General features: G+C 69.8%; 95 protein-coding genes and 1 pseudogene. 36 read left to right on the forward strand and 60 right to left on the reverse strand.

The annotated features are described in order from the left end of the window. On the reverse strand, window positions 1-3,201 hold a 3,201-nt coding region (locus tag K340_RS33285), incomplete at its 3' end, for a glycoside hydrolase family 3 protein (protein WP_051267650.1). A gap of 323 nt (window positions 3,202-3,524) precedes the next feature. On the opposite strand from K340_RS33285, the gene K340_RS0125255 reads away from it, so the two are divergent. Next, window positions 3,525-4,688 carry an ROK family transcriptional regulator gene (locus tag K340_RS0125255; RefSeq protein WP_029138738.1) on the forward strand — a complete coding sequence of 388 codons (1,164 nt, stop codon included), beginning with the start codon at window positions 3,525-3,527 and terminating at the stop codon, window positions 4,686-4,688. Continuing rightward, window positions 4,685-5,200, forward strand: a complete 516-nt coding sequence (locus K340_RS0125260; RefSeq protein ID WP_029138739.1) for a MarR family winged helix-turn-helix transcriptional regulator — start codon at window positions 4,685-4,687, stop codon at window positions 5,198-5,200. Before K340_RS0125255 ends, K340_RS0125260 begins: the two co-directional genes overlap by 4 nt. A gap of 121 nt (window positions 5,201-5,321) precedes the next feature. On the opposite strand, the gene K340_RS33290 is transcribed toward K340_RS0125260, so the two are convergent. Further along, complete coding sequence (locus tag K340_RS33290; RefSeq protein WP_084614988.1) at window positions 5,322-7,058, reverse strand: MDR family MFS transporter; 1,737 nt, start codon at window positions 7,056-7,058, stop codon at window positions 5,322-5,324. 205 nt (window positions 7,059-7,263) lie between these two features. Next, window positions 7,264-7,764 (reverse strand): MarR family winged helix-turn-helix transcriptional regulator, encoded by a 501-nt coding sequence (locus K340_RS0125270; RefSeq protein ID WP_051267651.1) that lies wholly within the window; start codon window positions 7,762-7,764, stop codon window positions 7,264-7,266. Window positions 7,765-7,822: 58 nt separating this feature from the next. Between K340_RS0125270 and K340_RS0125275 the strand changes: the two genes are divergently transcribed. Both K340_RS0125275 and K340_RS0125280 read left to right on the forward strand, forming a co-directional pair. After that, window positions 7,823-8,419 carry a histidine phosphatase family protein gene (locus tag K340_RS0125275; protein ID WP_029138741.1) on the forward strand — a complete coding sequence of 199 codons (597 nt, stop codon included), beginning with the start codon at window positions 7,823-7,825 and terminating at the stop codon, window positions 8,417-8,419. Next, a complete protein-coding gene (locus K340_RS0125280; RefSeq protein ID WP_029138742.1) occupies window positions 8,412-8,927 on the forward strand; it encodes a GNAT family N-acetyltransferase in 516 nt (171 codons plus the stop codon). The genes K340_RS0125275 and K340_RS0125280 overlap by 8 nt, the downstream gene beginning before the upstream one ends. Here the strand turns inward: K340_RS0125280 and K340_RS33295 are convergent. Continuing rightward, entirely contained in the window at window positions 8,884-9,321 is a 438-nt protein-coding gene (locus K340_RS33295; RefSeq protein WP_051267652.1) for a hypothetical protein, read from the reverse strand. The genes K340_RS0125280 and K340_RS33295 overlap by 44 nt on opposite strands. Window positions 9,322-9,365: 44 nt before the next feature. On the opposite strand from K340_RS33295, the gene K340_RS0125290 reads away from it, so the two are divergent. Together K340_RS0125290 and K340_RS0125295 are read left to right on the forward strand one after the other, a co-directional pair. Further along, window positions 9,366-10,298, forward strand: a complete 933-nt coding sequence (locus K340_RS0125290) for a diacylglycerol/lipid kinase family protein (protein ID WP_029138743.1) — start codon at window positions 9,366-9,368, stop codon at window positions 10,296-10,298. Window positions 10,299-10,575: 277 nt separating this feature from the next. Continuing rightward, on the forward strand, window positions 10,576-10,827 hold the full coding sequence (locus K340_RS0125295; RefSeq protein WP_029138744.1) for a WhiB family transcriptional regulator: 252 nt from the start codon (window positions 10,576-10,578) through the stop codon (window positions 10,825-10,827). 84 nt (window positions 10,828-10,911) lie between these two features. Here the strand turns inward: K340_RS0125295 and K340_RS0125300 are convergent, their stop codons facing one another. Together K340_RS0125300 and K340_RS0125305 are read right to left on the reverse strand one after the other, a co-directional pair. After that, window positions 10,912-12,405, reverse strand: a complete 1,494-nt coding sequence (locus K340_RS0125300) for a sensor histidine kinase (RefSeq protein WP_029138745.1) — start codon at window positions 12,403-12,405, stop codon at window positions 10,912-10,914. 95 nt (window positions 12,406-12,500) lie between these two features. Further along, complete coding sequence (locus K340_RS0125305) at window positions 12,501-12,719, reverse strand: biotin/lipoyl-binding carrier protein (protein WP_029138746.1); 219 nt, start codon at window positions 12,717-12,719, stop codon at window positions 12,501-12,503. 252 nt (window positions 12,720-12,971) lie between these two features. Here K340_RS0125305 and K340_RS37670 point away from each other — a divergent pair, with 252 nt between their 5' ends. Next, window positions 12,972-13,046: a 50S ribosomal protein bL37 gene (locus tag K340_RS37670; RefSeq protein WP_407662262.1), complete on the forward strand. Its 75-nt coding sequence runs from the start codon at window positions 12,972-12,974 to the stop codon at window positions 13,044-13,046. Window positions 13,047-13,109: 63 nt separating this feature from the next. On the opposite strand, the gene rsrA is transcribed toward K340_RS37670, so the two are convergent. Further along, window positions 13,110-13,493 (reverse strand): mycothiol system anti-sigma-R factor, encoded by a 384-nt coding sequence (rsrA, locus tag K340_RS34825; protein ID WP_084614990.1) that lies wholly within the window; start codon window positions 13,491-13,493, stop codon window positions 13,110-13,112. Then, window positions 13,490-14,152: a sigma-70 family RNA polymerase sigma factor gene (locus K340_RS0125315; RefSeq protein ID WP_051267653.1), complete on the reverse strand. Its 663-nt coding sequence runs from the start codon at window positions 14,150-14,152 to the stop codon at window positions 13,490-13,492. Before K340_RS0125315 ends, rsrA begins: the two co-directional genes overlap by 4 nt. A gap of 362 nt (window positions 14,153-14,514) precedes the next feature. On the opposite strand from K340_RS0125315, the gene K340_RS33305 reads away from it, so the two are divergent. From K340_RS33305 to K340_RS0125345, 6 genes are read left to right on the forward strand one after another with little or no spacing between them, the layout of a single operon-like run. Further along, entirely contained in the window at window positions 14,515-15,651 is a 1,137-nt protein-coding gene (locus K340_RS33305) for an ABC transporter ATP-binding protein (protein ID WP_051267654.1), read from the forward strand. Then, window positions 15,648-16,364, forward strand: coding sequence for an ABC transporter permease (locus tag K340_RS33310; protein WP_084614992.1), 717 nt, complete (start codon window positions 15,648-15,650; stop codon window positions 16,362-16,364). Before K340_RS33305 ends, K340_RS33310 begins: the two co-directional genes overlap by 4 nt. Further along, window positions 16,361-17,143 carry an ABC transporter permease gene (locus K340_RS0125330; protein WP_029138748.1) on the forward strand — a complete coding sequence of 261 codons (783 nt, stop codon included), beginning with the start codon at window positions 16,361-16,363 and terminating at the stop codon, window positions 17,141-17,143. Before K340_RS33310 ends, K340_RS0125330 begins: the two co-directional genes overlap by 4 nt. A 38-nt stretch (window positions 17,144-17,181) precedes the next feature. Continuing rightward, window positions 17,182-18,225, forward strand: coding sequence for an ABC transporter substrate-binding protein (locus tag K340_RS33315; protein ID WP_051267655.1), 1,044 nt, complete (start codon window positions 17,182-17,184; stop codon window positions 18,223-18,225). Between the two features lie 6 nt (window positions 18,226-18,231). Beyond that, complete coding sequence (ybaK, locus tag K340_RS0125340; RefSeq protein WP_029138749.1) at window positions 18,232-18,711, forward strand: Cys-tRNA(Pro) deacylase; 480 nt, start codon at window positions 18,232-18,234, stop codon at window positions 18,709-18,711. A 30-nt stretch (window positions 18,712-18,741) separates the two neighbouring features. Beyond that, window positions 18,742-19,281: a SixA phosphatase family protein gene (locus tag K340_RS0125345; protein ID WP_029138750.1), complete on the forward strand. Its 540-nt coding sequence runs from the start codon at window positions 18,742-18,744 to the stop codon at window positions 19,279-19,281. A gap of 68 nt (window positions 19,282-19,349) precedes the next feature. Here the strand turns inward: K340_RS0125345 and K340_RS0125350 are convergent, their stop codons facing one another. Further along, the gene (locus K340_RS0125350; RefSeq protein WP_037366919.1) at window positions 19,350-20,309 is read right to left on the reverse strand and encodes a helix-turn-helix domain-containing protein; all 960 of its coding nucleotides are present in this window, start codon (window positions 20,307-20,309) and stop codon (window positions 19,350-19,352) included. Window positions 20,310-20,402: 93 nt separating this feature from the next. Here K340_RS0125350 and K340_RS0125355 point away from each other — a divergent pair, with 93 nt between their 5' ends. Further along, window positions 20,403-20,624 (forward strand): hypothetical protein, encoded by a 222-nt coding sequence (locus K340_RS0125355; protein ID WP_029138752.1) that lies wholly within the window; start codon window positions 20,403-20,405, stop codon window positions 20,622-20,624. Here the strand turns inward: K340_RS0125355 and K340_RS33320 are convergent. Next, complete coding sequence (locus K340_RS33320) at window positions 20,596-21,432, reverse strand: SOS response-associated peptidase (protein ID WP_211229637.1); 837 nt, start codon at window positions 21,430-21,432, stop codon at window positions 20,596-20,598. The genes K340_RS0125355 and K340_RS33320 overlap by 29 nt on opposite strands. A 156-nt stretch (window positions 21,433-21,588) precedes the next feature. Between K340_RS33320 and K340_RS0125365 the strand changes: the two genes are divergently transcribed. The 3 genes from K340_RS0125365 (at window position 21,589) to rsgA (ending at window position 24,937) form a co-directional block, all read left to right on the forward strand. Beyond that, window positions 21,589-22,464, forward strand: a complete 876-nt coding sequence (locus K340_RS0125365) for a septum formation family protein (RefSeq protein WP_029138753.1) — start codon at window positions 21,589-21,591, stop codon at window positions 22,462-22,464. A 66-nt stretch (window positions 22,465-22,530) separates the two neighbouring features. Then, complete coding sequence (gene aroA / locus K340_RS33325) at window positions 22,531-23,856, forward strand: 3-phosphoshikimate 1-carboxyvinyltransferase (protein WP_037366877.1); 1,326 nt, start codon at window positions 22,531-22,533, stop codon at window positions 23,854-23,856. Between the two features lie 55 nt (window positions 23,857-23,911). Beyond that, on the forward strand, window positions 23,912-24,937 hold the full coding sequence (gene rsgA / locus K340_RS0125375; protein ID WP_029138754.1) for a ribosome small subunit-dependent GTPase A: 1,026 nt from the start codon (window positions 23,912-23,914) through the stop codon (window positions 24,935-24,937). Between the two features lie 24 nt (window positions 24,938-24,961). Here the strand turns inward: rsgA and K340_RS0125380 are convergent, their stop codons facing one another. The 5 genes from K340_RS0125380 to K340_RS0125400 form a co-directional block, all read right to left on the reverse strand. Continuing rightward, a complete protein-coding gene (locus tag K340_RS0125380) occupies window positions 24,962-25,915 on the reverse strand; it encodes a carbohydrate ABC transporter permease (protein WP_029138755.1) in 954 nt (317 codons plus the stop codon). Next, window positions 25,912-26,898: a carbohydrate ABC transporter permease gene (locus tag K340_RS0125385; protein ID WP_211229638.1), complete on the reverse strand. Its 987-nt coding sequence runs from the start codon at window positions 26,896-26,898 to the stop codon at window positions 25,912-25,914. The genes K340_RS0125380 and K340_RS0125385 overlap by 4 nt, the downstream gene beginning before the upstream one ends. Before the next feature lie 23 nt (window positions 26,899-26,921). Then, window positions 26,922-28,499, reverse strand: coding sequence for an extracellular solute-binding protein (locus K340_RS33330; protein ID WP_161632190.1), 1,578 nt, complete (start codon window positions 28,497-28,499; stop codon window positions 26,922-26,924). Between the two features lie 78 nt (window positions 28,500-28,577). Further along, window positions 28,578-30,368 carry a glycoside hydrolase family 13 protein gene (locus K340_RS0125395; RefSeq protein ID WP_154674478.1) on the reverse strand — a complete coding sequence of 597 codons (1,791 nt, stop codon included), beginning with the start codon at window positions 30,366-30,368 and terminating at the stop codon, window positions 28,578-28,580. A 146-nt stretch (window positions 30,369-30,514) separates the two neighbouring features. Continuing rightward, window positions 30,515-31,558: a LacI family DNA-binding transcriptional regulator gene (locus K340_RS0125400; RefSeq protein ID WP_029138758.1), complete on the reverse strand. Its 1,044-nt coding sequence runs from the start codon at window positions 31,556-31,558 to the stop codon at window positions 30,515-30,517. Window positions 31,559-31,687: 129 nt separating this feature from the next. Here K340_RS0125400 and K340_RS0125405 point away from each other — a divergent pair, with 129 nt between their 5' ends. Together K340_RS0125405 and K340_RS0125410 are read left to right on the forward strand one after the other, a co-directional pair. Beyond that, window positions 31,688-35,737 (forward strand): FtsK/SpoIIIE domain-containing protein, encoded by a 4,050-nt coding sequence (locus K340_RS0125405; RefSeq protein ID WP_029138759.1) that lies wholly within the window; start codon window positions 31,688-31,690, stop codon window positions 35,735-35,737. Between the two features lie 147 nt (window positions 35,738-35,884). Beyond that, complete coding sequence (locus K340_RS0125410; protein ID WP_029138760.1) at window positions 35,885-36,445, forward strand: YceI family protein; 561 nt, start codon at window positions 35,885-35,887, stop codon at window positions 36,443-36,445. A 96-nt stretch (window positions 36,446-36,541) separates the two neighbouring features. Here K340_RS0125410 and K340_RS0125415 read toward each other — a convergent pair whose 3' ends face one another. Then, window positions 36,542-37,396: a helix-turn-helix transcriptional regulator gene (locus K340_RS0125415; RefSeq protein WP_029138761.1), complete on the reverse strand. Its 855-nt coding sequence runs from the start codon at window positions 37,394-37,396 to the stop codon at window positions 36,542-36,544. Between the two features lie 148 nt (window positions 37,397-37,544). Here K340_RS0125415 and K340_RS0125420 point away from each other — a divergent pair, with 148 nt between their 5' ends. Next, entirely contained in the window at window positions 37,545-37,907 is a 363-nt protein-coding gene (locus tag K340_RS0125420) for a VOC family protein (RefSeq protein WP_029138762.1), read from the forward strand. Between the two features lie 146 nt (window positions 37,908-38,053). Here K340_RS0125420 and K340_RS0125425 read toward each other — a convergent pair whose 3' ends face one another. From K340_RS0125425 to K340_RS33340, 4 genes are all read right to left on the reverse strand, one after another. Continuing rightward, window positions 38,054-38,599 (reverse strand): DUF6912 family protein, encoded by a 546-nt coding sequence (locus tag K340_RS0125425; protein WP_029138763.1) that lies wholly within the window; start codon window positions 38,597-38,599, stop codon window positions 38,054-38,056. After that, a complete protein-coding gene (locus tag K340_RS33335; RefSeq protein WP_037366879.1) occupies window positions 38,596-39,996 on the reverse strand; it encodes a WS/DGAT/MGAT family O-acyltransferase in 1,401 nt (466 codons plus the stop codon). The genes K340_RS0125425 and K340_RS33335 overlap by 4 nt, the downstream gene beginning before the upstream one ends. A 71-nt stretch (window positions 39,997-40,067) precedes the next feature. Next, window positions 40,068-41,378: an AAA family ATPase gene (locus K340_RS0125435; protein WP_029138764.1), complete on the reverse strand. Its 1,311-nt coding sequence runs from the start codon at window positions 41,376-41,378 to the stop codon at window positions 40,068-40,070. A gap of 7 nt (window positions 41,379-41,385) precedes the next feature. Next, complete coding sequence (locus K340_RS33340; RefSeq protein WP_084614996.1) at window positions 41,386-42,078, reverse strand: SAF domain-containing protein; 693 nt, start codon at window positions 42,076-42,078, stop codon at window positions 41,386-41,388. 237 nt (window positions 42,079-42,315) lie between these two features. Here K340_RS33340 and K340_RS0125445 point away from each other — a divergent pair, with 237 nt between their 5' ends. Next, window positions 42,316-42,549 carry a helix-turn-helix domain-containing protein gene (locus K340_RS0125445; protein ID WP_029138765.1) on the forward strand — a complete coding sequence of 78 codons (234 nt, stop codon included), beginning with the start codon at window positions 42,316-42,318 and terminating at the stop codon, window positions 42,547-42,549. Window positions 42,550-42,596: 47 nt separating this feature from the next. Here K340_RS0125445 and K340_RS0125450 read toward each other — a convergent pair whose 3' ends face one another. After that, window positions 42,597-43,172: a DinB family protein gene (locus K340_RS0125450; protein ID WP_029138766.1), complete on the reverse strand. Its 576-nt coding sequence runs from the start codon at window positions 43,170-43,172 to the stop codon at window positions 42,597-42,599. 110 nt (window positions 43,173-43,282) lie between these two features. Beyond that, entirely contained in the window at window positions 43,283-43,867 is a 585-nt protein-coding gene (locus tag K340_RS0125455) for a hypothetical protein (protein ID WP_029138767.1), read from the reverse strand. Between the two features lie 152 nt (window positions 43,868-44,019). On the opposite strand from K340_RS0125455, the gene K340_RS37375 reads away from it, so the two are divergent. Continuing rightward, entirely contained in the window at window positions 44,020-45,045 is a 1,026-nt protein-coding gene (locus K340_RS37375) for a LysM peptidoglycan-binding domain-containing protein (protein ID WP_029138768.1), read from the forward strand. Continuing rightward, entirely contained in the window at window positions 45,042-45,893 is an 852-nt protein-coding gene (locus K340_RS34830) for an Rv3235 family protein (protein ID WP_051267658.1), read from the forward strand. The genes K340_RS37375 and K340_RS34830 overlap by 4 nt, the downstream gene beginning before the upstream one ends. 451 nt (window positions 45,894-46,344) lie before the next feature. Here K340_RS34830 and secA read toward each other — a convergent pair whose 3' ends face one another. The 3 genes from secA to K340_RS0125480 all read right to left on the reverse strand — a co-directional run bounded on the left by secA (window position 46,345) and on the right by K340_RS0125480 (window position 51,083). Further along, window positions 46,345-49,335: a preprotein translocase subunit SecA gene (gene secA / locus K340_RS0125470; RefSeq protein WP_029138769.1), complete on the reverse strand. Its 2,991-nt coding sequence runs from the start codon at window positions 49,333-49,335 to the stop codon at window positions 46,345-46,347. A gap of 199 nt (window positions 49,336-49,534) precedes the next feature. Continuing rightward, a complete protein-coding gene (gene hpf / locus K340_RS33350; RefSeq protein WP_051267659.1) occupies window positions 49,535-50,167 on the reverse strand; it encodes a ribosome hibernation-promoting factor, HPF/YfiA family in 633 nt (210 codons plus the stop codon). Between the two features lie 325 nt (window positions 50,168-50,492). Then, window positions 50,493-51,083 (reverse strand): TetR/AcrR family transcriptional regulator, encoded by a 591-nt coding sequence (locus K340_RS0125480; protein ID WP_029138770.1) that lies wholly within the window; start codon window positions 51,081-51,083, stop codon window positions 50,493-50,495. Between the two features lie 93 nt (window positions 51,084-51,176). Here K340_RS0125480 and K340_RS0125485 point away from each other — a divergent pair, with 93 nt between their 5' ends. Then, window positions 51,177-51,668: an ester cyclase gene (locus K340_RS0125485; RefSeq protein WP_051267660.1), complete on the forward strand. Its 492-nt coding sequence runs from the start codon at window positions 51,177-51,179 to the stop codon at window positions 51,666-51,668. A 134-nt stretch (window positions 51,669-51,802) separates the two neighbouring features. Here the strand turns inward: K340_RS0125485 and K340_RS0125490 are convergent, their stop codons facing one another. The 4 genes from K340_RS0125490 to mtrA all read right to left on the reverse strand — a co-directional run bounded on the left by K340_RS0125490 (window position 51,803) and on the right by mtrA (window position 57,521). Then, window positions 51,803-52,537 carry a ComF family protein gene (locus K340_RS0125490; protein WP_211229639.1) on the reverse strand — a complete coding sequence of 245 codons (735 nt, stop codon included), beginning with the start codon at window positions 52,535-52,537 and terminating at the stop codon, window positions 51,803-51,805. 420 nt (window positions 52,538-52,957) lie between these two features. Beyond that, on the reverse strand, window positions 52,958-54,796 hold the full coding sequence (locus K340_RS0125495) for an LpqB family beta-propeller domain-containing protein (RefSeq protein ID WP_029138773.1): 1,839 nt from the start codon (window positions 54,794-54,796) through the stop codon (window positions 52,958-52,960). Next, window positions 54,793-56,847, reverse strand: a complete 2,055-nt coding sequence (gene mtrB, locus K340_RS33355) for an MtrAB system histidine kinase MtrB (protein ID WP_245599726.1) — start codon at window positions 56,845-56,847, stop codon at window positions 54,793-54,795. The genes K340_RS0125495 and mtrB overlap by 4 nt, the downstream gene beginning before the upstream one ends. Further along, window positions 56,844-57,521 carry an MtrAB system response regulator MtrA gene (gene mtrA / locus K340_RS0125505; RefSeq protein WP_029138774.1) on the reverse strand — a complete coding sequence of 226 codons (678 nt, stop codon included), beginning with the start codon at window positions 57,519-57,521 and terminating at the stop codon, window positions 56,844-56,846. Before mtrA ends, mtrB begins: the two co-directional genes overlap by 4 nt. A gap of 105 nt (window positions 57,522-57,626) precedes the next feature. Here mtrA and K340_RS0125510 point away from each other — a divergent pair, with 105 nt between their 5' ends. After that, the gene (locus K340_RS0125510) at window positions 57,627-58,517 is read left to right on the forward strand and encodes a hypothetical protein (RefSeq protein WP_154674479.1); all 891 of its coding nucleotides are present in this window, start codon (window positions 57,627-57,629) and stop codon (window positions 58,515-58,517) included. 39 nt (window positions 58,518-58,556) lie between these two features. Here K340_RS0125510 and K340_RS0125515 read toward each other — a convergent pair whose 3' ends face one another. After that, complete coding sequence (locus K340_RS0125515) at window positions 58,557-59,198, reverse strand: dTMP kinase (RefSeq protein WP_029138776.1); 642 nt, start codon at window positions 59,196-59,198, stop codon at window positions 58,557-58,559. A gap of 93 nt (window positions 59,199-59,291) precedes the next feature. On the opposite strand from K340_RS0125515, the gene K340_RS0125520 reads away from it, so the two are divergent. Together K340_RS0125520 and K340_RS34835 are read left to right on the forward strand one after the other, a co-directional pair. Beyond that, the gene (locus tag K340_RS0125520) at window positions 59,292-59,666 is read left to right on the forward strand and encodes an FKBP-type peptidyl-prolyl cis-trans isomerase (RefSeq protein ID WP_029138777.1); all 375 of its coding nucleotides are present in this window, start codon (window positions 59,292-59,294) and stop codon (window positions 59,664-59,666) included. 206 nt (window positions 59,667-59,872) lie between these two features. Beyond that, window positions 59,873-62,251 (forward strand): RCC1 domain-containing protein, encoded by a 2,379-nt coding sequence (locus tag K340_RS34835; protein WP_051267662.1) that lies wholly within the window; start codon window positions 59,873-59,875, stop codon window positions 62,249-62,251. Between the two features lie 133 nt (window positions 62,252-62,384). On the opposite strand, the gene ahcY is transcribed toward K340_RS34835, so the two are convergent. Then, window positions 62,385-63,887: an adenosylhomocysteinase gene (gene ahcY / locus K340_RS0125530; RefSeq protein ID WP_029138778.1), complete on the reverse strand. Its 1,503-nt coding sequence runs from the start codon at window positions 63,885-63,887 to the stop codon at window positions 62,385-62,387. A 198-nt stretch (window positions 63,888-64,085) separates the two neighbouring features. Here ahcY and K340_RS0125535 point away from each other — a divergent pair, with 198 nt between their 5' ends. Further along, window positions 64,086-64,697, forward strand: coding sequence for a hypothetical protein (locus K340_RS0125535; protein ID WP_154674480.1), 612 nt, complete (start codon window positions 64,086-64,088; stop codon window positions 64,695-64,697). Here the strand turns inward: K340_RS0125535 and pyrF are convergent. From pyrF to pyrR, 7 genes are all read right to left on the reverse strand, one after another. Continuing rightward, window positions 64,666-65,490, reverse strand: coding sequence for an orotidine-5'-phosphate decarboxylase (gene pyrF / locus K340_RS0125540; protein ID WP_029138780.1), 825 nt, complete (start codon window positions 65,488-65,490; stop codon window positions 64,666-64,668). The two genes, K340_RS0125535 and pyrF, sit on opposite strands and share 32 nt — an antisense overlap. Continuing rightward, on the reverse strand, window positions 65,487-66,584 hold the full coding sequence (locus tag K340_RS0125545; RefSeq protein WP_037366882.1) for a quinone-dependent dihydroorotate dehydrogenase: 1,098 nt from the start codon (window positions 66,582-66,584) through the stop codon (window positions 65,487-65,489). Before K340_RS0125545 ends, pyrF begins: the two co-directional genes overlap by 4 nt. Then, complete coding sequence (carB, locus tag K340_RS33365; RefSeq protein WP_084615064.1) at window positions 66,584-70,072, reverse strand: carbamoyl-phosphate synthase large subunit; 3,489 nt, start codon at window positions 70,070-70,072, stop codon at window positions 66,584-66,586. Before carB ends, K340_RS0125545 begins: the two co-directional genes overlap by 1 nt. Further along, window positions 70,059-71,282: a glutamine-hydrolyzing carbamoyl-phosphate synthase small subunit gene (gene carA, locus K340_RS0125555; protein ID WP_029138782.1), complete on the reverse strand. Its 1,224-nt coding sequence runs from the start codon at window positions 71,280-71,282 to the stop codon at window positions 70,059-70,061. The genes carB and carA overlap by 14 nt, the downstream gene beginning before the upstream one ends. After that, window positions 71,279-72,610 (reverse strand): dihydroorotase, encoded by a 1,332-nt coding sequence (locus tag K340_RS0125560; RefSeq protein WP_029138783.1) that lies wholly within the window; start codon window positions 72,608-72,610, stop codon window positions 71,279-71,281. The genes carA and K340_RS0125560 overlap by 4 nt, the downstream gene beginning before the upstream one ends. Beyond that, a complete protein-coding gene (locus K340_RS0125565) occupies window positions 72,607-73,536 on the reverse strand; it encodes an aspartate carbamoyltransferase catalytic subunit (protein ID WP_029138784.1) in 930 nt (309 codons plus the stop codon). Before K340_RS0125565 ends, K340_RS0125560 begins: the two co-directional genes overlap by 4 nt. An 86-nt stretch (window positions 73,537-73,622) precedes the next feature. Continuing rightward, window positions 73,623-74,210 (reverse strand): bifunctional pyr operon transcriptional regulator/uracil phosphoribosyltransferase PyrR, encoded by a 588-nt coding sequence (gene pyrR / locus K340_RS0125570; RefSeq protein ID WP_084614998.1) that lies wholly within the window; start codon window positions 74,208-74,210, stop codon window positions 73,623-73,625. Window positions 74,211-74,520: 310 nt separating this feature from the next. On the opposite strand from pyrR, the gene bldD reads away from it, so the two are divergent. Continuing rightward, window positions 74,521-75,003, forward strand: coding sequence for a transcriptional regulator BldD (gene bldD / locus K340_RS0125575; RefSeq protein ID WP_029138786.1), 483 nt, complete (start codon window positions 74,521-74,523; stop codon window positions 75,001-75,003). Between the two features lie 75 nt (window positions 75,004-75,078). Here the strand turns inward: bldD and nusB are convergent, their stop codons facing one another. The 4 genes from nusB to K340_RS0125595 all read right to left on the reverse strand — a co-directional run bounded on the left by nusB (window position 75,079) and on the right by K340_RS0125595 (window position 78,980). Next, window positions 75,079-75,492 carry a transcription antitermination factor NusB gene (gene nusB, locus K340_RS0125580; RefSeq protein ID WP_029138787.1) on the reverse strand — a complete coding sequence of 138 codons (414 nt, stop codon included), beginning with the start codon at window positions 75,490-75,492 and terminating at the stop codon, window positions 75,079-75,081. A 27-nt stretch (window positions 75,493-75,519) separates the two neighbouring features. Continuing rightward, window positions 75,520-76,083, reverse strand: coding sequence for an elongation factor P (gene efp / locus K340_RS0125585; protein ID WP_029138788.1), 564 nt, complete (start codon window positions 76,081-76,083; stop codon window positions 75,520-75,522). 69 nt (window positions 76,084-76,152) lie between these two features. Continuing rightward, window positions 76,153-77,271, reverse strand: a complete 1,119-nt coding sequence (locus tag K340_RS0125590) for a M24 family metallopeptidase (protein ID WP_029138789.1) — start codon at window positions 77,269-77,271, stop codon at window positions 76,153-76,155. A 47-nt stretch (window positions 77,272-77,318) separates the two neighbouring features. Next, the gene (locus K340_RS0125595; protein WP_154674481.1) at window positions 77,319-78,980 is read right to left on the reverse strand and encodes a hypothetical protein; all 1,662 of its coding nucleotides are present in this window, start codon (window positions 78,978-78,980) and stop codon (window positions 77,319-77,321) included. Between the two features lie 79 nt (window positions 78,981-79,059). Here K340_RS0125595 and K340_RS34840 point away from each other — a divergent pair, with 79 nt between their 5' ends. Genes K340_RS34840 through K340_RS0125610 form a run of 3 tightly spaced genes read left to right on the forward strand, consistent with a single transcriptional unit; the run spans window position 79,060 to window position 82,161 of the window. After that, complete coding sequence (locus tag K340_RS34840) at window positions 79,060-80,358, forward strand: hypothetical protein (protein ID WP_154674482.1); 1,299 nt, start codon at window positions 79,060-79,062, stop codon at window positions 80,356-80,358. Then, window positions 80,336-81,007, forward strand: a complete 672-nt coding sequence (locus K340_RS33375; RefSeq protein ID WP_051267664.1) for a nitroreductase family protein — start codon at window positions 80,336-80,338, stop codon at window positions 81,005-81,007. Before K340_RS34840 ends, K340_RS33375 begins: the two co-directional genes overlap by 23 nt. Next, on the forward strand, window positions 81,004-82,161 hold the full coding sequence (locus K340_RS0125610; RefSeq protein ID WP_029138791.1) for a DUF3626 domain-containing protein: 1,158 nt from the start codon (window positions 81,004-81,006) through the stop codon (window positions 82,159-82,161). Before K340_RS33375 ends, K340_RS0125610 begins: the two co-directional genes overlap by 4 nt. 52 nt (window positions 82,162-82,213) lie before the next feature. Here the strand turns inward: K340_RS0125610 and K340_RS34845 are convergent, their stop codons facing one another. The 7 genes from K340_RS34845 to dapE form a co-directional block, all read right to left on the reverse strand. After that, entirely contained in the window at window positions 82,214-83,530 is a 1,317-nt protein-coding gene (locus tag K340_RS34845; protein ID WP_051267665.1) for an HNH endonuclease signature motif containing protein, read from the reverse strand. Between the two features lie 601 nt (window positions 83,531-84,131). Further along, window positions 84,132-84,569: a type II 3-dehydroquinate dehydratase gene (aroQ, locus tag K340_RS0125625; protein WP_037366949.1), complete on the reverse strand. Its 438-nt coding sequence runs from the start codon at window positions 84,567-84,569 to the stop codon at window positions 84,132-84,134. Window positions 84,570-84,667: 98 nt separating this feature from the next. Then, window positions 84,668-85,906, reverse strand: a complete 1,239-nt coding sequence (aroB, locus tag K340_RS33385; protein ID WP_084615002.1) for a 3-dehydroquinate synthase — start codon at window positions 85,904-85,906, stop codon at window positions 84,668-84,670. Continuing rightward, window positions 85,903-86,412, reverse strand: coding sequence for a shikimate kinase (locus K340_RS0125635; protein WP_029138794.1), 510 nt, complete (start codon window positions 86,410-86,412; stop codon window positions 85,903-85,905). Before K340_RS0125635 ends, aroB begins: the two co-directional genes overlap by 4 nt. Continuing rightward, window positions 86,412-87,692 (reverse strand): chorismate synthase, encoded by a 1,281-nt coding sequence (gene aroC / locus K340_RS33390; protein WP_051267666.1) that lies wholly within the window; start codon window positions 87,690-87,692, stop codon window positions 86,412-86,414. Before aroC ends, K340_RS0125635 begins: the two co-directional genes overlap by 1 nt. 231 nt (window positions 87,693-87,923) lie before the next feature. Next, complete coding sequence (locus tag K340_RS0125645; protein WP_037366956.1) at window positions 87,924-88,637, reverse strand: LOG family protein; 714 nt, start codon at window positions 88,635-88,637, stop codon at window positions 87,924-87,926. A gap of 155 nt (window positions 88,638-88,792) precedes the next feature. Further along, on the reverse strand, window positions 88,793-89,848 hold the full coding sequence (dapE, locus tag K340_RS0125650) for a succinyl-diaminopimelate desuccinylase (protein WP_029138796.1): 1,056 nt from the start codon (window positions 89,846-89,848) through the stop codon (window positions 88,793-88,795). 90 nt (window positions 89,849-89,938) lie between these two features. Here dapE and K340_RS33395 point away from each other — a divergent pair, with 90 nt between their 5' ends. From K340_RS33395 to K340_RS33400, 3 genes are read left to right on the forward strand one after another with little or no spacing between them, the layout of a single operon-like run. After that, entirely contained in the window at window positions 89,939-90,832 is an 894-nt protein-coding gene (locus K340_RS33395) for a hypothetical protein (protein ID WP_154674484.1), read from the forward strand. A 49-nt stretch (window positions 90,833-90,881) separates the two neighbouring features. Next, complete coding sequence (gene dapD / locus K340_RS0125660; RefSeq protein WP_029138797.1) at window positions 90,882-91,868, forward strand: 2,3,4,5-tetrahydropyridine-2,6-dicarboxylate N-succinyltransferase; 987 nt, start codon at window positions 90,882-90,884, stop codon at window positions 91,866-91,868. Continuing rightward, window positions 91,865-92,800 carry a CHAD domain-containing protein gene (locus K340_RS33400; RefSeq protein ID WP_084615004.1) on the forward strand — a complete coding sequence of 312 codons (936 nt, stop codon included), beginning with the start codon at window positions 91,865-91,867 and terminating at the stop codon, window positions 92,798-92,800. Before dapD ends, K340_RS33400 begins: the two co-directional genes overlap by 4 nt. Window positions 92,801-92,931: 131 nt before the next feature. Here the strand turns inward: K340_RS33400 and dapC are convergent, their stop codons facing one another. The 7 genes from dapC to K340_RS33420 form a co-directional block, all read right to left on the reverse strand. After that, a complete protein-coding gene (gene dapC / locus K340_RS0125670) occupies window positions 92,932-94,047 on the reverse strand; it encodes a succinyldiaminopimelate transaminase (RefSeq protein WP_281170765.1) in 1,116 nt (371 codons plus the stop codon). 80 nt (window positions 94,048-94,127) lie between these two features. Then, on the reverse strand, window positions 94,128-94,460 hold the full coding sequence (gene fdxA / locus K340_RS0125675) for a ferredoxin (RefSeq protein WP_029138799.1): 333 nt from the start codon (window positions 94,458-94,460) through the stop codon (window positions 94,128-94,130). Between the two features lie 227 nt (window positions 94,461-94,687). Then, entirely contained in the window at window positions 94,688-97,600 is a 2,913-nt protein-coding gene (locus K340_RS33405) for a Kelch repeat-containing protein (RefSeq protein WP_154674485.1), read from the reverse strand. After that, window positions 97,597-101,943 carry a Kelch repeat-containing protein gene (locus tag K340_RS34850; RefSeq protein WP_154674486.1) on the reverse strand — a complete coding sequence of 1,449 codons (4,347 nt, stop codon included), beginning with the start codon at window positions 101,941-101,943 and terminating at the stop codon, window positions 97,597-97,599. Before K340_RS34850 ends, K340_RS33405 begins: the two co-directional genes overlap by 4 nt. Window positions 101,944-102,036: 93 nt before the next feature. Continuing rightward, on the reverse strand, window positions 102,037-104,979 hold the full coding sequence (locus tag K340_RS0125695; RefSeq protein WP_029138800.1) for an ATP-binding protein: 2,943 nt from the start codon (window positions 104,977-104,979) through the stop codon (window positions 102,037-102,039). Between the two features lie 9 nt (window positions 104,980-104,988). Next, the gene (locus K340_RS34860; protein ID WP_051267672.1) at window positions 104,989-105,573 is read right to left on the reverse strand and encodes a hypothetical protein; all 585 of its coding nucleotides are present in this window, start codon (window positions 105,571-105,573) and stop codon (window positions 104,989-104,991) included. Between the two features lie 14 nt (window positions 105,574-105,587). Beyond that, window positions 105,588-107,636, reverse strand: a complete 2,049-nt coding sequence (locus K340_RS33420; protein WP_245599730.1) for an ABC transporter ATP-binding protein — start codon at window positions 107,634-107,636, stop codon at window positions 105,588-105,590. Window positions 107,637-107,740: 104 nt separating this feature from the next. On the opposite strand from K340_RS33420, the gene K340_RS0125715 reads away from it, so the two are divergent. Continuing rightward, on the forward strand, window positions 107,741-108,349 hold the full coding sequence (locus K340_RS0125715) for a PH domain-containing protein (protein WP_029138801.1): 609 nt from the start codon (window positions 107,741-107,743) through the stop codon (window positions 108,347-108,349). A 167-nt stretch (window positions 108,350-108,516) separates the two neighbouring features. On the opposite strand, the gene K340_RS33425 is transcribed toward K340_RS0125715, so the two are convergent. The 4 genes and pseudogenes from K340_RS33425 to K340_RS33435 all read right to left on the reverse strand — a co-directional run. Continuing rightward, window positions 108,517-109,569 carry an ABC transporter permease gene (locus K340_RS33425; RefSeq protein ID WP_051267673.1) on the reverse strand — a complete coding sequence of 351 codons (1,053 nt, stop codon included), beginning with the start codon at window positions 109,567-109,569 and terminating at the stop codon, window positions 108,517-108,519. Between the two features lie 19 nt (window positions 109,570-109,588). Continuing rightward, window positions 109,589-111,181, reverse strand: a complete 1,593-nt coding sequence (locus tag K340_RS0125725) for an ABC transporter permease (RefSeq protein WP_211229640.1) — start codon at window positions 111,179-111,181, stop codon at window positions 109,589-109,591. Between the two features lie 176 nt (window positions 111,182-111,357). After that, window positions 111,358-113,424 (reverse strand): ABC transporter family substrate-binding protein, encoded by a 2,067-nt coding sequence (locus tag K340_RS33430; protein ID WP_161632191.1) that lies wholly within the window; start codon window positions 113,422-113,424, stop codon window positions 111,358-111,360. Window positions 113,425-113,757: 333 nt separating this feature from the next. Then, window positions 113,758-114,083: pseudogene (locus tag K340_RS33435) on the reverse strand (ABC transporter family substrate-binding protein); the annotation flags it as partial.

Genomic DNA, 114,083 nt, shown 5'->3' on the forward strand with positions numbered 1-114,083 from the left:
CTTGAACGACACCTTCGAATACAGGCCGCCCGATCCCACCGTGTACTGCGCACCATCCTTAACCGTGACCTCGGGGCCGGTTCCGTCGAGCTTGACGTCGCTCTTGGCGTACGACGCGAAGGAGGCGAGGTCGGTGAACTGGCCCGTGTAGGAGCCGACGGTGATTCCGCTGACGCCCTTGATGGTGGCCAACTGCTGGAACTGCGCACTCTGCTCGACAACGTTCAGGATATTGATCGCCGAACGCTGCAGATCACCAAGACGCATGGTGTAGCCGGCGGCCGGATAGTCGCCCTTGACGGTGACCTTGTAGGAGACAACGGGAGTCGTGCTGTCCCCCGCAGTCTGGTACTCGACGTCGGAGACGGTGATCGCGGCCTTCTGGGTCGCGTTGAGCGCCGTATTCGTCGGCGCCAACAGGGCCTGAACCGCGGCGTAAGCACCGGCGGGAGTGCCGTACACGGGCACCGGGGTGACGATCTGGTTGTTGATCGCATCCGTGGTGGTGACCGTCGACAGCGGTGGCTGCGACAGATCCGTGCTGGTATCCACCGTGGTGCTGAAGGACTGGGAGCCGGTGGCGGCCAGGGTCAGGCCGCCGAGTGCGAAGGTGTTCCGAGTGAAGACGAACGTCCCGAACGTGAGGGTCTGCGTGTTGTAAGCCGGCACGCCGTCGTAGTCGATGGTCGGCGCGACCTGCTTCATGTTGTTGATGATCTCGGCCTGATTACCACCGGGCTCGATCAGATCATTGCCGGCGTACATGGTGGCGACGGCATTGTGGTTGCCGCCCCAGTCGGTCATGACCAGGCCCTTGAAGCCCCACTCACCACGCAGGATGTTGGTGACCAGGTCATAGTTCGCGGCGGAGTAGGTGCCGTTGATCTGGTTGTAGGAGGTCATGATCGCCATCGGCTGGGCAGTCTTGACGGAGATCTCGAAGCCCTTGAGATAGATCTCCCGCAAGGCCCGCTCGGAGATCGTCTCGTTGACCGCGTTGCGGTTGGCTTCCTGGTTGTTCGCGGCGAAGTGCTTGATGGTGACGCCCACGCCCGGGTTGCTCTGCACACCCGCGGTGGTGGCCGCCGAGGTGAGGCCGGTGACCAGCGGGTCTTCGGAGTAGTACTCGAAGTTGCGGCCATTGAGCGGATCGCGGTGGATGTTCATGCCCGGAGCGAGCCAGAGGGTGACCCCGGCTTCAATCATCTCCTTGCCGATGGCATCACCGACCTGCTGGACCAGGTCGCGGTCCCAGGTCTGCGCGAGCAGGGTGCCGATGGGCCAGGCGGTCTCGTACTGATAGGTCTTCGGCGTGGAATTGATCTGCTGGGTCAACCGGAGGCCGGCCGGTCCATCGGAGAGCGTCATCCCGGGGATGCCCAGGTTCTCGTACTTCGCGGTGGTGTAGCCGGCAGCGCCGATGGCCGACAGCGTCGAGCCGGCCGCGCTGGCACCCTCGACGATGTTCGCCAACTGCGTCACCGATAGGCCGGCGACGAACTGCTCGATCGTCTTGCTGCCCTTGGCGACGTCGAACAACGTCGTGGACGGGTCGGTGGTGACCGGGGTGATCGTCTCACCGGTCTTGGCCGTGTACTTCGCGCCGGTGTCCTCCCAGTCGGTCTGGGCCGGATCCACATAAGCCGTGGTCGAGGAGACCTTGGCCCCGTCGATCGGGTAGTACGGGGACGAGCTGTCGACCGTGTTGGTCTGCTGGTACGCCGAGGCATCGTTTTTCGTCACGAACCCGGCGGTGTTCAGCCGGATCGAACGCGCGGCCGCGATCTCGGCGTGCTCGCTCGGGTAGGTGTAGAAGTTCGCCGGGTCACTGGTGAGCTCGGTGGCCGGGGCCTGATCAGTGAGCTCGTTGTGCAACTGCTCGGTGGTCAGCGGTGCCGCGAGGTGGATCTTCGCCGCGACGTGGGTGTTCCGCGAGGAGTCCCCGACCCGGATGACGTAGTCCCCGGAGTCCATCACGTAAGCGGCCGTGGCCGGGTCGTACGAGGACATCTGAGTGGTGTCGTAGGTGATGGTCAGGATCTGCGAGGCACCTGGTGCCAGGTCGTCGGTCTTTGCGTAGCCGGCCAACTCCTGGTACGGCTTGTCGATGCCCGTCTGCGGCGCCGAGAAGTAGGTCTGGATGACCTCCTTGCCGGTGTAGGTCCTGCCGACGTTGGTGACCTTGGCCTTGACCGTGACGGTCTTGCGGTTTGCGGTCACGCTCTGCGCATCGATCTTGAAGTCGGTGTAGGACAGGCCATATCCGAACGGGTACGAAACGGCGCCGGCCGGATCGGTCCCGGCCGGGGTGATCGCCTTGTAGAACGAATCGAAGTACCGGTAGCCGACGTAGAGACCCTCGGTGTAGTTCTCCTGGTCGATGTCTCCGTCGTTGGCTCCGAAGGTCGCCGAGGCCGGGTAGTAGCTGTACTTGGACGCCCAGGTATCGGTCAGCTTGCCGGACGGGTTGACGTCGCCGTCGAGTACCTCGGCCAGCGCGTTGCCGGACTCCTGGCCGGCCTGGCTCATCAGCAGCATCGCGTCCAGCGGTGTGCCGCCGGCCGGATCGTGGGCCGCTGCGTTGACCTGCCCGAAGAAGTTGGTGTCCATGATGCCGCCGACATTGAGGACGACGATGACGTGCTGATAGTTCTGCCCGATCCGTTGTAGATCGTCGGTCTCGGTGGCGGACAGCAGGTAGTCACCGGCGGCGTTCGCGCGATCAGCGCCCTCGCCGGCGTTCCGCGCCACGACGAAGACAGCCGTGTCGGTCGGGGCGGTCGGCTGCACCGTCACCGCGGTGAGCGGCTGCTCCACCGACGAGTAGTCGATGGCCGGCCCGAAGAGCGAGCCGGAGGACGAGCCGTACTTGGTGTCGTACGCGCTGGTCATCGCGTCCCAGTACGCCGCGCTGGTCGTGACGGTGAAACCTGCGTTCTGCAAACCGGTCCGTGCGTTGATGGTGTAGCGGTTATTGACATCGCCGGAGCCGGTTCCGCCCTTCACGGTCTTGTAGGCGCCCACGCCGAAAAGCGCTACGTTCGCCGACGTCGACTTGACGATCGGCAACGCGTTGTCGTGGTTCTCCAGCAGCACCATGCCCTGGGTCGCCGCAGCCTTGGACAGCTGGGCGTCGGCGAGTTCGAGCGAGGTCGGGTCTGGATCGGTCGTCGCGGCCGAGGCCGGAATGGCCCCCGTCATGGCGAGAGCGGCGGCGACCGTGAGCGATAGTGCCGCCCGTGTCGCTCCGCGAGTGCGGTGGGGAAGGTGCATGGAAAGTCGTCCTCTCTGACAACTGCGTACCTAACCAGCGGTCCGGTCCGCGCACCGGCTCGGAGCCCAGCTTCTGTGGGCATTCGTTCCTGCGGGATCCGGCATTAGACCAGGAGGACGCTATGCGAGGCCTTTTATGACTGTCAACGGATCGAATCCAGATCGTTGTGATCCTTTTTTATGCCATTGTAGGCTCTATTAAATGACCAATAAAGGCTCGAAAGGCTGGCCTTTTGCTCTACAGTCACTGCATGTCTTCGACCTACGAGCAGACCCCGCCACGTGACCGCGTCCGGGAGGAGCTCTTCCAACTCATCCGCAGTCGGGGTGACGCGACCCGGACCGACCTGGTTGAAATGACCGGGCTGTCGCGCAGCACCGTGAACCATGCGGTCGTCAGGCTGCTGGCCGAGGGGCGGGTCGCCGAGGCTGAGAACCAGGCCAAGGGGCCCGGCTCTGGCAGCGGCCGGCCTTCGACCCGGCTCAGGGTGGTGGCTTCGGGCGGGTCCGTGGCAGCGATCGATTTCGGGCACAATCACATCCACGTGGCGGTCGGCGACGCCCTCGGCCGGCCGCTGGGCGAGCAGCGGCTGGATATCGACGTCGACCTAAGGGCCGGCGAGGCAATGGATCTCGCCGCCGAGCTGCTTTCCGAGCTGGGTCGCGAACACTGCGTGGACAGGTTGTCGACCCTGGTCGCCGGAATCCCCGGTCCGGTCGATAACAAGACCGGTCTGGTCCGGTCATCGACCATTCTGTCCAGCTGGGTTGGCCTGGCGCCGGTCGAGGAACTCGAACGGCGCATCGGCGCGCCGATTTCGGTCCACGTGGAGAACGACGCCGTACTCGGCGCTTATGGCGAGCTGAAGGTCGGCGCCGGCCGTCATCACCCGAGTTTCCTGTACATCAAGGCCTCGCACGGCATCGGCGCGAGCCTGGTCATCGATGGGGTGCCCTGGAAAGGCAGCACCGGGATCGCCGGCGAGATCGGCCACACCTACCTTGCCGGGCGCACTGAACTGTGCCGGTGCGGCAACCGCGGCTGCCTCGAGGCCGTCGTCTCCGTGCAGGCGCTACTCGCTCAGGTCGCCCACACCCACCCGAACGCAGACGCCGACACCGTCACCTTCGCCGCGCTGGACGACACCACGACCCATCGACTGCTCAACGAGGCCGGCCGCATCCTGGGTGGCGTCCTCGCGGACGTCTGCAACCTGCTCAACCCGGGAGCGCTGATCATCGGCGGCGAACTGGGCGCCGCCGGCAGCCCGCTGCTCGAGGGGGTGGAGTCCTCCGTGGGAAGGTATGCCCAGCCTGCGATCTCGGCCGCCGTCGAGATCCTGCCGGCAAGCCTGGGCATCAGGGCCGAGCTCACCGGTGCGCTGCACCTCGCATCGATGCTGGCCCTGCGATGACGACGAACGACCCGACTGATCTGATTCGCGCGGTCGCCGACCTCGGCCACGCATTCATGTCGTTCAATATCGCGATCCGGAGGGAGGTCGAGCTGCGGGCGGGCCACCAACTGCTCTCCAACGAGGAGGTGCATGTGCTGAACTACCTCTTCAGTCACCCCGACTCGCGCGTCGCCGCCATCGCCGAGGCCACCGGTCTACCGCGCATCGCCGTCCAGCATGGCGCACGCAAGATGCAACGACTCGGTCTACTGATGACGACACCCAACGACCAGCGGGTCGGCGACGCACACCTCCGCGCCACCCGGGCCGGAGTGAGCCTGCGGATCGCCGCGACGGAACGCAGCACCCAGCAGGTCCGATATGCCATCGCGGGCATCTCGGCACAGCACCGAGCGGACCTGGCGCGAGCCACGCCCGCCCTGGCAGCCCTCAGCGTGGCGCTCGGACACCAGGCTCTGCACTCGTCGTACGACGAGCCGGACGATCCCATTCCGCCCGATCAAGGCTGACCAGCACAGCAATGCGTGGGCAGCGACCAATGCCGCCCGACCTTCGCAACGCCATCAGTGGTTCGCAACCGTCACGAACGTTGCGACCCACTGGTGGCGTTGCGAACCTGCGAACCGGCCCTCAGGAAGTGGACTTGGACTCAGCGAGCAGTTCGACGGCGTTGCGGGTGCCGAGCGGCCGCTCGCGCAGCAGCAGCATGGTGATGACGGTGATGATGCTGAGCCCCGCGGTGATCATGAAGACCTCAGCAACCCCACCGGCGAAAGCGTCTTGGAGCACGGAACGGATCGGGTCCGGCAGACCGCGGACCACCGCCGGCTCGGGCAGACCATCGGACAGCACCGACAGCTGCGCGGGCGGAACGTTTTTCGAGGCAATGCCTTCGGCGGTCAGTGAACCGACCCTCGAACCGAGAACCGCGCCGAGCGCCGAAACCCCGATCGCGCCGCCGAGCGTCCGGAAGAACGCCACTGCGGCACTTGCCGCGCCCATCTCGGAGGCGGCGATCTCGTTCTGCACGATCAGTACCAGGTTCTGCATCACCATGCCGGTGCCGGCCCCCAGCACGAACAGGTAGATGCCCATCAGCAGCAGCGGACTGTGCGAGGTCATGGTGGCCAGCAGGGCGAAGCCGACCAACGACAACACGGCGCCGATCACCATCCAGCGCTTGTACCGCCCGGTCGCGGAGATGATCCGACCGATTACCAGTGACGACAGGAACAGGCCGACCACCATCGGGATGGTGAGCAGCCCGGCCTCGGTCGGCGTCTTCCCGCGGGACAGCTGCAGGAACTCGCCGAGGAACACCGTCGAGCCGAACAGCGCGATGCCGACGACGGCCGAGGCGATGATGGACAGCACCGCGGTGCGCATGCCGAACAGGTGCATCGGGATCACCGGGGAGGCGGCCGACCGCTCGACGAACACCGCGGCCACCAAGACAACGATCGACCCGACGACGAAAACGGCGCTCTGCCAAGACATCCAGTCGAACGAGCCACCGGCCAACGTCACCCAGATCAGCAACGCGGAGACGCCGGCGGCGATCAGCCCGGCGCCGAGGTAGTCGATGCGGACCTTGCTGCGCCGCACCGGCAGGTGCAGCGTGCGCTGCAGCACGACAGCAGCGACGACAGCGATCGGCACACCGATGAAGAAGTTCCAGCGCCAGCCGAAGGCATCGGTCACCACCCCGCCGAGCAGCGGCCCCGCCACCATCGCGACACCGGTGACGCCGCCGAGCAGACCCATGTACCGACCGCGTTCCCTCGGCGAGATCAGGTCCGCCATCACGATCACCACCAGCGCCGTCATCCCGCCCGCGCCCAGGCCCTGCATCACCCGGAACGAGATCAGCATGCCCGGGGACGTCGAGAGTCCGGCCAGCGCCGAACCGAGGACGAAAATGCCCAGTGCCAGCTGCACCAGCAGCGTGCGTGAGGTCAGATCGGCGAGCTTTCCCCAGATCGGGGTGGACACCGTGGTGGCCAGCAGGGTGGCGGTCACCACCCAGGTGAACGCGGACTGCCCGCCGCCGAGGTCGGCGACGATCACCGGCAGCGAGGTGGACACCACCGTCGAGGACAGCAGGGTGACGAACATGCCCAGCATCAGGCCGGACATCGCCCGGATGATCTCCCGGTGGGTGCGGCTGACCGGCGCCGCAGTGGCCCCGTCCGCGACGGGTTCGGGGCTGCCGGCCGCCCGGGCGGCGCCCGGTTCGGGTACGACGGGTGCCGGGCTGACGAGTGCCGGGCCGACGGGTGCCGGGCCGACGGGTTTCGGGCTGATGGCGGTGCGGGCCGCGGAGTCGGATTCGTCCGACAAACGGTCTTCGGGGACCACGGAGGTCATGAATCGAATCCTCAGAAAGCGTGCTGGAACGCGGTGAACCACCCGCGCGGGGAAGCTCGAGAACTTCGTCGTTGCCGAGAGCAACCACCGTAGCGAGAGTTGGTTGCTTGGTGCAACTAAATAATGCCGAAGGTGGTCGGCGCCACACCGCCTCGGCGGAGTCGATCACGGGCCGGCACCAACCGGCCCGGTCGAGCCAGTCGCGCTAGTCGCGCGGGTCGCCGGGCCGGCGGCTGACGAAACGGTGCAGCAACTCGGCGAAGACCCGCGCCTCGTCGTCGGCGAAACCGGCCATCAGCCCGTCGATCCACTTGTGTCGCCGCGCCCGGGCCCGGGCGAAGGCGGCCCTGCCCTGCTCGGTGAGCGAGACGAATGCGCCGCGGCCGTCATCCGGGTCCGGCCGGCGGCGGACCAGGCCGAGCTGTTCCAGCGCGGCCACCTGCCGGCTCATGGTCGGCTTGCCCACCTCGAAATGAACGGCCAGATCGGTGATCCTGGCGTCGGTCTCGTCGTTGATCCGCAGCAGGATCCGGTAGGCCCCGACGGTCAGCCGCTCATGGATGTCGTGGGCGGCCAGCGGCGCACCGGCCCGCAGCCGGGTTGCCAGGGCGACGATCTCGTGCTCGACGGCCGTCACCAGCTCGTCCCGCTCGGGCCGGGATCTGCCCGCTTCCGCGTCGCCCGCGAACTGCGCATTCATGGTCATGAGACTCCTGCACCGACGGGTTCGATGACGCCGAGCCTACGGCAGGTACGTTCGTCCGATGGCAGCTCGCATCGCGTTGATCCGGCACGGCGAAACCGAGTGGAGCGCGGCGGGTCGGCACACCTCGATCACCGACATCGACCTGACCGCCCACGGCGAACGGCAGGCGGCGGCATTGCCGGCAACCCTGGAGGCGGTCGGGATCTCCCCCGTCACCGTGTTCTGCAGCCCGCGGCGCCGGTCCCGGCGGACCGCCGAGCTGGCGCAGCTCACGGTCACCGAGACCGTCGACGACCTCGCCGAGTGGAACTACGGGGAGCTGGAGGGCGAGAACTCCGACGCGGTGCGCGAGCGGCTGCCGCACTGGTCGGTCTTCACCGACGGGGCGCCCGGCGGCGAGTCGCCGGAACGGGTGGGGGCCAGAGCCGTCCGGGTGCTCCAGCTGGCCGAGCGCGAGTTGGTCAAGGGTGACGTGGTGCTGGTCGGGCACGGTCACTTTTCCCGGGTGCTCGCCGCCCGCTGGGCCGGACTGCCGGTGTCCGCCGGCTCACTGCTGCTGATCGACCCCGGTTCGGTCTCGGTGCTCGGCTACTACCACCGCGACCGGGCGATCGCCCAGTTGAACGTGCCGTCCGGGTTGCACGGCAATGGCTGATCCACGAGTCCGGCCGATCACCGAGGCCGACCTGCCGGAGGTGGTGGCGATGGTGCATGAGCTGGCCGCCTACGAGCGTCTGCCGCAGGAGTGCCATCTCACCCCGGAACTGTTGCGAGCCGCGCTGTTCGGCGACCCGGCGGGCACCATCCCGGCCCTGTTCGGTCACGTCGCCGTCCCGGACCCGACCGGGGCCGGGCAGACCCCGGTCGGCTACGCCCTGCATTTCCTGAACTACTCGACCTGGGAGGGCGTGCACGGGATCTACCTCGAGGACCTGTACGTCCGGCCCGCCCACCGCGGGTCCGGCCTGGGACGGGCGCTGCTGGTCAACCTGGCCGAGATCGCCGCCGCCCGTGGCTACGCCAGGGTGGAGTGGTCGGTGCTGGACTGGAACACCCCGTCGATCGACTTCTACCGCTCGCTCGGCGCGATCGGCATGGACGGCTGGAGCACGTTCCGGCTCAGCGGTCAGGCTCTGGCCCGAACAGCGCGGGGAACTCGTTGATCCAGGCGGTGCCCGACCGGCCGATCAGCAAACCGCCGGTGACGACGGCCAGCAGGATCAGGCCGATACCCCAGACCGGCCGGCCGCTCGGGAAGGCGAGCCAGATACCGATGGCGCCGGCCAGGATCTGGACCACGATCGCCGGGGTCCGGCCCCAGCGGCGGCCCCGGATCAGCGCGGCGGCGATGGCCGCCAGGAACAGCGCCAGCACCACGAAGTAGGCGCCCTGGGCCAGCAGCTGACCGAGCCCGGAATGGTGGCCGAGACCGGAGATCACGCTGACCACGGCGATGGCGATCAGCCCGCAGGCCTGCAGCCCGACCAGGGCACCGGCGGCCCGTACCGGACCGGGCGGCGGGATGGTGATCGGCGGCGGATCTTGATGCTCACTCACCTGTACAGGTTAAGGTCCCGCAGGCGGATAGGATTTCGGGCGTCATGCACGCGATGCTCATTGTCAATCCCCACGCCACCTCCACCACCGAGCGCAGGCGCGACCTGCTGACCCATGCGCTGGCCGGCGAGGTGAGCCTGCGGGTGGAACACACCCACGGCCGCGGGCACGCGGCGGAGCTGGCGGCCAAGGCCGCCGACGAGGGCTTCGACCTCGTCGTCGTGCACGGCGGTGACGGCACCGTCAACGAGGTGACGAACGGCCTGCTGGCCGGCGGTATCCGGCCGGCCGGCCCGATCCTGGCGATCGTCCCCGGCGGCTCGACCAACGTGTTCGCCAGGGCCGTCGGCATCGACCCGGATCCCACCGCGGCGACCGAGCAGATCCTGGAGGCGCTGACCAGCGGACGCGAGCCGCGGACCGTGTCGGTCGGGCGGGCCGGCCGGCGATACTTCACCTTCAACGCCGGCATCGGGCTGGACGCCGACGTGGTCCGGCGGGTCGAGGAGACCAGGGCTGCGGGCAAAAAGATCTCCAACCTGTTGCATCTTCGGCACGCCCTGGCCGCCTACCGCGATCACGAGAAGTCCACCGGCCCGCTGGTGGTGACGCTGCCGGGCGACGACCCGATCCCTGGCTGCCACCTGGCCTTCGTCTCGAACGTCAATCCGTGGACCTACCTGTCCGGTCGGCCGATCCGGACCAATCCGCAGACCTCCCCCGACGGTGGCCTCGGCGTGTTCGTCGCCCGGTCGTTGGCGCTGCCGACGGTGGCCAGGACGGTCGGTCAGCTCATCCGATCCAAGCCCGGTCACAGCCCGCACGGCCGGCAATTGGTCCGGACCGACGATGTCGCCTGGGTGCGCGTTGCTGCACCGAACGGGCCGACCGGAGTGCAGGCAGACGGCGACTATCTCGGCGAGTTCGACGAGGTGGAGTTCGTCTCGATCCCGCGGGCGCTTCGCGTCCTGGTCTGAGCCCTGACCTCGACCGATGATCTGCTGAATCGATCTGACCAGGCATCCTGGCGGCACTCGGATTCGTCACCGGCGGACGTGAGTTACGTAACCTCCGTGTCATTTGCTCTTGACATCGCCGTGTTGCGTGGAAGCATTTGCTTGCGCGTTCGAACAACATCGATCACGCACCACCAGACTGATGAGAGCGGCCCACCAAGCCGCGGGCCGATCCGGCCCTCACCCTAAGCGTGACCTGGTCATCATCGCCAGGCCCACAGAATGGAGCGCACTACCGATGGACTGGCGTCACCGCGCGATCTGCCGCGATGAGGACCCGGAGCTGTTCTTCCCGATCGGGAACTCCGGCCCTGCTCTGTTGCAGATCGCAGAGGCGAAAGCCGTCTGCGAGCGCTGCCCCGTGATCAGTGAGTGCCTGAGCTGGGCGCTGGAATCCGGACAGGACGCCGGCGTGTGGGGCGGCATGTCCGAGGACGAGCGGCGCGCGCTCAAGCGCCGCCGGGCCAGGGCCCGCGCCCGGAGCCTGTAACCCCGACCTTGCGAGACCGCCCCGGTGCCGATGGCGCCGGGGCGGTCTCGCGTCAGCCCCGCTGTGCTGCCGCCAGGGCGACCGTCACTGCCCGCGGCGCCGCAGCGGAACCGTGATCACCACTTCGGTTCCGGGTCCGTCGGTCCGGCTGCGCATGGCGATCGTGCCGCCGAGCTCGGCGTCAACCAGGGTCCGGACGATCTGCAGACCCAGCCCCGAGCTGCGCTCCGGGGAGAAGCCCGGTGGCAGGCCCTGACCGTCGTCGATCACCCGCACCGTCAGCTCCCGGGCCGAGCGCTCGATGTCCACCAGTACCTTCTTGCCGCTGCCGCCGTCCGGGTAGGCGTGCTGCAGCGCGTTCTGCACCACCTCGGTCAGCACCATCACCAACGGAGTGGCCCGGTCCGCGGTCAGCACGCCGAAGCTGCCGCTGCGCTGGATCCCGGCCGGCGCCTCTACCGCCGCCACGTCGGAGAGCATCGGGACCAGCCGGTCGACAACGGTGTCCAGGTCCACCCGGTCGTCGGGCGCGGTCGACAACGTCTCGTGCACCAGCGCGATCGAGGCGACCCGGCGCACCGACTCGTTGAGGGCGTGCCGCACGGAGTCTTCGGTGGACCGCCTGGCCTGCAGCCGGAGCAGGGCGGCGACCGTCTGCAGGTTGTTCTTCACCCGGTGGTGGATCTCCCGGATCGTCGCGTCCTTGGACAGCAGCGCCCGGTCCCGCCTGCGCACCTCGGTGACGTCCCGCACCAGCACCAGCGCTCCGGACGGCGCACCGCCGATCAGCAACGGCATCGCCCGGAACAGAACGGTGGCGCCGCGCGCCTCGATCTCCATCCGCAGGCTGGGCCTGCCCTCGACCGCCGAGGTGATCCTGGCAGCCAGTTCGGCCGCGTCGAACGGGTCGCCGATCAGGCCCCTGGTCAACCGGGCCAGATGGGCGCCGACCACGTCGCCGGCGAATCCCAGGCGGTGGTACGCGGACAGCGCATTCGGGCTGATGAACTCGACCGTGCCGTCGGGATCCAGCCGCAACAGTCCGTCACCGGCCCGCGGGCCGGTGTGCATCTCGCCCTTCTGCTCCGGTGCCGGGAAGCTGCCCTCGGCCACCATTCCGAGCAGCGACTCGGCCGCATCCAGGTAGGCCGTCTCCAACGCGCTCGGTCCGCGCTGGGAACGGTCGATGGTGTCCCGGGCGAGCACCGCGATCACCGCACCGCGCAGCCGGACCGGAATCAGCGTCCTGGTCACCGCGCTGCCGTTCACGCCGGGCAGATCCTTGCTCTCCCAGCCTCTTTCGCGGCCCAGCGCACTGACCAGCTGGTCGATCGGTGCGCCGGACTCGGTGCGCGACACCTGGTCGTCGGCATGCGCCGTCGGGCCCGTGGTCGGCCTGACCTGGGCCACGCAGACGAAGCTGGTCGGGCTCACGCCCTGGTCCTGCACCCACATGGTCAGGTCGGAGAACGACAGGTCGGACAGCAGCTGCCATTCGGACACCAGCTGCTGCAGGTGCGCCACGGCGTCGCCGGGCAGGGTGGTGTGCTCGGCGAGCAGATCCGACAGGGTCGACATGGGTGGGCTCCGGACCCGGTGGCTGACGGCTGCGGTACGGACCGCGATCGCACGGACCGCCGCGGCGCGGATCGCCGGGGCTGACGGTGGTCGGGTCAGTCGTCGATCTCGGCGATCAGGTCGCCTTCCTGCACGACCTGCCCCTCGGCGACGGCGACCTTCGACACAGTCCCGTCGACCTCGGCGATCACCGGGATCTCCATCTTCATCGACTCGAGGATGACCAGCGTGTCGCCGTCGGCGACGGTGTCCCCGACCGAGACCAGCACCTTCCACACATTGGCCACCATCTCGGCGTGTACCTGCTCGGCCATCTGAGCTCCTCTGTCGTCCTGTGCTGGGTCTGTGTCTGCTCTGCTGGTCTGCGTCCCGGCCGCGCCCACGTCTGCGTGACTGCTTCCCGGCCGCGCCCACGGTGTCGGGCAGGTGTCATCAAACCACGGACGTTCCGACGCCGTCCCGCGTGGCAGGATAGAGCGGTTGTCCCCGCTCCCGGCGGTGGACCGCGACCCGGGCCGACGGCCCGGCGATCAGGACCGACGTGAGACGGAAGTGAGGTCGTAGACATGGGTAAACGGGCACGCAAGAAGAAGGCACGCAAGAATTCCGGCGCCAATCACGGCAAGCGCCCCAACTCCTGAGCCCGATCCGGGCACGAGGGCCGGCCGGCCGTTCTTCGGCGGCCGGCCGACGCCGGCCCGCAGTCACAGCTGTTGCGTCGGATCCCCTGCGTCGCTGACGGTGCGCACCACGCGAACCTGATTCAGCTGAACCTGCTCGCCGGTGTCTGTCACGGCGGTGACGGTGACGGCGCTGATCGCCGTCGTCAGCCGGTTCCGCAGTTGTTCCGGTGCCCGCTCGCCCCCGCAGGTGCGGTGCACCAGGTCCTTGAACTTCTGTTCCAGATCGGTCTCGTCCAGGCAGGGTGAGCAGTCGTCCAGATGCCGCTGGACCGCGGCCCTGGCACCGGCGTCCATCTCGTTGTCCAGGAACAACCAGACGTCGCGCAGCACCTGATCGCACTCGGAGTGCTCGGACTCGTGCGGAAGCTCCGACCCGCCGGTTGCCGCGTTCGTGTCGTCGGTCATGACGGACCGACCTGTCCGGTCTCGGCGGCTACCGCCGCCTTCCGCAGGAAACCACGTTCCCTGGCGTAGTCGGCCAGCAACTCCTTGAGCTGACGCCGGCCACGGTGCAGCCGGGACATCACGGTGCCGATCGGGGTTCCCATGATCTCGGCGATCTCCTTGTACGGGAAGCCCTCGACGTCGGCCAGGTACACGGCCATCCGGAACTCTTCGGGCAGCTCCTGCAAGGCGTTCTTCACGTCCGAGTCCGGCAGCCGGTCAAGAGCTTCCATCTCCGCCGACCGCAGACCCGTCGAGGTGTGCGACTCGGCCTCGGCCAGCTGCCAGTCGGTGATCTCGTCGGTGGTGTTGACCTGCGGCTGCCGCTGCTTCTTGCGGTAGCCGTTGATGTAGGTGTTGGTGAGGATCCGGTACAGCCAGGCCCGCAGGTTGGTGCCCTGGGTGAACCTGGCGAAGGCCGCGAAGGCCTTCAGATACGTCTCCTGGACCAGGTCTTCCGCATCGGCCGGGTTCCTGGTCATCCGCAGGGCCGCGCCGTACAGCTGGTCCAGCAGCGGCATCGCCTCGGCGGTGAACCTCGCCGACAGCTCCGCATCGGTTTCTGCCGGGGCGGCTGCCTGCTCCGCTCCGGTCGATCCCTGGGTCGAGGTTCCGGCCACGCGCCTCACTTTCGCTCGGTTACTGCCGACGGCCGTCGGGGGCCGGACGGGAAATGTCGCTCGCCGGTCCGAGGCTACCCGGCCGGCATGGCGGTCGCCGATGCGATCGAGCACTGCGGTGTTCGTCACCTGTTGTGCATCCTTCCTCGGACGGATCTGCGCGGATCAAACGCCCGCCCGCCGATCAGGGCGGTCGGGGCTGCTGCGGGTGGTCTGTCGGTGTCAACACCCGCCCCTGAGGCCATATTCCGGCGTGCGTTGTCGGCGGGTCCGCGTAGTGTCGGTGCGCCGAAGTAGTTGACCAACCAGCACTCGAAAAACCTGGGTCGCGCGACCCTTGTCCGAACGGAGGCGAGCTGCGAGTGATCACCTTCGACGCGGTTTCCAAGCGCTATCCGGACGGCACCGTCGCCGTGAACGAGCTGACCATGGAGATCCCCAGCGGCAGCACCACCGTCCTGGTCGGGCCGTCCGGCTGCGGTAAGACGACCTCGCTGCGGATGATCAACCGGATGATCGACCCGTCCGCCGGGCGGATCCTGATCGACGGCACCGACGTCACCGCGGTGCCGGCGTCCCGGCTGCGTCGGGGCATCGGCTACGTCATCCAGAACGCCGGACTGTTCCCGCACCGGACGGTGCTGGACAACGTCGCGACGGTGCCGGTGCTCACCGGGACTCCCAGGGCCGCCGCCCGCCGCGAGGCGGCCGCCCTGCTGGAGCGGGTGGGGCTGGACCCCGCGCTGGGGCGGCGCTACCCGGCGCAGCTGTCCGGTGGCCAGCAGCAACGGGTCGGGGTGGCCAGGGCGCTCGCGGCCGACCCGCCGATCCTGCTGATGGACGAGCCGTTCTCGGCCGTCGACCCGGTCGTGCGCACCGAACTGCAGGACGAGTTGCTGCGGCTGCAGGCCGATCTGGGCAAGACCATTGTGTTCGTCACCCACGACATCGACGAGGCGATCAAGCTCGGCGACCGGCTGGCCATCCTGGCCGTCGGCGGCCGGCTGGCCCAGTTCGCCGCCCCGTCGCAGGTGTTGGCGGCACCCGCCGACGACTTCGTCGCCGGCTTCGTCGGCCGCGACCGCGGCTACCGCGCGCTCTCGTTCACGGCTGGTGACGGCATCGCGGTCCGGCCGGAGCCGACGATCCGGATCGGCGACGTGCCGACCGGCGCCGACTGGCTGCTGGTGACCGACGACGACGGCCACCCGCGTGGCTGGGTGGACGCCGCCGCGCATCCGGGCGGCACTCCGGTCGCCGAGGCGGATCTGCGGCTCGGTGGCACGCTGCTCGGCCCCGGCGGTTCGGTGCGCACCGCGTTGGACGCCGCGTTGTCGTCACCGTCGGGCCGCGGGGTCGCGGTCGACGCGGACGGGCGGGTGACCGGTTCGATCAGGGCGGCCGACGTTTTCGCGGTCGCCGAGCGCACCGCCAGGGACGAACCGGGAGAGCCTCCCGTGCCCGCGCCAGCGGTGCTGAGCAAGGACCGTCCGGCGTGAACTGGGCGTGGATCGACAGCCAGTGGCCCACCATCTGGCAGGAGTTCGGTCAGCACGTCTGGCTGTCGGTGCTGCCGGTGCTGATCGGGCTGCTGCTGTCGATCCCGATCGGCGCACTGGCGCACCGCTACGGGTGGCTGCGGCCGCCGCTGGTGACGCTCGCCGGCCTGACCTACACCATCCCCTCGTTGGCGCTGTTCGTGGTGTTGCCAGGTCTGTTGGGCACCAAGATCCTCGACCCGATCAACGTGGTGGTCGCGTTGACCCTGTACACGGTGGCGTTACTGGTGCGTACCGTCGCGGACGCGCTGGATACGGTGCCCGACGACGTCCGGCAGGCGGCCCTGGCGATGGGCTACCGGCCGGTCCGGCAACTGCTCGCCGTCGATCTGCCGGTGGCCGCCCCGGTGATCGGCGCCGGGGTGCGGGTGGCCACCGTGTCGAACGTGTCGCTGGTCGCCATCGCCGCGCTGATCGGGGTGCCCCAGCTCGGATCGTTGTTCACCCAGGGCTTCCAGGAGGACTTCGCGACGCCGATCATCGTCGGCATCGTCGGTTGCCTGGTGCTGGCGCTGGTACTGGACCTGCTGATCGTGCTGGCCATCCGGCTGCTCACCCCGTGGCAGCGGGCCGGCCGGATCGGCCGGCGGGGTCGGTCGGCGGCGGCGGCCGAGCTCGCCGAAGTGGTCGGCCCGGCCGAGGTGATCGGATGAACGGAGTCTGGACGTTCCTGTCGGACGGCGCCAACTGGGTCGGGCCGGACGGAATCTGGACGCGAATCGCCGAACATCTGCAGTACTCGGTGCTCGCGCTGCTGATCGCGGCGGTGATCGCGTTGCCGCTCGGTGCACTGATCGGGCACACCGGCAAGGGCATCACCGCGGCGGTCGGCCTGGCGAACCTGCTGCGCGCGCTGCCCTCGCTCGGGCTGCTCACCCTGCTGGTGCTGTGGGGCCTGACCATCGTCCAGGACAATCCCGACATCCCGGCCCGGTGGGGGTTGTACGTCCCGTCGATCCTGGTGCTGGTGATTCTGGGCATCCCGCCGATCCTGACCAACACCTATGCCGGCATCGGGGCGGTCGACCCCGCCGTTCGGGATGCCGCCAGCGGGCTGGGGATGACCGGCGGGCAGGTACTGCGCAAGGTCGAGCTGCCGGTCGCCGCGCCGCTGATCTTCGCCGGCCTGCGCTCGGCGTTCCTGCAGATCGTTGCCACCGCAACGATTCTGGCACTAGTGGTGACCCTGGGCGGACTCGGCAGATTCATCCTGGACGGCCCGAAATCACCGGTGAACCCCTACGGCATCATGGCCGGCGGCGCGGTACTGGTGGCGGTGCTGGCGATCGTCGGCGACCGGGTGATCGCCGCCATCGGCTACGCCGCCATCTCCCCCGGGCTGCGCAGCAACGGTCGACCGGGGAATCGACGACGCCGCCCGGCGTTGACCACCAGGAACGACCCGGCCGCACTGGCCGAGGTACAGCAGTGACGAACACAGCAGATGCACATCGATTCGAGGAGAGCACAGTGAAGATCGCACTCAAGTACGCACCGTTCGTCGCGGCGGTGACGGCTGCCGCCCTGGCCCTGAGCGCCTGCAGCAGTTCGTCGAACCCGTTGGAAACCACCAGCAATCCGGCCGCCGGGGGCGGCACCTCCGTTGCCGGCAGTGACACAGCGGGCTCGGCTACCGGCGCGGCCTCCTCCGACGCCGATGGCTCCACCGGCGCCGGATCGGCGAGCGGCTCCTCCGGTGCCGGGGCGGCCGGCGGACCGATCATCGTCGGCTCGGCCGACTTCACCGAGAATGTGATCATCGCCGAGATCTACGCCGCCGCGCTGAAGGCCAAGGGCATCGACGCCACCACCAAGCCGCGACTCGGCTCCCGTGAGGTGTACATCCCGGCGCTCAAGGACGGATCCATCAACCTCGTCCCCGAATACACCGGCACGGCTCTGCAGTACTTCGACAAGAAGGCGACCGCGAGCGACCCGGAAACCACCTTCGCCGATCTGAAGAAGGCACTGCCCGCCAACCTGACCATCCTGGACAAGGCACCGGCCGAGGACAAGGACTCGTTGACCGTCACCAAGGCCACCGCCGACAAGGAGGGCCTGAAGACCATCGAGGATCTGAAGGGCAAGTCGCAGAACATGGTGCTCGGCGGGCCCGAGGAATGGAAGACCAGGATGACGGGCGTGCCCGGCTTCCAGAAGTACTACGGGCTGACGTTCAAGAGCTTCGAGGTGACCGACGCCGGCGGGCCGATCACGGTGAAGGCGCTGACCACCGGGATCATCCAGGCCGGCAACATCTTCACCACCGATGCCGCGATTGCCAAGAACAACCTGGTGGCGTTGGAGGACACCAAGGGCATGTTCGGCGCGCAGAACGTGGTGCCGTTGATCGCCAAGTCTGCCGTCACCCCACAGGTCACCGACGCGCTCAACGCGGTCTCGGCCAAGCTGACCACCGAGGACCTGGTGACGCTCAACGACAAGGTGGCCAACCAGCACCTCGACCCGGCAACGGTGGCCCAGGACTGGGTGTCCGAGAAGGGCCTGGGCTGACGGGCGATGGCGGGTGCACCGACGCCGGCCATCGCCGCCCTGCTGAAGGCGAAGGTGCCGTACACGCTGCTGCCCTACGAGCACGACCCGCGGTCCACGGCCTTCGGTGACGAGGCGGTGGCCGCGCTGGGCCGCGATCCGGCGCAGGTGTTCAAGACGCTGGTCGCGCTGGTCGACGGTTCGATGGTGGTCGGCGTGGTGCCGGTGGCCGGCTCGCTCGACCTGAAGGCGCTCGCCACCGCGGTCGGCGGCAAGAAGGCGACGATGGCGCCGGTGGCCGACGCCGAACGCTCCTCCGGCTACGTTGCCGGTGGCATCTCGCCGCTGGGCCAGCGCAAGAGGCTGCCGACCGTGATCGACAGTTCCGCGCAAGAGCTTTCGACCGTCTGCATCAGCGCGGGCAGGCGCGGACTGCAGGTGGAGCTGGCACCGGACGACCTGGTCCGGGTGACCGGCGGTAGGTTCGCAGCCATCGCCGCCGGCTGACGCGCCGGCCGAGCCGCAGAGAGGTGCACCGTGACCGAAGGCCGCAGCCTGGTGCTGTTACGACACGGGAAGTCCGACTATCCCGGGGCGGTTCGCGATCACGACCGGCCGCTGGCCCCGCGCGGCCGACGGGAGGCTGCACTGGCCGGCGCGCTACTGGCCGGGCTGCGGCCGCCGATCGAGGCCGTGCTGTGTTCCACCGCCCTGCGCACCCGACAAACGTTGGCCGCCACCGGCATCGGCGCACCGGTGACGTTCTCCGACGACATCTATGACGCCTCTCCCGGCGAGATCCTGCAGGCGATCGCCGGCACCGACGATCGGATTCGCACGCTGCTGGTGGTGGGGCACGCGCCGGGCATGCCGGGCACCGCATTGGCGCTCGCCGACAGCCGCGGGCACGGCACTGACGGCTTCGGCGGTGATAGCGACAGTGACAGCGAGCATCTCGCCCAGCTTCGGTCCCACTTTCCCACGTCGGCGTTCGCCGTGCTGCGAGTCCCGGCCGGCTGGGCCGAGCTCGGCGACACCGGGGCGACATTGGTAGATTTCGTCATCCCCCGCGGCTGATCCGAGCGGCGTGCGACCGGTCGGTCATCGGTGCCGCACTCGGACCGATCATTCCCCGTCCCTTTGCGTCAGCCGGTCTTCGCGGTGAAGCTGCGGCGGTAGGCGACCGGCGGCACCCCGATCGCCCGGGTGAAGTGGTGGCGCAGCTGCGCCGCGGTGCCGAAGCCGGTCCGGGCAGCGACCTGCTCGACGCCGAGATCTGTTTCCTCCAGCAGGTGCCGGGCGTGGTGAAGTCGTTGCAGCGCCAGCCATTTCGCCGGCGTCGACCCGGTCTCGGCGACGAACCGCCGGGCGAAGGTCCGTTCCGACATGGTGGCCCGCCGGGCCAGTTCCGACACCGTGTGCTCGGCCGCCAGGTTCTGGATCAGGTAGCTGAGCACCGGTTCGAGCGAATCGCCGGTGCACTCCGGGATCGGCAGGTCGATGAACTGCCGCTGCCCGCCGTCCCGCTGCGGCGGCACCACCATCCGCCGGGCGATGGTGGTCGCCACCGCTGAACCGAGCTCACGCCGTACCAGATGCAGGCAGGCGTCGATGCCCGCCGCGGTGCCGGCACTGGTGATCAGGTCGCCGTCGTCGACGAACAGCACGTCGCGGTCGATCCTTGCCCGGGGATAGCGGGCCGCGAGCTCGTCCGCATAACGCCAGTGCGTGGTGCAGGGCCGTTCGTCCAACAGCCCGGCGGCGCCGAGGCCGAACGCGCCGGAGCACACCGAGAGCACCGTGGCGCCGTTGTCGTGCGCCAGTCGCAGCGCCTGCTGCATGTCCGTGGGCAGTTCGGTGTCCATCGGAAAGGCCGGCATCGCCAGCAGATCGACGTCGACCGCGGCATCCAGGCCGAACGGCACTTCCAGCCGCATGCCGGACCCGAAGGTGATCGGCTCTCCCGGTCGCCTGCCGCAGACCCGGAAGTCGAATCGGGGGACGCCCTCGTCCGTCCGGTCGACGCCGAACACCTCGTAGATCAGGCCGAACTCGAACGGCGCAGTGCCCTCGGGGACCAGGACCGCCACGGAGGTGAGTGTCATCGGGTCATCATGCCAGCAGGTTGGCAGAAAATCGACGTAGTCCGGCATTTCTGCCACTGGTGGCAGTTCTTCGATCAGCGCAGACTTTCTGCCATGACGAACCTCATCGCACTCTTCGCCTTCATCGCGCTGGTGCTGGGCGTCGTTGCCGCCCTGCAGCACAACCATCGCCGGATGGCCGGCTACGGCTCGGTCCCTTTCGGCTTCGACCGGGAACGGGTCACCGACCGGGACGACAGCAGGCTCAAACAGGATCTGGCCGCGATCGCAGCGCACCGCGCCGCGGTCAGCCGGCGACCGGCTCCTCGGCGGTGACCTCGACGACCAGGTCCGGTGAATCGTTGCGGACGTTGCCGACGCCCGCGCCCACCGGCCGCAACTCAAGGGCATCGACCAAGTGCAGGTCGGGCGGCGCCAACATCGGCAGCAGGTCGGCGGCGGCCACCGCGGGGTCCAGCCACTGATCCCACTCGGAGGCGGGCAGCACCAACGGCATCCGGTCGTGGATCTGCTGCATTCGCCCGACCGCGTCCGTGGTGATGATCGAGGTGGACACCACCGGCTCCCCCTCCGGCGACCGCCAGAACTCCCAGAGGCCGGCGAACGCCATCACCGAGCCGTCCTGCGGGGTGATGTAGAACGCCTGCTTGCGGGGCTTGCCCTTCGCGTCGGTACCGATCACCCGCCACTCGTAGTAGCCGCTGGCCGGCACCAGCGCCCGCCGACGCTCGAACGCGTTGCGGAACGCCGGCTTGGTCGGCACCGAATCGGCCCGGGCGTTGAACATCCGGCTGCCGACCTTGATGTCCTTGGCCCACGAGGGCACCAGTCCCCAGCGGGCCTCGCCGACGAACCGTCCCGCTGGTGCGTCGTCCCGTTCCGGCCGGACCCGGACGATCGCCACGGTGTCGGTCGGCGCGATGTTGTACCGGGGTCGTGGCACGTCGCCGCCGTACATCCCGCTGCCGGGCGGTGCGATCGGATCGGGCTCGGCCTCGAACACCCCGTAGAGCGTTTCCGGGTCCAGGGTGCTCGCATACCTTCCGCACATACCGACGATGCTGCCACGGCGCGCCGACACCGCGACGGCCCGGCGGCGAAGGGTGCTGACCTTGGTGTGCAACCTCCGACCGGGTGTCCGGCGTCAGCACCCGCCGCCGACCAGCTTCCCGTCACCGTCCGATATCGTCACCATATGGTGACGATGTGGTCCCGGCGGCCGCCGCAGTCTGGTCAATCGATCGGGGATCGAGGACACTGTGATCGTGAGCACACAGCCATGAACACGCCGGTCATCGACGCCGACGAGGTGGTCACCCGCACCTCGGCGGATGACCGACGCGTGTACGGCTACGGACTGCTGGCGGTCGCCCTGATCGCGACCCTGTGCGTGCCCGGCGTGCTCGGCCGCCGGGCGAACGGTCTCGCGGTCGCCGCGCCGCCGGCACCGCCGCCGACCGTCGGACAGTGCCTGGCTCCCATCGATCGACCCGAGAACCTGGTCCGTGTCATCAGCGTCGGGACTGTGCCGTGCAGCACGGCGCATTCGGCCGAGATCGTGGCCGTGCTGACGCTGGACGACGCGACGCCGTACCCGGAGTCGCTCGGTGCGCCGGTGATGCAGCAGGCCGCGGCGGCCTGCACGGCCGCGGCCGAGGAGTACGCCGGGATCGGCAGCGGTGGCTCTGCCGCGGCTGCCGTTGCGCACGTCCGTCCACAGATCGAGGCAGTAGCCACCGCACCGTCGACGAACCAGTGGAACAACGATCAGCGCTGGCTGGCCTGCCAGGTCCGTCCGGCCGGCGACACCCTGCCGGTCAGCTATCTCGGGTCGGTCGCCGACGCGGCTGCCGGCCCGATGCCGGCGGCGTTCTCCCGCTGTGCCCAGGTGATCGGCGGCGAGGCGGTTCCCTGTACCGAGCCGCACTACGCCGAGCAGCTCACCGACTTCGTCGACGTCCGCGACCGGTTGAACTGCCATCGGGAGGGGGCCAGGCTGATCGGCGCCCCCGATCCCACCTTCCACGGCGAGCTGTCGCTGACCGGCTGGCAGGAGTCGGGCGGCCGGACCGCCTGTTGGGCGACCTCCACCACCGGACAGGCCTTCGTCGGCACCCTGTTGGGCTGGGGCGACCGTCCGTTCCCCGGTACCTGAGCGCCCGTCGATGAGCTACGGCACCCGGCACGTCGTCCGACCGCCCCGGTACGGGATCATGGACCGATGACAGTCCCGTCGCCGGCCCGCTGGGTCGCACCCGTCGCGGCCGGCCCGGTGTCCGGGGTGGTGGCCGTGCCGGGTTCGAAGTCGTTGACCAACCGGGCGCTGATCCTGGCCGCCCAGGCCACCGCGCCGTCGACGGTGGTGGCTCCGCTGCGCAGCCGGGACACCGCGCTGATGGTCGCGGGACTGCGGGCGCTCGGCGTGGCGGTCGACGACACCGCGACCGACTGGCTGGTCCGACCGGCGCCGTTGCACGGGCCCGCCGCCATCGACTGCGGGCTGGCCGGCACCGTGATGCGGTTCCTGCCGCCGCTGGCAGCGACCGGACACGGCGAGATCACCGTCGACGGCGACCCGGAGGCCCGGCGCCGGCCGATGGGAACCGTCCTGGCCGCCCTGCGCGCGCTCGGCGCCGACATCGACGGCGATGCCCTGCCGTTCGTGCTGCGCGGCACCGGCTCGCTGGCCGGCGGCACCGTGACCATCGACGCCTCCGCGTCATCCCAGTTCGTCTCCGGACTGCTGCTGGCCGCCCCGTCGTTCGACCGCGGGGTGACCGTGCACCACGACGGCAAGCCGGTGCCGTCGCTGCCCCACATCGAGATGACGGTGCAGAACCTGCGCTCGGTGGGCGTGGTGGTCGACGACAGCGAACCGAACACTTGGCGGGTGGAACCCGGGCCGGTGCAACCGTGGACACTGCCGATCGAACCCGACCTGTCCAACGCCACCCCGTTCCTGGCCGCGGCAGCCGTCACCGGCGGTGCGGTGACCGTTCCGTACTGGCCGGCCGTCACCACCCAACCCGGCGACGCCTTCCGGGAGATCGCCGAGCGTTTCGGCTGCACGGTCCGGCTGGACGCGGCGGGGCTGACGGTGATCGGCCCGGATCGATTGGCGGGCATCGACATCGACCTGCACGACGTAGGCGAGCTGACCCCGACCGTTGCCGCGGTCGCGGTCCTTGCCGACGGCCCCAGCCACCTTCGCGGCATCGGTCATCTGCGCGGCCACGAAACGGATCGGCTGGCGGCACTGGAACACGACATCCGCGCGTTGGGCGGCGCGGTGACCACCGATGCGGACAGCATCCACATCGAGCCGGCCGACCTGCACGGCGGCGACTGGCTGGCCTACGCGGATCACCGGATGGCGACCGCGGGTGCCATCGTCGGCCTGCGGGTGCCCGGGGTAGGAGTGGACGACATCGCCAGCACCTCTAAGACTCTGCCCGGTTTCTCCGCCATGTGGACGGCACTTCTGGCCGGCTCAGCCGTCGACTCCGGCGCTGCCACCGACGGAGTACTGCACCGAGCGAACTTGTGAGCCCGTCATCGGCGCCGAACGAGGTCAACCCGCGAGTGACGAGCGGGGAGACATCGTGAGCCGGCTCGCCGATGGGTGGGACAACGACGACGTCCGGGTGCGGCCGTCGCCGGGGTCGCGGCCACGCACCAAGACCCGGCCCGCCCACTCGGACGCCGTCCGCGGCTTCGTCGTGACCGTCGATCGGGGCCGCTACACGGTGCTGGTCGACGAGCGGACGAAGCGGGAACGCCGGGTGATGGCGATGCGGGCACGGGAACTGGGCCGCCGGGCGATCGCGGTCGGCGACCGGGTCGACCTGGTCGGCGACACCACCGGGCACGACGACACCCTGGCCAGGGTGGTGCGGATCGCGCCGCGCACCTCGGTGCTGCGCCGCTCTGCCGACGACACCGACACCAGCGAGCGGGTGCTGGTGGCCAACGCCGACCAGCTGGTGATCGTGACCGCGGCCGCAGACCCGCTGCCGCGCACCGGATTCGTCGACCGGTGCCTGGTCGCGGCCTTTGCCGGCAGTCTGCAGCCGGTGCTGTTGGTGACCAAGGCCGATCTGGCCGACCCGACCGGGCTGATCGCCGCCTACGACGATCTGGACCTGCCGATCCTGGTGTCGCGCAAGGACTCCGGCCGCGATCTCGACGGCGCCCTGGTGGACAGGGTTCGCGGGATGCTGCACGAGAGACTATCGGTGTTGATCGGCCACTCCGGGGTCGGCAAGTCCACCTTGGTGAACGCCCTGGTCCCGGACGCAGACCGGGCCATCGGTTCGGTGACCGGCGTCGGGAAGGGCCGGCACACGTCGACCTCGGCAGTGGCACTGGAACTCCCGGACGGCGGCTGGGTGATCGACACCCCCGGGGTTCGTTCGTTCGGTCTGGCCCACGTCACCGCCGACGATCTGCTGGTGGCCTTCGACGATCTGGTCGGGGCGACCGCCGACTGCCCGCCGAACTGCGACCACCTGGGCCCGCCGTGCGCGCTGGACGGCTTCGTCGCTGCCGGCGGCGCCACCGCGGGCCGGCTGGCCTCGTTCCGCCGGCTGCTGAACTCCCGGGCCGGCCTGGAAACCGACGCCGGCTGACGAACTCCGTCGGCCCTTGACCGGTCAGCCCTTGACCGCGCCGCCGAGGCCGGCGCCACTGAGGAACAGTCGCTGAAACCCGATGAACAGCAGGACCGGAATCAGCGTCGAGATCGCCAGCGCCGCAAGGAATACGCCGAGATCGGTCTGGGCCGCGATGCTCGGCAGCCGCACCGACAGCGGCTGGATATCCGGGTTCTTCAGCACCAGCATCGGCCAGAGGAAGTCTTTCCAGCTGGCGATGAACGCGAACACCGACACCACCCCGAGGATCGGTTTGGACATCGGCAGCACGATCGAGGCGAACAACCGGAACGGGCCGGCGCCGTCCACTCTGGCCGCCTCGAAGATCTCTCGTGGCAGCGAGTCGAAGAACCGGGCCATCAGCACCACGTTGAACGCGCTGGCCCCGGCCGGCAGCCAGACCGCCCAGTAGGTGTTGATCAGCGAGGTACCGATCACCGGGGGGTGCAGCACCGTCAGGTAGAGCGGCACCAGCAGCACCACCGCCGGCACGAACAGGGTGGCGATCACCAACGCATTGACCAGGGCCGCCCACTTCGGGCGGAGCACCGACAGCACGAAGCCGCCGGTGGTGGCCACCAGCAGTTGCACGAACCACGACCCGAGTGCCACCCAGACCGTGTTCAGGAAGTACCTGCTGATCTGTACGTCGTTCCACGCCTGGGAGATGTTGGACCAGGCGATGCCGTGCGGAAAGATCGCCAGCGGCGTCCGGATGATGTCCTGGGTCGGGGTGATCGCGAACTTCGCCAGCAGCAGCATCGGCCCGACGCCGATCACCACCAATAGCACCAGCAGCACCAGGTGCAGTCCGCCGAGGGTGCGCCGGACGCCGGGCCGGCGCCAGTCCTGGTCGGAGACGAACCCGCGGTCGCCCTCGAGTCCCGAGCCCTTGCGGGTGCCACGGTCCCGACCCGCCGGCGGTCGGATCCGTTGTCGGGTCGGCAGTGTCATGTCTTGCTCCAACTCGCGGTGAGCCGGAAGTACAGGACCGACAGGACGGCCAGCACGGCGGCCAGCATCACCGACAGGGCGGTGGCCGCCCCGTAGTCGCCGCCGAGCGAACGCCCGAAGGCATATTGGTAGATCATCAGCAGGATGGTCTGGGTCGCGTTCGCCGGGCCACCGCCGGTGAACAGGAACGGCTCGATGAAAACCTGTACGGTGCCGATGATCTGCAGAATGAACGTGATGAACAGGACGCCCCGCAGCTGCGGCATGGTGACATGCCAGACCTTGTGCCACAGACCGGCGCCGTCGACCTCGGCGGCGTCGTACACTTCCCCCGGCACGCCGATCAGCGCGGCCAGGTAGATGATCACCGTTCCGCCCGCCGCCGCCCAGGTGGCCTCCAGCACCAGCGACGGCATCGCCAAAGACGGACTCGACAACCAGGCGTAGGGCCCGAGGCCCACCCAACCGAGGATGGTGTTGAAGACGCCGTCGGCCGAGCCGTCATAGAAGAATTTCCACAGCAGCACCGCGACCACCGGAGGCACCACCACCGGCAGATAGGCCAACACCGAGTACAGGCCCTTTGCCCGGCGCACCGAACTCATCAGAACCGCGAGCAGCAACGGGATCGGGAACCCGATGACCAGTGCCAGCAGCGCGAAGTACGCCGTGTTCCGGATCGCGACCGGCAGGTCAGGATCGGTCAGCACGTAGCGGAAGTTGTCCCAACCCACCCAGGTCGCCGGCTTCACCAGGTTCGTCCGCTGGAAGCTCATCACGACCGCCCTGACGATCGGCCACCAGGAGAAGAACCCGAAAACCACCAGCAGCGGCAGGGCGAACACCAGCGTGCTCAACCCGCCCCGCCGTACCCAGGTCAGCGGGCCGGACCGGCGGCCGGCACCGCCGGCGCGCGCCGGCCGGTCAGCGGTGGCGACCGCCTCGAGGTCGGCCGGCGGCGTCAGGGTGCGGGCAGCGCCCACGGCTCATCACTCCTGGGGACCGGTCAGCGGCTCGCCGCGTCGATGGCGCGTTGCGCCTTGGAGTTCGCGTCGTTCAACAGCGCATCGATGTTCGCGTCCTTGTTCGTCAACACCGCCTGCACCACCGGTTCCAGGGCGGCGTAAACGTCCTGCGTCGCGACGGCCGGCTCGTTGACCAGGGTGGCGTCCAGGATCTTGTCGGTGAAGCCCGTCATCTGATCGAGCGGGACGTTGACCAGCGGGGCGATCCAGCTCTTGTAGGTCTCGTACTGCTGCTCACTGAAGATCGGCAGTTCCGGGGTCCCGACGGGTTGCTTGCTGGCCAGCTGGATCTTGGCCAGCGCCACCGCCGCCGTCTGGTCGGTGTACTTGCGCAGGTAGTGGAAGTCGATCCACTTGATCGCCGCCGCCTTCTCGTCGGAGGACGCGGTGGCGGTCACCGCCGCCATGGTGCCACCGCCGAGCACACCGGAGTCCGCACCCTGCAGCGGGATCATCGTCAGCCCATAGCTTTTCGGGTCGATGTTGTTGGTCTGCACCAACGATGTGTAGACATCCTGGCCGGACGTGTACATACCGACCTTGCCGGCCGCGAACGCCTGGTTGATGCTGCCCCAGTCGTAGTTGAAGTTGGCACCCATCGAATTGTCGGTCCAGCGCAGGTCGTGCAGGAACTGCAGCGCAGCCTTGGTCTGGTCGTTGTTCACCGTGGCGGTGGCCTTGTCACCGTCGTTGGTCTCGACCCGACCGCCACGCGCGTAGGTGTCAACAGTCAGCTGCCAACCGCCGGTCCCGTTCTGCGACATCTGGGCGAAGCCGGCCTGCCCGGTCTTGCCGGCGATCGCCTTGGCCGCGGCCCGAACCTCGTCCCAGCTGGTCGGCGGCTTGTCGGGGTCCAGGCCGGCCTGGGTGAACAGCTCGCGGTTGTAGTGCAACCCGACGCCGTAGACGCTCTTGGCCGGGATGGCGTAGACGTCGCCGTTCGGGCCCTGGCCGTACTGCAGCACGTTCTTGTTGAACTCCTTGGCGTACGCCAGCTGATCCAAATACGGCTGCATGTCGGCGATCTGCTCGTTCGCGATCAACGTCTTGCCGTCGGTGAACGGGATCTCGAAGACGGTGGGCAGGGTTCCACCGGCCAGGTCGGCAGCGAATGTCGTTGCCTTCCACTCGTAATCGTGGGTCTTGACGGTGATGTTCGGATTCTCTTTCTGGAACTGGGCGACCTCGTCGGCGAGCGCCTTGATCGCGTCGGGCTTCGATCCGGGTAGCAGTCCGACGACGTTCAGGGTGACCTTGGTGTTCGGGTCCAGGACATTGGGGTTGCTCGCGGCCGGACTACTCGCGGCCGGACTGCTACCGGCGCCGTCGCCCGCGCCCTCGGTGCTGGATTCCGTGCTGGCGTCAGCGCTCGAGTCGGTGCTGGCCGCGTCGGTGGTCGGCGGGGTAGTGCCGGCCGGGCTGCTCGCGTCCTGGCCGGCGGCCGCGTTGGCCGGTGCCGATCCCGCGTCGGTGGCGGCCGAGGAACACGCCGCCAGGGTCGTCCCGAGACCGATCGCGGCTACCAGGGTGCACGCCTTCATGATGCGTGGTGACTTCATTGTCGCTCCTTGTCGGCGCAGGTGATCCGAACCTGCGGTGGGTCGGGCGGGGTCGGCGACCCCGCTGTCGTCGTTCCGTCAGAGCCGGAGCCAGACGGCGTTGTCCGTTGGCAGCTCGCCATCGGGGCGGTCCCCGCTGGCGATCAGCACCTCGGAGTAGTGCGGCAACGGCACCGCAGCGGCGCCGAGGTTGACCAGGCAGGCGATGTCGCCGCGGACGAACGCCAGCACCTCGGAACCGGCACCTGGCAGGTCGAGCCAGTCGAGCGGGGCGTGTTGCAGTGCCGGCTCGGACCGGCGCAGGGCCAGCGCCGACCGATACAGGTTGAGCATCGAGCCGGGGTCGCCGGCCTGGACATCGGCCGCTCGCTCCCCCCACCAGTCGGGCTGGGCGAGCCACGGGGCTGACGGCCGTCCGCCGTCCGCCCCGACGGGATCGGCCGGGCCGATGGGCCCGGAGGGGCCGACCCGACCGACCGATCCGATGGGCCTGACCGGGCCGGAGAAGCCGTGGGAGAACGCGGGATCGGCGGTCCACGGCAGCGGCACCCGGCATCCGTCGCGGCCCGGATCGACCCCGTCGGAGCGGAAGTGCATCGGGTCCTGGATGGCCTCGCGGGGCAGATCCTCGACCTCCGGCAGACCCAACTCGTCGCCCTGGTAGAGATACAGGCTGCCCGGCAACGCCGCGCTGAGCAGCGCCGCCGCCCGAGCCCGCCGGGTGCCGAGCCGCAGATCGCTGTGGGTGCCGAATCGCTTGGCCTCGAAGGCGAACGAGGTGTCCTGCCGGCCATACCGGGTCACCGGCCGGGTCACGTCGTGGTTGGACAACACCCAGGTGGCCGGGGCGCCGACCAATGCGTGCACCTCCAGCGTCGTCTCGATCGACTCCCTGAGCTGCTTGGCGTCCCAGGGGCACGACATGAACTGGAAGTTGAAGGCGGTATGCATCTCGTCGGGGCGTAGATAGTCGGCGAACCGCCGGGCGTCCGGCAGCCAGATCTCGCCGACCAGGATCCTCGGGTCGGGGTAACTGTCGGCGACCGCCCGCCAGCTCCGGTAGACCTCGTGCAACTCATCGCGGTCGGTGAACGGGTGTCGGCCGGCACCGGCGTCGGTCCCGACCTCCGGCAGGCCGGGGTCCTTGATCAACAGTGCGGCCGAATCGATCCGGATGCCGGCAACGCCCCGGTCGAACCAGAACCGCAGGATGTCCTCGTGCTCGCGGCGGACATCCGGGTGATTCCAGTTCACGTCGGGCTGCTGCGGGGTGAACAGGTGCAGGTACCACTCTCCCGGCCGGCCGTCGGCGTCCGCGGTGCGGGTCCAGGTGCTGCCCTGAAAGCTCGATACCCAGTGCGTCGGGATCTCCGAGCCGTCAGCGCCCTTCCCCGGGTGGAACCAGAAGCGTTGCCGCTCGGGCGATCCGGGACCGGCCGCGAGGGCCTCCCTGAACCATGGGTGCTGGTCGGAGACATGATTGGGCACGATGTCGACGATGGTCCGGATGCCCAACTCGGCCGCCTCCGCGATCAGCGACTCGGCCTCCTGCAGGGTGCCGAAGGCCGGGTCGATCGCCCGGTAGTCGGCGACGTCGTAGCCACCGTCGGCCAGCGGCGAGACGTACCACGGGGTGAACCAGACCGCGTCGACACCCAGCGCCCGAAGGTATTCGAGTTTGGACCTGACGCCGGCGAGATCGCCGGTGCCGTCGCCGTTCCCGTCGGCGAAGCTGCGCGGATAGATCTGGTAGATCACCGCACTGCGCCACCATTCGGCACTGCGCCGCTGCTCGGCACTGCGCCGCTGCTCGGCACTGCGCCACCGCTCGGACGGCGCTGCCGGCCGATCGGTCGGGCTGCTGACCACGTCTGGACTCCCTCGTCCCGTCCGCGATCGCCAGTGTGTGCGCCCGCTGGTCGGGCACCGTGGCAGCTGCGGAATGGGCTCGACCGTAACTAGTCGACGGGAATAGCGCAAGAACCTGACAGACGCGTTATCGAAACGCGATCAAATCACGAGTCCGTTCTACCGGACCGCGTCGACAGCCGCCGGTCGCGAGCCATCGAGGTAGACCGCCGGACCACCAGCTCCGGTTCGAACAGCAGCTCTTCGTCGGGCACCTCCTGGCCCGCGATCATCCGGGACAGGATGTCGACCGCGGCGCGGCCCATCGGCTCGATCGGCTGCCGCACCGTGGTCAGCGCCGGATCCGTCGAGCTCATCAGGGCGGAGTCGTCGTAGCCGACGACCGAGACGTCGGCCGGAACCTCCAGGCCGGCCCTGCGCACCGCGCGGATGGCGCCCAACGCCAGCGGATCGCTGGCACACACGATCGCGGTCGCGCCGGCCTCCAACAGCCGGTTGGTGGCGGTCTGGCCGGCCTCAAGGGCGTACTGGCTGTGCACCACCATCGCCGGATCCAGCTCGGCGCCCGCCCGGCCGGCCAGCACCGTTGCGGCGGCCAGCTTGCGCTCCGACGGGATGTGGTCCGGCGCCCCGAGCAGTAGCCCGATCCGTTCGTGTCCCAGGGATCTGACATGTCCGAGGGCCTGTTGCATGGCGATCAACTCGTCGCAGGAGACCCGCGGAAAGCCAAGTCCCTCGACCGCACCGTTGATCAGCACGACCGGCAGCCGGACGGCCGCCAGCCTGGCGTAGTGCCCGTGGTCGGCGGCCCGTTCGGCGAACAGCCCACCGGCGAAGATCACCCCCGAGACGTGCTGCGCCAGCAGCAGGTCGATGTACTCCGACTCGGTCACACCGCCAGCAGTGCGGGTGCACAACACCGGTGTGAATCCCTGCTGCGCCAATGCCCCGCCGATCACCTCGGCCAGCGCCGGGAAGATGGGGTTGCCGAGTTCCGGGAGCACCAGACCGACCAGCCGGCCACGTTCGCCGCGCAGCTTGCTGGGCCGCTCGTAACCCATCACATCCAGCGCGGTGAGGATCGCATCCCGGGTCGCCTGCGACACCCCGGGCTTGTTGTTGAGGACCCGCGAGACCGTCGCCTCGCTGACCCCGACCTTCTTCGCCACGTCCGACAGCCGCTTCGCCATGCTGGTGATATTACGCAAGTTTGCAAGCTCCTTGCGCTCGGTTGCGGTCGTTGTCCACTTACCGCAGGTTGTCCACAGCGGTGACGCCGTGGTCCGTGGCCCGTCGGTCGCCGCGTCGACCATGGCCCGATGACAGATGCCGAGATCCCGATCCTGCTGCGGTCCCCTGGGGCCGCCGTCGATCTGGTGGTGCGGGCGCCGGCGGCCGCCCGCTGGGGCGAGGTCGGGCCGCTGGTCTGCCGGGCCGCCGGGCTGGCGGCCGACAGCCCGCTGTACCTCGGTGCGGCGCCGCTGGATCCGGAGCAGCCGCTGGGCCTGCCCCCACTCCTGGCCGGTGCGGCCCTGCAGACCTGGCCGGTGGCCGGCCCGCCGATCGCCGGCGCCCTGGTGCTGGACTGCATCGCCGGGCCGACGGCCGGCGGCTCCGTCGCGCTCGAGGATGACCCGGTACGGATCGGCCGGGCACCCGATGCCGATCTGGTGCTCGCCGATCCCGAGGTGTCCGCCCGGCATGCGGTCGTCGGCGGCGCCGCGGCGGCCGGATTCCCCGACCGGACCGGGATCGTCATCGCGGACCTGTTGTCCACCAACGGGACCCGGGTCGGCGATCGGGACTGCGGACCCGGCCACCCAGTGCCGCTGGCGGTCGGCGAGATCGCCGCGCTCGGCGCCAGCCGGGTCCGCCTGGACCTGCCAGCGGTGGTCCCGATGTTGCGTCATCCGGACGGTGCCGGGCACTGGGTGCTGACCCTGCCGGCGGCGGCGCCGAGCGGCTTCGCCCGGCAACTGCCGCCGGATCCAGGGCCGCCGCCGGTCCGGCAGCGCCGCCCGCTGCCGGTGATCGCCTCCCTGGCCGGAGCGGTGGCCGGGGTGAGCATCGCGCTGCTCACCGGGATGTGGATGTTCCTGCTGATGGCGGCCCTCGGCCCGATCACCATGCTGGCCACCGGGCTCGGCGACCGGGTGGCCGGCCGGCGCTCGCACCGCAGGATGACGGCCGAGCATGCCGCCACCCTGGCCGCCTACACCGCTGCACTGGCGGACGGACTGGCCGCCGAGCGGGCCGATCGCTGGGAGCGATTCGCCGACCCGGCCCGGCTGCTGCGATGGGCAAGGGACGGCGGGACCAGGCTGTGGGAACGACGGATGCCAACGGCCGTCGCCGAGCCGACCAAGACCGAGCCGACCGCCGGCGCGGCGCCGACCGGGTCGGCAGACGGCGGTCCGGACCCACCGTCGTTCGACGTCGTGCTCGAGATCGGGTCCGGGCCGAGCCGGCTCCCCGGCGCGGGCCCGACGGAGCTGCACGACGTACCGCTCCCCTCCCCACTGCCACGCTCGGGGGTACTCGGCATCTGCGGCGGCCGCCGCGGCGGACTGCGGTGGTTGCTGGCCCAACTCATCGGCCTGTTCCCGCCGTCCGTGCTGGCGCTGCAGGTGTTGTCCGCCGCCGACGATCTTTCGGTGCTGCGCGACGTTCCGCACGCCGGCCGACCCGACGGTCCCGGCCGGGTCCACCGCGACCCGGCCACGCTGCTGGCCGCGCTCGCCCGGTCCGACGACGACAACCGGCTGACGGTCGTGCTGATCGACGGCGTCGAACGACTGCGCCACGACGACTCGGTTGCAGAACTGTTGCGGCGCAATGACGACCGCCTGCTGGTGATCGTCGTCGCCCGGACCCGCACCGGATTGCCCGCGGCCTGCCGACAGGTGCTCGACCTGGACCGGGCGGCAGGCGATCCGGTCGGGGTCGGGCCCGGTTATCTCGCCGAGCTGGCCGGCGCGCTCGCTCCACTCACGGTCTCCGCAAGCGGCGCCGGCCTGCTGCCGCGGCAGGTCTGCGGGCCGGTGCCGAGCCCCGCGACGCTGGCGGCCAACTGGCAGCGGGGATCGCGGCCGCGGTTCGTCCTGGGGGTGGGGCCGGCCGGCGCGCTGGGTCTGGATCTGGCCGCCGACGGCCCACATCTACTGATCGCCGGTACCACCGGCGCGGGCAAGTCGGAGCTGCTGCAGACGCTCATCGCCGGCCTCGCGACCGAGCTGCCGCCGCAGCAGCTGGCGCTGCTGCTGGTCGACTACAAGGGCGGCGCCGCCTTTGCCGAGGCGGCCCGGTTGCCGCACACCAGTGGGCTGGTCACCGACCTCGATCCGCGGTTGGCCGCCCGTGCGCTGTCCAGCCTTCGCGCCGAGATCCGGCGCCGGGAAAGGGTTCTGGCCGATGCCGGAGTGGCCGAACTGACCGGGCTGCCGGCCGCCGACGCCCCGCCGCGACTGGTGATCGTGGTGGACGAGTTCGCCACGCTGGCCGCCGAGCTGCCGGACTTCCTGTCCGGCCTGGTCGACATCGCCCAACGCGGCCGGTCGCTCGGGCTGCACCTGGTGCTCGCCACCCAGCGGCCGACGGGTGTGGTGAGTCCGGCGATCTTGGCCAACACCTCGGCGCGGATCTGCCTGCGGGTGGCCGATCCGGCCGATGCGATGGCCGTGCTGGACAGTCCGGCACCGGCCCGGGTCCCGGCACAGCTGCCGGGCCGCGGGCTGCTGCGCACCGGCGGCGGACGCCCAGTGCCGTTCCAGGCCCTGCAGGTGACGGCGCCCAGCACCGACCGGGTGCAGGTCTGGCGCCGCGACCGACCGCCGCCGCCGGCGGCCGGGCCGGTCCCGCTGACCAGGCTGATCGACCTCGCGACGACCGCCGCCGCCGGCACCCGGCTGCCACCGCCTCCGTGGCTACCGCCGTTGCCGCGGCTGTTGGAGCACCCGGATCCGGCCGTCCTGGGGATGCTCGATCTGCCGGACGAACAGTTGCAACGCCCCTGGCCGCTGCCGACGGGCTCGCTGTTGGTCCACGGTCCCGCGGGTTCCGGTCGCACCGGGGTCGCCCGACGGTGGACTCGGGCCGTGGCGGCAGCAGGCGGCCGGCTGTTGCTGGTCGACCCCGGCCGGGCGTTGACCGACCTGGGCACCCGGACGCCGGGCAACCAGGCACCTGGCACCGGACCAACGCTCGTCGACAGCTACCTGGACGGGACCGAACCCGCGTTGGTCCTGCGGTTGCTCACCGTCCTCACCGACGAGCTGAACGAAAGGGTCGGCGGCACCGGCGGCGGGTGGCCGGTGCTGGGCTTGGCGATCGACGGATTCGAGGCGCTGGCGGCCGCGTTGGACGCGATCGACTACGGCCAGTGGCAGAGCACCCTCGGCGAGCTCGTCGGCCGCGGCCCGTCCGTCGGTATCCGGGTGCTGGTCACCGGTGGCCCGCGGCTGGCTCAGCACCGGCTGGCGGCCTCCTTCACCGAGGTGCTGGCGCTGGCCACCGCGGCTGCCGGAGGTGAGCCGGTCGCCGGCCTACCGCCCGGTAGGGGTCGGCTCGCCGGCGCCGCCGCCGGGGAGCTGCAGGTCGCCGTCGCCCCGGCGGGCGCACCGATCGATCGGCTGACCGTGCCGGCGCCGGCGCCGCTGCCGGCACCAGAACCGATGCAGGAGCCGGCACCGATCCGAGCGCCGGCTCGGTGGGTGATCCGGCCGCTGCCGACGACCGTGCCGATCGACGTGCTGCCGACAGCCCGGCCGGCGGCGGTCCCGATCGGGGTCGGCGGTGACGCGGCCGGTCCGCTGACGGTCGACCTCACCGGCGCCGGCGGCGCCCTACTGTTGGCCGGCCGGCGGCGCAGCGGTGTCAGCAACACCCTGGCGGTGTTGGGTGGCCGGGCGGCGGCGGCCGGGATCCGGGTGGTACGGGCCACGCTGCGACCGGCCGAGCCGGTGCCCGGAGTTGCCGACCTCGACCTGCGCGGCGGTGCCGCGCCGCTGGTGACCCTGCTGGCCGGCCATCAGGGGCGGCTGCTGTTGCTGGCCGACGACGCCGACCGGTTCGCCGACCACCCGGCCGGCGAGGTGCTGGTGCGGTTCCTGACCGTCGCCGGCGCCGGGCAGTACCTGGCGTTGGGCGTCCGGCTCGACCTGGCCGCCCGCAGTCACCGCGGGCTGGTCGCCGAGGCGGCCGCCTTCCGCACCGGCGTCCTGCTCGGCGCCGATGCCGTCGACGGCACAGTGCTCGAGACCGCGCTGCCCCGCCGGCGGGTCCCGGCGGCACCCGGGCGCGGTCACTGGGTGCTCGCCGGTCACCCGACCGAGGTGCAGATCGCCTCACCGGCCGGTCGGCCGGCGGTGTGAAGCCGCCCACTTTCCGACGGTTTCACGCTGCAGCCCCAGGCATCGCGGAATATTCTTGAGCCAACGAAAGTTGAAGCTTCATGTACTTGCCAAGCAGCAGTCCGCAGCCGACCGGCCACGGACAACCGATCGGAAGGACCCGGATCCATGACCACTTCAACCACCGCACTCGCCGCCGGCACCTGGAACGCCGACCCGACCCACACCGACGTGTCGTTCAAGGCCCGTCACATGGGCGTCGGCAAGGTCCGGGGCAACTTCGAGCTGACCTCCGGCACGCTGACCGTCGGCGCGAACGGCATCGAGGACTCGACCGTCACCGCCGTCATCGACGTGGCCTCGGTCGAGACCAAGAGTGAACAGCGCAACGACCACGTCAAGTCGGCCGACTTCCTGGACGCGGAGAAGTTCCCGACCATCGACTTCGTCTCCACCGGGATCCGCGATTTCGACGGCGAGAACTTCACGCTGATCGGCGACCTGACCGTGCACGGCGTCACCAAGTCGGTCGAGCTGGCCGCCGAGTTCAACGGTGCGCTGACCGACGCCTACGGCTTGGAGCGCTCCGGCTTCTCCGCGGAGGTCACCATCAGCCGCAAGGAGTTCGGCGTCGACATCCAGATGGGCTTCGGCGCCGGCAACGCCGTGGTGTCCGACAAGATCGAGATCGCGATCGACATCGAGTTCGTACTCGCCTCCGGCGAGTGACGATCTGCCGGACCCGACCCGGCAGTTGTACCACCAGCAGTGACCAGCAGCGGAAGTGCGAATTCGTCGCACTTCCGCTGCTGGCGTTTCGGTCCGCTAGCGCAGGGATCGTCCCGACCCACCGACCACGGGGTCCGGCGCCAACAATCGGCGGAGCGCCACCGGCGTCTGCCCGAGGTGTTCCCGAACGGTGCGGCTCAGGTGGGCCTGGTCGGCGAAGCCGAGATCGGCGGCCAGCACCCCGAGGCTGCGTTCGCCCTGCGCCAGCCGATCCAGCGCGAGCCCGACCCGGACCCGGTTGCGGTAACGGGTCAGCGACACCCCCATCTCGCGGCTGAACGCGCGGCTCAGCCGGTACGGCGAGACCGCCAGTAGGTCCGCCAGCGTGAACAGCCCGTCGGCCGCCGGGTCGCCGTCGATGACGGCAGCCCGCGCTCGCGCCACCACCACCTGATCGCCGGGCGATACGCGCTGCCCGGCCGCGGCTGCCGTCACCGGCCCGGCCGCCGCCTGCGTCAGCACCCTGCCGACCAGACCGAGAAGTTGTTCGGACAGTACGGGTCCGGTCTCCCCCGTCGTCGCGGCCGCCAGCAACCGACGGTGTGCCAGCGCGAGCGCCGCGTCGACGTACACCGACCGCCGCCGCAATCGCATCTCGTCGCCGGCGAGAACAGCCCAGTGTTCCCGTGTCAGGTTCACCGACGTACAGACGTCGCCGCCGGCCGGGTGACTGAAATGCTCCTCGTCGCCGGGCAACGCCAGGTACCCGACGGTCGCATCGAGCTCTGCGACGCAGCCCGCCGCACGACGGCGGAACCGGCCGCGGCGGATCAGCACCACCCGGTGCCCGCCGGCCATCTCGGCTGACGACCACCCGGTGTGGTCGTCCCGGCAGGTCACACTGCTGACGCTGAAGCCGGGCCGCACGGCCAGATCGGTCATCGAACGCATGGCCGGGACGCTACGGGCAGGGTCCGACACTCGATCCGCAGTCCTCGAAATCGGCGGTCCCGGGGTCGCAAGGATCTTCAAGACCCGGACGTGCTGGGGCGGGCACGCTTCCCAGGACAGCCACCACGTCGAAAGGGAGTCACCAGAAATGTCCGCACCCGCGATCCTCACCACCGTCATCCTCGACTGCGCAGACCCGACCGCACTCGCCGAGTTCTACCGCAAAGCCTTGGGCTGGAACGTCATCCACGCCGACGAGGACGGCGCCCAGCTCGACAACGGCGGCCCGATCAGGCTCGGCCTCCAGCGGGTCGCCGGTTACCGCGGCCCGACCTGGCCGGACCCGGCGAAACACGCTCACTTCGATCTCGAGGTCGCCGATCCGGCCACCGCCGCTGACGAACTGATCGCGCTCGGCGCGAGCAGACCGGACTTCCAACCGGGCAACGGCGACTGGCTGGTGCTCGCCGACCCCGAGGGTCACCTCTTCTGCATCGCCGCGGCGGGCTGAGGCATGGCCTTCCGGACCAGCTGGCCACCCGGATCGAGTCCGCGATGGACGGGGGTCTGACGGTGATCAGCCGAACGTTCGGTGCGGCCGTTGTACCCGGGTAGTCCCTACCGGGGGGACAGATCCGTTGCCGCCGCCGGTGACGATCAGCCGAGTTCGCCGATCAGGTACTCGATCTCATCCGGCGCGTACCAGGCGAGCTCGTAGGAGGTGGCCTCGCCGACGGCGAACTCCGCGTCGAGGTCGCCGAGGTCGGCCGCATCCACCGCTTCGATCGCCGCCAGCACCGCGGGCGCGGCGTCGGCGCCGTCCAGGTGGACGGCGGCGACGCTGCGCCATGGCAGCGGGCCGGACAGCCGCACCGCCGCCCTGTCACCCTGCGGATACTCGGTCGCATCGTCGGTGTCGGCGGCGATTACCACCCGCATCGCCCGGTCGCCGGACGACGGCGCCGACTCGCTGTTTGCGTCGCCGGGCACCGCATCCCCGACGCCGTCGGCGGCGAGCAGTCGAAGGCTGGCCCTGGCAGCGTCGGTCATCGCCAGATACTCGAGTTCCTCGTCGTCGGCGCCGGGATACTCGGCGCGCAGGGCATCCGTCACCCCGAACCCGATGCCGGATACCGGGCGCACCTCGCCTGTGGCGACGATCCGGCGCAGCTGAGCCGGGGTAGCCGGCAAATAGATCCTCACCGTCGGTGTCCACCTTTCTTGGCCGGCAGTCCGTGCGCGAGCTCGGCAAGCGACTCGGCCAGCAGTTCGGCGAACTCCTCGACGTCGGGCATCGCTTCCCGGTCTGCCGTCAGCCCGTAGTAGACCCGGCCCCGGTACGACGTGCAGGCCACCGCAAGCGCATGCCCCTTGACCAACGGGGCGACGGGGTACATCGCCTGCACCTCGGCGCCGGCCACGAACAGCGCGGTCTGCGGGCCGGGGACGTTCGTCACCAGCACGTTGTAGGACCGCCGCGACAGTTGGGAGCCGACCCGGGCGCCGAGAGCATGCAGCGTCGGCGGGGTGTAGCGGCCCAGCGAGGCCAGCGAGCGGGCGCTCACCTGACGCCCGGATTCGGCGTGCACGCGGGTCTGGAACGCGACCTGGTGCAACCGCATCACCGGGCTCGGCTCGGCGACCGGGAGGTCGACCAGGAACGAGGCGACCGGTGCCGATCCGCCGTTCACCCGCACCGACATCGGCACCAGTGCCCGCAGCCCGGTGGAGTCGGTGACCGGTTCGCCGCGGGACAGCAGCCAGGCCCGCAGCGCGCCGGCCAGCACCGCGAGCACCACGTCGTTGACCGTGCCTTCCCGGGCAGACCGGATGCGGCGGAATACCTCCAGGTCGGCCGCGTAACGGGCGAACCGACGCGCGCCGGTGCTGCTGACGCCGAGTGCCGACCGCGGCGCGGGCGAGAAGGTCTGCCGCACGATGCCGATCAAGCCGCCGGCCAGGTCGGTCACCCTGGACAGCGTCGAACGCAGGTCGACGACGGCCAGTCTGGCGACGTCAACCAGTTCGCCGGGGCTGGCCGTCAGATCGGACACCGCGTCCACCACCAGGTCGACGTTCGACGGCGCGGGCTGCGGGATCCAGGTCGGGCTCCGGCCGCGATCCGGGTCCGGGGTCAGGTCCAGGATCGCCGCGGCCAGATCGACCGCGCCGAGCCGGTCGACCATCGCCTCGTGCGTCTTGTTGATGATCGCCACCCGGCCGTCCGACAACCCCTCGACGACATACATCTCCCAGAGCGGCCGCTCCGTGTCCAGCGGGCGGGAGATTAGCCGGCCGACCAGGTCGTCGAGCTGGGAATCGTTGCCGGGCTTGGGAAGTGCCGACCGACGGACATGGTAGGTGAGGTCGAAGTCCTCGTCGTCGACCCAGACCGGCAGGGCGAGCCGACCGGGTACCACCCTGACCTTCTGCCGGTATCGGGGCACCTGCGAGAGTCGCTCGGCGATGTGCGCGACGATCCGGTCGTAGTCCACCTCGGGATCGCCGCGCAGGATCACCACACCGCCGACGTGCATCGGTGTCGCGGCGTCCTGGGTGTACAGGAAGGCCGTGTCGCCGGGCGACAACCGATCCGTCATGGTGTCATCGTGGCATATCGGGCCGAAGCGCCGCGGCGACCGCGGGACGGGCGATGCCGGCGGGACCGCGGCTACCGCGAGGCCGGATCGGCAACCGGGGCGGACGCGGCGGGCGCGACCGTCCTGGCCAGCTCACCGATCGCGGTGCGCAACGCCGAACCGGCCGCTGCCCTGGACAGCGGCAACCCGGACCGCCAGGCCAGGTCGGTGGCCTCCCGGTCCTCGGGCAGCACCGCGAGCACGCCGATACCGGCAAACCTGGCGACCGCGTCAGCGGCCTCGTCCTTGCCTGCGGCGCTCCTGCGCTGACGGTTCAGCACCACCCTGGGATCGGCGTCCGGCACCATGGTGGCGAGGTCGGCCAGCCCGCGCATCAGTCGTTCGATCCCGGGCGGGTCGGCCGATCCGACCGCGAGCACCAGGTCCGCGTCGGCCAGCACCGCGAGGGTGGCGCCGTTGCGTCTGGGGGCGGCCGTGTCGAAGGTGATCTCCTCGTCCGCCTCCAGCCCGAACCCGCAGTCGACCACCACGGTCGCCGCCGTGGTCCTGGCGACCGCGAGCACCCCCGGGATCGCGGAGGCCCGCACCTCTGGCCAGCGGTCGGTCCTGGCGATACCGGTGAGCACCCGGATCGGCCCGACCTGCCAGCTCAGCGCGGCCAGCTGCGCGGCGTCCAGTCGTCCGTTGGCGGCCATCCGGCAGGCGCCGGCCAGGCCGGGCGATTCGTCCAGCAGCCCCAGCGCGTTGGCGATCACCCCGCCGTAGGTGTCGGCGTCGATCAGCAGGGTGGGCGCCCCACTCTCGGCGATCTCGGCGGCCAGGTTCAGCGCGACCGTTGTCCGGCCGGGCGCTCCGGTCGGACCCCAGACCGCGATCACCCGGCCGGGTCGCCGCTCCGGTTCGGACGCGTCGAATCCGTTGGGCGGGAGCATGTCCGGGTGATCGGTGCCGCCGTGGCCCGGCCACGGCACCGCGGACCGCGGATCGCCGAAGCCGGTACCCGGAGCACCGCCGAGGGTGCGTTCGAGCACTGCGGTCCGGGCCGCGTCGGCCAACGCTTCCGGTCCGGCGTCGTCGGCGACGACGGTCGTCACCCCGATCCGCTCCAGCCGGACCCTGGCCCGCTGATCGTCGGCCGAGTAGACGCCGACCACCGCCACCCCGGCCGTCGCCAGCCGTTGGACGGCATCGCTGGTCAGCCGGCGCAGGTCCGCTGCCACCACCACGACGGCCGCCTGACCGGTGCCGGCGACGGCCAGCAGGTCGGCGACGTCAACGCAGCGCCGGACCACCGACAGCGATGCACCCGGCCGGCCCAGCGCCGACACCAGTTCGTTCTCCCAGTCGTGCCCGCTGCCGGCGGTCGCAACCCCGCCGGTCATCGGTTGATCACCGTGGCACTCCGGTCACCAGGGTGATGATCGGCGTGCCGGTGGGCAGAGCCTTGACCAGCGCGTCGGCCGTCTTGGCGTCCAGTAGCAGGACCACCTGGTAGTCGCTGGACCCGGCGCCCGACAGGCCGCCGGAGGACGGCGCGCGAACGGTCTGCACCGTCACCTCGCTGGCGATGCGCTCGGTACTGACCGCGCCATCGGAACCGGACCCACCGCGCACCAGATACAGGTCGATCAGCGAGCCGTGAGCGACCCCGGGCGGCAGCCCGCTGGCCTCGACGTTGACGGCCAGCAACCGGCCACCGCTCGGCAGATCGCCGAGCGCGCCGGCGGGCACCAGCTCGCCGGCATTCATCCTCCGGTTGAGGACCCGGCCCGCCACCGGTTCCTCCGCCGTCAGGTAGCCACCGGCCGCCTCGCCCAGGTTGACGTCGGCCCGTTCCAGGTCTGCGGCTTCCAGCACGGTTCCGGCAGCAAGCTCGTGCGCCGCCGCCCAGACCGGAGTCGTCTGCTTCCCGGAACCGATCACCTTGGCCCCGACCACGACCGCCGCGATCACCAGCAGCAGGCCGATGACGATCCGGGGATCGAGCCACTTCGGTTTGCCGATCCGGCGCGGGATCGGTGCCGGCGGCACTCCCGGGGAACTCGCCGGGGACGACGACCTCGGCGACGCGGTCGTCACCATGCTTGTGCCACCACTTGCCGCAACCCCTGACCCGCTTCCGTCCACACCTCAACAGTCGTCCACATCAGCTGAGGGGACTCTGCCGCGAACGGAAAACTATCGCAACTGGCCGGACGGCGGTGTGGACAACTCAAACGGCCGCCAACGACATCAAGGCATACTGAAAGCGGCGAACCGGGTGCCTGTCAGGCAGTGCAGCATCACCCGATCGTGAAACCTCACCGGAAGGCAGCGAGCATGACGAACGAACGGTTCCTCACCCTGGCCGACGTGGCGGACGTGCTGAACATCTCCGCATCGCAGACCTACGCGCTGGTCCGCAGCGGCGACCTGCAGGGCATCCAGATCGGTGGGCGCAACCAGTGGCGGGTCGAGCGCAGCAAGCTCGAGGAATACATCGACCGGGCCTACCGCCGGACCGAAGCCGCGCTCGACGAGGCACCCGAGTCGTTCGCCGAGCTCGACGGCTGACCTCCCGGGTTCGTCCCGCCTGCGGAAACGACCAACCCCGAAACTCGCTATTGGCCGATCCGACCGTCGATGCATTCGCGCAGCAGATCGGCGTGCCCGCAGTGCCGCGCGTATTCCTCGATCATGTGGACCAGGATGTCTCGCAGCGGCACCGTATCCCCGTCCCGGGTGGTGCCGAGGGTGGACAGATCCGCGGTGCCGGCGACATAAGCATCGGCGAAGCCGACCTCGTCGCGCCAGGCCTGCCAGGCCTCGGCCACCACCGCGTCGTCGGCTCGCGCTCCGTCCCAGTCCTCGTCGGGTGAGTCCGGAGTGCAGTAGCGTTTCGGCACGTCCTGTCCGGCCATGGTGCGGCGGAACCAGGAGCGCTCCACCTCGGCCATGTGCCGCACCAGCCCCAACAACGACATCGTTGACGGCGGCACGGACCGGCGCGCCAGCTGCTCGGCGTTCAGCTGAGCGCACTTGAGCTGCAGGGTCAGTCGGTACCGGCGCAGGTAGTCGAGCAGGATGCTGCGTTCATCGGTGCCGGAAGTCCCGGTCTCGCGAGGATCGTCATCCGGGTCGACCCACATATCGGGAAACACCGTGGCCTGCGTCCACCGTCTCGGCTCAGCGTTCATCCCGCAATCATCGACCCCTGATGTTGCACAGTGCCAGCGATATCGCGGCAGAGGCGCGGGCTACGCCCGAGCCGCCCGGCCGCGGCCGACTGCTCGAGACCAGGGGGCCGTCATCCCATCGGCTGGGCACGGACGACGATCACGGCGGCCAGCGGCACCAGCACCACCCGACGCACGCTGCCGGCCCGCCGCGGCTCCCAGGCCGCGTGCAGGGCCAGCTCCAGGAAGTCGGCGCCGACCCGATCGATGGTGCCGGTGACGTCGGTGCCGGTTCCGGCATCCGGCCCACCATTGCTGCCCAGCAGGGTGACCGACACCGGTGACCGATCCCTGGCCACTCCGCGCAGCGCACTGCGCAGGGTGAGCCGGCCGGCCACGGCGCCGAGCGGCTGGCCAGTGGCTGCCGTCAGCCCCTCGACCATGCTCACCGCGGCCAACGAGACCACGGCCTCGCGACCAGGCGCTTCGCCGATCAGTACCCAGTCGGGTCCGAGCCGCCGCAGGATGCCGGATACGGCCGTCCCGCCAGTGGTGCGCAGCCGTACCGGCGAATCGACGGAGCCGGCCAGCCTGGCCACCATCCCGACACCGCCGAACTCGATCCGCTGCCGCTCGGCGAGTTCGGCCTGCAGCTGCGCCTCCTCCAGCTCGTCGTACTGCGCCTCGAGGTCGGCGAACAGTTGCTCCCAGCGCATCCAGCCACGGTGACACCGGAGGCCGCCGACCGTCAACCGAGCTGAACAGGCGGCTGACCAACGACCGAACTGCACCCGATGTAGTGAACATCATGATTTGACCTTGACATGGGCTGTTTACCTTCGTTTGACTTCAAACTATGTCAAACGCAGTGAATCGTACGGAAGCGTCGACTTTTGGGTGGGTCTGGCTTCAACTACTGGGTTCGATCGTCGCGCTGACCGCGATCGCCACCCAACTGCCTGGGCCGCTCACCGCTACCTCGGTCGTCGCTGGGACCCGACACGTCGCCGGTCCCGCCGTGCTCGACACCACGGCACTGACTGCGGCGTCCCTGCTGGTCTGGTCACTGTTGGTCTGGGCGATCGTGACGGCGGCATTGGCCGTGATGACCCGGCTGCCCGGTGGGCCGGGTCGGGTCGCAGCGGCTGCGCTCCGCAGGGTCGCGCCGACCGCGCTGCGTCGCGCGTTGATCGCCGGGGTCGGTCTCTCCCTGCTGGCCGGCACCACGGCGTGTGGCAGCGACCGATCCGCGCCCGTGGGGGCCGGGGCGAGTGCGAACGTCGTCCCGGTCGTCACCGCGACGGCGCCACCGGACCACGGGACGGCTGCACGAGGGGTGCCGTCGCCGGGTCCGACCGTCGCGGATACCCCGACCATCGATCAGGCACTGCCGGATCCCGGACCGGCGGCCGGATCGATCGACCTCGACTGGCCGGTGCATCGCCCCGGCGCCGATCCGCGGGCGCCCAAGGTGGATCTGGACTGGCCGACGGGCGCTGCCGGGTCAGCCGGTTCGACCGCGCCCGCCGCATCAACCACACCGGCCTCGCCGACCGCAGAGACCGGCGCCGGCCAATCCGAGCGGACGAGCGCGGCGACGAGCCTGACCGTGGTGATCGTGCACGCCGGCGACACCTTGTGGTCATTGGCCGAGCACCAACTGCGGGAGACAGGTGGCCCGATCACCGACGCCCGGATCGATGCAAGTTGGCGGCTTTGGTACTCGGCGAACCGCTCGGTGATCGGCGCCGATCCCGACCTGATCCTCCCCGGGCAGCACCTGCATCCACCCCCGCATCCGGCTCCCCCGGCTCCCCCCGCTCCCCCGCCAACCCGAGCGAACCCGACGACACCGACGACACCGACGACACCGACGAATGGAGCAACATCATGACCACCGCACTGGCGCCCCGACCGATCGCATCACCGCCGTCCGACTCTGCCGCGCCGGCCGATGCCCCCCGCCGTGACCGTCGCAGTCGGACCCGCCTGGTCGCGGTGCCGGATGCCGAACCGCCGTTCGACGACGAGTTGACGGCGACGGCCCGCGTCCGCCGGATCCGCCCGGGTTCCCCGGCCCGCCGCCGCTCACCGGACGCACCAGCGGCGCCGGCCACAACCGTGACGCCCACAGCGGCAGCGACCACAGCGGCAGCGACCACAGCGGCGGTGAGCACAGCGGAGGCGCCCACAGCGGCGGTGAGCACAGCGGAGGCGCCCACAGCGGCGGTGAGCACAGCGGCAGCGACCACAGCGGCAGCGAGCGCGACGGGAACCAAGGTCTCGAAGGCGCCCGTCACCGCAGAGCAATCCGCGTCGGCCGCACCGGCGATGCCTCTCACCCAGCCGCCGCGGGTCACCGCACCGGCCGGTCCTGCGGCACCGCTCTGGCCGGCCACCCGGGCGACAGCCCGGCAGAAGCCGACAGCAAGCCTGCCGCCGCTGCGACAGGTGAGCACGGTTCTGGCCAGGGCCTTGGTCGAGGTGATCACCGGAGTCCGGGGCGTCACCCAGCTGCGGGACCACTGCAGCCCGCCCGTGTTCACCGCGTTGCTGGACGGCCGGGCGCAGCGCGGCACCGAGTTGGCGAAGCTGCAGTCGACCCATGTCCGGCAACCGCGGGCCGGAGTCGCCGAGGTGGCCGCCGTGTTCCGGCGCGGCGCCAGGGTCCGGGCGCTCGCCTTCCAGCTGACCGCCCGTGAGGACGGCCGCTGGCAGATCACCGCCCTACAGATCGGCTGAGTGAATCCGGCGGGACGAGCGCTGTCACCCACCCGCGAGCCGACGGCGCGATCCAACCCGCCGACTCGGAGCGTTCGTCCCCGCCAGGCAGCCTTGGCCGTCACCCAGCCCGCCGACTCGGAAAGTTTCTCCCCGCCCGTCAGCCAACCCGCCGACTCGGAGCGTTCGTCCCCGCCAGGCAGCCTAGGCCGTCACCCAGCCCGCCGACTCGGAAAGTTTCTCCCCGCCCGTCAGCCAACCCGCCGGCTCGGAGCGTTCGTCCCCGCCAGGCAGCCTCGCCCGTCACCCAGCCCGCCGACTCGGAAAGTTTCTCCCCGCCCGGGCGGCCCCGGCGGGCGACCCAGGACACCCACGCGTGAGCCGAAGCAGCGAAGCGAGGACGCGTGGCGTACGCGACGAAGGAGCCTGCGCCACGCGACCGCAGCCGAGCGCCGGAGGCGAACCGGAGGACTCAGTTGTCGGTGGGCAGCCCGGGCGAGCCGGGACGGCCGTGGCACTGCTTGTACTTCTTGCCCGAGCCGCAGGGGCAGGGCGCATTGCGCGCCGGCTCCTTGGTCGAGGTCGCGGATCCGGTCTCGGCCTTCGGCCGACCCTTGGCGGTCCGGGTCGTCGCGGTGCCGCCGTCCTCCGACGGACCGGAATAACTCAGCTGCGCCGCCTCGCGATCCTCCAGGCCCTTGGCCCGCAGTGCCGCCGGCGTCGCCTTCTTCGGCTCGGCTTCGGCCGTCGACGTACCGCCGTTGGAGCTGCCACCGTTGGACGCCGCGGCCGCTTCCTGGGTGGGCAGGGCCGCGATCGGCCGCTGCCGCTTGACCTTCTGCCCGGTCTTCGGCGGCGGCAGCGCCCGGCCCTTGCCGGACCCGGCCGCCTGCTGGCCGGCCCCCGCCGCGTCGCCGGTGACCTGACCGGCGGCGCCGTCGGACCCGGCCGCGCCGGCGCCCTGGGCCGTGCCGTCCGGCGCCACCACCTGCACCTGCAGGTTGTACAGGAACCCGACGGACTCCTCCTTGAGCGAGTCGAGCATCGCGTTGAACATGTCGAAGCCCTCGCGCTGGTACTCGACCAGCGGGTCGCGCTGCGCCATCGCCCGCAGGCCGATGCCCTCCTTGAGGTAGTCCATCTCGTAGAGGTGCTCGCGCCACTTGCGGTCCAGCACGGACAGCACCACCCGACGCTCCAGCTCCCGGGTCACCTCGGGGGTGAGCTCCTCCTCGCGGTTCGCCCAGGCCTTCTTCGCGTCGGCGAGCACGGCCTCCTTGAGCGTCTCGCGGTTCAGCTCGCCGTGTTCCTTGGCGACCTGCTCGGAGCTGACGGACACCGGGTACAGCGTCTTGAGCGCGGTCCACAGCGTGTCCAGGTCCCAGTCCTCGGCGTAGCCCGCCTCGGTTGCGCCGTCCACGTAAGCGCTGACCACATCGGCGATCATGTTCTGCACCTGATCGTGCAGATCCTCGCCGTCCAGCACCCGGCGCCGCTCCTCGTAGATGACGGTGCGCTGCTTGTTCATCACCTCGTCGTACTTGAGGACGTTCTTGCGGATCTCGAAGTTCTGCTGCTCGACCTGGGTCTGCGCGCTCTTGATGGCCTTGGACACGAACCGGTGCTCGATCGGCACGTCGTCCTCCATGCCCAGGCGCATCATCAGCATGTCGACGGTGTTGCCGCCGACCCGCTGCATCAGATCGTCGCCGAGGGAGAGATAGAACCGGGACTCGCCCGGATCGCCTTGCCGGCCGGACCGGCCGCGGAGCTGGTTGTCGATCCGCCGGGACTCGTGCCGCTCGGTGCCCAGGACGTACAGCCCACCGACCTTGCGGACCTTGTCGCCCTCGGCCTTGCTCTTCTTGGTGGCCTCCTCCAGCGCGTCGGCCCAGGCGGCCTCGTACTCCTCCGGCGTCTCGGTCGGCGAGAGGTCACGGTCGCGCAGGTCGAGGTCGGCCTGGAAATCCGGGTTGCCGCCGAGCACGATGTCGGTACCGCGACCGGCCATGTTGGTCGCCACGGTGACGGCGCCCTCCCGGCCGGCCATCGCGATGATCGCCGCCTCTCGCGCGTGGTTCTTCGCGTTCAGCACCTCGTGTGGGACGCCGGCCCGCAGCAGCAGCTTGCTCAGCCGCTCGGACTTCTCCACCGACGCGGTGCCGACCAGCACCGGCTGGCCCTGCTCGTGCCGCTCGACGATGTCGGTAACCACGGCGGCGAACTTGGCGTCCTCGCCGCGGTAGATCAGATCGGACCGGTCCTCCCGGATCACCGGCTTGTTCGACGGGATCGGGACGACACCCAGCTTGTAGGTCTGGTGGAGCTCGGTGGCCTCGGTCTGGGCGGTACCCGTCATCCCGGCGAGCTTTTCGTAGAGGCGGAAGTAGTTCTGCAGGGTGATGGTGGCCAGCGTCTGGTTCTCGGCCTTGATCTCGACGCCCTCTTTGGCCTCGATCGCCTGGTGCATGCCCTCGTTGTAGCGCCGGCCGTGCAGCACCCGGCCGGTGAACTCGTCGACGATCAGCACCTCGCCGGAGACGATGATGTAGTCCTTGTCCTTCTTGTACAGCTCCTTGGCCTTGATGGCGTTGTTCAGGAAGCCGACCAGCGGGGTGTTCACCGATTCGTAGAGGTTGTCGATGCCGAAGGCCTTCTCCACCTTGGCGACGCCGTCCTCGGTGACGCCGACGGTGCGCTTGGACTCGTCCACCTCGTAGTCGATGTCGCGGATCATCCGCGGGGTGAGCCGGGCGAACTCGGCGTACCACTTGGACGACTGGTCGGCCGGACCGGAGATGATCAACGGCGTCCTGGCCTCGTCGATGAGGATCGAGTCGACCTCGTCGACCAGGGCGAAATGGTGCCCGCGCTGCACCAGGTCGTCCTTGGACCAGGCCATGTTGTCGCGCAGATAGTCGAAGCCGAACTCGTTGTTCGTGCCGTAGGTGATGTCGGCGGCGTACGCCACCCGCCGCACGTCCGGCGTCTGCTGGGCGAGGATGACGTCCACCTCGAGGCCCAGGAAGCGGTGCACCCGACCCATCCACTCCGAGTCCCGCTGGGCCAGGTAGTCGTTGGTGGTGACCATGTGCACGCCCTCGCCGGACAGCGCGTTCAGGTAGGCCGGCAGGGTGGACACCAGGGTCTTGCCCTCACCGGTCTTCATCTCGGCGATGTTGCCAAGGTGCAGCGCGGCGCCGCCCATCAACTGGACGTCGTAGTGCCGCTGTCCCAGAGTGCGCTGGGCCGCCTCCCGGACGGTGGCGAACGCCTCGGGCAGCAGGTCGTCGAGGCTCTCGCCGTCGGCGAATCGCTTCTTGTAGGTGTCCGTCAGCTCACGCAGCTGGGCATCGGTCAGGTCGGTGTAGTCGCCTTCGATGTCGTTGATGTGATCGGCGATGGCCTTCAGACGCTTGATCGTCTTGGCCTCGCCGGCCCGCAGCAATCGGGACAGAACCAACGTGTTCACCCTCGTCTTGTCGTGGCGCACGCAGCCGCGCACGGATGGCGCGCGCCGAGACAGCGCGCTCGTCAAACCGGCGGCGTCAGCCCCCGGCGGTTCCATGGTAGGCGCTGGCGCCACCGGCGGTGGCCGCCACCGGAACCACCGGCGTCGGCCACCGCCGCTCGACCGCGTGCCGGCGTCCGGCCGGGCCTGCTCAGCCGGTCGACTCCGTCAGTTCGTCGTCGCCGACCCCGCTGCCGGCCTCGGCCAGCCGGAGCAGGCCGTAGTCGAAGCCGCGCCGCCGGTAGACCACCGAACTCAACTGGGTCTCGGCGTCCAGGAACAGGTAGAAGTCGTGGCCGACCAGTTCCATTCGGTACAGCGCCTGGTCGACCGTGATCGGATCGCCCGGGTGATCCTTGATCCGGACGACGCGGCCGGGGCCGGCGTCCTCCGGATGATCGTGTTCGTCGGCAGCGGACCGCTCGTCCGGCCCGGCCAACTCCTCCGGCGAGGCGGCCACCGCCAGGGCCGGCGTCCGGGCGCGATCGTGCCGGCGGTCGGCCGCCTTACGCAGTTGGCTCTCAAGTTTGTGTACGGCGGAATCCAGTGCCGCATAGAAGGTCTCGGCGCTAGCCTCGGCGCGCACCACAGGACCCTTCGTCTCGAGGGTGATCTGTACCCGCTGGCAGTTCTTCGCCTGCCGGCGGTTCGTCTCATGGGACAGCTCGACATCCACACCGATGATCTTGGAGTCGTACCGCTCGACCCGGGTCAGCTTCTCGGCGACATGCGTCCGGAAATGATCGGGAACTTCAACATTGCGGCCCTTGACGACGATCTCCACAGGTCCTCCTAGCGGTTCTGGCGGCCGGAGCGTTCGGGGCTCGCGGCACACACGCGGGGGTTTGATGCCGTCCCGGGGTGTCGGCCCGCTGCTCCCTTCGAGGTGTCTGCGGTGGCGTCTCGGTCGCCTCAGACCCTGGGATAAGTCGAACCTACCCACCCCGCACCGATCCGCAAGAGCAGCGCGCGCAGCACGCCGGATCAACACGGAAGTGACAGGCCCCCCACATGTCGGACAACACCGGGTTGACGAAGAGCCGAGACCGGAATGTCCGCCGCCGCCACCATGGGGCTCGGGTGGAAGGTCCGCTGTCCGGTCACACCGGTCACCGCGCGGTCAGGGCGGCGGCGATCCAATCGGTGAAGTCGTCGGCCGACCAGCCGGCCTCGATCCGCAGCGCCCGATAGACGCCGGGGGCGGCCAGGGCGCGCAGCACCGCCTGCGACCGCGGCACCCCGGCCGGCAGCACCGGCGCCAGCGAGGCGACCATCGCATCCAGCACCTGATCCCGGCCGGCCAGCTTGGCGCGCAACAGCTCCCGGGTCTTCGCCGACTCATCGGTGGCGCCCTCGAAGATGGTGACCACGTCGAAGCCGCTGTCGTAGAGGTTCGTCAGCCAGGCAGCGGCGCCGCGCACCCTTGCCTGCGGATCCGGCTCGGCGAGCACCCGTTCGGCCAGCGGTCGGGCGTTCGCCTGCTCCAGCCAGTCCTCGCAGATCTGCGACAGAATCTCCCGCTTGCTGCCGAACGCGGAATACACCGTCCGGACGGCGACACCGGCGGCGCCGGCGATGCTCTCGATGCTGGTGACGCCGTAGCCGTGCTCGGCGAACAGCGCGCGGGCGGCCGCCGCGATCCGGCCGCGGGTCGCCTCGGCCTGTTGCCGTCGGTAGGAGGGCTTGACGGAACCGGTCACCCGGGCACACTATCAATGCATCCAGTGCAGCGTTGCTGCACTCAACGCAGTAGGACTGCACTTGCGTCCGACCCGATGACGAGGAGACAGGCAATGACCGAAGTCCAGCAACACCCCATCGCCGTGCGAGAAGACACTGGTCGGGAGGGCCAGGGCGCCGCTGTCGAGGTGCTCCGGCGGATGTTCGACGAGGGCTTCTCGACCGGCGACACCGCCGTGGTCGACGAGCTCTGCTCGCCCGACCTGATCGAGCATCAGTTCGGGCTGAGCGGTTCGGGGGTCGAGGCGCTCGAGCACGTCAAGGCGGCGATCGTCGACGTGCACACCGCCGTCCCCGACGCGGTGTTCACCATCGAGGACTGGGCCGCCCGGGGCGATACCGTGTGGGTCAGGGTGCGCGCGGTCGGCACCGCGAGTGGACCGTTCTTCGGCCCGCCCAGCAACCGGCCGCTCGAGTTCACCGTTGTCGACGTGGCCAGGGTGGTCGACGGCCGGATCGTCGAGCACTGGGGAGTTCCCGACCGGTTCGCCATGCTGGCCCAGACCGGAGTGCTCGACCGGCTGACCGCACCGCCGCAGGGCTGACCGCACCGCCGCAGGGCTGACGGCACCGCCGCAGGGCTGACGGCACCGCCGCAGGGCTGACGGCACCGCCGCGGGACTGACGGCACCGCCGCAAGGCTGACGGCACCGCCGCGGGACTGACGATGGTCCAGCGGCTACCGCACATCCCGCCAGGGCGGTACCGCGGCGAGGGTGACGACGGCCCGCACGGGCAACCCAGCTTCCGCAAGCACCGCGCCGGACGCGAGCGCGGTAGCGCCGGTGGTGAGCACGTCGTCGATGAGCACCACCGCGGCACCGTCCGGAGGTAGTGCACGGGGGCGGACCCGGATCCGGCCGGCCAGGTTGTCGGCCCGCTGGGCCGCCGTCAGCCGTACCGAGTCGCGGGCACCGGCACGGGTGACCAAGCACGGCGCCACCCGGACCCGCTGACCGTTCCGGGCCAGCACCGCCGCAGCGGAGCTGGCCATCGTCAGCACCGGGTCGCCGCCGCGGGCCCGGGCGGCGGCGGCCCTGGTCGGCGCCGGCACCAGGGTGATCTCGGGCGGGATCAGCGAGATCGCCTGCAGCCGCAGCAGTCCGACGCCGATCGCGGCACCGAGGACCGGCGGTAGGTCCCGCCGGCCGCGTTCCTTCCCGGCCACGATCGCGGCCCTGACCGGACCGCGGTAGCGGGCCAGCGAGCGGAACGCCGGAAGCGGTATCCCGGTGAACCGCTCCAGCGCGGCGTCCGGCAGCACCGGCTCGCGGGGCCGGCCGCGCACCGTCGCCGCGCAGCCGCCACACCACGGCTCCGGACCGCCGCAGCCCGGGCACGGCCGCGGCAGCACCAGGTCGACGAGCGTTGCCAACGCCGCCGAAGGCCACCCCCGAGGAAGCTGAGACGTCACCCGAGCCACTGTGCCGGCTCGGCCGCCCCGCCGCGGCGCGGCTGCCGCCCCCTGTGGACAACCCGCACTGGGTGGACAACCTGCCAGCCTGGGCAGGTAGCGCAAAGTTGGCGCAACACGCCGCGACACGCGCGCCAGCTCAACAGGTTTCCGCTACCTCCGGGACAGCCCCGCCGGGCAGGTAGCGCAAAGTTGGCGCAACACGCCGCGACACGCGCGCCAGCTCAACAGGTTTCCGCTACCTCCGGGACAGCCCCCGACGAACTGGCGCTCAGCGACCAGGACACGGCGCGAAGCACCCGTTCGCCGGTCCAGCGATGCGGAGGAAGCGGATCAGGGCGACGAAGGAGCCCCGATCCGACCCGCAGCTAGCGCGGCAGGCGAACCAAAAGGCACAGCGCTACCGGCGAACCAATTGATTCAGTTGGGGACGAACGGCGCCGAGCCGGTGACCACGGCCGCGTTCGGGTCCGGCGAGACCCACTCGCCGGACCGGGGCGTCCCGTCCAACTGGTAGACGCGCCCGTCGAAGGACGTCAGCATCGTGCCGTCCAGCCCGTTCGCCACGGCATCGACGTCACCGAAGATCCCGTCGTCGGACACCGCGGTCCGCTCCCGGCCGTCCACCGATACCAGGTGCAGCACCCGGAATCCGCTGGAGCTGCTGCCCACCTTCGCCCCGACCACCAGTTGCGCGGCCGACCGGAACGCGACCGGTCCGACGTCCGAGAGCTGCGGGTCGATCTCGGTGAGCCCGGAGATCGACAGGGTGGACTGATCGCTCGGCTGCGCCTTGCTGATCGTGACCACACCGACGTACAGCTTGCTGTCGGCGACCACCGCCACCCGAACCCCGTCCGGGGACAGCACCAGCGAGGTCACCGCGCCCTTGCCGGCCAGCTCGGGAGCGGCGACCACCTGCCGGGTGACGGGGCTACTGGTGGTCAACCGGATCACCTGCGGTTTGTCGGCGCCGTCCTGCACCACCCAGACCTCGTTGCCCGCCCGGTCGAACGTCGGAACGGTCAGCGAGTCGGCGGCCAGCACCGGTTCGGCGTTCTGGAACTGCAGCGGTTTGCCCATCAGCAGTTCCTGCCCCGTTGAGCTCCTGGAGACGGCGGCGAGCGTCCCGTTGGCTGCGGACATCGATGCCGCGATCACCGAACCAGAGGTGCCGAGCCGCCCCCACATCGCCTTTCCGGGGTTCCGGCCGAGCGAGATGATCCGGCCCGCGGAGTCGACGTAGTAGGGATCCAGCGGCAGGTTCCCGTTGCCCGGCGTCCCGTCCGGGCTGTACGAGGCGGTGTTGGTGGTGGAGTAGCTCGGGACCAGCGGGTCCAGCGGCTCACCGTCGATGGTGATCACCACGTCGCCTTCGGACTGCAGCGTCCAGGCAAGCTGGGCGGCCAGTGCCATCTTCGCGCCCTTCCCGGAGACGTCAACGCCGGTCAGATCCACCCGCACCAGATTCTCGTCAATGGTGACCGCCGACCGCAGGGCGACCTTGCCGCCGGCCGGGGCGGCGAGCTGGCTGGTCACCGAGTCGGAGGCTGCCGCCAGCGTCGAACTCGGGCCGGCCAGCAGCATCCGCACCAGCCGGTCGGCCCGGTTCGCGGGGGTGGGCCCCGGCGTCACGTACCGCGGGTCGGGCACCAGCACGGTCCCGGTCCGGTTGAGGAAGTAGACCACCCGTTCGTAGTAGCTGTTGCGGAAGTCCGTCTCGCCCACCAGCAGCTGCTCGGGTGCGTCACTGATCCGCCACTCGCCGGCCACCTTCTGCATCTGCAGGGTCTTCTCGTAGGCCCGGCCCGGGACCGCGTGGTACGCCCGGTCGGTACCAAGGGTGGCGATCTCGGTGCCCTTGAGCAGCACCGTGTCCTTGGCCCCGACCTCGACCCGGTAGTCGTTGCGCAGGACCACCACCTCGGCGGAGTCCGGATGCCAGTTCTTCGAGGCGTCCTGCGTCAGGTACTGCCGGGCGACGGCCAGCGAGTTGGCAGCCTTGGTGTCCTGTGAGGTGTCGGTGGAGTGGGAGATGAAGTCGCGGACGATCGAGTCGGGCGGCAGCCCGGCCTGCACCGCCGCCGGTGTCTGCGGGGCGTCCGGCTGCTCGATCGGCAGGACGTCCTGCGCCGGCCCGGACGACGGGATGTCCGCGCACCCGGCGGCCGCGAGCATCGTCAGCAGCAGGAAGGCGGCCAGGCCGCGGTGGCCGGCCCGCGACGCCGCCCTTGGCCTCCGAGGCGTTCGGCGGTTCACCGCTCACCCCTTCCGGATCGGTCCGACACGGTGACCGCGAGATCGCCGATCGGGAAGGTGGTCGACCCGGTCCGCGGCTCGACGGCAGAACTGCGGGTGGCGCTCAGGTCCGGCTCCTCGTCGTCGGAATCGGTGCCGATCCGCAACGGCAGCGGCGACCCGGTGACCAGCGCGCCGGACGTGCGCGGGAGGGTCAGCCGGAACCGCGCTCCGACCCCCGGCAGGCCGCTGGCCTGCAGCCAGCCGCCGTGCAGCCGGGCGTCCTCCAGCGAGATCGCCAACCCCAGTCCGGTTCCACCGGTCTGCCGCTGACGGGACGGATCGGCCCGCCAGAACCGGTTGAACACCAGGCTCGCCTCCCCCGGCTTCAGGCCGACGCCGTGATCGGTGACGGTCACTGCGACCGCCTGGTCGTCGCCGCCCACCTCGACCTGCACCGGCTTTCCCTCGGCATGGTCGACGGCATTGCCGAGCAGGTTCCGCATGATCCGCTCGAAGCGGCGGGAGTCGATCTCCGCCACCACCGGTTCGGCGGGCAGCGACAACTGGATCTCCACCCCGACGTTGACGGCCAGCGGCCGGATCACCTCGACGCAGGCGCTGACGTGGGTGCGGATGTCGATCGGCTCGGCGTTCAGCTCGGCCATCCCGGCATCGTGCCGGCTGATCTCCAGCAGGTCGGCCAGCAGCACCTCGAACCGGTCAAGCTCGGCGACCAGCAGCTCGGTGGCCCTGGCCAGGTGCGGTGGGAACTCCTGGCGGTCGGCGTGCAACAGGTCGGCGGCCATCCGGACGGTGGTGACCGGTGTCCGCAGCTCGTGCGAGACGTCCGAGGTGAATCGGCGCTGCAGCCGCCCGAACTCCTCCAGCTGCCGGATCTGCGCCCTGATCGCCTCCGCCATCCCGTTGAACGAACGGGCCATGGTGGTCAGCTCGATGGCTCCCTTCACCGGCATCCGCTCGTCCAGGGCACCGGCCGCGAACCGCTCGGCCACCGCGGCCGCCCGGCGCACCGGACGGACCACCTGGGTGGCCACCAGGGTGGCGATCAGCGCGAGCGCCAGGGCCAGCGCGGCGCCGCCGAGCAGCAGCGTCGTCTGCACGACCTGGACCGTGCGCTGCTCGCTGGTCAGCAGGAAGATCAGGTACACCCCGAAGGCATCGGTGTCGGTGACCGCGGGTGCGCCGACCACCAGCGCGGGTATCCGCACGCCGTCCCGCTCCACCGAGGTGTATTGGGTGGACAGCATGCCCGCGGCGACCCGTTCCTGCAGGTCCGCCGGCACGTCCTGGACCGGGCCGACGCTGATGCTCGAGGACCGCAACGCGACGATCACCGGCTCGAAGACGCCGGCCGCACTGCCCTGCGCGCCGTTCTCCCGGCCGGCCGGCCGGCCGAGTTTGTCCAGCGCCGTCGGCAACTGCTGCTCCAGCGTCGCCCGGTCCGGGTCGGCGCCGGCCAGGTCGCTCTGCACGGTGAGCCGGGCGCTGTCCACCTCCACGATGGCCGCGGAACGCTTGGCCTCGAGCAACCGCTCGGTGATCTGCTTCTGCAGGATCAGCCCGATACCGACCATCGCCAGTGACGAGAACACCAGGGTGAGCACCAACACCCGCAGCCGCAGCGACCGACTCCAGAACGAGACGGCCGAGCGCAACCCGATGGCGAGTCGCTCGAATCGTTCCCGGCTCAGCGCTGCGCCGCCGCGGGACGGCGGCGCAGCGCGCCCGCCACCGGCGGCTCGGGCGCCGTCCGCACGGTCGGCGCCGTCAGCCTTTGGGCGGTCCGCTGCGGTGACGTCGTCCGCACCGTCAGCCGCGGTGCTGTCCTGCCCGGCGCTGTCCCCTGCTGGGCTGTCCCCTGCGGGACGGTCCCCTGCGACGGCGTCAGTCGCGGTGCCGTCAGTCGCGCTGCCGTCATCCCCGACGGCTGCGTTGGCCGGGGTGACCCTGATCGGCTCGGTGCGCGGTTCACGGTCCACCGGGCCGGACGGCGACACCGGCCGGTCCGGCCGCGTCCGAGGAGTCGGCTCCAGTGGATCGTGCGTCACGACACCCCGGCCTTGTACCCCACTCCCCGCACGGTGACGACCACCTCGGGGTGCTCGGGATCCTTCTCGATCTTCGACCGCAGGCGCTGGACGTGCACGTTGACCAGCCGGGTGTCGGCCGCATGGCGGTACCCCCAGACCTGCTCGAGCAGCACCTCCCTGGTGAACACCTGACGGGGCTTACGGGCCAGCGCTACCAGCAGGTCGAACTCCAACGGGGTCAGCGAGATCGGCTGGTCGTCCCTGGTGACCTGGTGCCCGGGCACGTCGATCTCCACGTCGGCCACCTTCAGCCGTTCGGCCGCCCCGGAGTCGCTGCGCCGCAGCCTGGCCCGGATCCTGGCGGTCAGCTCCTTCGGCTTGAACGGCTTCATCACGTAGTCGTCGGCCCCGGACTCCAGCCCGAGCACCACGTCGACGGTGTCCGTCTTGGCCGTCAGCATGATGATCGGCACCCCGGACTCGACCCGGATCTCCTTGCAGACGTCCAGTCCGGAGACACCGGGCAACATCAGGTCGAGCAGAATCAGATCCGGATGGGTCTCCCGGAACACCTCGATCGCCCGCACGCCGTCGCGCACTACAGCCGTGTCGAAGCCGTCACCACGCAGCACGATGGTGAGCATCTCGGCCAGGGCGGGATCGTCGTCGACGACCAGTACACGTGGTCTCATCCTTCTATGGTGTCATCCCGAGGCGTGGAACCCCGCCAATCGGGCACACTGCGCAGTCATTGGAGCAGTCGCCGAGCGGCCGATCAGGCGTGGGACCATGAGCATGTGACCCTTCCGCCGGCCGGCCAGCCTCCCCGGTTCCCGTCGTACGGACGCCCGGAACAGCCGGGAGTGATCCCGTTGCGGCCGCTGGCGGTGGGCGAGATCCTGGGTGCCGCCGTTCAGGTGGTCCGGCGGCATTTCGTGCCGCTGGCAGCGGTGTCGCTGGTGCTGTCGGTGGTCAGCGGGCTGGCCTCGTGGGGAATCCTGCAGGCAACCGGGGAGACCGACCTGTACCTCAGCGGCGCCTGGCTCGACGGCCTGGTCAACGGGACGACGGCCGGGGTGCCGTCGGGGATCATCGGCGCCTTGCTGCTCGACCTGGTGATCTCGCTGGCCGCCGGTGTGGCCACCGCCGGGCTGGCAACGGTCTGCGCGGCCCAGGACACTCTCGGCCGGCCCACCACCGGTCACGACTGGCGGGAACGGCTCGGCGGTCGCTGGGTTCCGCTCCTGACGATCTCGCTGCTGGTCGGGGTGCTGGTCAGCGTCGGGCTGGCGTTGTTCGTCATTCCCGGGGTGCTGATCTACCTGGCCTGGCTGGTCGCGGCCCCCGCGCTGGTACTGGAGCGCGGCACGATCGGGGTGTCGCTGCGCCGTTCGGCCGAGCTGACCAGGGGCGAACGCGGCCGCCTGCTCGGATTGGTCGCCGCGGTGCTGGTGGTGACCGTGGTGCTCACCACCTTCGTAAGTTCGCTGCTCGGGCAGGCCTTCAACGGTCTGACGCCGAGCGGCGCCTACCTGGTCGCCGAGGGCATCGGCGCGCTGGTGACGATGTTCACCGGGTCCTGGGCGGGCGCGGTCAGTGCGCTCGCCTACATCGACCTGCGGATCCGCAAGGAGAACCTGGCGCCGACCTTGGCCGCCGCCGCCCGCGCCGTCCCCGGGGCAGCCTGACGATTCGTCAGCCCAGTAGTTCGTCAGCCCAGTAGTCCGTCAGCCCAGTAGTTCGGCCGGCACCGTGACCTGACCGTCCGGACCCGGCCGCAGCACCGTCCACGGCGAGAGGTAGCTCTGCTCGGCCAGCAGCCGGTACATCGCTGCGGTGCGCTGCTGCAGAGCGGCGTCGCTCTCGAAGTTGTCCAGTGCACGATCGGTGTCGCCGGCGGCCCGGCCGGCGGCCCGCTCGGCCGCCACCGCCACGTCGGTGGCGAGCAGCAGCTGACGATCCGGCACCGGCAACCCGAACCGGTCGATCTCCAGGTCGCGCAGCCACTGCGGGAACCCGGTGTCGACGTCCGGGCCGCCCAGCCTGGCCGATCCGTACGCGGCATTGGAACTGACGTAGCGGTCCAGCAGCAGCACGTCGTGTTCGGCGATGGCGTCCTTGATCTGCGTCAGCGCGCCGCGGCGGTCGAGCGAGAACAGCAGTGCGGTCCCGTACACCGAGTCGGACAGGTCGCCCAGCCGCCCGTACAACGCGTCCTTCACCAGGTCGGCGTGCACGCTGGCGCCGTATCGCGGGAACGCCAACGTCGCCACCCGGCCGCCGCGGGCCTCGATGTCGGCGCGCAGCCGGGCGGTCAGTGTCTGTTTCCCGGAGCCGTCCAGGCCCTCGATGACGATCAGGCGTCCCACGGCGCACACCCTACGGGCACGCCACCCACCCCATTTCGCCCACCGGGCGGTGCCCATTTCGCCCACCGGGCGGTGTGCTGTTTGATGGTCGGCATGACCGAAGCCAACAACAGCAAGCCGGAGATCGAGTTCCCCGAGGGGCCGGCACCGACCGACCTGCAGATCGAGGACGTGACTGTCGGCGAGGGGGCCGAGGCCGTGCCCGGCGCCACCGTTCAGGTGCACTATCTCGGCGTCGAGTACGCCACCGGGGAGGAGTTCGACTCGTCGTGGAACCGCGGCGAGTCCATCGAGTTCCCGCTGCGCGGGCTGATCGCCGGCTGGCAGGAGGGCATCCCCGGAATGAAGATCGGCGGCCGCCGCAAGCTGACCATCCCGCCGGAGCTGGCCTACGGTCCGGCCGGCGCCGGACACCGGTTGTCCGGCAAGACGCTGATCTTCGTCATCGACCTGCTCGGCGTGAGGTAATCAGTCCGGTACCCACTCAGGTAACCAGTCCGCCGAGCCCGCCCCCTTTTCGCGGGTTCTGGTGCAGTGGTGACCGCCCGGAACCCGCCCGGAACCCATGACAACGCTGGAGCCCGCGAACCTCGAGGTTCGCGGGCTCCACTGTCGTCTCGCGCACCCGTGTCGACCGGCCTAACGTCAGATGCCTGGAAGCCACGGGAGGTCCTATGAGTCGCGCACGCTCGGCAGCAGCTCCGTTCGCCCTGCTGATCCCTCTACTGCTCGGCGCCCCGGCGGTGCTCGTGACGCCGGTCGCCGCGGCAGTACCGGCCGCCGCGGCAGTACCGGTTGCCGCGCCCGCTGCCGCTCCGGCGGACCTGGCGAATCCCCTTCCGGAGCTGGCCTCGGCCTACGTACCGATCACCCCGTGTCGCGTGGTCGACACCCGCCGGTCCGGCGGTGGCGGACGGATGGGCCGTGACGTGCAGCGGACCTGGCAGGTCGGCGGGAGCTGCGGCGTCCCGACGGGCGCCACCGCGGTCGAGGCCTCCGTGTCCGCGGTGGCACCGGTGGGCACCGGGTACCTGCGGGTCTGGCCGGCCGGACTCGCCGAGCCGAAGGACACGGTGGTCAATTACGCGGGCCGCGGCATCACCAACACCGGCCCGATCCAGCTGTCCGCTACCGGAAAGGTGTCGGGCAAGAACCTGGGGTCCGCGACCACGGATGTGGTGATCGATATCCAGGGTTACTACGCAGCCGTTTCGGGCTCCCTCCCGGCGAGCGCATCGATGTATGTGTCGCTGGCGCAGTGCCGGGTGGTCGACACCCGCAGCTCAGGAGGCCCGCTGACCGTCGGCAACCATCGGACCTGGCAGATCGGCGGACACTGCGGCGTCCCGGCGACCGCTACGGCAGTGGCGGCCTCGGTGTCGGCCGTCGCTCCCGCGGGAGTCGGATTCCTGCGGGTCTGGCCGGCCGGCACGGCCGAGCCGACCGCGACTTTCGTCAACTACGCCGGCGCCGGAATCACCAACAGCGGCGCCGTGCAGTTGTCGACATCGGGCGCCGTCACCGCACTGGCCTACGCACATGCGACGCAGGTGGTCATCGACATCCAGGGCTACTACCTGCCCGCGGCCGAAAGCCGGCTGCCCAGCGGCGCCGCGTTCTACGTCCCGGTCGATCCGACCCGGGTCGTCGACACCCGCAACTTTTACTACAACGAGGACAACCCCCACGTCGACCGTCCGATCCCGGCGAACAAGGTGGCGCGGTATTACCTGGTCGACGATCAGGAGCAGATCAGGGAGCAGGGCGGCGGCGGCAGCCCGATCCCGTCACAGGCGGTCGGCGTCGCGGCATCCGTGTCCGCTGTGCAGCGGTTGGGTTCCGGGTTCCTCCGGGTCTGGCCGGCCGACGCCGGCGAGCCGCAGGCAACGCTGGTCAACTACGCGGGCGCCGGGATCACCAATACCGCGATCCTGCGCGCTGGAGCAACGGACCGGGTAGCCGTTCGCAACTACTCGGGGACTGCGGTCGACGTGGTGATCGATGTGGTGGGTTACTACCAGGTGTCGCAGCAGCCGCTGTCCGGTGTCACCGCCATCGGGCGGACGGCAAACGATCACGCGTGTGTGGTGATCACCGGCGGTTCGGTGAAGTGCTGGGGCGCGAACTTCCACGGACAGCTCGGCGACGACACCATCCGGTCGTCCAGCGTCCCGGTGGCGGTGACCGGTCTGACGGGAGTCACTGCCGTCGCCACCGGCGGCTCCAACAGCTGCGCACTGATGGGTGACACGACCGTTCGGTGCTGGGGCGCCAACACCAGTGGACAGCTCGGCGACGGCAGCACAGCGGATCGTGGGACGCCGACACCGGTCACCGGTCTGACCGGAGCCATCGCCATCTCGGTCGGCGAGGCGTTTGCCTGTGCGCTGTTGCAGGACCGCACGGTGGACTGCTGGGGTGCGAACGGCAACGCGCAATTGGGTAACGGGACCCTCACCGGCACCACCACACCCGGACCGGTCAGTGGGTTGACCGACGTCGCCTCGCTGAGTTCGGGATCCGGTCACACATGTGCGCTGCTGACCGACGGCACCGTGACCTGCTGGGGCTTCAACTCGTTCGGACAGATCGGCGACGGTACCGCCGCCCCCTGGCACAACGCCAAGATCCCGCAGCCGGTGGTCGGCCTGGCGGGCGTGACCTCGATCGGCCTGGGTTCCTACAGCAGTTGCGCAGTGCTGACGGACTCGACGGTCAGTTGTTGGGGTCGGGCCACCGGCGAGGACGCCTTCAACACCTCCGTCCCGCATCCGGTCAGCGGGCTGAGCGGGGCCGCCGAGGTGACGGCGTTCGGAGTTGCGAGCTACTGCGCACGCCGCACCGATGGCACCGTCAGCTGTTGGGCATCGCAGCAGATCGTGACGCCCGCACAGCTCCCCGGGCTCAGCTCCGTGACCTCGATCTCGGGGCCGTGCGCGGTACTGGCCGACCACTCCGTCGCCTGCTGGGGCGACACCGGCGACCTGCGCGGCTCCGGGCCCTATCCGAAGCCGACGACCCCCACGCTGGTCTGGTCCGGCCCACGCTGGTGAACGGCGTCCCCGTTCGCCGGGTCCCAGTGCGGTTTTGACCACCCGGAGCCCGCCCATAACAACACCGGAGCCCGCGAACTCGAGGTTCGCGGGCTCCGGTGTTGTTTCGCTCCAGCGGGCTCAGCCGCCAGACTCAGTAGCGGTAGTGGTCCGCCTTGTACGGGCCCTCGACGTCGACGCCGATGTACTCCGCCTGCTCCTTGGTGAGCTTGGTCAGCACCCCGCCGAGCGCCTCGACGTGGATCTTGGCGACCTTCTCGTCCAGGTGCTTCGGGAGGCGGTAGACCTCCTTGTCGTACTCATCGTTCTTGGTGAACAGCTCGATCTGGGCGATCGTCTGGTTCGCGAACGAGGAGCTCATCACGAACGACGGGTGACCGGTGGCGTTGCCCAGGTTCAGCAGCCGGCCCTCGCTCAGCAGCAGGATCGTCTTGCCGGACTTGAAGGTCCACAGGTGCACCTGCGGCTTGATCTCCAGCTTGGTGGCGCCCGACTTGGCCAGCCCGGCCATGTCGATCTCGTTGTCGAAGTGACCGATGTTGCCCAGGATCGCCTGGTGCTTCATCCGCTCCATGTGCTCGAGCCGGATGATGTCCTTGTTGCCGGTCGTGGTGATGATGATGTCGGCCCGCTCGACGGCGTTCTCGACGGTGTCCACCTCAAAGCCGTCCATCAGCGCCTGCAGTGCGCAGATCGGATCGATCTCGGCGATCACCACGCGCGCACCCTGGCCGCGCAGCGACTCGGCCGAGCCCTTGCCGACGTCGCCGTAGCCGCAGACCAGTGCGACCTTGCCGCCGATCAGCGTGTCGGTGGCGCGGTTGATGCCGTCGATCAGCGAGTGCCGGCAGCCGTACTTGTTGTCGAACTTGCTCTTGGTGACCGAGTCGTTGACGTTGATCGCCGGGAACAGCAGCTCGCCGGCCGCGGCCAGTTGGTACAGCCGCAGCACGCCGGTGGTGGTCTCCTCGGTGACTCCCATGATCTCGGGGGCGATCCGGGTGAAGTAGCCGGGATCGGTGGCCAGCGACTTGCGCAGCAGGTCGAGGATGACGGTGTACTCCTCGCTGTCGTCCTCGGTGGCTGACGGAACGACGCCGGCCTTCTCGTACTGCAGGCCCTTGTGGATCAGCAGGGTGGCGTCGCCGCCGTCGTCAAGAATCATGTTCGGGCCCTGCGCCACTTCGCCGTCGGCAGCCGGCCAGCGCAGCATCTGCTCGGTGCACCACCAGTACTCCGGCAGCGTCTCGCCCTTCCAGGCGTAGACCGAGACACCCTTCGGTGCCTCGGGAGTGCCGTGCGGGCCGACAACGGTGGCCGCCGCGGCGTGGTCCTGGGTGGAGTAGATGTTGCAGCTGACCCAGCGGACGTCGGCGCCGAGGCTGACCAGCGTCTCGATCAGCACCGCAGTCTGGATGGTCATGTGCAGCGAGCCGGCGATCCGGGCGCCCTTGAGCGGCTGGACGTCGGCGTACTCCCGGCGCAACGACATCAGGCCTGGCATCTCGTGCTGGGCGAGTTCGATCTCCTTGCGGCCGTAGTCGGCCAGCGACAGGTCGGCGACCTTGAAGTCCAGGCCGTTCACCACGTCCGCGGTGAGGTTGACGACTGATCCAGCAGATTCGGTGGTTGTCACCGTGATGGCTCCCTTGAGCAGGTGGGTGGCGCCACGCTTGTCGCAGCGCTCTCGTGGGGCCGGACTCGGGCACCTGCCCTGCACCGGACGCCCGGGTTCCGTTCACGGCGGTGCCGCGAGGTCCAGGCGTGCGTGTCAGAGCCCAGGTTACCGGACCGTGACCTGCGGACCCAGCCCGCGGCGACGTAGCCTGAGCCGATGGGGATGCGAGTGCTGCGGTCCGCACTGTCCACGCTGGTCGCCATGGCCATCGGGATCAAATTCCTGACCGGCACCGCCACTCCCCAGGTGCTGTTCTCCTACCTGCTGCTGGTTGCCGTGCTGGTCCTGGTTCCCGGCCTGATGATCGATGCCGAGAGCAGGCTCGATCGCCGGGAGGCGGCGACGTTCGTGACCACCACCGTGCTGGCTTCGGGCTGGCTGCTGGCCTTCGACGGCGGGCCGTCCGGGCTGCCGTGGGTGCCGTTCGGGCTGGCCTGGGTGACCGGCCTGGCCTCCCTGCTGGTGGCGGTCCGGGTCAAGCGTCGCGACGGCGGCGTGGTGTCCGGCGAGGTGCTCGAGGCGCTGGCCGGCTGGCCCGCCATGCGGCAGTTCAACAACTCGGTAACGGCTCCCGCGACCGCCCCCGACCTGCGGCCACCCGATCTACGGGTGGCCGCGGCTGACGCCGGCCCCGGACCGGACGGGCACTGGTCGCTGCCGGCCGCCGGTTCGGCGCGCCGACGGCTCCGCGAGCAGGGGGTGATCGGCAGGACCGAACAGGCGGGCGACCGGCCGGTCAGGCCCGCAGCGCGGCGTTCTGTCGGCTGACGGCATCCCGCAGGGCCTGCACCGAAGGACCGGCCGCCAGCACCTGCCGGCTCGAGTTCGGCAGCACGGACGGCAGCAAGTCGCCGAAAACGGTACGAAGGTCATCGATCCCGGCGCCCTGGGCGCCGATACCGGGCGCCAGCACCGGCCCGTTGAGGGCGGAGAGATCGACGTCCAGCCGGCCCACCGTTGCGCCGATCACCAATCCGAACGATCCGGGCGATGTCCCGGCATTGAGCGCCGCGACCTCGTCGACCATCACCTGGGCAATGGCCCGGCCATCGGCGCCGACCGCCCGCTGGACCTGCTCGCTCAACGGATTCGACGTGCGGCACAGGACGAACAGGCCGCGACCGGAGTTCCTCGCCGCTGCCACCGCAGGTTCCAGGGATCCGAACCCGAGGAACGGCGAGACGGTGAGCGCATCGGCCGCCAGCGGCGAGCCGTCGGTCAGGTACGCGGCAGCGTAGGCGGCCATGGTTGAGCCGATGTCGCCGCGTTTCGCGTCCAACAGAACCAGCGCTCCGGCACTCTGCAGCGTGGCGATGGTCCGTTCGAGCACCGCGACACCCGCGCTGCCGAACGCCTCGAAGAACGCCGACTGAGGCTTGACGATCGCAGCGGTGTCCCCGAACGCCTCGGCGGCGGTCAGCGCGAACCGCTCGAGTCCGGCCGCATCGACGTCGAGGCCCCAGCTACGCAGCAGCTCCGGGTGCGGGTCGATACCGGGGCAGAACGACCCACGGTCGGCGACCGCCGCACCCAGTCGTTCCCCGAAGCTGGTGTCCGTCATGATTTCTCGCTCTCCGCATCGATGGTTGCGTCCCGTTCGGCGACCGCGCCGGTCAGTTCGCGGACCAGGCCGGGCCCGCGGTAGATGAAGCCCGAGTAGAGCTGCAGCAGGGCCGCCCCGGCGTCCAGCATGGCCAGTCCGTCGTCCGCGGTGGTGATGCCGCCGACGCCGATCACCGGCAGTTCGGTGTGCGCGCAGACGAATCGGACCACCTCGAGCGCTCGCCGTCGCAACGGCGCACCGGACAGCCCACCGGACTCGTCGGCCAGATGGGCGTCCGCCGCGGCGATCCCGTCCCGCAGCACTGTGGTGTTGGTGGCGATCACGCCGGCCACCCCGCGGTCGGTGCAGACCTGCAACAGCTCGCCGATCGCCGCGTCGGTCAGGTCGGGGGCGATCTTGACCAGAACCGGGAGCGCCGCACCGGTACCGGCCAGGGTCCGCGCCTGCTCGGTCAGCGCATCGAGGAGTTCGTCCAGCGGCCCGCGGTCCTGCAGGCTGCGCAGCCCCGGCGTGTTGGGCGAGGAGACGTTGACCGCGAGGTAGTCCGCCACCGGGTGCACCGCGGCCAGCGAGGCCAGGTAGTCGCCGACCGCCTCGTCGACCGGGGTCACCTTCGACTTGCCCAGCGAGATGCCCAGCGGCACACCGAGACTGCCGCGGCCGCCGATCCCGGCGACCCGGTCGGCCAGGGCCGCGGCACCGTCGTTGTTGAAGCCCATCCGGTTGATGATCGCCCGCGAGCTCGGCAGCCGGAACAGCCGTGGCGTCGGGTTGCCTGGCTGCGGGTGCGCGGTCACCGTTCCGGCTTCGACGAAGCCGAAACCCAATGCGGGCCAGGCCCGCAGTGCGTGTCCGTCCTTGTCCAGGCCGGCCGCAACGCCCACCACATTCGGAAAATCGATGCCGAACACCCTGCGCGGCACCGGGTCCGCGGTCAGCATCCGGCGCACTGCGGCCGACATCCAGGGATGACGACCGACCCCGGCCAGCGCGCCGAGCGCGCGGCGGTGGGCGGTCTCCGGGTCGCCGCGGCCCATCCGGAAGAGCACCGGCCGGGCCAGCCGGCGGTAGCCGGTGTCCAGGAAGTCCATCAACGGCCCACGGACTGGTCAACGGATTCGTCCACGGATTCGTCCACGGAGTCGCCCACAGAGTCGCCCACAGAGTCGCCCACAGACGGGTCAACGGACTGGCCGACGGTCGATCCGTCCGAGGCCGGTCGGGGGGTCGGCTCGCCGGTGGTCATCCGCCGGTGCAACTCCTGCAGCGGCGCGACGTGCACCTCCGACCTGATCGACGCCTCGATGCCCTGGATGGCGGCCGCGGCACCGGCAATGGTGGTGATGCACGGGATGTCGGCGGCCACCGCGGCGGTGCGGATCTCGTAACCGTCGATCCGAGGCCCGGAGTTCCCGTACGGGGTGTTGATCACCAGGTCCACCTCGCCGGCCCTGATCCGCTCCACCACATTGTCGGTCGACTCGAAGTGCTTGCGCACGGTCTGGACCTGCATCCCGTTGCGGCGCAGCATCTCCGCCGTTCCCTCGGTGGCCAGGATGGTGAATCCGAGATCTGCCAGCCGCTTCGCCGGGAAGACGATCGACCGCTTGTCGGCGTTGGCCACCGAGACGAACACCGTGCCCGAGGTCGGCAGCGACCCGTAGGCCGCGGTCTGCGACTTGGCAAAGGCCGGGCCGAACGCGCTGTCGATCCCCATCACCTCGCCGGTGGACCGCATTTCCGGACCGAGCAGCGAGTCGATCGCGCCACCGTCCGGTCGGCGGAACCGATGGAACGGCAGCACCACTTCCTTCACCGCCACCGGCGCACCGGGGCGCGGCTGGCCGCCGTCACCGGAGGCAGGCAGCACACCGGCGGCCCGCAGCTGGGCGATCGACTCGCCGGCCATCACCCTGGCGGCGGCCTTGGCCAGCGGCACCGCCGTGGCCTTCGAGGAGAACGGCACGGTCCTGGACGCCCGCGGGTTCGCCTCCAGCACGTACAGCGTCTCGCCCTTGAGGGCGTACTGCACGTTCAGCAGACCGCGGACGCCGACGCCGAAGGCGATCGCCTCGGTGTGCGCCCTGACCTTGGCGATGTCGGTGCGGCCCAGGGTGATCGGCGGCAGCACACAGGCGGAGTCACCGGAATGGATGCCGGCCTCCTCGATGTGTTCCATCACGCCGCCGAGGAACACCTCGGTGCCGTCACAGATGGCGTCGACGTCGATCTCGATGGCGTCGTCCAGGAAACGATCGACCAGCACCGGACGGTCGTCGGCGATCTCGGTCGCGCGGCCGATGTAGTCGGCCAGCGCCTGCTCGTCGTAGACGATCTCCATCCCGCGGCCGCCGAGCACGAACGAGGGTCGGACCAGCACCGGATAGCCGACCCTGGCGGCCACCTGCTTCGCCTGTTCGAACGAGGTCGCAGTACCGAACGCCGGTGCCGGCAGCTTCGCCCGGCCCAGCAGCTCACCGAAGAGCCCACGGTCCTCGGCCAGGTCGATGGCGTCCGGCTGGGTACCGAGGATCGGGATACCCGCCCGCTCCAGATCGCGGGCCAGCTTCAGCGGGGTCTGCCCGCCGAGGGTGACGATCACCCCGGCCACCGTGCCGGAGGCCTGCTCGGATGCGACCACCTCCAGCACGTCCTCGGTGGTCAACGGCTCGAAGTACAGCCGGTCGGAGGTGTCGTAGTCGGTGGACACCGTCTCCGGGTTGCAGTTGACCATCACCGTCTCGTACCCGGCCTCCCGCAAGGAGAGTGCCGCGTGTACGCACGAATAGTCGAACTCGATGCCCTGGCCGATCCGGTTCGGTCCCGATCCGAGGATGATCACCTTGGGCCGCTCCGTCTGCGGCGCCACCTCGGACTCCGCTGCCGGATCCATCTCGTAGGCCGAATAGTGGTACGGGGTGTGTGCCTCGAACTCGGCGGCGCAGGTGTCAACGGTCAGGAACACCGGCCGGATGCCGGACTCGTGCCGCCGTCGGCGAACGGCTTCCTCGGTCGCCAGCGCAGCGTCCCCGGCCCCGGCCCGCAGCAGCGCGATGTCGTTGTCCGACAAGCCGTACCGCTTCGCCTTGCGCAGCAGGGTGTCGTCCAACTCTGCGGCGGCCGCGACCTGATCACCGATGCCGGCGACCAGCACCAGCTGATCCAGGAACCAGGGATCGATGCCGGTCGCCTCGTGCAGCTGCTCGACGTCGACGCCGGCCCGCACGGCCTGCAGCAGCCGGTACCAGCGGCCGTCCTTCGCCGGTCGCAGGTCCTCGAGCAGCGCCGGCGTGTCGCGTTCGACGTCGAAGCCCGGCTCCGGTGCGGCCGGCGGGAACAGATAGCCCTGCGCCTTGGTCTCGGTGGACCGCAACGCCTTTCCGAACGCCTCGGCGAACGACCGGCCGATCGCCATCGCCTCGCCGACCGACTTCATGGTGGTGGTGAGTACCGGGTCTGCGCCGGGGAACTTCTCGAACGCGAACCGCGGCACCTTCACCACCACGTAGTCGAGAGCAGGCTCGAAAGCCGCCGGCGTGGCCCGGGTGATGTCGTTGGCGATCTCGTCCAGGGTGTACCCGATGGCCAGTTTCGCCGCGATCTTGGCGATCGGGAAGCCGGTGGCCTTGGAGGCCAGGGCGGACGAGCGGGAGACCCGCGGGTTCATCTCGATGACGATCATCCGGCCGTCCACCGGATTCACCGCGAACTGGATGTTGCAGCCGCCGGTGGCCACCCCGACGGCACGCAGGATCTTCAGCCCGAGGTCGCGCATCAGTTGGTACTCGCGGTCGGTCAGGGTCAGTGCCGGGGCGACCGTCACCGAATCGCCGGTGTGCACCCCCATCGGATCCATGTTCTCGATCGAGCAGACCACCACCGCGTTGTCGGCCGAATCCCGCATCAACTCGAGCTCGTACTCCTTCCAGCCGAGCACACTCTCCTCGATCAGCACCTCGGTGACCGGGGAGGCCGCCAGACCGGTGCCGGCCAGCCGCTCCAGATCCTGCGCGGTGTAAGCCATTCCGGACCCGAGTCCGCCCATCGTGAACGACGGCCGGATGACGACCGGCAGGCCTAGTTCGGCGACCGTGTCGCGGACCTCGGCCATCGAGTGGCAGACCGCGGACCTGGGTACGTCGCCGCCGACGCTGCGGACGATGTCCTTGAAGATCTGCCGGTCCTCACCCCGCTGGATCGCCGGGATGTCGGCACCGATCAGCTCCACCCCGTACTTCTGGAGGATGCCGAGCTCGTCCAGGCCGATCGCCGTGTTCAGCGCGGTCTGCCCACCGAGGGTGGCCAGCAGTGCATCCACCGGGTGGCCGGACGCGGCCTGGTCGGCCAGCACCTTCTCCACGAACGCCGGGGTGATCGGCTCGATGTAGGTGGCGTCGGCGAACTCCGGGTCGGTCATGATGGTGGCCGGGTTGGAGTTGATCAGCGAGACCCGCAGCCCCTCGGCCCGCAGCACCCGACAGGCCTGGGTACCGGAGTAGTCGAATTCGCAGGCCTGGCCGATGACGATCGGGCCGGACCCGATCACCAGCACGTGCTTCAGGTCGTCACGACGTGGCATCTGCATTCCCCTGTCGGCCGGCGGCCATCATCGTCACGAACTCGTCGAACAGGTATCCGGCGTCGTGCGGGCCGGCCGCCGCCTCCGGGTGGAACTGCACCGAGAAGGCCGGCGTATCAAGGCATTCCAGGCCCTCGACGACACCGTCATTGAGGCAGCTGAAGGCCACTCTGGCCCGACCGAACTCGGTGTCGACCACCTCCGACGGGGCGGCCGGGTACTCGATGGCAAACCCGTGGTTCTGCGCCGTCACCAGTACCCGGCCGGTGCGCAGGTCGGCCACCGGCTGGTTGATCCCGCGGTGTCCGAAGGCCAGCTTGTAGGTCCCGAAACCCAATGCCCGGCCGAGGATCTGGTTGCCGAAGCAGATGCCGAAGAACGGGATCCCGCGCCGCAGCACCTCCTTGGTCAGCTCGACCACCGGATCGGCGGTGGCCGGGTCGCCGGGTCCGTTGGACAGGAACACCCCGTCCACGCCGGTCCCGTCGTTCAGGGCCAGCACGTCGTCGATGGTCGCTGCGGCCGGCAGCACGTAGGTGTCCACTCCCCTGGCGGCGAACATCCGCGGCGTGTTCGCCTTGATGCCCAGATCGATCGCCGCCACCGAGCAGATCCGGTCGCCGGTCGCCGGCACCAGATAGGCCGCGGCCGTGGTCACCTCGCCGGCCAGGTCCGCGCCGGCCATCGGCGGAATCTGCCGGACCCGTTGCAGCATCTGCTCATCGGTGGTCAGCTCTGCGCCGGAGAAGATCCCGCAGCGCATCGCCCCGGCCGTCCGCAGATGCCGGGTCAGCCCACGGGTGTCGACATCGGCGATGCCGACCACACCCTGCGCGGCGAGCTCGTCGGGCAGCGAGCCGCTGCTGCGCCAGTTCGACGGCCGGGGTGAGAGGTCCCTGATCACCAGGCCGGCCACCCAGATCCGGTTCGACTCGTTGTCGTCTCGCCCGCCGTTGTCATCCAGCCCGGTCGGGGCGACCCAGCCGGTGTTGCCGATCTGCGGCGCGGTGGCGATCACCACCTGCCGCCGGTACGAGGGATCCGTGAGGGTCTCCTGATAGCCAGTCATCCCGGTGGTGAAGACGGCCTCGCCGAGAGCGACTCCGGTTGTCCCGAAAGCGGTTCCGCGATGGATCCGGCCGTCTTCGAGTACCAGCGCCGCCGGACCGCCGGTGACCGCCGCGCTCGTGGTCTGACGACTCGCGGTCATGCGTTCACCCCGGCCACCAACGCGCCGCCGGCGACGGTCCGTCGGCCGCGCAGGAAGGTGCCGACCACCTTGGCCGGCAGCTCCATCCCCTCGAACGGCGTGTTCGCCGACAGGCTGGCCAGTTCGGCGCCCCGCACAGTCCAGCGGGCGGCCGGATCGACCAGCACCAGGTTCGCCGGCTCGCCGACCGCGATCGGGCGCCCGTGCCCGGCCAGGCCGCCGATCGCCGCCGGCCGCTCGCTCATCACCGCCGCCACCCCGCGCCAGTCCAGCAGGCCGGGCTCGACCATGGTCGCCACCACCACCGACAGTGCGGTCTGCAGGCCGAGCATGCCCGGCGATGCGGCGTCCCACTCGCATTCCTTGTCCTCACTGGCGTGCGGCGCGTGGTCGGTGGCGACGATGTCGATCGTCCCGTCCGCCAACGCCTTTCGCAGCGCGGCAACATCGGCGTCGGTCCGCAGCGGCGGGTTCACCTTGAACACCGGGTCGTAGCCGATGGCCCGCGCATCGGTGAGCAGCAGGTGGTGCGGGGTCACCTCGGCGGTGACCCTGGTGCCGCGTGCCTTGGCGGCGGCGATCAACTCCACCGACCCGGCGGTCGACAGGTGGCACACGTGCAGCCGGGAGCCGACGTGGTCGGCCAGGAGGCAGTCACGGGCGATGATCGCCTCCTCGGCGACTGCCGGCCAGCCCGTCATCCCCAGGGTCGCCGAAACGTCACCCTCGTGCATCTGGGCGCCGGCCGTCAGCCGCGGTTCCTGGGCGTGCTGGGCGATCACCCCGTCGAACGCCTTGACGTACTCGAGCGCCCGGCGCATCAGCAGCGGGTCGGAGACGCAGTCGCCGTCGTCGGAGAACACCCGCACCTGCGCCGCCGACCCGGCCATCGCCGCCAGTTCGGCCAGTCGCTCGCCCTTGCGGCCGACGGTCACCGCGCCGATCGGCCGGACGTCCACCAGCCTGGCGTCCTCGCCCAGCCGCAGCACCTGCTCGACAACGCCGGCCGTGTCGGCCGTCGGGTCGGTGTTGGGCATCGCGAACACCGCCGTGTAGCCGCCGAGAGCGGCTGCCGCGGAACCGGTCTCGACGGTCTCGGCGTCCTCCCGGCCCGGTTCCCGAAGGTGGGTGTGCAGGTCGACCAGGCCGGGCAGCAGGACGAGTCCGTCGGCGTCGATCACCTCGACGTCGGTCGCCCGCTTCGCGGCGGCCGTCGCGGCCGCGCCGACGGCGGCAATGACGCCGTCGGTGATCAGCACGTCGGCGGCCTCCTCGCCGTACGGTGCGGCACCGGTGATCAGCGTGCTGACACCATGACCGTTGCTCATGCGTTCGTCTCCATCTCGCCCGACAGCAGTAGGTACAGCACGGCCATCCGGACGGTGACCCCGTTCGCGACCTGTTCGACGATCACCGAGCCGTCGCCGTCGGCCACCGCCGGGGTGATCTCCATCCCGCGGTTCATCGGCCCCGGGTGCATCACCACCCCGTGATCGGGCAACATCGCCCGCCGTCGGACATCCAGCCCGTACGAGCGGGTGTACTCACGCGCGGTCGGGAAGAACGCGCCGCTCATCCGTTCGCGCTGCACCCGCAGCATCATCACCGCGTCGGCGCCGGACAGCGAGGCGTCCAGGTCGTAGGAGACGCTCGCCGGCCAGCTCCCGACGCCGACCGGTAGCAGGGTGGGCGGGGCGACCAACTCGACCTGCGCCCCCAGCGTCGACAACAGCAGGACGTTGGAGCGGGCCACCCGGGAGTGCAGCACGTCACCGACCACCACGATCTTGCGGCCGGCCAGTTCGCCCAGATGCCGGCGCAGGGTGAAGGCATCGAGCAGGGCCTGGGTCGGATGCTCGTGGGTGCCGTCACCGGCATTCACCACTCGGCCGGACACCCAGGCCGAGAGCCGTTGCGGCGCACCGGAAGCCGAGTGCCGACAGACAACGGCGTCGGCCCCCATCGCCTGCAGGGTCAGGGCGGTGTCCTTCAGCGATTCGCCCTTGGAGACGCTGGACCCCTTGGCGGAGAAGTTGATCACGTCGGCGGACAGCCGCTTGGCGGCCAGCTCGAAGGAGATCCTGGTCCTGGTGGAGTCCTCGTAGAACAGGTTCACCACGGTGCGGCCACGCAGCGTCGGCAGCTTGCGCACCTCGCGGCCGGACATCGCCTGCTCCAGCCGCTCCGCGGTGTCCAGCACCAGGGTCGCGGTCTCGGCATTCAGGTCGCCGGCCGACAGCAGGTGTCTCGGCATGCCCGAAGGAGCCGGGGGCTGAACGGCGGAGTCACCGCGGGAGTCGCCGTTGGCGGCGGACCGGGTGGTGGCCTTGATGGTGGTGGTCATGCGCGGATCAACTCCACAGCGTCGCGGCCGTCGGATTCGGTGAGTCTGACGGCGACATCGTCGTCCGCCGCTGTCGGGATGTTCTTGCCGACGTAGTCGGCCCGGATCGGCAACTGCCGGTGACCGCGGTCCACCAGCACCGCCAGTTGCACCGCCGACGGCCGACCGTGATCGCGCAGCGCGTCCAGCGCGGCACGAATCGTGCGGCCGGAGTAGAGCACGTCGTCGACCAGCACGCAGGTCAGGTTGTCCAGGCCGCCCGCCGGGATCGAGGTCTCCTCCAGCGCCCTGGGCGGACGACGGCGCAGATCGTCTCGATACAGCGTGGTGTCCAGCGATCCGACCGGACACGGACGACCACTGAAGGTGGCGATCCGATCCGCCAGCCGGCGCGCAAGGTACACGCCACGGGTCGGGATGCCGAGCAGCACAACGGGTTCGTCGCCGGCCTTCTCCAAGATCTGGTGGGCGATGCGATCGATGGTGCGAGCGATGTCGGCCTCGCTGAGGATCTCTGCACGGACCTCGGGGCCGGCGCCGGCGGTGCTGTCCTCGCGGCGCGCAGGGGTGTTGCCAGGCGTCATGCCCGTGGCTCCTTTCCCGCCTCACTGGACGGGTTTGAAGGATGGAACTCCGACCACCTTAGCAATCCAGGACCGGCCCGGCTGCCGCCGGGCCGGCGGGCCGGCGGCGCGGCCGCACGCCGCCCGGACCGGTGACAAAGTCCCGGCGCGCCCGGGGTGCCCACACCCCACTCCGGCGACTACTGTGCGTAAGGCATGGTTCGATCTTGTCGTTCCGCGCACGCTCGGCCCACAATCGCAGCAGGACAGTCGACGGTCGGACACCTCGCCCGCCGACGAACACGCTGCTTCACCTCGTCAGGAGCCAGTCATGCAGGACTATGCCCACGCCTTAGGTGCACGACTGCGGGCCGTCCGGAACCAGCAGGGCCTGAGTCTGCACGGAGTCGAAGAGAAGTCCGAGGGCCGGTGGAAGGCCGTCGTCGTCGGGTCCTACGAGCGCGGCGACCGCGCCATCACGGTCACCAAGCTGGCCGAGCTCGGCCAGTTCTACGGCGTCCCGATCACCGAGCTGCTGCCGGACATCAACGTGAGTTCGCCGAGTTCGCCGACCGCGAAACTGGTGATCGACCTGGAGCGGCTCGCCGAACTGCCCACCTACCAGGCCGGCCCGCTGGCCCGGTACGCCTCGACCATCCAGTCGCAGCGCGGCGACTATTCGGCCGGTCGCACACTGACCATCCGGGCGGAGGACCTGCGCTCGCTCGCGGTGATCTACGGCATGCCGCCGAGCGCGCTGGCCGAGCAGCTGGTCGACTGGGGCGTGCTGCCCGAGGGCACCGACGTCGAATAGTCGACCCGGGGCGACCTCCCACCGGGCTCCGTCAGACCGGGGTCCGTCAGACCGGGTTCGTCAGACCGGGGTCCGTCAGCCCCGTAGTTGCGGGGTGATCGCCAGGATCTGGGCGAGCACGCCGTTGACGAACTTCGGCGAGTTGTCGGTGGACAGCGTCTTCGCCGCCTCCACCGCCTCGTCGATCACCACGGCGGGCGGGACGTCGGGGGCGTACAGCAACTCGTACACGCCGATCCGCAGGATCGCCCGGTCCACCGCCGGCATCCGCTCCAGGGTCCAGCCCTCGGAATGCTGCTCCAGCAGATCGTCGATCCGGTATTGGTTCGCGACCACCCCGCGGATCAGCGATTCGGCATAGTCGCCCAGCACCAGCGGCTCCGGCCCGTCGATCCGCTCGGCCATCACGGCCAACGGGTCGGCGGACCGGGCGTCCGCGGCGTACAGGACGTCCAGGGCACGCTTGCGGGCCTTGGATCTGGCAGACACGTGGGTCGTCTTCTTTCCGGGGCCGGATCAGCTGTTGACGCGGCCGAGGTAACGGCCGTCGCGGGTGTCGACCTTGATCTTGTCGCCGGTGTTCAGGAACAGTGGGACCGCGATCTCGGCGCCGGTCTCCAAGGTGGCCGGCTTGGTGCCGCCGGTGGAGCGGTCGCCCTGCAGGCCGGGGTCGGTGTGCTGGACCAGCAACTCGACGGACGCCGGCAACTCGACGTACAGCACCGTGCCGTTGTTCTGCGCCACCGTTGCCTCCTGGTTCTCCAGCAGGAAGTTCGCCGCATCACCGACGGTCGCCGCCGGGATGTGGATCTGGTCGAAGGTGTCGCCGTCCATGAAGACGAAGTCGGTGCCGTCCTTGTACAGGTAGGTCATGTCCCGCTTGTCGACGGTCTCGGTCTCCACCTTGACGCCGGCGTTGAAGGTCTTGTCGACAACCTTGCCGGTCAGCACGTTCTTCAGCGTGGTGCGGACGAAGGCCGGACCCTTGCCCGGCTTGACGTGCTGGAACTCGGTGATCGTCCAGAGCTGACCCTCGAGCTTGAGGACCAGGCCGTTCTTGAAGTCCGAAGTGGATGCCACGTGCGCCTTCTCTCGTCGTTCTGTGTCGATCGCCGGGCCCCGGCGCCACCCCGGTGACTCCGGGCGGCGTCAGAGGACCTGGAGATCCTTGCTGGTCATGGTGAGGACCTGGTAGCCGAGTGCGGAGATCACGCCGGTGTCCTCGATGCGCACTCCGCCCCGCCCCGGAAGGTAGACCCCCGGCTCGATGGTGACGCACATGTCGGGAGCAATGATAACCGCGGATCCGGCCGCGACCGCCGGTGCCTCGTGGATCTGCAGGCCGACGCCGTGCCCGAGGCCGTGCCCGAACTGCTCGCCGAAGCCGGCGGCGACGATCACCGAGCGGGCCGCGGCGTCCAGCTCGCCGCCCGTGACCCCGGGTACCGCCGCGTGCCGTCCCGCCTCTTGCGCGGTCCGGACCAGCGCGTGCAGGTCCCGCTGCCAGTCGGCCGGCTCACCGAGGACGACGGTCCGGGTCATGTCCGAGTGGTAGCCGTCGACCTCGGCGCCGAAGTCGAACTTCACGAGGTCGCCCGGCCGCAGCGGCGCGGTGGTCGGCTGGTGGTGCGGGATGGCCGAGTTGGCACCGGCGGCCACGATGGTGTCGAACGCCGGCGCGGTGGCGCCGAGCCGGCGCATCCGCTGGTCCAGATCCAGCGCCACCTCACGCTCGGTGCGGCCCGGTCTGACGCCACCCGCCTCGATCTGCTCCAGGAGGGCGCGGTCGGCGATCGCGCAGGCCGCCGTCAGTGCCTCGATCTCGGTCGCGTCCTTGATCGCCCGGCCCTGCTCCACCAGGTCGCTGACGGGCACCAACTCGGCGCGGGCGGCCGCATCACGCCCGGCCGCCTCGGCGAGGCTCCGGTGGCCGGCGACCGTGACCACGTGTGCCTCGAACCCGACCCGGCCGCTCGCCCGGGCAACCAGCGCGAGATCGCACGGTCGCTCGATCAGCCGCCGCAGGTCGGGCACCTCGGCGGCGGACTGCAGGTCGTAGCGGCCATCGGTGCAGAACAGGGTCTGCTCGTCATCCCCGCCGGCACCCGGGTCCGCCGCGACCAGCAGGGCGGCATTCGAGCCGGTGAACCCGGTCAGATAGCGGATGTTGAGCAGGTCGGTGACCAGCAGCGCGTCCAGGTCGCGTTCGGCGAGCAGGGCGCGCAGTCGGGAGCGGCGGGCGGCCGGTCCCGGACGGTCGATGGTCACCGGATCAGATTACGAGCAATCCGCCCGGCCGTTGACCGATCTGCCGGCTACTTGACCGGAATCGGGTAGGTCTGGTCCGAGGCCCGCAGCGAGCCCAGCTGGATCCGCAGCTCGGGTGCCGCCTGCGCCGGGGTCGGCCGCTTGTCGCCGGTGCCGCTGTCGGCCGATCCGGCGGTGACCGCAAGGGCGATCTGGTCCAGGTCCGCGCTCTCCGCGCCGGACTTCTCGGCGTCCCGCTCGATCAGTGCCTGAATCTGCGCCAGCGGCACGTCGTTGAGCGAGAACAGCGCCTCCGAGTCGGAGCCGGCGGAACTCGGGTCGAGCACCGGGAACCTGCCCGGCCGCTGGTAGATCTCCGCCGCCTCGTCCTCGCGTACCACTTCGAGATACACCCCACCGTCGTTCTGGATGTCACTCGCCGACAGGGTGGCGGCTCCGCTCGCCGAGGATTGAATCATCAGCTTGCGCAGCACCCGGTCGCCGGGACCGATCTTCTGCGACTTCAGCAGGTCCGCGATCCGCTGGTAGGAGGCGGCCACGTCCTGCGGCTGGAACACCGGCGCGATGTCCCCGCCCAGCGTCGCCTCGACCTCGTCGATGCCGTCGCTGCCGTACAAACCGAAGGTCACCAATGGTTCTGCGCCCTCGGAGGGCCGATTGATGACGATCTCGTCGACGGTCACGTCCTGTCCGGCCGGTAGTTCGCCCACCACCGTGTCGCGCATCGCGGCCAGATCCGGCAGGTGGCCGGCCTGCAGGACGAAGGTGCCGCGGGACACGCTCAGCGACGAGTCGTACCGGGCATCGTCATCGTCGTCGTCGACGGTGAAGTCCTTCTCCCGCCGGGAATCCCATGCGGTGAGCGTGGTGCCGGACTCCGACAGCCGGACGGCCCGCACCTGTCCGCTGCTGCCCGGTACGAGCTGCTCCGCATGCTCCAGCGCCGCCCGTAGCGCCGCGTTCGGATCGGCGAGCGCGGCGCCCATCCCGTCGCCGAACACCGTGTCGGTCAACGAGTTCACCACGGTGCTGACGCTCGACGTGTCCGGCATCAGCGCCGCAGTGGTCGGCCCGGCGATCAGGAAGGCCACGCAGTAGGTGGCGATCAACGCCCGCCCCCCGCCTCGCCGACCCGGCGCGGCCTCCGGCCGCCGCGGCGGCGGCAAGGCGGTGACGGAAGGAAACTCGACCGGATGGGACCCGGCATCGATGGTGCTGCCGAGCCGGAAGACCGCCGGGTCGCTCGCATGCTGCCAGCCGCCCTGCCGATCGTTCTCCAGCGCGGCCAGGTCCGACAGCGGCACGGTGCGGTAGGCGTGGGTCAGGAAGGCATCCGCCGTGCGCCGGCGGTCCGATGCCAGCAACACACCCACCCGGGCCGACCGCTCGCCCTCGGGCCCGTCGGCCCGGACGTCCCGGACGGTCTCGACGGACACCACCCGGGTGTGGGCGGTGGCATCGACCGGTTCGAACCGGCTGTCCGGCTGTTCGGCATCGGCGCGGTCGCGGATCAGCCGTTCGCGGTCACCGGCGTCATGGCAGGCCGACGCGGTTCGGGTGGCCAGCACCAGCGCGGTGACGCCGGCCACCGAGTAGCCCAGCCAGCCGGGATTGTCGGTCACCACCGAGACACCGGCGAAGGTCAGCACGCCGGAAACCACCCCTCGGCGGGCCATCCCGATGAGCTTCCCAATAGTCTGGCCGGACATGGTCGGACTGTAACAACCGGCGCACCGGGCGCTGTTCGGCGCACGACGTCGACCGATCTCCGTCGGGGAGGTGTATGGGTTGAGCGAACCCTGGATGCATCCGGATGCCCTGCACCTGCCGGTGCCGGCCGGCGAATCCCCGGTCGTCTATGCCGCCTACCTGCGGGAAGCGCGCTACCACTCGACTCCGTTGGCCCGGTTCCTGTTGCTGATCGCCGCCGGCGGTCTCGGCATCCTGCTCTGGGTGCTGCTGGCCGCCGAGGGAGTCCTGCCGGCCGACGAGCTCTGGTCGAACATCGCGCTGGCCGGCTGGCTGGCGGCGGTGGGCGGTGGCTACTACGCCCTCACCCGGCCCGGACCTGAGGTCGGCATCGCGATGAGCGAACAGGCCGTGCGGTTCGGGCGCTGGCCGGACGACGTGCACGAGATCCACCTGGCCGACCTCGAATCGGCGAGCATCTCCGAACGGCCGTGGCGCGGCGAACCGCTGGCGCCGGCCTTGCGGGCCTACCCGATCCGGGGCTTCCGCTGGCTGACGCTGGTCCGCAAGGACGGCGTCACTTTCCATGTGGCCATCGACTCGGGCAACCGCTACGCCGACCGGATTGCCGAGGCACTGATCCGCAAACGCCCGCCCGTTCCGCCACGGCCGGCCGCCGGGAAGTCGCGCGTCGAAGGCAGTGGGCAACAACCGAAGCCGCAGCCGAAGGCCGGTCCGTCGGCGTCCGCATCCACCCGGGCGACCCGTCCGACCGGGCCTCCGAGCACGCCGCCGGCGGCTCCGCCGGCACCGTCCGAGAGGCTGTTGTGGGAGGCCGCCGGCCGCCGGCACGACGAGATTCTCGGCGCCTATCTGCCGTACGAGATCGACCCGCACCTGCTGATGCGTTTCCCGGCCATCACCGACGTGACCGTCCCCGCGACCGCAGACTTCCTGGAGGCGTTGGGCGAGGCGAACGTGTTGCGGACCGACACCTTTCCGTCCGACGAGGGTCTGTCGGGGCAGTACCGCGAGCGGGTGCGGTTGCTGGGCGCCGCCTGGTCCCGGGCTGAACGGCATGCGAAGAAGGTCGGCGTCACCCTGCTCGACCCGGCGCAGCAGCGGAAGTTGAGCCAGGCATCGAAGCTGTTGCGGCACGCCGAGGGTTCGACCACCGCCGCCGAGCAGGCGATCTATCTGCGTCAGGTCAGCGCGATCCTCGCGGAGCTCACCGAGCAGGGCGCGATCACCGCTCCACCCCAGGTCACCGCCGCCATCGCCAACCAGACCAGGCTGGCCATCGAGCGGGCCGAGCAGGCCGGGCCCGGCGGTCCGGTGGGCGGTCGTCATTCCAGCGACAGGCAGGACGAATCCGATGGCCTGGGAACGCGAAACTGACGACGGTGCAACGGATCCGGCGACGGGCCTGACGCCGCTGTTGGATCGCCGCTGGAGTTCGCGGGTATTCGACCCGGCGCACGAACTCACCGATGGCGACCTGACCGCGCTGCTGCACGCCGCGCGCTGGGCCCCGTCTGCCGGAAACAGCCAGCCGTGGGCATTCCTGGTCGGGCGTCGCGATGACCCGACCCATCGGGCCTTCGTCGAGCTACTGTCGCGGGGCAACGCGTTCTGGGCCCCGCGGGCGAGCGCCCTGCTGATCACCCTGCACCGCACTGCCTCCGAGCCCGGCAGCGAGTTCTTGTACTCCGAGTATGCGCAGTACGACCTCGGTCAGGCGGCCGCCCACCTGACGGTGCAGGCCCAGTCGATGGGGCTGGCCGTGCACCAGTTCGCCGGGTTCGACCACGACCGGGTGGCGACCGTGTTCGGCGTCCCGGATCATTGGCGGGTGACCACCGCCATCGCGGTCGGCCGACCGGCTCCGGTTGAGTCGATCGAAGGCCTTGAGCCATCGCTGGCCATCCGGGAACGCCAGGTTCGACGACGTAACCCGCTGTCGGACTTCGTGTTCGACGGTAGGTTCGGCCAGTCGGCGGCCTGGACGGTTCGTCACGAGCTGCCGGGCGACGGCACCACGGGATGAGCGCCGAACCGTCACCACCGGCGGTGAATCATGTCCGGGCACGGGCAGCAGCACGATCGGGCCGGGACCGGGATCGAATCGCCGCGGCGCTGACGGGTGCCGTCCTCCCGGAGGCCGGCCTGTCGACAGAGTCGTTGGCCGATCGGCTCTTCCAGCATCCCATCACGATCAATTTCCACCCGGACCGTGTGGTCCGAACCGGGGCGACAGCCGGTCTCACCGTTGCCGAATCGCTGCTGCGCACCGGCGGCTACCTCACTCAGTATCAGACCGGCATCAGCGCCGGTGGCCTCACCGCACACCGCGGCGGCGACCGTCATCGTTGGGAGGTCACCCTTTTCGGCGACGACTACGCCGCGATCACCGGGTCAGCACCCGTGCACCGGCCCCGTTACGGCGGACTGAACATCGCCGAATACCCGGACGGCAGCTGTCCCCGATTCGGTTCCTGCGTGCTGGTGCTGCGTCCCCACACGGTGCGGCGCAGCACCTTCAGCGTCGGCGACTCGAGTAGTACGCCGACCGATATCGGAACGTCCGATGCTGGGCTCGGGGTGCTGGCCGGCCTGCTCGAGACGGCACATCGGAGCGGCCGGGTGCTGAATCTGCCCCGCGGCAACGTCGCGGAGCTGATCGCCGCGATCCGGGCGGGCGAGCCGCCAACGGCCGGCGACTCCGGCCGGCACCGGACCGACGGCCCTGAGCCGACCCCGGTGCGAGCGTTGGGTCGAGCGCTGGACGATTACGTCGAGGCGCAGGTCCACGGGCCGATCGATCTGGCCGCCGACGTCGCCGCCCTGGTCGTCGACCCGTCGTTCGACCACACCAGAGACGGCACAGCGCTGGAGCAGGTTGCCGACCGCTTCCAATTCCCGCTGCTCCGACATCCTGGATATGGCCTTCCGGCCGGACGGGTCGGTCCAGAATTTCGCGGCCCAGCCATCCCCGGTCTCGCCCGGCGGGTCCAACGCGAATTCGCCGACGGCGGACCGTTGACGGCGGCGGCTGTAGGAAGGGCGGCCGTCGATCTGGTCCACAATCCCCACCGATGGACCGATCACGACCCGGCGACCACCGCCCAACACCTCAAACAGTTGTGGCACACGCTGGTGGCCTTCGGAGATCCGATCGGGCCGGTCAAGAGTTTCAACTGACTGCCTCCGGCGAGCCGGTGCCGGGCTGACGCACGGCTGCAGGTGACCGAGATCAGCTCGGGTACCCGGCAGGCGTGAGCACCATCGGTTGCCGTCCGGTCCCTCGGGCGAGTTGTTGTTGGTAGGAGCCGGGTCTTCGGTCCCAGATGACGTGGCCGTCGACGACGGTGCCGGCGAGTTGGTCGCGGTGCACGATTGTATGGTGTGGTCCGCAGAGGCTGGCGCCGTTGTCGATGTCCGTGAGCCCGCCGTCGGCCCAGTGTCGTAGATGGTGGGCGTCGGTCCAGTGGACCGGCGCGTCGCAGCCGTCAAAGGTGCATTTTTTGTCCCTGGCCCACAGGGCGCGGATCTGCCAAGGTGTGAACAGTCGTTGTGCTCGGCCCTGGTCGAGGACTTCACCGCCGCCGCCCAGGACCTGCGGGATGATCTTCGCATCGCAGGCCAGCTTGCGGACGGTGTGGGGGGCCAGCAATGTCCCGGTAGCCAGCGACCCGAATACTTCACCGCCGCCCAACGCGGCGGCCAGGTCGTCGAAGGACATGGTGACGTGCAGGGTCGCTTTCGGCTGCGCCGGGACCCCGTCGGCCGCGGCCGCGGAGCGGCGGCACACCTCGATCAAGGCCTCGCCGCGGCGCCGCCCGACCGGCCGGGTGTCTGGTTGCCCGTCGGGTTGCGGTGTCGGGGCCGACAGCGGGCCGATCGCCGCTTCCAGGTTGGCTCTGCCTTCCGGGTCCACCGTCAGGTCGTAGTGGTACAGCCCGGAGGTGCCCCGCCGGCCGGTGGACAGTTCGACGGAGCGGTGCAGGCGGTCTTGTTGGTCTTGGAAGACGCCGGGTTTGCCGTACCGCTCGATCAGTAGGTCGTGCATCTGCCGGACCGTCGACGCGCCGTGTTCCTCGCCGGCCTTGATCATCAGGTCCAGGATCACCGGGTGCGCCTCGTCGGTCAGGGCCGGGCCGATCTTGTCGAACTCGGCTGCGACGGTGACCGCGACCTGCGGCGCAATATCGGTCGAGCGGATCGAATCGGCCAACGGCGCCATGTCCGGGCGGGCGAGGATCCCTGCGGCCTTCGCGATCGCGGACGCGACACCGGGCTGCGCGAACCAGTCACAATCGGCGACCCACGCCGTCGTAGATTTCGCCTGCGAAGCCTCGACCTCGCCGCGCTGCTCGGCCTCGGCGGTCGCGATCACCATCCCGGCTTCCACCAACGCACACAGCTGACCGAAGCTGCCGACCACCTCGCCGAGTTGCCCGTTAGGCACCTGATGGATCACCTCCGACAGATCCTTCAGCGCAGCGGTAGCGGCATCCACGAGCGCCAACCGCTCACCCGCCGGCATCACCGCCACGCCACCGCTCGTCATAGGAACAATTGTACGAAACAGCACCGACAGCCGGGCCCGTTCGAATCCGCCCGCCCCAGCCGCCACCCCCTGTCCACGACACGAACGATCGCAGAATCCGCCGCATCGACCATGAGTTGTCCACAACGAGCTGGTCGGCGCGGGCGATCGGCACTATTGGGGAAGATTCAGCCGCGTACTCGCGGCGTATCCGCACCCGGAAACGACGGTTCGGCGCAACAGTTCGAGCGGCACGGCAGCTCGTCCGCTCGGGATCCGGACCGCAGTGACGGCTGGTACTCAGGGTCGGCCCCGACGTCGTCGAGTGCATGGCCGGCGACGATCTCGTTCGACCGCGCAACCTGCGCTTCGAACTCGCCGGCAGCCGTGCCAGCGGAACACCGTCCGCCGCCCTCATGTCGGCGTCTTCCGGTTCCTTCTGGAACTGCGGATTGTTCGCGGACGACTCGCCCAAGAAGACCACGTTGAACCAGCAGTGTTCGGTCCGGACGGCAGACCGATCAGATACCCCCGGCGCGCCGGTAGTCCAAAACGCCGAACCGGCAGGGCCAACCAGGGATGCCGCCCGTGCGCAGTGCACTCCCGCGATCGGCGCGGGCTGCTACCTGCGAGCGGCGATGAACTGCAGGGCCAACTCGTAGCCGAGCGGGCCGAGGCCGGCGATCACCCCGGAGGCGACCGCCGAGATCACCGAGTGGTGCCGGAACTCCTCGCGGGTGTGGATGTTCGACAGGTGCACCTCCACCAGGTCGGCGGTGCGCTGGGAAGCGGCGTCCCGCAACGCGATCGAGTAGTGCGACCAGGCGGCGGGGTTCAACACAACCGGGATCTCACCGTCGGCGGCCTCGTGCAGCCAGTGCACCAGCTCGGTCTCGTCGTCGGTCTGCCGCACCTCGACCTGCAGCCCGAGCGATGCCCCGACCGACACCAACCGGTCGGCGATCTCGGCGTGGCTGACGTTGCCATAGACGTTCGGTTCCCTGACCCCCAACCGGCCGAGGTTGACGCCGTTGAGCACCAACACCTTTCGGCGTTCGATCCCGGCCCTGCCGGCCAGCTCGCGCTCGGCGTCGGACACCAGATCTTCGCTCAGCGCGCGCAGCACCGCATCCGACTCGGTGGGATCGGGGGCATCGGTCATGATCGGGTCTCCTCCGTGTCTGACGAACCAGCCGTGTCTGACGAACCAGCCGTGTCTGACGAACCAGCCGTGTCCGACGAACCAGCAGTGTCCGACGAACCAGCCACGGCGCCAAGCGATACGGGATCAACGGCAATGCTCGAGTAGGCGCTGCGCAGCAGCTGCGGATCCGGCCCCTCCAGCCGGCCGGGCACGCCCAGGCCGTCCAGCACGACGAACCGCAGCATGCCTGCCCTGGTCTTCTTGTCCGCACTCATCGTCTGCACCAGCTCGTCGAAGGCGTCGGCCTGGTAGCCAACCGGCAGGCCCAATGAGCTCAGCACACGACGATGTCGGTCAACGGTCCAGCCGTCCAGCCGACCGGCCGCCCTGGCCAGTTCGGCAGCGAACACCATGCCGACGCTCACGGCCTCGCCGTGCCGCCACCGGAACTGCTCCCGTTTCTCGATGGCGTGCGCCAGAGTGTGGCCGTAGTTGAGGATCTCGCGCAGATCGGACTCGCGCAGATCGGCGGCGACCACATCGGCCTTCACCTGGACGGCCCGCCTGATCAGCTCCGGCAGCACGGTGCCACGGGGATCCAGCGCCGCCGCCGGGTTGGCCTCCACCAGCTCGAGGATCGCCGGGTCGGCGATGAACCCGCACTTGACCACCTCAGCCATCCCGGCCACCAGCTCGACGGCCGGCAGGGTGTCGAGGGCGGCCAGATCGGCCAGCACCGCCGACGGCTCGTGGAAGGCGCCGACCAGGTTCTTCCCGGCGCCGGTGTTGATCCCGGTCTTGCCGCCGACCGCGGCGTCCACCATGCCCAGCAGTGTGGTCGGCACCTGCACGACCCGGACGCCGCGCATCCAGGTGGCGGCGGCGAACCCGGCGACATCGGTCACCGTGCCGCCGCCGAGGCCGATCACCACATCGCTGCGTTCCAGCCCGATCTGCCCGAAGACGTCCCAGCAGAAGGCCAGCACACCAAGGGCTTTCGCCTCTTCGGCATCGGGGACCTGGATCAGTTGAGCATCGATGCCGGCCGCCGTCAGCCGATCCCGGAGGCGGCCCGCCCGCTCGGCCAGACTCACCGGGTGCACCAACGCGGCCCGCCGTGACCCGGCGGCGGCCGCCACCACCGCCTCGTCCAGCCCGCGCCCGATCCGCACCTCGTACGGCGCGGCGGTCGCGACCCGGACCACCGCCACCGGAGCCACCGAAGCCCCTGGAGCCCCTGGAGCCCCCGTCATCGCAGGTCCAGTTCGTCGACGATCGCCGCCGCGATCTCCGGTACGGTCCGTTCGTCGGTATCGACCTCGAGCACCGAAACCTCCCGGTACAACGGCAGCCTGGCGTCCAGCAGCGCCTTGAAGGTGGCCCTGGGATTCACCCCGACCAGCAACGGCCGGTTCGCGGCCATCCCGGTGCGCTTGACCCCCTGTGGCATCGACACCGCCAGGAACACCACCCGGTGCCCATGCAGCAGTTCCCGGGTCTCCGGCGCCAGGATCGCTCCGCCGCCGAGCGCCAACACTCCGTCGTGCTCGGCCAACGCGGCGGCCACCGCCGCCTGCTCCAGTTCCCGGAAGTGGTCCTCACCGTCGGAGGTGAAGATGTCGGAGATCGGCCGGCCCTGCTGTTGCACGATGTCGGCGTCGGTGTCCCGCAGCGACAGGTCGAGCAGCTCGGCCACCGCCGTGCCGACCGACGTCTTGCCGGATCCGGGCGCGCCGACCAGCACCACGACGGGCGCCATTACTCGTCTCCGGCGGCCGGATGCCCGGCCACCACCGGCGCCGCAGCATCGGCAGCGGTATCGGCACCGGGGTTCGCGACCGCCCCGGCGATCGCGTCCAGGTATCCGGCGACATTGCGCCGGATCTCGGAAACACTGTCGCCGCCGAACTTCTCGCTCACCGCGTCGGCCACCACCAGGGCCACCATCGCCTCGGCCACCACGCCGGCCGCCGGGACGGCACAGACATCGCTGCGCTGATGGATCGCCGTCGCGGCATCGCCGCTGCGGACGTCGACGGTAGCCAGCGCCCGCGGCACGGTGGAGATCGGCTTCATCGCCGCCCGCACCCGGAGCACCTCGCCGTTCGTCATCCCGCCCTCGATCCCGCCGGCTCGGTTCGAGCGGCGGGATACCCGCTGTCCCGCAGTGCCTTCCACCGCCGCCGCGTCGATCTCGTCGTGCGCGACCGAGCCGCGGCGGCGGGCCGTGCGGAAACCGTCACCGATTTCGACCGCCTTGATCGCCTGGATGCCCATCAGTGCCGCGGCCAGCCGGCCGTCCAGCTTGCGATCGGCGTGCACGAACGATCCCAGCCCCGCGGGCAGTCCGTAGACCAGCACCTCGACCACCCCGCCGAGGGTGTCCCCGTCGGCCTTGGCGGCCTCGATCTCGGCGACCATCGCGGCCGTCGAATCGGGGTGCAGGGCGCGCACCGGCGACGCGTCGATCGCATCTCGGTCGTCAGGGGTCGGCAGCGAACCGTCGGCGTCGACCGCGTCCGCTTCGCCGATCGACACCACGTGCGAGACCACCTCCGCGCCGAGCACCTCGCGCAGCAGGTGCTGGGCCAGGGTGCCCAGCGCCACCCGGGAGGCGGTCTCCCGCGCCGAGGCCCGCTCCAACACCGGACGCGCCTCGTCGAAACCGTACTTCTGCATGCCGGCCAGGTCGGCATGACCGGGCCGCGGCCGGGTCAGCGGTGCGTTGCGGGCCAGTCCGGCCAGCACCTCGGGATCGACCGGATCGGAGGACATCACCTGTTCCCACTTGGGCCACTCGGTGTTGCCGATCTGGATCGCCACCGGCCCGCCGAGGGTGCGCCCGTGCCGGACCCCGCCGAGAATCGTCACCGCGTCCTGCTCGAACTTCATCCGGGCGCCGCGACCGTAGCCGAGCCGCCGGCGGGCGAGTTGTTCGGCGATATCGCCGCTGGTCACCGGGATGCCGGCGGGCAATCCTTCGATGACGGCGGTCAGGGCTTGGCCGTGTGACTCCCCGGCAGTGATCCAACGCAGCACGAGCACCAGTCTCCCATGCGCGACTGCTCGCTCAAGCGGCGGCCGCGGCCGGCCCCGACGCTGTTGATCATGGCGCTCAGCCCGCGAAACGCCGGTTGAGCGTCCGGTTTGCCGGGCAGGGAACCATGATCATCGCCCGCGGGGGGTGCCCGGGGGGGGTGCGCAAGGTGGGTGGGCCCGGGGTGCCGGGGTGCCGGGACGCCAGCCAGCGCTGGGGCGGATGGCCCCAGGTCAGTGGGCCTCTTCCCAGGCCTTGTAGCTCTCGTGCACCACGCTCAGCACGTCGTCGACGTCGTCGGTGACGTGCAGCAGGGCCAGGTCCTTCTCCCCCACCGTGCCGGCGCCGAGCATGGTGGTGCGGATCCAGTCCACCAGCCCGCCCCAGAACTCGGAGCCGAAGAGGATCACCGGGAACTTGGTGACCTTCTTGGTCTGCACCAGCGTCAGCGCCTCGAACAGTTCGTCCATGGTGCCGAAGCCACCGGGCAGACAGACGAACGCCTGCGAGTACTTGACGAACATCGTCTTGCGGGCGAAGAAATAGCGGAAGTTCACCCCGATGTCGCACCACTCGTTGATGCCCTGCTCGAAGGGCAGCTCGATCCCCAGCCCGACGGACAGGCCGTCGACATCCTTGGCGCCGCGGTTGGCGGCCTCCATGATCCCCGGCCCGCCGCCGGTGATCACCGCGAAGTTCTCCTTCGCCAGTGCGGCGCCGATCTCCCTGGCCTTGCCGTAATACGGGTTGTCCGGCTTGGCCCTTGCCGAACCGAACAGGGTGACGGCCCGCGGCAGTTCGGCCAGCGCCCCGAAGCCCTCGACGAACTCGGCCTGGATCCGCAGCACCCGCCACGGATCGGTGTGGATGAAGTCCTGCGGCCCCCGCGAGTCCAACAACCGCTGGTCGGTGGTGGTGTCCTCGACGCTGCGGGCGCCACGCAACATCACCGGACCGCGGATCTTCTCGCCCCTGGGGTGATCGTCGGTATTGCGTTGCCGGGTCGGTGCGTACTCGGACCCGTTGTCGGCCTCTGCTGCGCCGTCGGGGCTGGTCGCCGGTTGTTCGGTCGTGTCTGGTTCCACGCTCGCCACGATAGGCGTCAGACCAGATAGCCGCGCAGCGCCTCGGTCATCTGCCCGATCTGCTCCCTGGAAACGTGTTCGTCGCGGGTGTGCGCCAGCAACGGGTCGCCGGGCCCGTAGTTGACCGCCGGGATTCCCAGCGCCGCGAACCGGGCCACATCGGTCCAGCCGAGCTTGCCCTGCACCCGACCGCCGGTGGCAGCCAGGAAGTCGGCGGCCGCGGGTTGCGACAGACCCGGCAGCGCGCCGGCGGCGTTGTCCAAGATGACGATCTCGAATCCGTTGAAGTGATCCGCGACCGCACCGGCCGCATCAGCTGCGGACCGGTCGGGGGCATAGCGGAAATTGACCCGCACCGTGCACTCGTCCGGAATGATGTTGCCGGCCACGCCGCCGCGGATGTCCACCGCGTTCAGGCCCTCGCGGAAGGTGCAGCCGTCGAGCTCGACGGTCCGGATGTCGAACTCGGCGATCCGCTGCAGTACGGCTTGCGCGTCGTGGATCGCGTTGTGCCCCATCCACGATCGCGCCGAGTGCGCGCGCTTGCCGCGGGTGGTCACCTCGAACGCCAAGGTGCCCTGGCAGCCGGCCTCGACCAGGGCGTTGGTCGGTTCGCCGAGCAACGCCAGGTCGGCGACCAGCCAGCCCGGCAGGTCCCGTTCGATCCGGGTCAGGCCGTTCCGCTCGTGCTCAACCTCCTCGCAGTCGTAGAAGACGAAAGTCAGGTCCCTGGAAGGGTTCTCCAGCGTTGCCGCCAGGTGCAGCAGCATCGCGTCACCGGATTTCATGTCGGTCGTGCCGCAGCCGTGCAGCACGTCGCCCGCGGTGCGGGACGGCACGTTGTCGGCGATCGGCACGGTATCGATGTGCCCGGCCAGCAGCACCCTGGTCGGCCGGCCGAGGTTCGTCCTGGCCAGCACCGAATTGCCGGAGCGGACGATCTCGAACCGATCCAGCGCGCCGAGCGCGGCGAAGATCTCGTCGGCGATCCGTTGCTCGTCACCGGAGACCGAGGGGATGTCGACCAGCGCGGCGGTCAGGTCTGCGGGATCGGCGTACAGGTCCAGGGCCATCAGTGCACGCTAGTGCACGGCCCGGGTCACACGGTCCGGCCGGTCGGTGACGAACCTGGACGCCGCCGCCGCATCTGTACCGTCGTCGATGTGCCTCGCCGACCGCTGATCATCGCCCTCGCCGCCGTCGGAGTGATCGTCATCGGCACGGTGGTGTTCTTCGTGGTCCGCAGCAACAAGGTGGCCGGCCCCGAGTGCCACGTGCGCGGCCACAGCGGCGCCGCCGACCTGGATCTGGATGCCGTGCAGTTGCAGCACGCCTCCACCATCAACGCGGTCGGGCTCTCCCGCGGCCTGCCGCAGCGCGCGATGGTGATCGCGTTGGCCACCGCGTTCCAGGAGTCGTCGATGCGCAACCTGCCGAACGGCGACCGCGACTCGCTCGGCCTGTTCCAGCAGCGGCCGAGCCAGGGCTGGGGAACGAAGGCACAGATCATCGACCCGGTGTACGCCGCCGGGAAGTTCTACGACGCGCTGGTCGAGGTGCCGAACTGGCAGACCGTCCCGCTCACGGAGGCGGCCCAGGCCGTCCAGTACTCCGGCTTCCCCGACGCCTACGCGAAGTGGGAGGGCCAGGCGAAGACGCTCGCCGTCGCACTCGGCGGGACGGTGCCGCCGGACCTGAGTTGCCGGGCCGGCGCGGGTCCGTCAACGGCGGCGCCGCCGTCCCGGGACCCGTTGTCGGGCGCTGCCGATGCCTCTGACCCGTTGACCGCCGTGCTGGCCGCGGCGAACGCCGAGCTCGGTGGGCTGACGGTCCGGGAGATCTCCGACAACGGCGCCACCGCCGTACTCGGCGCGGCCCTGCCGGACCGATCGGCCGAGGCCGCCGGCCGGGCGCTGGCCGCCTGGGCGGTCGCGCACGCGACCAGCTTCAGCGTCACCGCCGTCGAGGTGGACGGCCGGCGCTACGCCGGGAACGCCTGGCACGATGACGCGGCCACCGCCCGGCCGGCCGGACAGGTCGCGATCGCCGTCGGTTGACGATGCGACCTCCCCGGAAGGGGCGGGGCGACCCCACTAATCTGAACCCATGACTGCACCCGAACTCAGGACCGAAGGGGCGATCGGCAACGGCCTGGCGACCATTGCGTCCGACGGCAATGTCCTTGACGTCTGGTACCCGGCCTGCGCGCTGGCCACCGATCCGAATGCGGCCGCTCAACCCGACCTGGACGGATTGTCGACGGACGACCATACGGACCCATCGGCGGAACTGCGCCGGGTACGGATCAGGCCGGTCAGCACCACGATCGCCTCGCTGGCCCTGCCGCCGGTCGACACCGCCGACGTCTACCTCCGGCTGCACCTGCTGTCGGCCCGGCTGGTGCAGCCCCGTTCGGTGAATCTGGATGGCATCTTCGCCCTGTTGCCGACGAACGCGTGGACGTCGCTGGGTCCGGTGCCGCCGGCCGAGCTCCAGCAGGTCAGGGTGGAATCGCGGATGGCCGGCGTGCAACTGTCGGTGCACGGCGTCGACAAGTTCCCACGGATGACGGACTACCTGATCCCGGACGGCGTGCGGATCGCCGATGCCAACCGGGTTCGGCTCGGCGCCCACCTGGCCGCCGGCACCACGGTGATGCACGAGGGCTTCTGCAACTACAACGCCGGCACCCTCGGTGCCTCGATGGTCGAGGGCCGGATCTCGCAGGGCGTGGTCGTCGGCGACGGTAGCGACGTCGGCGGCGGTGCCTCGATCATGGGCACGCTGTCGGGCGGTGGCACCGCGCAGGTGACGATCGGCCGGCGCTGCCTGCTCGGGGCGAACTCCGGAGTGGGTATCTCGCTGGGTGACGACTGCGTGGTCGAGGCCGGCCTCTACCTCACCGCCGGCACCAAGCTGACGCTGCTCGAGCAGACCCCGCGAACAGTGAAAGCCCTTGAGTTGTCCGGCGTCTCCGGCTTGCTGTTCCGCCGCAACTCACTGACCGGAGCGGTCGAGGCGGTGCCGAGGCAGGGGTCGTGGGGCGGCCTGAACGCCGCCCTGCACGGCGGGCACGACAGCGTCGCGCGATGACCGCACCGGCGCCCCGACCCTCGCGCCGCCGGGAAGGACTGCTGCCCACCGACGTGGCCGACGCGTTGTCGGAGGTGCTGGCCAGAGCCACCGCGGCGATCCGGGAGAACGAGCCGGGCAGCCGCGACGGCGCCGACATCGAACACGTGCACCAGATGCGGGTCGCCACCCGCCGGATTCGCGCCTATCTCAAGGCCGCGAAGCCGGCCCTGGATCCGGCGGCGGCCGACCGGCTGCGGGCCGACCTGGCCGAGTTGGCCGGCACCCTGGGTGAGGTCCGCGACCTTGACGTGATGATCGATCGGATGCACTCCGAGGCGGCAGCTCTGGGCGACCCCGACACCGGCGCGCTGGAGCGGTTGATCGGCCGGCTGGAGGTCGACCGGAGGGCAGCCCGCGGGCAGTTGCTGGCGGAGCTCGACGATGCGTCCTTCGGGGAGATGTTGGCCGAGTTGGACGAGGCCGCGGCCGCGCCACCGGTCGCCGATCCGTGGGCCGACCTCAAGCAGTTGGCCGGCCTCGAGTGGGAGAAGCTGGCCAAGGCCCGCGCGAAGCTGGTGAGCAGATTCGGCGACACCCCGCCGGACGACGACCTGCATGCGCTGCGGATCTACGGCAAGCGGGCCCGCTATGCCGCCGAGTTGCTGACCGGTCCTGGCGGCGGAGGTTCCGGCCGCCGCAAGGGCGGCGCGGCGATTCGCCGATACCTGGTCGCGCTCAGCGTGTTTCAGGAGGTGCTGGGCAACCACCAGGACGCCTGCGTGCTGGAGGACCAGCTGCGGGAGCTGGTGTCCGACAGCGACGACACCGAGGCGGCATTGGCGGCCGGCCGGGTGGTCGAAGGCTGCCGCGAGCGCTGCGTACAGGCCAGGATCGAGTATCCCGGAGCGTGGGAAGCGGTCCGTGCCGCGGCGATCGTTGCGTTCGGCTGACCGCGCTCGTCAGGAGCCGTTCGGCTGACGGAGTTCGGCTGACGGAGTTCGCCCGGAGCCGTTCGGCTGACGGAGTTCGGCTGACGCCGGCCGTCACGGCGTTCGGTGACCGGCGTGCGATCGGGCCAGGGTCACCGCAGTCGGGCGACCGCCGAGTCCACCCGCTCGTCGGTGGCCGTGAGCGCCACCCTCACGTGCCGGCTGCCGGACGGACCGTAGAAGGTTCCCGGCGCGACCAGGATGCCCCGCTCGGCGAACCACTCGACGGTGTCCATGGCGTCCTCGCCGCGGGTCGCCCACAGGTACAGGCCGGCGACCGACGAGCCGTCGGCCCCGATCTCGAATCCGTTGCCGGACAGGGCGTCCGTCAGCTTCTGCCGCCGCTCGCCGTAGCGGCTGCGCTGGATCATCACGTGTCCGTCGTCGTTGAGCGCCGCCACCGCAGCGGCCTGCACCGGGGTTGGCACGATCGCGCCGAGGTGGCGACGCAGCGCCAGCAAGGAGCCGATCAGCGCCGGGTCACCGGAGATGAAACCGATCCGGTAGCCGGCCATGTTCGACCGCTTGGACATCGAGTGCACGGCGAGCAGCCCGGTGTGATCACCGCGGCACACCTCCGGGTCGAGGACCGAAACCGGCCGCTCCTCCCACCCCAGATCCAGGTAGCACTCGTCGGAGACCACCACGGTGCCCCTGGCCCTGGCCCAGGCGACGATCTTGGCCAGCTTTTCCGCGCTCAGCACCCGACCGGTGGGATTGCTGGGCGAATTGAGCCAGAGCAATTGCACCCGACCGGCTCCGACCTCGCGCAGATCGTCGGACCGGACCAGGTCGGCCCCGCACATCCGCACGCCCACCTCGTAGGTCGGGTAGGCCAGTTCGGGAATCGCGACCAGGTCGCCGGCACCCAGCCCCAGCTGGGTCGGCAGTGAAGCCACCAGCTCTTTGGACCCGATGGTCGGCAACACGTTCCGCGGATCGAGATCCGTCACCCCGTGCGAGCGTTCCAGCCACTCCGAATACGACCGCCGCAGCTCCTCGGTGCCGTGCACGGTCGGATAGCCGGGCGAATCGGCGGCATCAGCCAACGCCCGCCGGACGGACAGCGGCACCGGATCGACCGGGGTTCCGACCGACAGATCGACGATGCCGTCCGGGTGCTGACGGGCCAGCTCTCCCGACTCATCCAGGCTGTCCCACGGGAACTCCGGCAGCTGCACGGCATGGCTGCCCACTCCGACGCTCACGACAACATCCTCACTGATGACTCACTGACGGGCTCTGTTCGACAAGGGTTCGCGGTCCAGCCGCTCCGGTGCGTCGACGACTATTCCGCGCTGCCCTGCCCCATCGGCGGCAACGCCGCAATCAGCGGGTCGTCCTTGGGGATCTTGCCGGTCCGGGCTGCGCCGCCGGGCGAGCCGAGATCGTTGAAGAAGTCGACGTTCGCCCTGGTGTAGTCGGCCCAGGCATCCGGCACGTCGTCCTCGTAGAAGATCGCCTCCACCGGACAGACGGGCTCACAGGCGCCACAGTCGACGCACTCGTCGGGGTGGATGTACAACATCCGTTCGCCCTCGTAGATGCAGTCGACGGGGCATTCCTCGACGCAGGCGCGGTCGAGTAGGTCGACACACGGCTCGGCGATCACATAGGTCACGGCGTTACTCCCACTGGCGCACAGCGCGGAGGTGTTCGCCTCCGTCACACGATCTCGTGTCCCAGTATCCCCCGCCGTCACCGCGAGTGGCACATCCACCCCCTGAGCCGGCCGCCGTCCAGCGGCGGGCGGCCGACTCAGCGGTACCAACGACGACCACGGTGTCTTCGGCGGCACCCTGTTCAACCGCGGCCTGTTCAACCGCGGCCTGTTCAACCGCGGCCCGTTCAACCGCAGTCGAGCCGTTCCAGGGTCAGATCGACCACGGTGACCCTGTTCGCCTTCAGCCGTGCCGTGCCGCTGTCGGGCAGCCAGTCGTCGCGGCCGGCGATCACCGTCACCGGGTTGTTCCGCACGTCCAGCCACCGCTCGTACCGGCCGTCCGCACCAGTGGTCAGGTGCACGCTGCTGTTCCAGCTGCTCAGCGTCACGTCGGCACCAGCCGACGGAGCCGGTGCGCCCGAGCACCCCTGCCCGCTGACCGTCCCGACCACCTTGCCCCACTTCTTCGGCGCCGTCAGATGCATCGTGACCGGCACGGTGGTGGCTGCGTACGGCGTGTCCGTCCGCAGCAGGGCCGCCGCCGTGTAATCGCCGGGCTGGTCGACCGAGCCGCCGTCGAAGGTCAGCGAGATCGTTGTTGCGGCACCGGGTTCCAACTTCACCGTGGTGGTGGCCTCACTGAGCCAGCTCGAGTCCCGGTCGCTGCCGCAATCGGTGTTGCCCGGCAGCTGTTCGACGAACGAGGAGTAGGAGGCCCAGCTCTGCCCACCGGCGATCTTGACGAAACCGCAGGCACTGCCGCCCCGGAAGAACTGGTTCGTCGCGTTCGGCAGCTTCGACCAGCTGTCGGTGAGCGGGTCGTAGGCGATTCCCTCGTTGGTGACGAAGGAGTTGATCACGCCTCCGGAGATCAGCAGCTTGCCGTTGCTGACGGTGCTGGCCATCGCCCAGTTGGTGGTCGGCATGGCCGCCCGCGGGGTCCAGGTGTCGGCGGCCGGGTCGTACATGTAGACCGCCTTGCTCGGGATCGTCCCGGTGCCGTTGGATTTCGGATCGTCGCCGACGCCGCCGGCGCAGTAGATCTTCGCCTCGATCGCACCGCAGGCCATCCAGGACGTTTCGGTCGGATAGTCGGCCAGCCGGGTCCATTTCTTTGCCGCGACGTCGTAGCGGAACACTCCGGTGTCGCCGCAGTCGTAGGTCAGCCGACAGCCGCCGATCACGTACAGCGAGCCGTCCAGCACCGCGCTGGCGGCGGCCGCCGTGGCCGTCGGGATGGACGGGCCGGCCGACCAGCTGTTGCTGCCGGGGTCGTAGATGTCCAGACTCGTGGCCATCTCGGTGGTCAGCGAATCCGACCAGCCTCCGGTCACATAGACCTTCCCGTCGATGGCGGCGGCGATGCCGGCCTGCCGCGCGACCGGCATGTCCGGGATCCGCTTCCAGGCGCCGGTGGCGGTGTCCATCACGTAGCTGTTGGCGATGGTCGTGCCGAAGTCGCCGGCACCACCGAACGAGTAGACCTTGCCGTTCAGCGCCGCAGCGGCGTTGTCGCCGGTGGCAATCGGGTAGTCGGGCCGACCGATCCAGCCGGCGCCGCCGGCATCGGCGGCCGCCGCCGCTGCCTTCGCGGCGGCCGTCACCGCCGCCTTCGTCGGTGCCGTGGCACCGGCGGTGCCGTCGCCGGAATCCTTGTACGGCAGGAACTCCCCCTTGGTCCGCTTCGCCGGAGGCTCGATCGCCCCGGTTGCAGTCGCGGCGGCCCTCTTCGCGGCGGCTGTCGTCGCGGCCGTCACCGCCGGTTCGCCGGTCGCCGCGAGGCTGGTGAAATCACCGGGCCGTTCGGCCACCGTCACCGTCATCGGCGCTGTCCCGGTATTGCTGATGCGCACCGGTCGGCTCGCCGAGACGCCCAGGACCTGGGTGGACTCGACCGCGCTGTCCTGGACCGTCAGCCGGCCGGACTGCAGGCCGAGATCGACCTCCGTGGTCCAGTTCGAACGGACGTTCGTCTGCTGCCGGACCGAGACGTACTGCCGTTTGGCCGCAGCCACCGTCTGGCCGCCCGTCGCCGGCGCGAAGACGGAATAAAAGCCGTCGCCCAGCTCCGGATCGTCAGGAGTCGGCGCCGACGTCGCGGTCGTGCCGGCCACCGTCACGGTGGCGCCGTTCACCGGATCGCCGGTGTTCGCATCGGTGATCTGACCGACCACCAGTCCGCCGGACACCGGGTCGCAGCTGCGATTGCCGACATAGAGGTTGTCGACGGCCCACCACAGGCCGGCGGTGATCTGGGTTTCGGTGTAATGCAGGCGCACCCGGACCTGCGACTGGTTCGCGGCGGCCGGAATCGGCGCCACTGCCGACTTCGGGCCGGCGTCCAGCAGGTCGACCTTCCAGACGTTGGTCCAGCTCGTCCCGCCGTCGATCGAAAGGTCGACGTCGCCGATGCCGGACGGCTCGTTGTAGTCGTACATGGTGAAGTCGTAGTCGAGACCGACGCTCGGGTCGGTGACCCCGGTGAGGTCGATCACCGGCGAGATCAGCTCGGCGTCCTGTCGTTCCCAACCGTAGAAGTCGCTGTCCAGGATGGCGAACCCGCCGCTGCTGCCGGTGTGGTTGCCGCGCTTGCCCGGATCGTCGAATCGCCAACCCTGGCCGGTGCCGATGTTGTCGACCGTCGTCCATCCCGCCGGGGTGCCAGATCCGTCGAAGCCCTCGAGCAGCCCGTCGGATCGGTACCGGTAGCCGGGCGCGGTGCACCGACCGGCATCGACCGCCAGCTGCAGATCGGCTGCGGTGTCACCATCGCCGATCGTCAGCTGTTGGTCGGCCGGCAGGTACCCGGGCAGGTCGGCCTGCACGTGCACGGTCTGGGTGGAGTCTGCCGGGACCCGCAGTTCGAACGCGCCGGTGACCGGATCGGTATGGGTGGTTCCGGCGGCCGGGTCGGCCAGGCCAACGGTTGCCAACAGCGGCCAGCCGTGGCCGGATCCGTCCCGGACGGTGCCGGTGAGCAGCACCGTGCCGGCCCCGGAGGCGGTCCCGACCGTCACCAACGGGGCCAACAGGGCAAGGCCGAGCAGGGCGGCGCCGGCCCGCACGCGCCGGTGGGAACGTTGACGGGTGAGACTCACGAGGTCCTCCGGGTGCTGGTGGCGCAGCCGGTCGGCTGCAGGGTGAAGTCGTGGATGGTGGTCTGCCCGGCCTTGATCTTGACGCTCGCCGTCTGCGGGCTCCAGCCGCTCTTGGCGATCAGCATGGACACCGGGTTGCTCCGCTTGTCCAGCCACAGTGCGTACCGTCCGTCGGCATCGGTGCGGACGGTCTGGACGCCGGCCCAGGAATCGACCCGGATGACGGCCCCGCCAATGGGTCCGGCGGTCCCGTCGCAACCGGTGCCGGCCACCGTGCCGGCCAGCTTGCCCCAGGTGGTCGGCGGGCTGACGGTCAGTGTCGCGCCGACCCGGTCGGCGGCGTACGGGGTATCGGCCACCACCAGCAGGCTTGCCGAGTAGTCACCCGGCTGGCCGAGGACCGAGGCGTCGAAGCCGACGGTGACGGTGAGGCTGGCGCCGGGTTTCACGGTGGCGGTCGCCGGGCTCACGGACAGCCAGCCGACCGGATCGGCCGCACCACAGTCGCCGTAGCCGGGCAGCAGCTCCGACAGTCGGGTGGCCGCGCCGGACTCGCCGATGCCACCGATCTTGTAGAGACCGCACGCGGATCCGCCGCCGTAGAGTGCATTGTCGGCGTTCGGCAAGGCCGTCCAGCTGTCGGAGTCCGGGTGGTAGGAGAAGCCCTGGTTGGTGATCGTCGTGCTGCCGCCGGTCACCCCACCGGACACCAGCAGCGAACCGCCGGAGACCGTCGACCCCATTCCCCACAAGTCGATCGGCAGGTTCGCCTTCTGCGTCCAGACCGTGGTGGCCGGGTCGTAGGCGTAGGTACGGGCCGACGACGAGCCGGCCGAACCGCCTGCGCAGTAAAGGATTCCGTCGATGGCACCGCAGGCCTGCGCCGAGACGGTCCGCGGGTACTTGGTGACCGAGCTCCAACTGCCGGCCTGCGGATCGAACCGGTAGACCTCCTGCTTGCCGCAACTACCGCGGCAGCCGCCGACCACGTAGAGCTGACCGTCGAGCACCGCGAATCCGGCCGAGGCGAACGGCATCGGGATCGGCGGTCCGCTGGTCCAGCTGTTGCTCAGCGGGTCGTAGACATCCATGTCGGCGCGCGGTGCTCCACCGGCGGACCAGCCGCCGACCACGTACAGCTTGTCGCGGAGGAACGCCGCTGCCGGCGCCTCCCTCGGGTAGGGCATGTCGGCGATCTGCCGCCACTTCGCGGTCGCCGGGTCGTAGGCATAGCCGGCGGCGGTGACGGTGCTGCCGTTGAATCCGCCGACCGAGTAGATGTCGCCGCCGTGGGCGGCGACGGCGTTGTGCGTCACCGGGGTCGGGTAGTCGGTCACCGAGGTCCAGGGCAGGGCCGCTGGGGCGGCACCGCCGGCCGCAGCGGTCGCATCGGTGGTCTTCCGCGTGGCGCCGGCCTTCCTGGCCATCGCGCCCGGCGCGTAGCTGCCCTTGATCAGCTGCAGCTGCGCACCGGCCCGCTCGCTCCCGGCGCCGCCGGTCCCGACTGCCGCACCGGCCGACAGCACGCTGACGTGGCCCGGCTGCTCGGCGATCCTGATCACCGCATCGGCGGTCCCGCTGTTGCTGATCGTCACCTGCTTGCTGGTCCGCTCACCGAGCGCCAGGGCGGCGCTCAGGTCGGTCGTGGCGAGCTCGATCCGACCGGCGGTCGGCTTCAGCGTCACCGCGGTGGTCGTGTTGACCGCCACGTCAACGGTCGCCGCTGTGGTCGTGTACTGCGCCATCGACGCCGTGAGGGTGGCCGGACCACTGGCCGCGAACAGCCAGAAGAATCCGTCGTCCAGTCCGGAATCCTCAGGGGTGGCAACGGTTTTCACCGTCGGTCCACCTGCCCGGGCAACGGTGGCACCGTTCAACGGCGCCTGGGTGTTCGCGTCGCGGACGTGCCCGACCGCAAGACCACCGGGCAGGGCCGTGCAGTTGCGGTTGCCGACGGCGACCTCATCGACCTGCCACCAGCCGCCGTAGGCCGCGGTGTAGTGGAATCGCACCTTGACGTCCGCCTCGCCGGCCGCCTCCGGGATCGGCACCATGGTCCGGCCCTTGACGGTCACGGACGTTCCGTGCCACTGGGTCTGCCAGGTCGCACCGCCGTCGATAGAGACATCGACGTCGCCGGTGTCGCCGCCGGCCGGGTCGTAGTCGTTGCCGAACCAGACAGCCGGGCTGGCCGCATCGCTCAGGTCGACCGACGGCGAGATCAGCGAGGTGTCCTGGTGGCCATCGGCGCCGTAACCGGCGCTGAACACCCAGGCGTACAGGCCCTTTCCCCCGGTGTCGTTGCCGAAACCCCGCTCGTCGGCGAACGTCCACATCTGCCCGGTGCCGGCCTCGTCGGTCTGCGACCAGTCGGCGGGCAGCTGGCCGGAGTCGAAATTTTGTTGGTAGGCAACGGTTTCCGGGTCAGAACGGTAGCCAGGGGCGGTGCACGAGTAGGTGTCGGGGGCGATCGACACGTCGTGACTCAGATCGGCGTCGGCGACCGTCAGGTCGAGTGTCGCCGGGGAATACCCGGGGTATTTCGCCGCGACGGCGATCCGATACGTGTCGTCGGCGGGCACCGTCAGTTCGTAACGGCCGGTCACCGGATCGGAATAGACCGGGCCGGCCGGGTCGCCGGGGACGGTCAGCTCTGCGTACAGCGGCCAGCGGTGGTCGGCTCCCTCGCTGACCACACCGCTCACCGTCACCCGCGGGCGCGGTGCCAGCGGCACGTCCAGCGAGACGCTGCCACCCTCGGTGACGGTGACCTGGTGGGTCACCGTTGCGTAGCCGTAGGCCGCGATCTCGATCGGGTAGCCACCGACCGGAATCACCAGCCGGTAGCGGCCTTTGGCGTCGGTGTGCTGGACCGCATGGCCGGCAGTCACGGTGGCGCCCGCGACGGGCTTGCCGGAGGCCGCATCTGTCACAATTCCGGAAACCTCGCCGTGCGCGCCGATCGGCGACAGTGCCGTCACCCCGTTCGGCGTTCCCAGCCCGGTCGGGCCGTCGTAGCCGGGGCCGGCGGTGCACAGGTAGGCAGGATCGCAACTGCCGTTGACGCCCTCGGTCACGTCGTTGAGCGCCGAGTTCTGCAGGTACGGGTACTGCGACGGGTAGTCGCCGCTGCCAGGTGCCTTGGCCAGCGCGTACATGGCGGCGACCAACGGGGCGGCCAGGCTGGTACCGCCGCCGACCATCCACCCATTGTTCTGATAGGTGTTGTAGACGGCCAGTCCGGTGGCCGGGTCGGCCAGCGCCGACACGTCGCTGACGGTCCGCCCCGCGCACCCGGTGTCCTGTTGCCAGCTCGGCTTCGCCGAGAACGCCGAACAGCCGCTGCCGGGACCGTGCGTGCCGTCCCACCAGACCTTCTCGGTCCAGCCCCTGGCGCTTCCGGCATCCCTGACCAGCGACGTGCCGCCGACCGCCGTCACCTTCGGCGACGCGGCGGGATAGTTCACCTCGTAGCCGAAGTCGCCGGTACTGGCGGTGATCGCCGTTCCCGGGTGGTCGAAGTACGACTCGTCGAACTCGTTGTTGGAGTCGGACTCGGTGCCGCCGTAGGAGTTCGACACCACCCTGGCGCCCTCCGCGACCGCCCGGTTGACGGCCTCGCCGAGGTTGTTCATGTAGTTGTCGTCTGCCTCCACCAGCAGAATGTGGCAGGCCGGGCAGGCGGCCGAGACGGCGTCCAGGTCCAACGCGATCTCCAGCGCCCAGCCGACGTCCGCGGCCGGGTAGTCGGTGCCGCCGCGCTGGTCGATCTTGCGGAAGCAACCGTTGGCGGTGGTACACGGCGAGAGTCCGTACTGCGCCCGCCAGACGGCCAGGTCGGCCTCGGCGTTCGGGTTGTCGAAGGCATCGACGATCGCGACCGTCACCCCGTCGCCACCGGTGGCCGGCAGGTGGTAGGCGGAGGCGATGTCCGCGGGTCCGTAGCCGGCCGGTGTTGCGGCGCGCTGCAGCCCGAACCGGGGAGTGGCAGCGCCGTCATCGGTGCGCACCACCGACATGCAGGCCATCTCGCCGGGTTTCTCCGGCCTGGGACAGACCTGCGCGGTGTGGCTGCCGTTGCCCGGAGCGGCGGTCGGGTCCTTGGTCCCCGCAGAGACCGGCGCGGCAGAGACCGGCGCAGCCGAGACAGGTGCCGAGGTGGCAGCCGGCTCGGGGGCAGCCGGCTCGGGGGCAGCCGCCGCGGCCACCACCGACCCGGCCGCGGCCGGCGTTTCGGCTGCGGCGGTGGTCACGGACAGCAGGGACAGCACCAACGCTCCGGTGGCCAACCAGGGCACTCGGCGGATCGACCTGCGTCTGACGGCTGACGGAATACGGATCACGGCGGTCCTTCGGTCGGTCGGAACGGTGAACCCAACCCGACCACACGCCGACCGGCCGATGGATCCGTAGCGGCTACTGAACTTTGGCTCCTGTTACCGACCCGTCATCGAGTTCGCTGCGGAATTCGGCCCGGGCGGCGCCACGGCATCGACGATCTCGCCCGGTTCGGGCAGCGTCGGCGTCAGCAGCGAAGCGAGCTCACGCCGCGATCGGCCGCCGAGCTTTCGCAGCGCGCTGGCCACGTGACTTTCCACCGTCCTGGTCGACAATTGCAGTTCGGTGGCGATCTGCTGATTGCTGCGGCCCGCCGCCGCCCGGTGCGACACCTCCCGCTCCCTCGGCGACAAGGTAGCGCCGTACGAGCGCCGTCCCCCGCGCCACGGGCTGGGCACCGGCACCCCGTTCGACCGCATCACCCGGCAGATCCTGGCGATGTCGCGGCGGGCACCGAGTTCGCCGAACGAGCGCAGCGCGGCCGCCAGGTTGGCCGGTCCCGCCACATTGCCGCTGCTGCACTGCCACTCGCCGAGCCTGGCCACAGCGAGCCCCCGTTCGTGGGCAAGGCCCAGCCGGGTCAGGTCGGCCACGGCGTTGCCGAGCAGGCCGAGGGCCATCTCGTGGTCACCGGCCGCGCGGGCGAAGATCGCCCGCCACTGCAGCACGGTGGCTGCCGCGGCCGGTGAGCCGGTGCCGGTCAGTCGACCCACGAACTCGTCGGACAGCCGTCTGGCCAGCTCAAGCCGACCGAGACTCTGCTGGGCATCGACCAGGCAGAGCACGCTGTCGGCGCCCCACACCCAGATCCCCTTCGCCCGCACCTGATCAATCGCCAGCAGTGCCTGCTCGACCGCGCCGGCGGCGTCGCCGTCGTCCAACAGCAACCGGGCCAAAGCCGCTCTGGCCGGTACCAGCGGGCGGATGGCGCCGCGAGCTGCCGCGCTGGCGATCACTTCGCGCAGCATCAGTTCGGCCTCCGCCGACTCGCCCTGTCGGGCGAGCAACCGGCCGAGCAGGAACTGCGCGTCCAGCTGGGCCGCGGCGAAATCTCCCAGCTCGGCCGCGATCCTGCGGACCCGCTCGAGCAGTCCTGACCAGCGTCCGGCGGCCAGTTCGATCTCGGCCGCCGTCAGGTGGATCACCGCGGCCAGTCGCAGGTCCTCCAGCTGTTCAATGGCGCCGATGCCCTTGGCCAGCAACGTCTCTGCACACTGCAGGTCACCGAGGTCCAGCACCTCCTGCGCCCAGTTCAGGCTGGCCCTGCCCACCTCTCGCGGCCGGACCAGCAGCGCCGGCTCGGCCAGCAATGCCTCGGCCGCCGACCGACCGCTCGGGTCACCGGATTCCAGCCGCAGCGAGCAGTCTGCGATCCGGACGGCGATCTGCACCCGCGGGTCACCGGTGGCGATGGCCAACCGCTGGGCGTTCGCACTGTGTCGCCGGTGATCGGCCAGGGTCGGGCCGGAGACCAGCGGGACCGCCAGGATGGCCGACGCCAGCGCCTGCGACGCCGGGCTGTCCACCAGGTCGGGAATCGCCTGCTCGATCTCGTAGTAAGCCTGGCGCAGGTCACCCTGCTGACGCAGCAGCCGGCCGAGCAGGAATCGCAGATCGCCGCGGGAAGCGGTGTCGACCCGCCGGTCGGCCAGCAGGGCCTGCAGGATCGGGACCGCCGCGGACTGGGCCAGTCCGTGCACGGCCACTGGTCCGAGCCGGCGGGCCAGCCGGATCCGCTCGCCCAGCGGCAGTTCGACCTCCAGCGCCTGGAGCAGGAACCTCGCCGCTGTGGCGTCGTCACCGCGACCGATGGCCAGGTCGGCTGCCGCCTCGGCGTTGCGGACGAACTCTGAGTCCTTGCCGCCGAGCCGGAAGTGGTGGGCCAGCCGGGCCACCGGGTGCGGCTGCGGACCCGCCTGCAGCGAGTGTGCGGCACGCAGGTGCAGCAGCCGGCGCAGCGGCGCCGGAGCAGCCTCGTAGACCGTCTGCCGCACCAGCGCATGCCGGAACCGACAACGGCCTGCCGACTCGAACAGCAACCCGGTCCGCATGCCGCGGCCCAGCGCCCTGGCCACCGTCCCGGCGTCGTGTTCGACGATCCGGCCCAGCAGTTCCTCATCCGGCTGCATGCCCAGAACCGCTGCACCACACAGGATCTCCTGGGTGCGCTCGTCCAGCGAGATCAGCCTTTGCCGAAGCATGTCACGCAGGGCCGTCGGCACCGCGAGGCCGGCCAACAGATCGGCTTCGTACGGCGCCGCGGGCACCTCGTCGGTGAGCGTCCGCAGCACTTCCTCGACGACGAACGGGATCCCGGCGGTCTTCTCCGACAGCGAGCTGACGAAGGATTCCGACAACGCGACGCCGCCGAGGATGTTCTCGGCGAGCCGGCGGACGTCGGCGGCGGGCAATGGCTGCAGCGGAATCCGGGTGGCCGGCCCGAGCGGTGATCGGGCCAGCGCCTCCCAGATGGCCAGCTCGTCGTGATTCTCGGTGCGCACCGTCAGCACCACCCGCAGGGTGGACGAGGGATGGGCAGCCAAGAAGGCAATGAATTCGACGGTGCTGGGTGCCGCCCAATGCAGGTCCTCAAGCACCAGCACTGCCGGACCGGCGGCGGCCAGCAACGCCGTGACCCCCCGATAGAGCCGGTGACGTTCGGCGGCCTGGTCGGCCAACCGCGGTGGCTCGGGCGGCAACCGATCGGCGATCTCCGGCAGGAACGGGACCAGTGCGCCGGTCACTGGATTCAGCCGCTGTGGCACGACCAGCCGTTCGGCGCTGCGCCGGATGGCGTCGAAGACCGGCCCGAGCAGGAACGGTTCCTGCACCATCTCGCACTGACCGAGAAAGTACGTGGTCGCCGGTTCGGTGGCCATCGCCTCGGCGACAAGTCGACTCTTCCCGATTCCCGCCTCGCCCTCGACGACGACGATGCCGGACGGGGCTCGCAACGCCCCGAGCAGCCTGTCGAGTTCGCTGCGTCGACCGACCAACACGGACGAGACCCCGTGTTGCCGGCTCGACGCATCCACGGACATCGATCGAACCTATCGCGCGGCTGGTGGCGGCTCCACGGCCGGATCGGCGGGATCATCCGGAACCGCGGGGATGACGGGTGGCCGCTGCTCCTGCTCCCGGCGCACCTGGGCGGCGATCTTGTCGCCCCACAGCAGGCCGAGGGCGGCCGCGCCGGCCAGCGCGACCGACCCGAGCAGCAGGAAGATCCGCCACTGCGCCAGATGAATCTGAATCGGGCGACCGGCGTTGAACCCCGCCGGCCAGATCAACAGGACCAGCAGCACCACGAACACCGACACCGCGGGTGCGGCGGCGGCCGCCAGCGAGCCGGTCAGCCGATACGCCACCCTGGGCAGCAACCAGGTGAGACCGGCGAGCAGCAACGCCGACACCGGCAGCGGGAACGACCCGACGTACAGCGGCAGGAAGAAGAACGCCAACAGCGCCGCGTAGCCGCCGACCAGGCAGCTGCCGGCCACCAGCAGCCGGTCAACGGCGCCCGGTCGGCGCGGTTCCCGCAGCGGCGGCGCCGAATCCGGACCCGAACCCGTCGCCGACCGCGCCCCTGGGCGGCTCACCGCGTCCGTCACCGCATCAGCCGCCGGATCGGTCACCGGGCTGCTGCCGGTCAACCGCGATGACGCGGCTCGTCACCCTCGTCCGGGGCATCCCACTCATCGACGGTGTCGAAGTAGGACGGATCGGTGGTGGTCCTGGACTGCGCGTCGGCGGCGCCGTAGCCGGACACCGACTCCGAGGCATCGGTGCCGGCGGTGCCCAGGAACGAGTCGACCTCGACCCGTCCGTCGCTGGCTCTGGTCCCCGCCGCCTCGTCGTACACCGGCGCGTCCACCCCGGCCGCGGCACCGAACACCGAGTCGTCTCCCGCCTCGACGCCGACCCCGGCGGCGATCAGTGCGTCGCGCTTCTCCCGCCGGATCTTCTGCTCGTCGGGGTCGGGCACCGGCACCGCGGCCAGCAGCCGCTGGGTGTAAGGATCCCTCGGCGCGTTCAGGATCTGCTCCCGGGTGCCAACCTCGACCAGGTGCCCGTGGTGCAGCACCGCGATCCGCGACGACAGCATCTCCACCACCGCCAGGTCGTGGGAGATGAACAGGCAGGCGAACCCCTGTTCGGCCTGCAGGTCCTGGAACAACTCCAGCACCTTCGCCTGCACCGACACGTCCAGCGCCGAGGTCGGCTCATCGGCGATCAGCAGCTTCGGCTGCAGGGCCAACGCCCTGGCGATGCCGACCCGCTGCCGCTGCCCGCCGGAGAGTTCGTGCGGGTAGCGGTTCCGCATCGTCCTGGACAGGTGCACCTGGTCCAGCAGCACCTCGACCCGGTCGGACAGACCTTTGCCCTTGGCGATCTTGTGCAACAACAGCGGCTCGCCGATCGATTCGCCGACAGGCATCCGCGGGTTGAGCGAGGAACCCGGGTCCTGGAAGACGAACGACACGTTCCGGCGCAGGTCGCGCAGGGCGTTCTTGCGGACGCCCACCATGTCGGTGCCGACCACGTTCGCGGAGCCCTCGACGAACGGCAGCAGACCGACCATCGCCCGGCCGACCGTGGTCTTGCCGGAGCCGGACTCGCCGACCAGGCCGACCACCTCGCCGCGGCCGATGTCCAGGGTGAAATCGTCGACTGCCCGGAAGGCCGGCGTGCTGCCGCGCTTCGGGTACTCGACGGCTACCCCCTTGAGGCTGACGACGGCCTCACCGACGGCCGCGTCGGTCTCCGCCATCGTCCGGTGGTGCTTCTCCAGCCTGGGTTCTGCGGTCGCCGAACCTGCGGTCGCCGAATCCGGCTCCGTCGCCCCGACGGCCGGCAGATCCAGCGTCCCACCGAGGTGCGGAACGGCCTCCAGCAGCTGCACCGTGTACGGATGTTTGGGGGTCTTGAAGATCTCGTTCGCCGTGCCGCTCTCGACGACCACGCCGTCCTTCATCACCATGATCCGGTCGGCCATGTCGGCGACAACGCCCATGTCGTGGGTGATCAGGATGATCCCGGCGTCGACCCGGTCCTTCAGGTTCCGCATCAGCCGCAGGATCTCGGCCTGCACCGTCACGTCCAGCGCGGTGGTCGGTTCGTCGGCGACCAGCAACTGCGGGTCGAGGGCGAGCGCCTGGGCGATCATCACCCGCTGGCGCTGGCCGCCGGACAGCTGGTGCGGGTACGAGTCGATCCGGCGCTCGGGATCGGGGATCTCGACCATCTTCAGCAGTTCGAGCACCCGCACCCTGGCCGCTGCCGGCGACACCGCCTGGTGGCTGCGGAGCATCTCGGCGATCTGGAAGCCGACGGTATAGACCGGGTTGAGCGCCGTCATCGGCTCCTGGAAGATCATCGCGATCTCCCGGCCGCGGATCCGCCGCAGCCCGCGCTCGGAGGCGCCGACCAGTTCCCGATCGCCGAGCTTCACCGACCCGCGGACGTGCGCGTTCTTCGGCAGCAGGCCGAGCAGCGCCATCGCGGTGGTCGACTTGCCGGATCCGGATTCGCCGACGATGGAGAGCACTTCGCCGGAGTAGAGATCGAAGTTGTTGCCGACCACAGCCGGGTACCAGGTGCCGTCCACCCAGAAGTCGATGTCCAGGTCCCGGGCGGAGAGCACCGGGGTGCCCCGCTGCACCGCGGGGGTGGCGCCGGTGGTGTCGATGGTGGTCACAGCTGGGGTCCCTCCGTGAGGATCTGGTAGCGCCGGATGCGGGCGCCGCGGGGCGCGGATGCGACGATGGCGACGTGCAAAATGGCGGCGGGCAAGATGGCAGAGTGCAGGAATACGTGTATCGACCGAGCTTCAGCCGGATTCTGGCCGTCATCACCGTGGCGATCTGCGTCGTCGGACTGGTCGTGGTGCTGATCCAGGACGGCATCGGCGACGCCCTGTCGGTGCTGCCATGGCTGCTGCTGGTGGGCGGCGGGGCCTGGGCGGTCTTCTGGTACCCAGCGGTCCAGGTCGACGATGGCGGCGTCCGGCTGATCAACGTCACCAGGACCGTCGATCTGCCCTGGCCGTCGATCTCCCGGATCGACACCAAGTGGGCGCTGGCACTGGTCACCAGTTACGGCACGTACACCGCCTGGGCGGCGCCGGCGCCGAGCCGGATGAGCGCACGCCGGCTCAGCAAGCAGGAACGCGGGGCGCTGCCCGAGTCCTCCTTCGTCGGCAAGGACACCATCCGCCCGGGTGACGCACCGGGCTCGCCGTCCGGCGACGTCGCGTTGGTGGTCCGCCGCCACTGGGACGAACTGCGCGACGCCGGGTACCTGGACAACCCGACGCTGGAGACCGACCGGCCGCGCGTCCGCTGGCATGTGATCCAGCTGGTCGCCGCAGTGCTGCTGCTCGGACTCGGCCTGCTGGCCGCGACCGTCTGACCCGCTGCGGTGGATCTGCGTCATCACGCCGCCTCCCCGTTCGTCCTCCCCCACTTCGCTGCGCTCGCGGGAGGTGCCCCCACGCGGGTTGGCGTCGCTCAGTGCCCATGGTTCGTCCCCGCGATCCGTCGCTCCGCTCCGTTCCGCGCGGGTCCACGCAAGCTCGCTCACGCCGTTGCCGCGTCCGACGTCGTCGCCGCCTCCGGAGCCCCACGACGCAGGTCCTTGGCCTTCGGGATCCGCTTCTGCCGGGGGTCGAAGGCGTCCCGCAGTCCGTCACCGATGAAGTTGATGGCCAGCACGATGACGATGATCATCACGCCCGGCCAGATGAACAGCCACGGCTGGAAGCTCATCTTGCCGGCGTAGAGGCTGATCAGCGAGCCGAGCGAGATGTCCGGGTACTGGATGCCGAAGCCCAGGAAGCTCAGCGCGGCCTCGGACAGGATGCCGCCGCCCATCAGCAGGGTCACGTTGACCACGATCACGCCGACGGTGTTCGGCAGGATGTGCTTGAAGATGATCCGGGCGTCCGACGCCCCGGCCACCTTCGCCGCGTCGACGAACTCGCGTTCCCGCAGGGTGAGGAACTCACCGCGGACGAGTCGGGCAAGTCCGGTCCAGGACAGCAGCCCGAGGGAGATCGCCACCACGAACACGCCGCTGGCGTTGAAGACGAACCCGAGGACGGCGGTGATCAGGATGGCCGGCAGGGTGATGACCAGGTCGGTGAACCGCATCAGCACCGAGTCGACCCAGCCGCGGTAGAAGCCGGCCAGCGCACCGATCACCACGCCGATGACGGTGGCCAGGATCCCGAGGATGACGATCACGATCAGCGTCTGCTGGGTGCCGCGCATCACGTTCGCGAACAGGTCACGGCCCTGTTCGTTGTCCGAGCCGAACGGGTGATCGCCCCAGGCGAAACCGTTGGAGAACGGCCAGATCTTCAGCGTCGGGCTCTGGTCATCGACGAACGGGATGGTCTCCGAGTACGTCCACTTCCACCAGTGCGGGATCGGTCCCCAGCCGATCGAGGTGGCGGCCAGGATGACGATGAGGATCAGCACGACGACCGAGATCATCGCGCCCTTGTGCCGGCGGAACCGGCGACGGACGATCTGCCCCTGGGACAGACCGGCGACTTCCTTCTGCTCGAACGACGTCTCGTCGACGACCGGGCCACCCGGCTCGCGGTGGTCGTGGGGCACAGTGCTCATGATTCGTTCACCAGTTCGCTCATGATCCCACCCTGATTCGCGGATCGAGTGCTGCGTAAGAGATATCGGCGAGCATGTTGCACAACACCGCCAATATCGCGTTGACGAGGAAGAAGGCCATCACCGGATTCGGGTCGGTGTTCTGCAGCCCGTTCTGGAACAACGTGCCCATCGCGGTCCAGCCGTACACCCGCTCGGTGACGACCGCGCCGCCCAACAGGCCGGAGATGTCGAACGCGATGATCGTGGTGATCGGGATCAACGCGTTGCGGAACGCGTGCCGCATGATCACCGTGCGCTCGGTGAGGCCCTTGGACCGGGCTGTCCGGATGTAGTCCTGGTTGAGCACCTCCAGCATGCTGGCCCTGGCGTAACGGGAGTGCCCGGCCACCGAGATCAACATCAGCGTGATGGTCGGCAGCAACAGGTGGGTCAACGTGTCCAGCGACTGGATCCAGAAGTCGCCGACCAGGTTCGGGGTCGACGGGCTCGCCGTGGCCAGCGGCCGGCCGCCGATCTCCGGGTTGTTGGAGTACGTGTACCAGGCCCGCATCAACCGGTCGATGAAGATGATGATGGAAATCCCGAGGGCGGTCAGCGCGCCGGTCCTGGCGTTCAGCGCCTTGTCGTCACCGCCCCACAGGTACCCGACGGCGATGCCGACCACGATGGCGATCACCAGCAGCAGCAGCAGCTTCCACAGGTTCATCCCGGAGTGGAAGAAGGACAGCAGCGGGTAGTAGAGCGCGACGCCGACCGCTGCCGTGCTCAACGCCGAGTACAGCGCCTTCTTGTTGGCCAGGCCTGCCGTCAAGGTGGTGACGCCGGCCGCGATGGCGGCGGACAGGATCGCGATGACGATGATCCCGAGTTTCGGGTCGAGCAGCCAGCCGGTGGAGGAGATGTACCAGGACAGCAGGGCCACCACCGCGGCGACGATCGCCGCGATGGTCAGCTTCCGCAGGAACGGGGCCGACTGCACCGAATAGGCGAGCAGGCCGAAGAACAACGCCAGGATCACTATCCACGCGGTGGTGAACACCGCACCGGCCTGCAGGAAGTTGTTGAACTTGATCGCCACCAGGTCCTTGAGCACGATGCCCACCCAGAACACCGGCAGCGAGAAGAACAGGAAGGTCAGGAACGTCACGGCGTAGTCGAAGCCCGAGTACTGCTTGAGCGCGGTGACGATGCCGACGGTCAGCCCGATGATGATCGCCAGCGCGATGGCCGAGAAGATCAGCTTGAGCGAGGTACCCATGTAGGTGCCCAGGTCTGACGTCACATCGCCCTGCTGGATGTTCTTACCGAAGTCGCAGGCCCCGACGAAACAGCCGCCGATGCCGCGGAGCCACAGGAAGTAGCGGGCGACCGGGTTGACGTCCAGATGCAGCGACGTGGTCAGGCTCTTGATCATGTTCTCGCGCATTGCCGGGTCCTGCAGCTGACGCGCATTGGTCAGCGGGTCTCCGGCGTTGGCGACCAGGATGTAGGCGATGAATGTGGCGCCCAGCACGATGAAGAACCCGGCAATGATCCGCCGGATGATGAAGGTGAGCAATGTGCCGTGCTCCTCGGTCGAGATGCCTGTGGGGGTTTGGCTGCCGAGCACGCTACTGCACCGACGGCCGGTTTCCTATCCGTCCGAAGTGGTGTCAACGACCCCGGACTCGCCACGGTGCCGGGCTCGGCCGAGCCCGGCACCGTGGCGTTACTGCTGGTCCCGGGTGGTAGCGGAGGTTCCGTCAGGAACCATCCGCCACCGCCCGAAAGCCGGATTTGCCTGGATCAGGCGCCAGCGGTCCACTCCCAGTAGTTCCACATGTAGCCCGGGACCAGGGTGAGGCCCTTGACGTTCTGGATCTTCTTGGAGTTGAACGAGATGATCTCCGGGAACTGGAAGATCGGCACCCCGAAGCCATCCTTGTAGAGCTGGGTCTCCACCTTGGTGTTCAGCTCGTTCTGCTTGTCGACGTCGGGCTCGGCGTTCATCTGCTTGAGCCAGCCGTCAACCTCCTTGTTCGAGTAGCCGTAGAAGTTGTTCTGGCCACCCGTGATGAAGTTCGGCGGAATCTGCGAGACACCGACCGCGCTCGACTGCCAGCCGAACAGCGCCGCGTCGTAGACCTTGGTGTTGCTCAGCAGCGAGCCCCAGTCCTTGTTCGCACCGTCGATCACCTGGAAGCCGGCCTGCTGGGCGGATTCCTGGATCAGCTTGAACTCGTTCGCCCGCCGGACGTTGCCCTGCGCGTACATCAGCCGCACCTTCGGCGAGGTGACGCCGGCCTTGGCCAGCAGCGCCTTCGCACCCGCGATGTCGACCTTCTGCCAGTCCTTGCTGCCGTTCGCCGCGACGGTCGCGTCGTACGCCGGCGAACCGGGAACCACGTTGAACGAGTCACGCAGGGCGGCGTTCGGGTTCAGCGGCTTGATCAGCCGATCGACGATGTCCTGCCGCGGGATGGTCTTCAGGAAGGCCAGCCGCACATCCAGCGCCTTCTGCGCGTCGCCGCCGTAGGCCTTGGGATCGAACGGCCCACCGTTGTTCTGCGCCAGGTCGACGTGCTCGTAGGTGGCACCGTCGCCGGTGAGCACCTTGACACCCTGACCCTCGAGAGCCTTCGCCGCGTTCAGCACATCGGAGGTCGCCTGCGGGTTGGCCACGTCGACCTCGCCGTTCTGCAGCGCCTGCATGTTCGCCATCGCCTCGGGGTAGAAGCGCAGCGTGATGGTGTCGACCGACGGGATCGGACCCCAGGTGTAGTCCGGGTTCTTGGTGAAGGTCATGTACTGATCCTTCTTGTAGTCCTTCAGCACGTAGGCGCCGTTGGACACGTAGATCGAAGGATCGCTGGGCAGCTCGGTCGCATCGAAGCCGGTGTTGTAGAAGTCGGCGATCTTCTTGACGTTCGCCACCACCGTCTTGTCGACCGCGGACGCGTCATTGACGGTGTTGCCGTCCTTGTCCTTGGTCTCCTTGACGCCCTCGTGGAAGGTCTTCAGCGCGGCGACCATGTCAGCGGTGGCCTTGGTCGGATCGGTCTCGCCGAGCGCCTTCTCCGCCACCACGTGCGCCGGCACGCCGACGTTCAGCTGGAACGGGTAGTCGACGAAGAACTCGGAGTACTTGATCGTCAGCGACTGGTTGTCGTCGGAGATCTCCGGGAATTCGGTGACCAGCTTCATCGCTTCGCTGGCGGCGTCGAACGAGACACCGGCCTGCTTCACCGGGTTGCCGTTCTCGTCGGTCTTGAGTTCCTCGGTGTTGAACTGGCCGCTCGGCGCCGCCCACTGCAGCAGCAGGTCGGCTGCGGTCACCGGGACACCGTCAGACCACTTGACGTCCTTGTTGATCGTGTACTTGATCGTCAGCGGATCGTCGGAAACCTTCGCGCAGGTACCGAACTGGTCGTTGTTCACCAGCTCGAGCTTGTCGTTGTAGTAGAAGAACCCGCCCTGGTTCATCAGGTACAGCGGGTCGGCGTTCGCCACCGCGTTGCCGTGACCGGTCAATGCGTTGAACGAATACAGCGGCTGGTTCCAGGAAATCTTCACCGAGCCGCCGGTCTTCGCCGGCTTGTCGTACGGACCGTGCGGCGTACCGCAGACGGCGCCGGCCGGAGCAGCGGTGCCGGTCTCGGTTGCGGTGGCCGAGCCGGCCGTTTCCGAGCCGGATGCCGCTGTTTCGGATGCACTCGCCGAGCCGGTATCACTCGGGGCTGCCGCACCGGAGCTGGTGGCAGCCGGTGCGGACGTGTTCGTGTCGCCGGCCTGGTCGGTGTTGCCGCAAGCGGCCACCACCAACGCAGTCGCGGCGACGAGAGCAGTGAAGGCCACTGCCCGGGTTCTCCTCATGGATGAGTCCTCCTTGGATTGCCGTACGCCCTCGCCGGGATAGCCCCCATCGGCCTCCGGACTGATGAAAGCGCACGCGTTCCCTCGTCGTGTCTGACGGCCAGACTCTACGAACTGTCCCGCCATTTGGAACCCCCCCCACGCTAGATCGTGACCAAAGGGTGACCGCGCAGGGACTGATGCGCAGAATTCAATCGGACATTCGTCCCGTTGACCGGGAGATGATGACGCTGCGTGGAGCTCTTCCACGATCGTGGAGGCCCATCGCACCGACGCCACCGCCGGTTGCACGACGGTGGCGTCGGTCGAAGGAGCCCTGATCAGCCGGACGGATCAGCTGGCCGTGGTCCACTCCCAGTAGTTCCAGAAGTACGCCGGCGAGAGCGGGATGCCCTTGACGTTCTGGATCTTCTTGGAGTTGAAGGAGACGATCTCCGGGAACTGGAACAGCGGCACCCCGAAGCCATCCTTGAACAGCTGGGTCTCCACCTGGATGTTCAGCTCATCCTGCTTCTTGATGTCCGGCTCCGCGTTCAGCTTCTTCAGCACCGCGTCGACATCGGGGTTCGAGTAGCCGTAGAAGTTGTTCTGGCCACCCGTGATGAAGTTCGGTGCGATCTGCGAGGCACCGACCGCCGTCGACTGCCAGCCGAACAGCG

The sequence above is a fragment of the Nakamurella lactea DSM 19367 genome (assembly GCF_000426645.1).
Lineage (GTDB): Bacteria > Actinomycetota > Actinomycetes > Mycobacteriales > Nakamurellaceae > Nakamurella > Nakamurella lactea.

What these genes read in the sequence shown, in the direction of transcription:
- K340_RS0125255 (WP_029138738.1), top strand. Translation starts at nt 3,525, where the DNA reads ATGTCTTCGACCTACGAGCAGACCCCGCCACGTGACCGCGTCCGGGAG.
- K340_RS0125260 (WP_029138739.1), top strand. Translation starts at nt 4,685, where the DNA reads ATGACGACGAACGACCCGACTGATCTGATTCGCGCGGTCGCCGACCTC.
- K340_RS33290 (WP_084614988.1), bottom strand. Translation starts at nt 7,058, where the DNA reads ATGACCTCCGTGGTCCCCGAAGACCGTTTGTCGGACGAATCCGACTCC.
- K340_RS0125270 (WP_051267651.1), bottom strand. Translation starts at nt 7,764, where the DNA reads ATGACCATGAATGCGCAGTTCGCGGGCGACGCGGAAGCGGGCAGATCC.
- K340_RS0125275 (WP_029138741.1), top strand. Translation starts at nt 7,823, where the DNA reads ATGGCAGCTCGCATCGCGTTGATCCGGCACGGCGAAACCGAGTGGAGC.
- K340_RS0125280 (WP_029138742.1), top strand. Translation starts at nt 8,412, where the DNA reads ATGGCTGATCCACGAGTCCGGCCGATCACCGAGGCCGACCTGCCGGAG.
- K340_RS0125290 (WP_029138743.1), top strand. Translation starts at nt 9,366, where the DNA reads ATGCACGCGATGCTCATTGTCAATCCCCACGCCACCTCCACCACCGAG.
- K340_RS0125295 (WP_029138744.1), top strand. Translation starts at nt 10,576, where the DNA reads ATGGACTGGCGTCACCGCGCGATCTGCCGCGATGAGGACCCGGAGCTG.
- K340_RS0125300 (WP_029138745.1), bottom strand. Translation starts at nt 12,405, where the DNA reads ATGTCGACCCTGTCGGATCTGCTCGCCGAGCACACCACCCTGCCCGGC.
- K340_RS0125305 (WP_029138746.1), bottom strand. Translation starts at nt 12,719, where the DNA reads ATGGCCGAGCAGGTACACGCCGAGATGGTGGCCAATGTGTGGAAGGTG.
- rsrA (WP_084614990.1), bottom strand. Translation starts at nt 13,493, where the DNA reads ATGACCGACGACACGAACGCGGCAACCGGCGGGTCGGAGCTTCCGCAC.
- K340_RS0125330 (WP_029138748.1), top strand. Translation starts at nt 16,361, where the DNA reads ATGAACGGAGTCTGGACGTTCCTGTCGGACGGCGCCAACTGGGTCGGG.
- ybaK (WP_029138749.1), top strand. Translation starts at nt 18,232, where the DNA reads ATGGCGGGTGCACCGACGCCGGCCATCGCCGCCCTGCTGAAGGCGAAG.
- K340_RS0125350 (WP_037366919.1), bottom strand. Translation starts at nt 20,309, where the DNA reads ATGACACTCACCTCCGTGGCGGTCCTGGTCCCCGAGGGCACTGCGCCG.
- K340_RS0125355 (WP_029138752.1), top strand. Translation starts at nt 20,403, where the DNA reads ATGACGAACCTCATCGCACTCTTCGCCTTCATCGCGCTGGTGCTGGGC.
- K340_RS0125365 (WP_029138753.1), top strand. Translation starts at nt 21,589, where the DNA reads ATGAACACGCCGGTCATCGACGCCGACGAGGTGGTCACCCGCACCTCG.
- aroA (WP_037366877.1), top strand. Translation starts at nt 22,531, where the DNA reads ATGACAGTCCCGTCGCCGGCCCGCTGGGTCGCACCCGTCGCGGCCGGC.
- K340_RS0125380 (WP_029138755.1), bottom strand. Translation starts at nt 25,915, where the DNA reads ATGACACTGCCGACCCGACAACGGATCCGACCGCCGGCGGGTCGGGAC.
- K340_RS33330 (WP_161632190.1), bottom strand. Translation starts at nt 28,499, where the DNA reads ATGAAGTCACCACGCATCATGAAGGCGTGCACCCTGGTAGCCGCGATC.
- K340_RS0125400 (WP_029138758.1), bottom strand. Translation starts at nt 31,558, where the DNA reads ATGGCGAAGCGGCTGTCGGACGTGGCGAAGAAGGTCGGGGTCAGCGAG.
- K340_RS0125405 (WP_029138759.1), top strand. Translation starts at nt 31,688, where the DNA reads ATGACAGATGCCGAGATCCCGATCCTGCTGCGGTCCCCTGGGGCCGCC.
- K340_RS0125410 (WP_029138760.1), top strand. Translation starts at nt 35,885, where the DNA reads ATGACCACTTCAACCACCGCACTCGCCGCCGGCACCTGGAACGCCGAC.
- K340_RS0125415 (WP_029138761.1), bottom strand. Translation starts at nt 37,396, where the DNA reads ATGCGTTCGATGACCGATCTGGCCGTGCGGCCCGGCTTCAGCGTCAGC.
- K340_RS0125420 (WP_029138762.1), top strand. Translation starts at nt 37,545, where the DNA reads ATGTCCGCACCCGCGATCCTCACCACCGTCATCCTCGACTGCGCAGAC.
- K340_RS33335 (WP_037366879.1), bottom strand. Translation starts at nt 39,996, where the DNA reads ATGACGGATCGGTTGTCGCCCGGCGACACGGCCTTCCTGTACACCCAG.
- K340_RS0125435 (WP_029138764.1), bottom strand. Translation starts at nt 41,378, where the DNA reads ATGACCGGCGGGGTTGCGACCGCCGGCAGCGGGCACGACTGGGAGAAC.
- K340_RS33340 (WP_084614996.1), bottom strand. Translation starts at nt 42,078, where the DNA reads ATGGTGACGACCGCGTCGCCGAGGTCGTCGTCCCCGGCGAGTTCCCCG.
- K340_RS0125445 (WP_029138765.1), top strand. Translation starts at nt 42,316, where the DNA reads ATGACGAACGAACGGTTCCTCACCCTGGCCGACGTGGCGGACGTGCTG.
- K340_RS0125450 (WP_029138766.1), bottom strand. Translation starts at nt 43,172, where the DNA reads ATGAACGCTGAGCCGAGACGGTGGACGCAGGCCACGGTGTTTCCCGAT.
- K340_RS0125455 (WP_029138767.1), bottom strand. Translation starts at nt 43,867, where the DNA reads ATGCGCTGGGAGCAACTGTTCGCCGACCTCGAGGCGCAGTACGACGAG.
- K340_RS34830 (WP_051267658.1), top strand. Translation starts at nt 45,042, where the DNA reads ATGACCACCGCACTGGCGCCCCGACCGATCGCATCACCGCCGTCCGAC.
- K340_RS0125485 (WP_051267660.1), top strand. Translation starts at nt 51,177, where the DNA reads ATGACCGAAGTCCAGCAACACCCCATCGCCGTGCGAGAAGACACTGGT.
- mtrA (WP_029138774.1), bottom strand. Translation starts at nt 57,521, where the DNA reads ATGAGACCACGTGTACTGGTCGTCGACGACGATCCCGCCCTGGCCGAG.
- K340_RS0125520 (WP_029138777.1), top strand. Translation starts at nt 59,292, where the DNA reads ATGACCGAAGCCAACAACAGCAAGCCGGAGATCGAGTTCCCCGAGGGG.
- K340_RS34835 (WP_051267662.1), top strand. Translation starts at nt 59,873, where the DNA reads ATGAGTCGCGCACGCTCGGCAGCAGCTCCGTTCGCCCTGCTGATCCCT.
- K340_RS0125535 (WP_154674480.1), top strand. Translation starts at nt 64,086, where the DNA reads ATGGGGATGCGAGTGCTGCGGTCCGCACTGTCCACGCTGGTCGCCATG.
- pyrF (WP_029138780.1), bottom strand. Translation starts at nt 65,490, where the DNA reads ATGACGGACACCAGCTTCGGGGAACGACTGGGTGCGGCGGTCGCCGAC.
- K340_RS0125545 (WP_037366882.1), bottom strand. Translation starts at nt 66,584, where the DNA reads ATGGACTTCCTGGACACCGGCTACCGCCGGCTGGCCCGGCCGGTGCTC.
- carB (WP_084615064.1), bottom strand. Translation starts at nt 70,072, where the DNA reads ATGCCACGTCGTGACGACCTGAAGCACGTGCTGGTGATCGGGTCCGGC.
- carA (WP_029138782.1), bottom strand. Translation starts at nt 71,282, where the DNA reads ATGACCGCGAGTCGTCAGACCACGAGCGCGGCGGTCACCGGCGGTCCG.
- K340_RS0125560 (WP_029138783.1), bottom strand. Translation starts at nt 72,610, where the DNA reads ATGAGCAACGGTCATGGTGTCAGCACGCTGATCACCGGTGCCGCACCG.
- K340_RS0125565 (WP_029138784.1), bottom strand. Translation starts at nt 73,536, where the DNA reads ATGCCGAGACACCTGCTGTCGGCCGGCGACCTGAATGCCGAGACCGCG.
- pyrR (WP_084614998.1), bottom strand. Translation starts at nt 74,210, where the DNA reads ATGACGCCTGGCAACACCCCTGCGCGCCGCGAGGACAGCACCGCCGGC.
- bldD (WP_029138786.1), top strand. Translation starts at nt 74,521, where the DNA reads ATGCAGGACTATGCCCACGCCTTAGGTGCACGACTGCGGGCCGTCCGG.
- K340_RS0125595 (WP_154674481.1), bottom strand. Translation starts at nt 78,980, where the DNA reads ATGTCCGGCCAGACTATTGGGAAGCTCATCGGGATGGCCCGCCGAGGG.
- K340_RS33375 (WP_051267664.1), top strand. Translation starts at nt 80,336, where the DNA reads ATGGCCTGGGAACGCGAAACTGACGACGGTGCAACGGATCCGGCGACG.
- K340_RS0125610 (WP_029138791.1), top strand. Translation starts at nt 81,004, where the DNA reads ATGAGCGCCGAACCGTCACCACCGGCGGTGAATCATGTCCGGGCACGG.
- K340_RS34845 (WP_051267665.1), bottom strand. Translation starts at nt 83,530, where the DNA reads ATGACGAGCGGTGGCGTGGCGGTGATGCCGGCGGGTGAGCGGTTGGCG.
- aroB (WP_084615002.1), bottom strand. Translation starts at nt 85,906, where the DNA reads ATGACGGGGGCTCCAGGGGCTCCAGGGGCTTCGGTGGCTCCGGTGGCG.
- K340_RS0125635 (WP_029138794.1), bottom strand. Translation starts at nt 86,412, where the DNA reads ATGGCGCCCGTCGTGGTGCTGGTCGGCGCGCCCGGATCCGGCAAGACG.
- K340_RS0125645 (WP_037366956.1), bottom strand. Translation starts at nt 88,637, where the DNA reads ATGTTGCGTGGCGCCCGCAGCGTCGAGGACACCACCACCGACCAGCGG.
- dapE (WP_029138796.1), bottom strand. Translation starts at nt 89,848, where the DNA reads ATGGCCCTGGACCTGTACGCCGATCCCGCAGACCTGACCGCCGCGCTG.
- dapD (WP_029138797.1), top strand. Translation starts at nt 90,882, where the DNA reads ATGACTGCACCCGAACTCAGGACCGAAGGGGCGATCGGCAACGGCCTG.
- K340_RS33400 (WP_084615004.1), top strand. Translation starts at nt 91,865, where the DNA reads ATGACCGCACCGGCGCCCCGACCCTCGCGCCGCCGGGAAGGACTGCTG.
- K340_RS0125695 (WP_029138800.1), bottom strand. Translation starts at nt 104,979, where the DNA reads ATGTCCGTGGATGCGTCGAGCCGGCAACACGGGGTCTCGTCCGTGTTG.
- K340_RS33425 (WP_051267673.1), bottom strand. Translation starts at nt 109,569, where the DNA reads ATGAGCACTGTGCCCCACGACCACCGCGAGCCGGGTGGCCCGGTCGTC.
- K340_RS33430 (WP_161632191.1), bottom strand. Translation starts at nt 113,424, where the DNA reads ATGAGGAGAACCCGGGCAGTGGCCTTCACTGCTCTCGTCGCCGCGACT.